Below are 115,343 nucleotides of genomic sequence, written 5' to 3'. Positions count from 1 at the left end.
GGCTGGCTCGCGGCCGACCGGTGGGACGTGCCGCTCGTGAACTCGATGCACACCATGGCCCGCGTGAAGAACGCGGCGCTCGCCCCGGGGGACGCCCCGGAGCCGCTCGGGCGGATCATCGGCGAGGAGCAGGTCGTCGCGGAGGCCGACGCGCTCGTGGCGAGCACGCCCGAGGAGTTCAAGGACCTCGTCGAGGAGTACGGGGCGGACCCCGCGAAGGTGCACGTCGTGCCGCCGGGTGTCGACCTGGAGCTGTTCTCGCCGCCCGCCCCGGGTGAGACCAAGGAGTCGCTGCGGGCTGCGCTCGGGCTGCCCACGAGCGGTCGGCTCGTGCTGTTCGCGGGGCGGGTCCAGCCGCTCAAGGCGCCTGACGTGCTGGTCCGGGCGCTGGGCGTCCTCGCGGACCACGACGAGCCGCTCCCGACGCTCGTGGTCCTCGGCGGTCCGAGCGGGCGCATGACGGCCGTGCGCGAGCTCGAGGCGCTGGCCTACCAGATGGGGGTCTCCGACCAGGTGATCGTGCGGCCTCCGGTGCCGCGCGACGAGCTCGTGCGCTACTACCGCGCGGCGGACCTCGTCGCGGTGCCGTCGCACAACGAGTCGTTCGGGCTGGTCGCGGCCGAGGCGCAGGCGTCCGGTACGCCCGTGGTCGCGGCGGCCGTGGGCGGCCTGCGGACGGTCGTCGAGGACGGCGTCTCCGGGATCCTGGTCCCCGACCACAACCCGTGGACCTGGTCGCGGACGCTGAGCGACCTCCTCGCCGACGACGCGCGCCGCGCGGAGCTCGCCTCGGGTGCCCGGCGGGTGAGCGAGCGCTACGGCTGGGACGCGACGGCCGAGGCCATGCTCGCGGTGTACGAGCAGGCGGCCGAGGTGCGGGCGCGCAGGCCGCGCTGAGCAGGGCGACGGTGCTGGGCCCGGCCCCGGCCTGGTCGGCCTGCGGTCAGTCCCGCCGCTCCAGCACGAACACCGGGATCTCGCGGTCGGTGCGTTCCTGGTAGCTCGCGTAGTCGGGGTAGGCCGCGACGGCGCGCTCCCACCACAGGGCCTTCTCCTCGCCCGTGACCTCGCGGGCCGTGTAGTCGTGGCGCTCGGGCCCGTCCTGGAGCTCGACGTGCGGGTTCGCGACGATGTTGTGGTACCAGACGGGGTGCTGCGGGGCCCCTCCGAGCGAGGCGACGACGGCGTACGCGCCGTCGTGCTCGACGCGCATGAGGGGTGTCTTGCGGATCTTGCCGCTCTTCGCGCCGAGGGTCCACAGGATCACGACGGGCATGCCGCGCAGGGTGGTGCCCTTCGTCCCTCCTGACGACTCGTACAGCTCGGCCTGCTTGCGTGCCCAGTCGCTCGTGCTGGGTGCGTACTCTCCGGTGATCGGCATACCTGGTGCAACGCGTGGCGCGCGTCACCATTCCCGGGCCGCGTGCCGACGAGAGATTCCCGTTCCGTAGATGTTCGGTGACCATTTCCCGGGACAGCGCGGTCGCCGGGTCCCTCGTGCGGCAGGATGGTCACCATGACTTACACCCTCGTGCTGCTCCGCCACGGCGAGAGCGAATGGAATGCCAAGAACCTGTTCACCGGCTGGGTGGACGTCGCACTCTCGGAGAAGGGCGTCGAGGAGGCGAAGCGCGGCGGGAGCCTGCTGACGGACGCGGGCGTGCTCCCGGACGTCGTGCACACGTCGCTGCTGCGTCGCGCGATCACCACGGCGAACCTCGCCCTGGACTCCGCGGACCGTCACTGGATCCCCGTGAAGCGCTCGTGGCGTCTCAATGAGCGCCACTACGGTGCGCTCCAGGGCAAGGACAAGAAGCAGACGCTCGCCGAGTTCGGCGAGGAGCAGTTCATGCTGTGGCGTCGTTCGTACGACGTGCCGCCGCCCGCGATCGAGCTGGGCTCGGAGTTCTCGCAGGACACGGACCCGCGCTACGCGGACGCCCCGGTCGTGCAGACCGAGTGCCTCAAGGACGTGCTCGAGCGCGCTCTTCCCTACTGGGAGGGTGAGGTCGTCCCCGACCTCAAGGCCGGCAAGACGGTCCTCGTCGCGGCGCACGGCAACTCGCTGCGCGCGATCATCAAGCACCTCGACGGCATCTCGGACGAGGACATCGCGGGCCTGAACGTGCCCACGGGCATCCCGCTCGTCTACGAGCTGGACGAGAACCTGGTCCCCGTCGTCAAGGGCGGCAAGTACCTCGACCCGGCTGCTGCGGCGGACGCGATCGCCGCGGTCGCGAACCAGGGTCGCTGATCGTCTCGTCGCTCTGACGCGAACGCCCGACGGCGCCGCTCCCCTCGCGAGGGGAGCGGCGCCGTCGGGCGTTGGTGGAGCGGGAGGGCTCGCGGGACGGCTACGCGCGCATGGCCTGCCCGCGACCGTCCACGAAGTCACCCGTGACGAGGAACGTCACGCGCTTGGCGATCGAGACCCCGTGGTCGCCGAACCGCTCGTAGTAGCGACCCACGAGGGTCACGTCGATCGTCTCCTGGGCGGTGCCGGTCCAGTCCGGTCCCAGGAGCGCGGCGAACGTGTCCTGGTGGAGGTGGTCCAGCAGGTCGTCGTCGCGCTCGACGTTGGCCGCGACCGTCAGGTCCCGCGTCGTGAGCAGCGTCGTGGTGCGGCGCGCGACCCGGGTCGCGGCGTCGTGCATCTGGGAGAACGTCCCCTCCAGCAGGGGGTGGATCGCGTGCGCCGGGTAGCGGCCCCGTGCGACCTGGGCGACGTGCCGGGCGAGGTCGCCCATGCGCTCCAGGGTCGCGCTCATGCGCAGGGCGCTCACGACGACGCGCAGGTCCGTCGCGACGGGCTGCTGCTGCGCGAGCAGCAGCACGCACCGCTCGTCGAGCTCACGCTCCAGGGCGTCGATCGCGTGGTCCGACGCGATGACGGACTGCGCGAGCTGGAGGTCCGCGGTGAGCAGCGCCGTCCCGGCTCGACTGATGGCCGATTCGACCAGCCGACTCATCTCGGCGAGGTCGTCGCCGACCTGCTTGAGCTCGGCCTCGAAGATTTCCCGCATCGCTTCCCTTTCCTGGTGACCAGCAGAGTCCACCATGACAGGCGCGGTGAACGGGAAGGTGAACGGCCAGGTGAACGGCTGGACGACGCCGCGTGAACTCTTGGACACGCGTCGTGCGAACCGCCCCGCGTGGTCGGGCGGCCTCATGGGTCGACCGTACGCTGGTGAGGTGGAAGGAATCCAGGAGGGCGTCGGGTTGCTCGTCGCAGGGGTCATCGGGCTCCTCGTCGGCGTCTTCGCGACGCTCGCGTTCCGGTTCAGCGAGCGGACTCTGCGGCGCATGCCGGACGAGGAGGCGCCCGAGCTCGACGAGGGGCTGGTCCGTGTCCTCGCGGTGCTGCGCTCCGCGGCCGTGGTGCTCGACGCCGAGGGCGAGGTCGTGCGGGCGAGCCCGCCGGCGTACGCGCTGGGCGTGGTCCGCGGTGACGCGATCGTGCACACCCCGATCCTCGACATGATCGAGGAGGTCCAGCGCGACGGCGTGATCCGCGACGAGGAGCTCGAGCTCCCGCGCGGACCGGTCGGGCGGGGCATGGTCATGCTGCAGGTCCGGGTCGCCCAGGTCGGCCCCCACCACATCCTGGTCCTCGCCGAGGACCGGACCGAGGCGCGTCGCGTCGACGCGATCCGCCGCGACTTCGTGGTCAACGTGTCGCACGAGCTCAAGACACCCGTGGGCGCGCTCGCCCTGCTGGCCGAGACGGTGCAGGACGCCGCGGACGACCCGGTCGCGGTCCGCCGCTTCACGGGCCGCATGCAGCAGGAGGCCACGCGCCTGTCCGCCCTGGTCCAGGAGATCATCGAGCTCTCGCGGCTGCAGGTGGCCGGAGCCCTCCAGGCCGTCACGACCGTGCCGGTGCGCGGTGTCGTGGAGGAGGCGGTCGACCGGGCACGCACCACCGCGCAGGGCAAGGGCATCGTGCTGACCGTCGGCGGCGACCTCGCCGCCGTGGTCTACGGGGACCACGCGCTGCTCGTGACCGCGGTGCGCAACCTGCTCGACAACGCGGTCGCCTACTCGGGCGAGAACACCCGTGTCGGGGTCGGCGTGAGCGTGGTCGGCGACCTCGTCGAGATCGCGGTCGTGGACCAGGGCATCGGCATCTCCGAGGGGCAGCAGCAGCGTGTGTTCGAGCGCTTCTACCGCGTGGACCCCGCGCGCTCGCGCGACACGGGCGGGACGGGCCTCGGGCTCAGCATCGTCAAGCACATCGCGGCCGACCACGGCGGCGAGGTGACCATGTGGTCCGAGCCGGGTCGGGGCTCGACGTTCACGCTGCGCATCCCGGCGGCGAACCTGACCGCCGAGGGGTTCGAGAGCAGCGCGGACCCCTCCGGTGACGGCGCGGCCGAGTCCTCCGACGCCTCCGACCCCTCCGAACCTTCCGACGTGGCCGCGACGACCACCTCGGGCGACTCAAGCGACTCAAGCGACTCGGGCGACGACCAGGCCGCCCAGGCCGCACTGCTCGACCCGGGCGCCGCAGCCGACGCAGCCGACGCCCCCACCGATCCCCCGCAGTCCGGCCAGACGCCCACCCGGGCGCAGGCCTCCCAGACAGCTCCCCATCAGGGCACGTCCCCCAGAACCAAGGAGGTGGGTGCGTGACGCGCATCCTGGTCGTCGAGGACGAGGAGTCGTACCGCGACCCTCTGACCTATCAGCTGGCCCGCGAGGGCTTCGACGTCGTCGAGGCGGCGACGGGGCCCGAGGCCCTGGCCGCGTACGACGCCGGGGGAGCGGACCTGGTGCTCCTCGACCTCATGCTCCCGGGCCTGAGCGGCACGGAGGTGTGCCGGGAGCTGCGACAGCGCGGCAACGTACCCGTCATCATGCTCACGGCCAAGGACTCGGAGATCGACAAGGTCGTGGGCCTCGAGCTCGGGGCCGACGACTACGTGACCAAGCCCTACTCGTTCCGCGAGCTCCTCGCGCGGGTGCGTGCGGTGCTGCGGCGCCAGGGCGGCGCCGAGTCCCCTGCCGAACCCGAGGTCGACGGGGCGCTCGAGGTCGGGCCCGTGCGGATGGACGTCGACCGGCACGTCGTCACGGTGCACGGCGAGCTCGTGTCGTTCCCGCTCAAGGAGTTCGAGCTGCTCGAGCTCCTGCTGCGCAACGCCGGACGCGTGCTCACGCGTGGACAGCTCATCGACCGGGTCTGGGGCGCCGACTACGTGGGCGACACCAAGACGCTCGACGTGCACGTCAAGCGCATCCGCTCCAAGATCGAGCCCGACCCCGCGACCCCGCGGTACCTGCTCACGGTCCGCGGCCTGGGCTACAAGGTGGCCGACGGCGCCGCGTAGGCCGGGTGCGCGGGGTCGCCCCAGGGGGCGCCCCCGCGCCGCGTGCTCGGCCGGCCCGTGACCGCGTGCGGCGTGCGCCCTCGTCAGGCGGGCGGCTGCCCGCCGGGCGGTGCGTCCTTGTCCGCGCGGCGCCGGGGCCGTCCGATGAGCGCGGCTCGCCGCTCGGCAGGCGACCTCTGAGGCTTTGCGGGCTTGGGCGGCTTGCGCCCGTCGCTGCCGTACAGCTCGTCCCACTGCTCGGAGATGGACTCGGTGACGCGGCGCGTGACGTGCTGGGTGAGGGCCAGCCGGGCCTGTGCCCGTTCGGCGCGCAGGATCGCGCTGTGCTCCTCGCGCAGCGCGATCACGGTGGACAGAGCCATCCCGATCATGACGACCGAGAACGGCAGGGCGATGAGGATCGCAGCCGTCTGCAGCGCGGTGAGCCCACCCGAGATCAGGAGGGCGATCGCGAGGAGGCCGGACAGGACGGCCCACAGGATGCGGTTCCAGACCGCGGGGTGCGGGTCGCCACCCGAGGTCAGCATCCCCACGACGAACGAGCCCGAGTCGGCGGACGTCACGAAGAACACCCCGATGAGCACGATCGCGAGCACCGTGAGGACCGGGCCTCCCGGCAGGTCGCCCAGGAGCTGGAAGAGCACGGTGTCGGTGTCGACGCTCCCGTCGGCGCCTATGAGCCCGCCGTCGCCGAAGATCTGCCGGTACAGCGCGGAGCCGCCGAAGACCGAGAACCACAGGAACGTCACGAGCGTGGGGACCAGGAGCGTACCCATCACGAACTCGCGGATGGTGCGGCCCCGGGAGATGCGTGCGATGAAGACGCCCACGAACGGCGCCCAGGAGATCCACCAGCCCCAGTAGAAGATGGTCCACGACGACTGCCACTCGAGTCCCGCGTCGCCCTGGAAGGCCGTGGTGTCGAACGTGAGGCGGATGACGTTCTGCAGGTAGTACCCCATGGACTGCACGTAGTCGCGCAGGAGGAACAGGGTGGGTCCGACGACGAGCACGGTGAGGGCGAGGACGCCCGCGAGGACCATGTTCCCGTTGGAGAGCCATTTCATGCCGCGCCCCAGGCCCGAGGCGACCGAGAGGGTCGCGACGGCCGTGATCCCGATGATGAGCCCGATCTGGAGTCCGAGGCCCGGCTCGGCGACGTCCAGGAAGCCGAGCCCGGCCCCGATCTGCAGCACACCGAAGCCCAGCGAGGTCGCGACGCCGAACACGGTCCCGAGCACCGCGACCACGTCGACCACGTCGCCCAGGCGGCCCTTGACCCGGTCGCCGAGCAGGGGTTCGAGAGCCCACCGGATCGAGACGGGCCGCCCCTTGCGGTGGATCGCGTAGGCGAGAGCGAGGCCCGCGACGACGTAGATCGCCCAGGCGTGCACGCCCCAGTGAAGGTAGCTCTGCCCCATCGCGGCCTGCGCGAGCGCCGCCGGGTCGCCCGTGACGCCGGGCTTGGGCGACGCGAAGTGCGTCAGCGGCTCGGCCGCTCCCCAGTACACGAGCCCGATCCCCATGCCGGTCGCGAACAGCATCGCGAACCACACGGGCAGCCGGAACAGGGGGGTCTCGTCGTCCTTGCCGAGCACGATGTCGCCGAACCGGCTCAGCCCCATCCACAGCGCGAAGATGACGAACCCGGCCACGATCAGCACGTAGTACCAGCCGAACGCTCCGATGACGTCGGCCTGGAGCGTGCTCAGGACAGCGGTGGTCCCGTCGGTGAAGACCATCGCGAGGAGCACGAACAGCAGGATGAGCCCCGCGGCGGGGTAGAAGACACGGGGGTACATGCGTCCGGGCGGGGCAGGCAGGGCCGCCGTGCCCGACGCCGCCGCGTCCTCGGGCGGGGGAACGGTGCCGTCGGCGGCCCCGGCCTGGTCTGCGACCGGGGTCGCCGCCCGTTCCTCCGGCTCGCCCTCGGCCGGGTACGGACGGCTCGTGCCGTCGTCTGTCACAGGGGGTCCTCCTGACGTCCGTCGTGGTGCGGTCGTCGATCGACCTCGGATCACCGGGCCGTGGGTGACGGCAGGGTGACCTGTTCTCACCAGACTTCCCGACCCGTCCGGGCTGGGCAACCGGTGGGGCCCGTGGTGAGCGTGTTCTCGCTCACCGGGCCGTCGTCGGGCGCGCCGACCCGGCTCTGTCCACAGGCCGCAAGAGTCTGTGCACTGTTCATCCGTCGTTCACCCGGAGCACCGGAGCGCGTCACCCGGGCTGCTTAGCGTCGTTGTTGTCACCGGCGCTCGCTGGTGCCTCCGCGTTGACAGGATGGAAGAAGAGAGTGAAGCTCAGCCGATTCACCCGCGCAGGTTCCGCAGCAGCCATCGGCGTGCTCGCGTTGACGTTGGCAGCGTGCGGCTCGAACAGCACCGACTCCGGTGGTGGCGCTGCCACCGACGGCGCAGAGAACGGCTCGACCGAGGACCTGACGGGAACGCTTGCCGGCGCGGGCGCCTCGTCGCAGGAGAAGGCCGTGGCCGGCTGGATCGCCGGCTTCGGCGACATCGCCCCCGGCGTGACCCTCAGCTACGACGCGGTGGGCTCCGGCGGTGGCCGCGAGCAGTTCCTCTCCGGCGCGACGCAGTTCGCCGGCTCCGACGCCGCCCTCAAGGACGACGAGCTCGCGACCGCGACCGACCGCTGCTTCGGCGGCGAGGCCATCGAGGTGCCGCTGTACATCAGCCCCATCGCCGTGATCTACAACCTGCCCGGCCTCGACGCCGAGCACCTCAACCTCTCGGCCGAGACCCTCGCGAAGATCTTCAACCGCGAGATCACGACCTGGAACGACCCGGCCATCGCCGCGGAGAACGAGGGCGTCACGCTCCCGGGCACCGCGATCATCCCCGTCAACCGCTCGGACGAGTCGGGCACGACGGAGAACTTCACCGAGTACCTCGCGGACGCCTCGAACGGCGCCTGGCCGCACGAGGCCAGCGGTGACTGGCCCCTGTCGGGCGGACAGTCCGGCCAGGGCACCCAGGGCGTCGTCGACACGGTCACGGGCGCCGAGGGTGCCATCGGGTACGCCGACGCCTCGCGCGCAGGCGACCTGGGCACGGCCGCGATCAAGGTCGGCGAGGAGTACGTGCCGTTCTCGCCCGAGGCCGCGGCCAAGGTCGTCGACGCCTCGCCGCGCGCCGCGGACGCGACCGACAAGCGCCTGGTCGTCGAGATCGACCGCACCACGACCGAGGCCGGCGCCTACCCGCTGGTCCTCATCTCCTACTCGATCGCGTGCGACACCTACGACAAGGCGGAGGACGCCGCCAACGTCAAGGCGTACCTGACCTACGTCGCCAGCGAGGAGGGCCAGGCTCGCGCCGCCGAGCCGTCCGTCGCCGGCTCCGCCCCGATCTCGGACGCGCTGCGCACCGAGGTCCAGGCAGCGCTCGACTCGATCAGCGTCAAGAGCTGACCGAACAGCTGAACACGGTCACTCACCCAGGGGCGGGTCACGTCGAGGCACTGCGCCCGACGCGGCCCGCCACGGGTGCGTGACCACCGCAAGCCCGTCCCACCACCGCCGCACCTCAGTCATCGGAGCATCAGTGGCCGTCACCTCTCCTCCCTCCACCCGAGCCGGGCTCGGGTCCGAACCCACGGTCCCCGTGACCAAGGGCGGCCTGGCGGGCCGCCTGTTCGCGGGCCTGTCGACGGGTGCCGGGATCCTCATCCTGCTCGTCCTCGCCGCGGTGGCCGTGTTCCTCGTCATCGAGGCGTGGCCGGCCCTGACGGCGAGCCCTGAGGAGCTCCAGGAGATCTCCTGGTTCAAGGCGGACTCGCTGCTCGCCTACATCGGCCCGCTGGTGTTCGGCACGCTCCTGGCCTCGATCCTCGCGCTGCTGATCGCCGTGCCGGTCTCGGTGGGCATCGCGCTGTTCATCTCGCACTACGCGCCGCGGCGCCTGGCGCAGGGCCTCGGCTACCTGATCGACCTCCTCGCGGCCATCCCGAGCGTCGTGTACGGCCTGTGGGGCGCGCTGTGGCTGCTCCCGATCCTCAACCCGTTCTTCACGTGGCTGAGCGGCACGCTCGGTTTCGTCCCCTTGTTCGAGGGCTACCAGGCCCCCGCGAAGAACATCATGTCGGCCTCGATCGTCCTGGCCGTCATGATCCTGCCGATCATCACGGCGGTCTCGCGCGAGGTGTTCCTCCAGACCCCGGTCCTGCACGAGGAGGCCTCGCTCGCGCTGGGCGCGACGCGCTGGGAGATGGTGCGCATGGCGGTCCTGCCGTTCGGCCGCTCGGGCGTGATCAGCGCGTCGATGCTGGGCCTGGGCCGCGCGCTCGGCGAGACCATGGCCGTGCTCATGGTGATCTCGCCCGGGTTCCTCTACTCGCTGTTCCTGCTCAAGCCGGGGCAGCAGCAGACGATCGCCGCGAACATCGCCTCGAAGTTCCCTGAGGCGAGCGGCCTCGCGGTGAGCACCCTCATCGCGACGGGGCTCGCGCTGTTCGTCATCACGTTCGTCGTCAACATGATCGCGCGCTGGATCATCGCGCGCCGCAAGGACTTCTCGGGAGCGAACTGATGACGGCCACCGACCTCACCCCCACCACGCCCGCCGCCCCCGACGGTTCGGGCTCCCTCCAGCTCGTCCCGACGCAGAAGCGCCTGCCCCGCTGGGCCCCCTGGGCCTTCGCCCTGGGTGGTGTCCTCGTCGCGTTCGCGATCCTCGCGGTCGCCGGGAAGCCGACCGTCGCGGGGGTGCTGGGCCTCGGCGCGGTGCTCTACGCCGTCGGGCTGACGGTGACCTCGCGGTTCGTCGAGGGCGCCCGTTGGGCGACCGACCGCCTCGCGACCACGCTGGTGACGTTCGCGTTCCTGCTCGCGCTGATCCCGCTCGTCTCGCTCCTGTGGATCGTGGTCACGCGCGGAGCCAAGCTCTTCGGGGCGACGTTCCTGTCGACCGACATGGTCGGCGTCTACGGCGACATGACGAGCGGCGGGATCTGGCACGCGATCGTCGGGACGCTCCTCATCACGGGGGCCGCGACGCTCATCTCGGTGCCGATCGGCCTGCTCACCGCGATCTACCTCGTCGAGTACGGGCGCGGCGCCCTCGCCCGCTGGATCACGTTCCTCGTGGACGTCATGACGGGCATCCCGTCGATCGTCGCGGGCCTGTTCGCCTTCTCGCTGTTCACGCTCGTCTTCGGCCCCGCGTACCGGGCCGGGATCATGGGCGCGGTCGCGCTGTCGCTGCTCATGACCCCGGTCGTGATCCGCTCGGTCGAGGAGATGCTGCGCCTGGTCCCCAACGAGCTGCGCGAGGCGTCGCTCGCGCTGGGCGTGCCCAAGTGGCTGACGATCGTCAAGGTCGTGCTGCGCACGTCGATCGCCGGCATCGTCACGGGCGTCATGCTCTCGATCGCCCGCGTGATCGGTGAGACCGCACCCCTGCTGCTCACGGTCGGCCTCATCACACAGGTCAACTGGGACCTGTTCGACGGACGTATGGCGACCCTCCCGGTCTTCGCCTACCGCCAGTACGAGCAGGGCGGCGTCGGGATCGACCGGGCCTGGGCCGCGGCCCTGACCCTGATCCTCATCGTCATGCTGCTCAACCTGATCGCCCGGCTCATCAGCCGCCTGTTCTCGCCCAAGACCGCTCGCTGAGCCGAGCCCACCAGCCCGGCCGGGCAGCGCACCCCGCGCGACCGGCCGCCGGAAGGAAGCACATCATGTCGAAGCGAATCGACGTCTCCGACCTCAACGTCTACTACGGCGACTTCCTCGCCGTGGAAGGCGTGACCATGGCGATCGAGCCGCGCTCGGTCACGGCGCTGATCGGCCCGTCGGGCTGCGGCAAGTCGACGTTCCTGCGCACGCTCAACCGCATGCACGAGGTCATCCCGGGCGCGCACGTCCAGGGCAAGGCCGTCATGGACGGCCAGGACCTCTACGCGCCCGACGTCGACCCGGTCGCCGTCCGTCGCCAGGTGGGCATGGTCTTCCAGCGGCCCAACCCGTTCCCGACCATGTCGATCAAGGAGAACGTCCTCGCGGGCGTGCGCCTCAACAACAAGCGCATCTCCAAGTCCGACGCCGAGGAGCTGGTCGAGACCTCGCTCCAGGGCGCGAACCTGTGGAACGAGGTCAAGGACCGCCTCGACCGCCCCGGGTCGGGCCTGTCCGGCGGGCAGCAGCAGCGCCTGTGCATCGCGCGCGCGATCGCGGTGCGCCCGCAGGTGCTCCTCATGGACGAGCCGTGCTCGGCGCTCGACCCGATCTCGACGCTCGCGATCGAGGACCTCATGGCCGAGCTCAAGGACGAGTACACGATCGTGATCGTCACGCACAACATGCAGCAGGCAGCCCGCGTGAGCGACCGCACGGCGTTCTTCAACATCGCGGGCACGGGCAAGCCGGGCCGCCTGATCGAGATGGGGGACACGGCGACGATGTTCTCGTCGCCGTCGGAGCAGGCCACGGAGGACTACATCTCGGGCCGCTTCGGGTGACCTGACCACGACGAAGAACGACGCCCGACGGCGCGGCTCCCTCCCGGGGGGGCCTCGCCGTCGGACGTCACGGGGAGTGCTAGACGGCAGCGCCCTCGAGCGTGCCCGTCACGGTGTCCTCGACCGGACCCACGAAGCACTGGATCGTGCGGTCGTCCGCCATGTCCCAGCTCTCCTGCGAGGGGAACATGGCCCAGAAGTCGAGCGTCGACTCCTCGTAGTTGAGGCCGACGAACTCCTCGAAGACCGAGTAGCAGTGCTCCATGCCGGTGTCGGAGACGGCCTGGTCGCCGGGGAACTCGCCGGCCGGGAGCTCGTGCTCGGCGTAGACCTCGCCCGTGTGGGGGTCGGCGCACGGCACGACGGGGAGCGACTCGTACTCGACGGTCTCCTCCGTCTCCGCGGGGGCGGACTCGTTGATGCAGTCGCCGAGCTGGAGCGAGAAGACGTCGGCGTCGGACGCCGCGGTGACCTCACCGCCCGGCTCGTCGCGCTGGGCCTCGGACGGGCCGGTGATCGAGTCGATGATCGCGCCGCACCCGGAGAGCAGGAGAGCGGAGGTCAGGAGGCCTGCGGCGACCGCGACGGTGCGGACGGAGCGAGGACGGGCTGTTGCCATGGAAGGCCGCTTCTACGAAGGGGAGGCCACGTCGGCCGATCCCGATGACCGGGATGTTACTGGCAGTAGCCGACAGTCGTCGTCGTGTACGGCGCACGAGCCCTGGAAGCACGACGGCGAGGCTCCCTCCAGGAGGGAGCCTCGCCGTCGGGCACGGCTCGTCGTCCCTCGCAGCGCCGGTGCCGGCAGGGGGACGAACCGTCAGCCGCCGATCAGGGCAGGTAGTCCTTGTACTCCTCGAGGGCGCCGTTGACGACCGGGACCTGAGCGGTCTCGGACTCGCCCGTGCTCGCGGTGACCGTGACGGAGATCGTCGCACCGGGCGCGGCGTCGATGTTCCCGAACTGCGCCTCGAAGCCGTCGTCGACGCTGAAGTAGACCGTCTCGCCGGCCTCGAGGGGGACGTCGACCGGGTCGGTGCCCTCGGGGGCGATGGTGATCTCGACGGGCTCGTCGGAGTCGTTCGCGGCGCCGCCCAGCAGCGTCCCCGGCTCGCCCTCGGCCTCCGAGACGATGAGCAGGTTCAGCGCCCGGACCTCGTCGGTCAGGTTGACGCGGATGCCGTCGGACGGCGAGTAGGCGATGTCCGTCGTGATGGGTGAGCAGGCCGACACGGCGACGGCGCTCGCCACGATCACGGGGATCGCGAGCATGAGCGACCGGCGCGGCGTGGTCGGGCGGGACGGGGTGCGGGTCACGTGCGCTCCAATGTGCTGCGGTCAGTCTCGGTGGGCCCAGGAGGCGTTGCCGGGCGGGCTCGTGCGCCGCCGGCGCCCCCCGGGCGCAGATGACCACAGCCTAGTCGCTCGCCGGGGGATCCGGCTCGGCGGTCTGCGGAGGGTCTCTCGAGGGCGGCAGGGGGCCCCGCTCGCGCGCTGCGGGCGGTCCGCAGGCAGGGCGGGCGGTAGGTATTCGTGCCGGGCTGCTGGCCGGACCGTGGCGTGACCAGGAAAAACGCTGGCACGGTGCGCCTGCGGGCCGGGGCAGGGGCTCGGAACGGAGGTACCCCCCGTGGTAAGATCGACCTCCGCGAAAGGGGACATCTGCAGATGACGTTCACAGTAGGCGAGACCGTTGTCTACCCACATCACGGTGCCGCAAAGATCGAAGAGATCAAGACCCGCACCATCCGCGGGGAGGACAAGATCTACCTGAAGCTCAAGGTGGCTCAGGGCGACCTGACGATCGAGGTCCCGGCGGACAACGTCGACCTGGTGGGCGTCCGCGACGTCGTCGGCCAGGAAGGCCTCGACAAGGTCTTCGAAGTTCTTCGCGCACCATACACCGAAGAGCCGACCAACTGGTCGCGCCGCTACAAGGCCAACCTCGAGAAGCTGGCCTCGGGCGACGTGATCAAGGTGGCGGAGGTCGTCCGCGACCTCTCCCGGCGTGACGCGGACCGCGGCCTCTCGGCCGGGGAGAAGCGCATGCTGGCGAAGGCTCGACAGATCCTGGTCTCGGAGCTGGCCCTGGCCGAGCACACCGAGGAGGACAAGGCCGAGGCCATCCTCGACGAGGTCCTGGCTTCCTGAGCAGAGCCTCACCCACGCACCACCGACGACGCACGGACCTACCCGGTCCGTGCGTCGTCGTCGTTCACGGACGCCCCGCGCGAGGGTGCGCGAGAGCGGCTCCGCGCGACCGGTCGTCTCGTCAGCGGGCCGAGGACGGTCCGCAGGCCGAGATCGTCTACCGTGATCGGTGTGACGACCCTCGCCATCCTGACCGCCGCCGGATCCGGCACCCGCCTCGGTTTCGACCTTCCCAAGGCTCTCGTCCCGCTGCGCGGCCTCCCGCTCGTCCTGCACGCGGCCCGACGCCTGACCGCCTCGGGAGTGGTCGACGCTCTCGTCGTCACGGCACCGAACGGGCTCGTCTCGGTCATGTCGGACGTCCTGGAGCACGACCCGCACGTGAGCGTGCCCGTGGTCGTCGTCGCCGGCGGGACCACACGCCAGTCCTCGGTCGCGGCCGGGCTGACGCGGGCACGCGCGGACATCGACACGGTCGTGGTGCACGATGCCGCGCGCCCCCTCGCGCCGGCCGCGATGATCCGTCGGGTCGTCGAGACCGTCAAGGCCGGCCACCAGGCCGTCATCCCCGGGCTCCCCGTGATGGACACCGTCAAGATCCTGGCCCCGCGCGGCCCGGTGGAGGACGGCCGCGGCGCGCTGCCCGCAGGGGTCGAGCGGGTCGCCTCGACCCCGGCCCGGACGCTGCTGCGCGCGGTCCAGACCCCCCAGGCGTTCGACCGGGCGCTCCTGGTGCGCGCGCACTCCGCAGGCGCCGCGCGCGCCCGTACGGAGGCCACGGCGGCGACGGACGACGCCTCGCTCGTCGAGGCCCTGGGTGAGGACGTGTTCGTGGTCGACGGCGACGAGCTCGCGATGAAGGTCACGACCGCGCGCGACTTCTACTACATCGAGAAGCTGCTGACGGAGGACGGGCGATGAACCTCCCGCGGACGGGCATCGGGACCGACGTCCACGCGTACGCCCCTGTGGGCGAGGAACGCGACCTCTGGCTGGCGGGACTCCACTGGCCCGGAGAACGGGGCCTGGCAGGCCACTCGGACGCCGACGTGGCCGCGCACGCGGCCGCCGACGCCCTCTTCTCCGCAGCAGGGCTCGGGGACCTGGGCTCGAACTTCGGTACGAGCGCCCCCGAGTGGTCCGGAGCCAGCGGTGCGTCGTTGCTCGCCGAGGCCGCCCGACGGGTGCGTGCGGCGGGGTTCGAGATCGGCAACGTGGCCGTCCAGGTCGTCGGCAACCGGCCCCGGCTCGGGCCGCGCCGTGCCGAGGGCGAGGCGGCGCTGAGTGCTGCTGCCGGCGCCCCCGTGACCCTCACGGCGACCACGACGGACGGGCTGGGGCTGACGGGGCGCGGTGAGGGCGTCGCGGCGCTCGCGACCGCCCTGGTCGTGCGCGCCGACTGACCGACCGGCCGGACGGCCCACCCGTCCCGGCCGCACCGGGGGGCGGACCAGGACATCAGCCCGCGGGCGTGACGACCAGGCTGTCGGTGACCGCGCGGGCCTGGGCCGCGCCCTCGGCGTCGCCCGTCGCGTAGGTCTCGGTGACGTAGACGAACGCCGACCCTGCGGGCGTCGGGACCTCGACGACCGTCTCGACCTGGGTCACGGGGATGCCGTCGACCGTGCGCGTGGCCCCGAGCCGGTAGGCGGGCAGACCCACGACCGTGACCGGGCCCGGCTGGGTCGGGTCCATCTGCACGTCGTCGGACGTCTGGAGGGCTTCGGCCGCCTCGGCGGTCCGCTCCGCGAGCGTCGCGGTGCCGGGCTCGCTCGTCGTGACGACGACGTTGGCCGTGAAGCCGGGGTCCCCGAAGGGGGTCGTCGACCGGACGACGAGCGGGGCGCTCTGCCCGGCGCGGTCCCAGGTCTCGGGGGTCGTCACGCTCGCGCCCACCGCGCTGTCGGGGACCTCGAAGGTCTGGGCGGTCGGGGCGGCGGGGGGAGCGCTCGTCCCGCACGCGGTGAGCAGTGCGCCCACCGTGGCGACGACCACGGCGACGGCGAGCGGGCGGCTCGGGTGGTGCACGGGGATCCTCTCGGCGACGGTCGGGCCCCTTCAGGGCCCCGGTCACAGCCTGCCACGTCCCGTCCACCAGCTGGACGCGAGATGGCCGGGGAAACGTCCCCCACGTGCGAAAATACGACATTGAAGGCATGGTGGACAGCGACGACGACGGCGCGTTCCTGCACCGTCGTGCTGCCGCTGCGTGGTCATGAGGGAGGTCGACGATGAACCGCATGTCGATCGAGGAACGTCGGGCGCAGATCGTCGACGCCGCGATGTCCATCGCCGTCCGGGACGGCGTCGAGGCCGTGACGGTCCGAGGCGTCGCGGCCGAGGCCGGGATCTCGTTGGGCACGGTGCACTACTGCTTCGAGGACAAGGACGCGATGCTCCGCGCCATGGGGCACAGCCTCGCGGTCGTCGCCTCGGAACCGGTCCGCATGGCGATGGACCCCACGAAGGACGTGTACGAGATCGCCCACGCGGCGGCCGACGGGCTGTGGGAGGGCCTGACACCGCGACGGCACATGCGCCTGCTGACGTTCGAGTTCGCGACCGCGGGCTCGCGCAACCGCGCGCTGCGCCCCGTGGCGAAGGCGCACCTCGAGCAGACCTGGGCCATGACGCAGGGCATCCTCGACCAGCTCTCGCGGATCGCGGGGATCACCTACTCGATCGACACGCCCTTCCTGTCGCGCATCGTCGCGGGCTACATCGACGGCATCGAGATCGCCTGGCTCGTCCAGCAGGACGACGACGCCGCGATCCGCAGCTTCCACGCGCTCGCGGACTACGTCCTGTCGCTCGTGGTGCACCCCGACGGGGCGGCTCCCGGCGCACGCCCGGTCGCTGGGCCTGGAGCACCGCCTGACGCAGGGCCCGACGCCGCCGCTCCCGCCGCGCGGTAGGCGCGCCTCAGCGCGGCCCGAAGACCTGGTCCGTGTACGGGTTGGCGAAGACGCCCGCAGGGTCGGCCTGCGCGCGGACCCGACGGAAGTCCTCGAAGCGCGGGTAGCGCTCGGCGAGGTCCGCGGCGCCGAGCGTGTGGAGCTTGCCCCAGTGCGGCCGACCGCCGACGCCCGCGACGATCTTCTCGACGCCCTCGAAGTAGCGTTCGTGCGGGAGCCGTGCGTACTGGTGGACCGCGACGTAGGCGCTGTCGCGGCCGTTGGCCGTGGAGAGCCACACGTCGTCGGCGGCCGCGAAGCGGACCTCGACCGGGAACGGGACGTTCTCGCCCGACGCCCGGACCCAGGCGTCGATCTCCTCGAGCACGTTCACGAGCTCGGCACGCGGCACCGCGTACTCCATCTCGCGGAAGCGCACGCGGCGCGGCGACACGAACACCTCGTGCGAGGGCGCGACGTACGTGCGCGGGGCGAGCGCTCGCGCCGACAGGGCGTTGATCCGCGGGGTCGCCCGGGGCGCCACGGTCGCCACGCGGTTGACGACCTCGAACAGCCCGTTGGACAGCAGCTCCTCGTCGACCCACGAGCGGGCGCGCGTCACGGCGCCGGGCCGCTCGCCGCGGGCCGTGCGCAGGACGGCAGCGGCCTCGTCGTCGGGTGCGAGGCGGTCGTTGCGCTTGGTGAGCGCTCGGCGCGTGTGCGGGAACCAGTAGAACTCGAAGTGGTCGTGCGCGTTCTCGAGGCCCTCGGCGTCCGTCCCGCCGCCGCGCCCGCCCGACGCCGTGCTGAGCTCCTCGAGGACCCGGTCGAGCGGCCAGGGCTCCTCCTGGGCGCGCAGGTGGAACGCGGGCACCACGTCGAGCGTCACCGCGGCCAGCACGCCCGTGCTGCCGAGGCCCAGGCGGCTCGCCTCGAACAGGTCGGGGTCCTGCTCGGGCGTCGCCTCGGTCACCGAGCCGTCGGCACCGACCACGCGCACGCCGCGCACCTGCGTCGCGAGCCCGCCGAGCGAGGCGCCCGTGCCGTGCGTGCCGGTCGAGATCGCGCCCGCGATCGACTGCCGGTCGATGTCCCCGAGGTTGCGCATCGCGAGGCCCGCGGACGCGAGCAGCGCGTTGAGGCGGTGCAGGCGGATGCCGGCCCCCACGGTCACGCGCGCGCCGGTATCGGTCCGGGTCACGTCCTCGACGGTCCCGAGCGCGTCGAGGCTCACGAGCACTCCGTCGGTCACGGCGGCGCCCGTGAACGAGTGCCCCGCGCCGACGGCCCGTACCCGGTGGCCGTCGGCCGCGGCTCGTCGCACGACCTGGGAGAGCTCGTCGGTGTCGCGCGGGGCGGCACGGTGCAGGGGAACGGCGGTCTGGTTTCGCGCCCAGTTCGTCCATGAACCGGGAGCCTGCTGGCTCGTCACACCACGCACTGTCTCACGAGGGGTAGGTTTCTTTCCATGACGACGACGCCCGTGCAGCGCAGCGCGCAGGACCCGTCCACCCCGTCCTGGTCCCGGGGGCGGTCGAGCCCCGGGGGACAGGGAGCGCACGACGCGTCGGCCGCGGCCGAGGCCCGTACGCTCGGCGACCGGCTGTCGGCCGCGACCGAGCGCGTCCCGGGCCCCGTCGCGGTCGTCGACCTCGACGTGTTCGACGCCAACGCGCGCGACCTCCTGGCCCGTGCGGGCGGCGTGCCCGTGCGGCTCGCGTCCAAGTCGGTGCGCGTGCGCTCGCTCGTCCGGCGCGCGGGCGAGCTGGGCTTCGCGGGGATCATGGCGTACTCGCTCGCGGAGGCCCTGTGGCTCGTCGAGGAGGGCGCGCGCGACGTCCTGGTCGCGTACCCGACGGTCGACCGCCGGGCGCTCGCCGAGCTCGCCGCGGACCCGGCGGCACGCCGCGAGATCACCCTCATGGTCGACGACGTCGCGCAGGTCGCGCTCGTCGCCGCCGCGCTCGCGGGCCACCACCCGGGCGAGGACCGCGGCGGGGCGCCGGACGGGCCGCCCGTCCTGCTCTGCCTCGACGTCGACGCGTCGCTGCGCCTGGGCATCGGTCCGTTCACCGTCCACCTCGGGACCCGCCGCTCGCCCGTCCACACGGCCGCCGAGGCGCGGGCCCTCGCGCGGGTCGTCGCCGACACCCCCGGCCTGCGCGTGCGTGGCCTGATGTTCTACGAGGCGCAGGTCGCGGGCCTGCCCGACACGAGCCCCGCGGTACGGCTCGTCAAGAAGGCCTCGGTCGCGGACCTGGCCACGCGCCGGGCCGATGTGCTCGCGGCCGTGAGCGACGCCGTCGGGTACGAGCTGGACCTCGTGAACTCGGGCGGCACGGGGTCGCTCGAGACGTCCGCCTCGGACCCGGTCGTGACCGAGGTGACCTCTGGCTCGGGGCTGTACGTCCCCGGGCTGTTCGACGGCTACCGGTCGTTCGCCCCGCACCCGTCCGCGTACTTCGGGCTCGACGTGGTGCGCGTGCCCGCGCCCGGCTACGCGACCGCGTTCGCGGGCGGCTACGTGGCCTCGGGCCCCGCCGGGGCGCTGCGTGTGCCGCGCGTCGTCGAGCCCGGGTGGCGGCTCACGTCCTCGGAGGGCGTGGGCGAGGTCCAGACCCCGCTGCGGGCCACGCGCGGGGCCGAGCGACGGCTCGCCGTGGGCGACCGGGTCTGGTTCCGGCACGCCAAGGCCGGCGAGCTCATGGAGCGCTTCGACCGCGTGCACCTCGTGCGCGGCGACCAGGTGGTCGAGGAGGTCCCCACCTACCGGGGCGAGGGCAGGAACTTCGGCTAGCGGCGCCGTCGGGCACGGTGCGTGTCCAGGTGGTGAGAAGTCCGGTGTTTCGGGAATAGGCGGGCGGGCCCGGCGATTGAGCACGTCATGACGAGCCTTCCCGACGCCGCCAAGGCGCTCCTCGACGCCCCCGAGTTCGCGACCGTGGCCACGATCGAGGCCGACGGCAGCCCGCAGACCTCGGTCGTGTGGGTCGCGCGCGACGGCGACGACGTCCTCTTCTCGACGATCCACGGCCGCCGCAAGACCGACAACCTGCAGCGCGACCCGCGCCTGAGCGTGCTCGTCTACCCCCGCGACGCGCCCTACCGGTACCTCGAGGTCCGCGGCGAGGCCGCGATCGAGGAAGACCCGTCCGCCTCGCTCATCCACGCCCTCGCCCAGAAGTACACGGGCGCCGAGCGCTACACGGGCGACGACGGCACCGACAACCGCCGCGTGGTCGTGCGCGTACGCCCGACGAAGGTCCACTGGCGCGACTGACAGGGCTGCCCGACCCGCTCCGTCGGGTGAGGACGCGCACCCGGACGCCGCCCACGGGAGGGCGGGTTCTGCCGGGAGGGGTGCGCCCCGGTAACCTTGCGGGCGTGAGCCTTCGACTGTTCGACACCGCGACGCGGGACGTGCGCGCCTTCATCCCTCAGACCCAGGGTGAGGTCGGCATCTACCTGTGCGGGGCGACGGTCCAGTCGGCGCCGCACATCGGGCACATGCGCTCGGCCGTGGCCTTCGACGTGCTCGTGCGCTGGCTGCGCCGCACGGGCTCGCGCGTGACCCTCATCCGCAACGTCACCGACATCGACGACAAGATCCTCGCCAAGTCCGCCGACGCCGGCGAGCCCTGGTGGGCGTGGGCCGCGACCTACGAGCGCGAGTTCACCGCGGCCTACGACGCCCTGGGCGTCGCGCCGCCCACCTACGAGCCGCGCGCCACGGGGCACGTCACGGACATGGTCGAGCTCATGCAGCGGCTCGTCGACTCCGGTCACGCCTACACGACCGGACCCGGCGACGTGTGGTTCGACGTGCGCTCGTGGGCCGACTACGGCTCGCTCACCAACCAGCGGCTCGAGGACCTCACGCCTGCTCCCGCGGACTCGGCCGAGGAGTCCCTCAAGCGCGACCCCCGCGACTTCGCGCTCTGGAAGGCCCCCAAGCCCGGTGAGCCGGCCACGGCCTCGTGGGACACCCCGTTCGGGCGCGGACGCCCCGGCTGGCACCTCGAGTGCTCGGCCATGGCCCACCGCTACCTCGGCAGCACGTTCGACATCCACGGCGGTGGCCTCGACCTGCGGTTCCCGCACCACGAGAACGAGCAGGCCCAGTCCCGTGCCGCCGGCGACGGGTTCGCCCAGTACTGGCTCCACTCCGCGTGGGTCACGCAGAGCGGCGCCAAGATGAGCAAGTCCCTCGGCAACGGGCTGCTCGTGCGCGAGGTGCTCAGCACGACCACCCCGGCCGTGCTGCGCTACGCGCTCGCCGCGGTCCAGTACCGCTCGATGCTCGAGTGGACCCAGGACACCGTGACCGAGGCCGAGGCCACGTGGGAGCGGCTCAGCGGGTTCGTGCAGCGGGCGGGCGAGCGCGTCGGGACGATCGACGCGGCCGACGTGCGCCAGGCCGAGCTCCCGGCGGCCTTCGTGTCCGCGATGGACGACGACCTCAACGTGCCCGCGGCCCTCGCGGTCGTGCACGAGCACCTGCGCGCCGGGAACTCGGCGCTCGCCGACCGCTCGCCGGCCGCGGACGCCGTCGCGCGGCACCACCTCGTCGCCCTCCGGGCGATGCTCGACGTCCTGGGGCTCGACCCCGCGGGCGAGCAGTGGGCCGACGCCGGGGACACCCGGTACCGGCAGGCGCTCGACGCGGTCGTCACCGCCGAGCTCGACGCCCGCGCGCAGGCACGGGCCGCGCGCGACTTCGCCACCTCCGACGCGATCCGGGACCGCCTCGCGGTCGCCGGGGTCGTCGTCGAGGACTCCAGCGACGGGGCCCGCTGGTCCCTCGCTGCACGCCAGGGCACCTGACCCGGAACCCTGGCCCCACGGCAGGACGGGCCCACCCGGGCCCAGGGTCCGCCACCACAACTTCACTCGCACACATCGACCGACGGGGCAGACCCATGGCTGGAAACTCACAACGACGCGGCGCGACCCGCAGCAGCAACAAGAAGGGCGCCGTCGCCGGCACGGGCGGCAAGAACCGCCGCTCCCTCGAGGGCCGCGGCCCGACGCCCAAGGCCGAGGACCGCACCTACCACAAGGCCCACAAGGCCAAGGTCGCCGCCGAACGCCGCGACGCCACCTCGACGGGGCCGCGCGCGCACGACGCCAAGAGCGCGGCTCGTGGCGGGCGCCCGAGCGGGCGCACGCCGTCGCGCACGACGCGATCGAGCAGCGCGAACGAGGTCGTCAACGGCCGCAACGCCGTGCTCGAGGCCCTCCGGGCGTACATCCCGGTCTCCGCGGTGTACATCGCCACGCGCCTCGAGGCCGACGACCGCACCAAGGAGATCCTGAACATCGCCTCCGGGCGCGGGTACAACCTCCTCGAGGTCACCAAGGCCGAGCTCGACCGCATGACCGACGGCTCGGTCCACCAGGGCGTCGCGATCCAGGTCCCGCCCTACGACTACGCCGACCCCGAGGACCTGCTCGACCGTGCGCACGAGGCCGGCGAGCCCCCGCTCATCGTGGCCCTCGACGGCGTGACCGACCCGCGCAACCTCGGCGCCGTCCTGCGTTCTGCGGGCGCGTTCGGCGCGCACGGCGTCCTGGTGCCCGAGCGTCGCGCGGCCGGCGTCACGGCGTCCGCGTGGAAGGTCTCCGCGGGAGCCGCGGCGCGCGTGCCCGTGGCCCGCGCGACCAACCTCGTGCGCACGCTGACCGAGTACAAGGCCGCGGGCTGCTTCATCGTGGGGCTCGACGGCGGCGGCCCGGTCGCCGTGGGCGAGCTCGCGTTCGGCAAGGACCCGCTCGTGCTCGTCGTCGGGTCCGAGGGCAAGGGCCTCTCGCGCCTCGTCCGCGAGACGTGCGACGTCGTCGCCTCGATCCCGATCCTCTCGGACGTCGAGTCGCTCAACGCCGGCGTCGCCGCCGGGATCTCGCTGTACGAGGTCGCGCGCCTGCGCTCCGCGGAGGACTGAGACACCGCGCCTCGTTCGTCCAGGGCGCCCCGTCGCACCACCATCCCGGTGGGGCGACGGGGCGCCCTGCGTCGTCGGGAGCCGGGCGACGCTCGGCGTGCGGGTGCGCCCTGGGACCGCCCGGGGGATGCTCGCGGGATGGACCCTCAGCCCGTGCACCGGCACTACAGGGTGCTGCTCCTGGTGCTGACGTTCTCGACGGGCATCATTGACGGCATCTGCTACCTGGCCCTCGACCAGGTCTTCACGGCCAACATGACCGGCAACGTGCTGATCCTCGGGATGGGGCTCGCGGGCGGCCCGGACGTGCCCACCGCCGGGCCGCTCGTCGCGCTCGCGGCGTACGTCGCGGGGGCGGCGGTCGCGGGGTTCGCGTTCAGGAACCAGAGGGCAGGCTGGCACCGGACGACGACGGGCCTGTTCGCGGGCGTCGGCGTCGGGGTGCTCGCTGCATCCGCCGTGGCCGCGGCGGTGGGCACCCCGAGGGGCTGGCACCTGCTCGTGGTCGTGGCCGTGCTGGGAGTCTCGATGGGGGTCCAGGCGGCGACCGCCCGACACCTGTCCGTCAAGGACCTGACGACCACCGTGGTCACCTCGACGCTCACGGGGCTGGCCGCGGACTCCTTCCAGGGCAGCCACGGCCGCGAGGCCTGGGTGCGGCGGGTCTCGGCGGTCGTCGCGCTCGGGAGCGGGGCCGCCGTGGGGGCGCTCGTGCTGCGCGCGGGAACCGGGGCAGCGCTGGTGGTGCCGGGCGCGATCGCGCTGGGCACGGCGATCGTGGGCGAGACCTACCGGCGCCGGGACCTCGCGGGGATGCGTTCGGCGCCCTCGCCAGGGCCGTCAGGACAGGAGTGAGAGGGCTGCCTGCCTCCCGACGCCCCGCCCCGATCACTCCTGGCGGTCGACCTCGCCCGGCGCGAGGCCCAGGATCGCCTTCTCGTCGGGTCGGTGCCGGAGCACGTTCTCGACGTAGGACGCCGTGGCCTCGGGCATGGGGATGTCCCGGCCGGCCTTCTCCGAGATGAACCAGCGGTGGTCGAGGATCTCGTGGAAGAGCTGGGCGGGCTGCAGCTTGCGCCGCAGGTCGCGCGGGACAGCCTGGATCGTGGGCTCGAAGACCCCGCTGAGCCAGTCGTGCGCGACGAACTCCTCGTCGTCGTTCTGGCGCTCGGCGGCCGCACGGTAGGAGTCGAGGTCGTTGAGCAGGCGGCGGGCCTGGTTCTCCTGGACGTCCAGGCCGGTGAGGCGCAGCAGGCGGCGCGCGTGGTGGCCCGCGTCGACGACCTTGGGCTGGATCTGGACGGTCGTGCCGTCGATGTCGGTCGTGATGGCGAGCTCGCCCACGTCGAAGCCCAGGTTGTTGAGCCGGTCGATGCGCGCGGCGACGCGCCAGCGCTCGTCCGAGGCGAAGGTCTCGGCGTTGGTCAGGGCGTCCCAGAGCTCGTTGTAGCGTGCGACGAGCGCGTCGCCCACGAGGATCTCGTCGATGTCCTCGTCGAGCAGCTCGCCCGCGGACAGGTCCATGAGCTCGCCGATGATGTTCGTCCGCGCGAGGTCCACGTCGTAGTTGCGCTGGCCGGGGCTCAGCTCGCGGTGCAGGTCACCCGTCTCGGCGTCCACGAGGTACGCGGCGAAGGTCTCGGCGTCGCGGCGGAAGAGCGTGTTGGACAGCGACACGTCGCCCCAGTAGAAGCCGACGAGGTGCAGCCGCACGAGCAGCACCGCGAGGGCGTCGATGAGGCGCGTCGCGGTGTCGGGCTGCAGGGCCTGGCTGAACAGCGCGCGGTAGGGCAGCGAGAACTGCAGGTGCTCGGTGATGAGCACGGCCTCGAGGCGTTCGCCGTTCGCGTCGCTCCGGCCTGTGATGACTCCCACGGGCACGACGCTGGGGACGTCGAGACGGCTGAGCTGGCGCAGCAGCTCGTACTCGCGGTACGCGACGGACTCGCCGATCTCCTTGATCGCGATGACGCGGCCCGACAGGCGCACGAAGCGCACGATGTGGCGCGAGATCCCGCGGGGGAGGGCGGCGAGGACGCTGTCCGGCCACTCCTCCAGGGGGATGTCCCAGGGGAGGTCGAGCAGTGCTGGGTCGGGGGCTGACGCGGTGATCTGCAGGTTCTGCACCATGACAGGTCCTTTCTCCGCGGTGGCCGTTCGCGTGCGGGGGCGTGGTGGCGCGGACGTTCCGCACCACCGGGAAGGATATGCGAAAGGGGCGGACCCGGCTGTCGCCGAGCCCGCCCCGTGTCGCTGTGGGTCAGCTGAGACGCAGGCCCGTCGCGGTCGAGAAGATGTGCGTGTTGCCCGGGCGGATCGCCACGTAGATGCGCTCGCCCTTGGCGGGCACGTTGCGCGGGTCGACGCGGACGATGATCTGGTTGTCGCCGGCACCCGAGTGGATGTCCGCGTTGGTCGCCAGGTCGCCCTTGAGGGTGCCGTAGACGAACGCGTCGGAGCCGAGCTCCTCGACGATGTTGACCTCGACCGGGAAGGCGCTCTCGTTGGCCTGCGAGGTGACCTCGAGCGCCTCGGGGCGGAAGCCGAGCGTGATCTTGCCCTTGTCGGCGTCGGTGAGCTTGGCGGCGACCTCGCGCTCGAGCGGGATGCGGGCCGGGCCGACCTCGGCCAGGCCGTTGTTCACGGCGAACGTGCCGAGGTTCATCGCGGGCGAGCCGATGAAGCCGGCGACGAAGACGTTGGCGGGGGTGTCGTACATGTCGCGCGGCGTGCCGACCTGCTGCAGGAGACCGTCCTTGAGGACCGCGATGCGGTCGCCCATGGTGAGGGCCTCGGTCTGGTCGTGCGTGACGTAGACGGTCGTGACACCGAGGCGACGCTGGAGCGACGCGATCTGCGTACGGGTCTGGACGCGGAGCTTGGCGTCGAGGTTCGACAGCGGCTCGTCCATGAGGAACACCTGGGGCTGACGGACGATCGCGCGGCCCATGGCGACACGCTGACGCTGACCACCGGAAAGAGCCTTGGGCTTGCGGTCCAGGTACTCGGTGAGGTCGAGGATCTTCGCGGCCTCCTCGACACGCTGGCGGATGTCCGCCTTGGGCGTGCCGGCGATCTTCAGCGCGAAGCCCATGTTGTCCGCGACGGACATGTGGGGGTACAGCGCGTAGTTCTGGAACACCATCGCGATGTCGCGGTCCTTGGGCTGCACGTCGGTGACGTCGCGGTCACCGATGAAGATGTGCCCGCCGTTGACGTCCTCGAGGCCCGCGAGCATGCGGAGCGACGTCGACTTGCCACAACCCGAGGGGCCGACGAGGACGAGGAACTCGCCGTCCTCGATGTGCAGGTTGAGCTGGTCCACCGCAGGGCGCTCGGTCCCCGGGTAGAGCCGCGTTGCGTGGTCGAAAGTGACCGTAGCCATGATGGGTACATCCCTCCACCGGCAGGTACGTGCCGGACGATCCGTTGTGTAGTGACGTGCCGCGCTTTCACGTGGTGCGTGTCTGCTGTGACACAGAAGAAGTCGAACCTCCAGGGCTTCCGGTCTCCCGGGGACCCGGTGGTCCGACGTCATCGTTGCTCGGCATCCTACCCCCGGTTCCTGAGTCCTCCGTCACACCCAGGTCACGTCCTGGTCACGGTCCTCGGGCGCCGGGGGAGGCGGATGCTCAGACGTCCAGCAGGTCGGCGAGCGTCGTCAGGACGGCCGCGGCCTCGGCGGGGTCGGCGACGCGGTACGCGGCGAGGGTCTCGCCCTCTCCCACCTTGACGCCCACGTCGGCCGGGCCGAGCACCGCGAAGGCTCGTTCGTCGGTCACGTCGTCGCCCAGGTAGAGCACCGCCGGGGAACCGAGCCGCTCGCGCAGCGCGTCGAGCGCGATGCCCTTGGAGGTGCTCGTGACCGCGATCTCGACGACGTTCTTCCCGGCCATGACGTGCGCGCCCAGTCGTTCGCCGAGCTCGACCGCCGCGGCCGTCGCGGCCTGGGCCGCGTCGGCGGGGGACAGCCGGGTGTGGAGCACCGCGGCCGAGGGCTTGTGCTCGACCCAGGCGCCCTCGACGGGGGACGCGATCTCCTCGAGGCCGGCGGTGACGTGGGCCAGGAGCTCGCTCTGCGCGTCGTCGAGGGTCACGGGGATGAGGCGGACCCGGGCTGCGCTGCCGTCGGCGCGCACGCGGCGCTCGTCGTCGGCCCCGTCGCGGAGCGGTGCGAGCACCTCGCCCGTCTCCGCGCCGTGGCTGCCGACGAGCAGCGCACCGGGCGGCGGCGAGGCGAGGTGCGCGAGGTCCTCGATCCGCCGTCCCGACACGAGCGCGACGCGCACCCGGTCGGGTCCGCACGCCGCGAGCCGGGCGAGCGCGAGGGCGGAGCCCGGGGTGGGACGGGACGCGAGGGGGTCGTCCCCGAGCGGGGCGAGGACCCCGTCGAAGTCGCTCGCCACGAGGACGGGGCCGGGCCGTGCGCCCGTGCGCGCCGTCCCGGCCGCGCTCGCGAAGGCCGCGAGGGCCGCGGTGAGGTCGGCGGCCCCGCCGGTCGTGGTGTGCTCGGTGCCCGACGGCGTCACGCGCCCTCCCCCTCGACGGGCACCTCGTCCGCTGCGCGGGACGGGGCGTGGGTGCGCGGGGTGTCGCGCGAGGGCATGGCCTGGAGCACGCCGAGGAACGACTCGGACCACTTGGAGACGTCGTCGGCCAGGACGCGGCGGCGCAGTCGGCGCATGCGCTTGCGCTGCTCGCGCACGTCCATGTTCGCGGCCGCGACGATGATGTCCTTCATGCCGTCGATGTCGTGGGGGTTGACGAGCAGGGCTCCGCCCGCGAGCTCGTCGGCGGCCCCGGTGAACTCGGAGAGGACCAGGACGCCGCGGTCGTCGGAGCGGGCCGCGATGTACTCCTTGGCGACGAGGTTCATGCCGTCGCGCAGCGACGTGACGAGCATGACGTCTGCTGCGAGGTAGAGCGCGGCCATCTCCTCGGGCGGGTAGGAGTGGTGCAGGTAGTGGATCGCGGCGTGACCGATCTCGGCGTACTCGCCGTTGATGCGGCCCACGAGGCCCTCGACCTGCTCGCGCAGCTCCTGGTAGGCGCCGACGTTCTCGCGGCTCGGGCTCGCGACCTGGACGAGCGTGACGTGCTCGACGTCGATGCGCCCGTCCTGCAGGATCTCGCCGTAGGCCTTGATGCGGTGGCGGATGCCCTTGGTGTAGTCGAGGCGGTCGACGCCCAGCATCATGCACTCGGGGTCGCCCAGGTCGGCGCGGATCTCGCGCGAGCGGGCCTGGACCTCGGGGGTCCGGGCGAGCTCGTCGAACGTCCGGGAGTCGATCGAGATGGGGAACGCGGCGGCGCGCACGTTGCGCGACGGGCGGTCCTCGGCACCGGGCACGGTCACGATGGGGCCGCGGGTCGTGTAGCCCGTGAGGCGCCGCACGGCGCGGATGAAGTTCGACGCGTCCCCGGCCCGCTGGAAGCCGATGAGGTCGGCGCCCAGGAGGCCGTCGATCACCTGGCGCCGCCACGGGAGCTGCTGGAAGAGCTCGAGCGGGGGGAAGGGGATGTGGTTGAAGAAGCCGATCTTCAGGTCGGGGCGCTGTTCGCGCAGCATGCGCGGCACGAGCTGGAGCTGGTAGTCGTGGACCCAGACGGTCGCGCCCTGCTCGGCCTGCGCGGCGGCGGCGTCGGCGAAGCGCTGGTTGACGCGGCGGTACGCGTCCCACCACTGCCGGTGGAACGCCGGGGGCGCGATGACGTCGTGGTAGAGCGGCCAGAGCGTGTCGTTGGAGAAGCCCTCGTAGTAGCGCTCGATCTCGGTCGCGGACAGCGTCACGGGTACCAGGCGCATGTCGTCGGCGTCGAAGGGGTCGACCTCGAGGTCAGGGGCGCCCGACCAGCCGACCCAGGCACCGTCCGACTTCTGCATGACGGGTTCCAGCGCGGTGACGAGCCCCCCGGGGGAGCGCTTCCAGTCGACGTGGCCCTCGTCGTCGACCGTGAAGTCGACGGGAAGCCGGTTGGACACCACGACGAGGTCGTAGCCGTCTTTGCCAGTCAATGGAGATCTCCTTGGTATTCGGTTGAACTTTGGTGAAACTCCACCCAGGTTATCGGTGTCGCGTCCTGCTTGCTCCCGGGAGCGCAGGGCACGGCCTCGATTTGTCGATACCTTGACACCATGGAGGAGGCCAGCAGCAGACCAGCCGACCCGGCGCGGAGCAACGGGGCCGCGCGGCGCGGCGGCCTGCCCACGGGCAGCGAGGTCGGCGGCTACCGCATCCTCGCCCGCCTCGGTGCCGGTGCCATGGGAGCCGTCTACGAGGCCGAGGACGGCGGCGGAAACCTCGTCGCGATCAAGTTCCTGCACGCACACCTCGACGTCGACGCGCAGGGGCGCGAGCGCCTTCGCCGCGAGGCCGTCGCGCTCCAACGGCTGCGGCACCCCGCGGTCGCGCAGATCCTCGACGTCGAGCTCGACGGCTCCGAGGCCTTCATCGTGACCGAGCTCGTCGACGGCCCGAACCTCGAGGAGGAGATCGCGACGGGCGGCCCGCTCGACGCACGCGACCTCTTCGAGCTCGCGGACCAGCTCGCCGAGGCGCTCGAGGCGGTCCACGCGGCCGGGGTCGTGCACCGCGACCTCAAGCCCAGCAACGTCCTGGTGACCCAGAACGGCCCGGTCCTCATCGACTTCGGCATCGCGCACGGGCTCGACGAGGCGCGCGCCACGTCGACCGGTCTCGTCATGGGCACGCCCGGGTACCTGGCCCCCGAGCTGCTCGAGGGTGCGGCGCCCAGCGCCAACAGCGACTGGTGGGGCTGGGCCGCGCTGCTCGCGTTCGCCGCGACCGGGCGGCCGCCGTTCGGCATGCGCCCCGTCGAGGCCGTGCTCGCCCGGGCCCGGACGGGGGAGGCGGACCTCGACGGCCTGGGCCCCCGCACGGCCGAGGCGCTCGCGGCGGCGCTGCGGGCGGACCCGGCGACCCGCCTCGGCCCCTCGGAGGTCGCGGCGGTCCTGCACCGCGCGGCGCAGGGCGGCGACGGCCCGACGGCGTCGCTCGCCACGGGCGCGACGGCGGTCGTCCCGCAGCAGTTCGGCGGAGGCGGGACCGCCCGCGGCGGGGGCGGCGCGGCCGGTGGTGCGGCGCTCGCCGGTGCCGCCGCCGTGGCGGCCGTCGGCGGGACGCTCGCGGCGGCCGAGCGGGCTGCCGCCGTGGGGCCCGCGGGCGCTGCTGCCTCGAACGGGGCCGGCGGCGCGGCCGGGGCCGCGGCGCCTGTCGTCCTGCCCGCCTCGGCCGGTGACGTCCAGCCGACGAGCGTCGTCCCGACCGTCCGCTCGGCCGTGCCCGTGCCGCGGCCGACCCCGCCTGCGCCGTCGATCCCGCCCCTCGCCGCGACCCAGGTCATCGCGAACGACGGCCGGACCGTCGCGGTGCCCACCGTGCCACCGGCACCACCCGTACCTCCTGCCGCGAAGCCCGCTGGCCTGCAGCCGACCGCGGTGCAGCCCGCCGTCCAGCAGCCCACCCTGCGGCAGCCTGCCGTACCTGTAGCGCCGCCCGGGGCGTACCCGCCGGCGCAGGGCCCGTACCCTCCGCCGACCCAGAACCCGTACGCGCCGCAGCCCGCGCCGCCCGCGAACGCTCCGCCGTCGGGCGGGAAGAAGAGGCGCGGCGCGCAGGCGGCCGAGCGCGAGGGCGGGGACCCGCTCGACGCGTTCGGCCGCCCCCTCGGCGTGATCTCCGCCCCCGGCTACGCGCGCCCCGCCCACCGCCGCCGGGCCGGGACCGTGGCTGCGCTCGGGCTGCCGCTCGTGCTGCTCGCCGGGTCGCACCCGGGCCTCGCGTTCGTGCTGCTCGCGCTGGTCGTGGTCGTGCTGCGCGTGGTCGGCGTGGGCGCGGACTCGCTCCACGGCCGCCGCGAGCGCAAGGGAGTGCAGCGCGGCGACGGGGCACGCACCGCGATCGCCGTGCCCTGGTACGCGCTGCGCGCCGTCGTGGGCGCGGTGCCGTCCCTGCTCGTGGCGCTGTGCGGGGGAGTGCTGCTCGTCGTGGGCTCGTGGTGGCTGCTCGCGCCGGGGATGCTCGTCCTCGCGCCCCAGCAGACGGTCGAGGCCCGCTCGGTCGGCGGTGCCAACGAGTCCTGGGTCTTCACCGTCGTGCTGTGCGCCGCGATGGCGGTCACGGTGCTGCTCGCCTGGTTCGGGCCGCTGTCCGGCCTCACCCGGTACGGGGCGCGCACCACGCTCGCGCACGTCGCGCCCGGTCGCGTCGGGGCGATCTTCCTGGTGCTCGCCGGGCTCGTGCTCGCGGCGATCGTGCTCTTCTCGCTCGGCGACGGCACGCCGATCGACTGGGCGCCCTTCCCCGGTCCGCCGCCGAGCCTGTGAGTCCACGTGCCTCACCGGAAACTCTCAGACAGCGCGGGTACCCTGACCCCGTGACCAGGACGTCCGCCCCGGGAGCGCCGACCGGCGCGACCTCCGGGACAGCCCCGAACGAGGCCGCGACCGCGGCCCGCTCGCGCGTGCGCACGGACGGCCCCGAGCGTCTGCTGACGCGGTCGCTGACCGCCGCGACCTCGCTCGTCGTCGCCGGCTTCCTCCTGGTCGTCGGGACCCTGACGCTCCTCGCGGACCGTGGTTTCAGCCTCGTCCACCAGTGCGTGCCCGCTCCGGGCGGCTGGGGCGTCGCGGGCGTGCACCTGGCCCTCCTGCGGGAGACCGCCGACTGCCCCGCCGGGACCGCCGCGCTCGGGGGAGACCCCGCCCGCGTCGTCACCGTCGTCGGCGTGCTCGCGCTGCCCGTGCTGCTCGCCCACCTCGCGCTGCTGCTCGCCGGGTGCGGGCTGGCCGCCGTGGCCCTGCGCGTCCGGGACCGGCTGACCGCCGTCCTGAGCCCGCGCCGCGCGGTCGCCCTGCTGCGGGCGCCGCTCGCGCCCGTGGCCCTCTCGTGCCGCCAGGTCGTGCGGTCCGCGACCAAGGTGCTGCACCATCTCGCGCTCGCCGCGGTGCGCTCGCTTCGCGGGCCACCTGCCGCGCTCGCGGCCGCCTGACGACTCGATCCCGACTCGTCACCGCCGCGCGACCAGGTGCCACCCGCACCCTGGGCTCGCGTGGCACGGACCGCTACCCTCGCGACCAGTGCGGCCCTGAGCGGGACCGCGCCACCACACGACTCCAAGGACTCCCATGTCGAACGAACCCCGTCAGACCAAGGCCGACCGCCGCGACGCGGCCCGTGCCGAAGCCCTCGCGCTGCGCGAGGCGCAGGCCAAGCGCGACAAGCGCAACCGTGCGATCACCATCGGCGCCCTCGTGGGCGGCCTCGCCGTGCTCGTCGGCGCCTTCCTCTGGGTCTTCATCCCCGCGATGAACCAGAAGGAGGCGCGCACCACCGCCCCCATGACCGGTGTCACCGCGCCCGCCACGGCCAACGACACGGGCGGCATCCCGATCGGAAAGGGCGGTGCCGCCGGGAGCAGCACCGAGGGTGCCGTCGAGCTCGGCGTGTACTTCGACTACATGTGCCCCATCTGCGGTGACTTCGAGGCCGTCAACGCCTCCTCGATCGACGAGATGCGCGAGGCCGGCGACATCACCCTGGTGCAGCACCCGGTCGCGATCCTCAACCGCATGGCGAACGCGCAGGAGTTCTCCACCCGCTCGGCCGCTGCTGCCGCGTACATCGCCGAGCACGCCCCCGCACAGTTCAACGCGTTCAACGAGGCGATGTTCGCCAACCAGCCCGAGGAGAACAAGGAGACCCTGACCGACGCGCAGATCGCGGAGATCGCCAAGACCGCGGGCGTCCCGGCCGCCGTGGCCGACAAGATCGCCGCGGGCGACGCGGTCAAGGAGTTCGGCGACTGGGTCGAGGGCGCGACCAACCTCGCCACGCAGAACCCCGACCTCGCCAACCCGCAGACCGGTGGGTTCGGCACGCCGACCATCACGATCAACGGGGAACGCTGGGACGGCAACTGGACCGACCCGGCCGAGCTCAAGAAGGCCGTCGAGGCAGCCAAGGGCTGATCCGCCCGGTCGGCGTCCGTCCCAGGTGAGGGACGGACGCCGACCGCCTGCTCGCCGCGCGTCCACCGCGCGCGCAGCACCCGGTAGGCTGTTCGCGCACCTCACGGTGCCGCTGCCCTCGGGTGGCGTGCCGCCTTAGCTCAGCTGGTAGAGCACTCGCCTTGTAAGCGAAAGGTCGTCGGTTCGAACCCGACAGGCGGCTCCGGTCCCACGACGAAGGCCGGCGTCAGCACGGGGGCCTTGGGCTCGCGCAGGTCGCCCGACGAGTGGCCCCGCAGGCGCCGCGTCGCCCACGGGTACACGTGCACGCGCACCCACTCGGCGTTCTGCCGGGCACGGTCGAGGAGCGGGACGGGCGGCAGGGGAGACAACGGGTCGTCCCACGCGACGTCGTCGGGCGCCTGGCCCAGGCCCACGAGCGCGGCCTGCGCGACGCGCCGGTGCCCGTCGGGCGTGAGGTGGATGCGGTCGTCGGACCACATGCGCCAGTCGTGCAGCGACGCCATGCCCCACAGGTCCAGGACGTGGGCGCCGTGGCGGCGCGCGATCGACCAGATGTGGGCGTTGAACACGCCCACCCGTCCGCGCGTGAGGCCCACGAGGGGCGAGCCCGACGTGTCGAAGCCCGTGCCCAGCAGGACGTCGATGCCCTCGGCGCGCAGGCGTCCCACGGCGTGGTCCAGGTTGCGGGCCAGGCGGTCGATGTCGGCCGCGGGGCGCAGGATGTCGTTGCCCCCGCCGATGAGGCTCACCAGGTCGGGCTTGAGCGCGAGCGCGGCCGGTACCTGCTCCGAGAGGATCGAGCGCAGGAGCCGGCCGCGGATCGCGAGGTTGGCGTACTCGAGCGGGGCGTGGCCTGCGGCGCTGCGTCGCGTCGACAGGTGCCCTGCGAGGAGGTCGGCCCAGCCGCGCTGGCGGTCCGGGTCGTTCGGGTAGGGGTCCCAGAGACCTTCCGTGAACGAGTCGCCGATCGCGACGTAGCTGGCCCAGCGGGGCGCGTTGTCTCTGTCCGGGTGCGAGGTGGTCACCGTTCCATTGTGTGACACGGGCCGCGCTGCGTCCCGGGGATTCCCGACGGCGCCGCGCGACCGGTCCGACGACGTAGCGCGGCCGGGGCCCGGCGAGGTGCGTCAGGCCGTCGGCAGCGTCCAGTCGACGGGCGCCGACCCCTGGGCCACGAGCAGCTCGTTGACGCGCGAGAAGGGCCGCGACCCGAAGAACCCGCGGCGCGCGGACAGGGGGCTGGGGTGCGCGCTCTCGACGACCGGGGTGTCGCCCAGGAGGGGCTTGAGCGTCGCGGCGTCACGGCCCCAGAGGATCGCGACGAGCGGCTGGTCGCGGGCCACGAGGGCGCGGATCGCGGCCTCGGTGACGACCTCCCAGCCCTTGCGGCGGTGCGAGCCGGTGTCGCCCGCGCCGACCGTCAGGACCCTGTTGAGCAGCATGACGCCCTGGTCGCTCCACGCGGACAGGTCGCCGTGCACGGGCGTGGGGGTGCCGAGGTCGGTCGCCATCTCGGCGTAGATGTTCTGGAGCGAGCGTGGGACCGGTCGCACGTGCGGCTGGACCGAGAAGGACAGTCCCATGGCGTGCCCGGGAGTCGGGTACGGGTCCTGGCCCACGATCAGGACGCGCACGTCGGCGAGCGGTCGCTGGAAGGCGCGCAGGATGTCCGACGGCGCCGGCTCGTACGGGCGTCCGGCCGCCGCTTCCGCGCGCAGGAAGTCGCCCACCGCCCGGAGCTGGGGCTCGACGGGGGCGAGCGCCTCGGCCCAGTCGGGGGCCATGATCTCGGCGAGCGGACGGTGGGGCGCGCCGGCGCCGGCCGCGCCGAGCGGCGGGCCGGCCGGGCCGGCCTGGTCAGCCTGGTCGGCTTGGTCGGCCTGGTCAGAGGTGACGGACGGGGCCTGCTCGAGGGACCCCGAGGACGGTGGCGTCGCGAAGCTGTTCACGCGGCGAGGGTACGCGAGCGGGTGAATGACACGGGTGTCGTTCGCGCGTAGGCTGGTGCGGTCCAGGTATCCGCTCCGTGAGCGGGCCGCGTCCCGACGAGTGAGGATCCCGCCCATGAGCGAAGCGTTCGCCGCGACCGAGCACCTCGTCGCGCCCGCCGAGGCGGACGACGCGCCGGCCACGGACTCGGGGCTCTCGGCCCGCGACCAGGAGATCCTGGCCTTCGAGCGGCAGTGGTGGAAGTACGCCGGGGCCAAGGAGCAGGCGGTCCGTGAGCTCTTCGACATGACCGCGACGCGCTACTACCAGGCGCTCAACTCCCTGATCGACTCGCCGGCGGCCCTCGCGCACGACCCGATGCTCGTCAAGCGGCTGCGTCGGATGCGGTCCACCCGGCAGCGCGCACGCTCCGCACGTCGCCTCGGCGACATTTAGTCGCTGGGCCAAGTCGGGCTAACCTGTCGCCGTGAGCAAGAGCGATTACCCCTACGCGCCTGACGAGTTCGACGTCCCCGCGCCCGAGGGCGCGCCCGTGGGGGTCTATCGCGCTCCACGCAGCGGCTGGAGCAAGACCTGGCCCTTCCTCCTCGTCGCGGTGATCTTCGCTGGTCTCGCGGTCGGCGGGGTCGCTGCCATCTCCGGTGGGTTCAGCCAGAAGCCTTCGGCCGAGGCGGAGCAGCCCGCCGCGCAGCCCCCGGCCGACGACGCGGGTGCCGAGGAGCCTCCGGCGGACGACGGAGCGGCCGAGGAGCCTCCGGCGGACGGCGAGGAGGCCGAGGAGCCCCCCACCACGGAGGAGACGCCGGCACCTCCCGCCACGGACGTCACGGCCCTGCTCGCGGCCGCGGACAAGGGCGCGTACGTCCGCGTCCTGAACGACGACGGTCCCGAGGGCGAGTCCCGCGTCGGCAAGGACGCGCTCCAGGCGAAGGGTTTCACCAAGGTCGAGTTCGCGCCCTACCCCGGTGACTCCGGGCTCGCGGCCAACACCGTCTGGTACACCGCGAACCGCAAGGAGACGGCGACGGCCGTCGCCGCGGTCCTCGGCATCCCCGCGGAGCAGATGACCCAGACGCAGGTGCGCGAGGGCGACGTGGTCGTGGTCGTGAAGACGGCGCTCACGCCCGCTCCCTGATCAGCCGCTCCAGGTCCTTCACGCTCGGCGGTCTGCTTTCCTCGTGTGACCCGGGCCACTAGGCTCGGACTCGTCCCGGGGCACGACGTGTCTCGACGTCAGCACCGCACGAGGAGACGCAGATGGCACAGGGCACCGTCAAGTGGTTCAACGCCGAGAAGGGCTTCGGGTTCATCACGCCGGACTCGGGCGGGCAGGACCTCTTCGTCCACTACAGCTCGATCCAGAGCGACGGCTACCGCTCGCTCGACGAGGGTCAGCAGGTCGAGTACGAGCAGGGGCAGGGTCAGAAGGGCCCCCAGGCCGAGCAGGTGCGCGCGCTCTGAGTGCCGTGACCCCCGCCCGGCACCTGACCGAGGTGGACGTCGTCGTCGTGGGTTCGGGTCCCAACGGGCTCGCGGCGGCCGTGACGTGCGCCCGGGCCGGGCTGTCCGTGCGCGTCCTGGAGGCGCAGCCCACGGTCGGCGGGGGCTCCCGCACGCTGGACCTCGGGCTGGCCGAGGGCATGGTCCACGACATCTGCTCGGCCGTGCACCCCATGGCGTGGGCGTCGCCGTTCTTCCAGGCGTTCGACCTGCCGTCGCGCGGCGTCGAGCTGCTCGTCCCGGAGGTCTCGTACGCCCAGCCGCTGCCGGGCGGCCGCGCGGGGATCGCCTTCCGGGACCTCGACCGGACGGTCGACGGCCTGGGGCCCGACGGCGCCGCGTGGCGCTCGCTCCTCGGCTCGCTGTCCCGGAACCCCGGGCACGCGGTCGCGACGGCGCTCGGTGACAAGCGCAGCGTCCCCGCGGGCCTCGTTCCTCGTGGGATCCCGACCGCGGCGCGTTTCGGCCTCGGGGTCCTCGAGCAGGGCACGGGGCTGTGGGACCGGCGCTTCGTGGGCGACGTCGCACCGGCGCTCCTCACGGGGGTCGCCGCGCACGGGATCGCCCCCGTGCCGTCGCTCGCCTCGGCCGGGGTCGCGATGCTCCTCGCCTCGCTCGCGCACTCCGAGGGCGGCTGGCCGATCCCGCGCGGTGGTTCGGGAGCGATCGTGACCGCGCTCGTCGCGGACCTCGAGGCGCACGGTGGCCAGGTCGTGACCGACCACCCGGTCCGCTCGGAGTCGGACCTCCCGCCCGCGCGCGCGATCATCTTCGACACGACACCGCGCACGGTCGTCGAGGTCTTCGGGTCCCGCCTGACCGGCCGGGCCGCGCGCGCGCTCACGGCGTTCCCGTACGGCAACGCGGCGGCCAAGGTCGACTTCGTCCTGCGCGGCCCCGTGCCGTGGAAGCACGCCGACGTCGGACGGGCGGGCACCGTCCACGTCGGCGGCACGCGCGCCGAGATGGCCGCGGCAGAGGGCGCTGTCGCCGAGGGCAGGCACGCCGAGCGTCCCATGGTGCTCGTGAGCGACCCCAGCGTCGTCGACCCGTCGCGCAGGGCGGGGGACCTCCGCCCCCTGTGGGCCTACGCGCACGTCCCCGCTGGCTCGACCCTCGACGTCACCGAGGCGATCACCGCACAGATCGAGCGCTTCGCACCCGGCTTCCGCGACGTCGTCGTGACCTCGCGTTGCGTACCCGCAGCGCGCATGAGCGAGCACAACGCCAACTACGTGGGCGGGGACATCGCGGCGGGGGCCGTCAACCTGTGGAGGGTGATCGCCCGCCCGACGGCACGGCTCGACCCGTACGCGACCGGCCTCGACGGGGTCTACCTGTGCTCGGCCTCCACACCACCGGGACCGGGGGTGCACGGGCTCGGCGGCTGGTACGCGGCCCAGCGCGTGCTGCGGCGCGAGTTCGACGTGCCGCACCTGCCTCGCCTGGCTCCCTGAGGCTCCGGACTCAGGGCAGCGTCGCTGCTGCGGCGCGCTGGTCCTCGAGCTCGACCAGGGTCAGCACCACGAGCGCCGAGCTCCACGTGAGCGGGGCGACCGCCGCGGGCGAGCCGTCCGCGAGGACCTTCTCCGGGATCGCACCCGAGGCCGTCCGGTGGGTGGCGAGCCAGTCGAGCCAGCTCTCGGCGACCTCGACCTCCCCGGTCGAGGCCCCGGCCAGCGCGAAGAGGGCCGTCTGGGGCGTCCACGAGATGCCGTCGGTGCGCCAGCCCGCCCCTGGTGCGACCCCGCCCGCGGGCCGGAGCATGGACATGACCGACGACCGCCACGCGTCCTGCGCCCCGGCAAGGGCCGTGGGCTGGAAGGGCGGCAGGGTGAACGTCGTCGCAGCATCCTGCGGACCTCCCGACGCGTGGCGCGGGTATCCCTGGGGCCCGAACCGTTCCTCGACCGCCGTCCGCAGGCGGGCGGCGGCACGAGCGGCGTCGGCGGCCGGTGCCCACTGCTCGCCGTCGGCGTAGATCGAGCGAGCGGCTTCGAGACCGGCGAGCAGGGGGGCCGCGGTGCCGAGCGTCAGCTCGGTCGGGTGGACCTCCCAGTAGTCGCTCGACGGCGGAGGGAGCGCCGTGTCCTCGTCGAGGACGCCCAGGACGTAGTCCGTCGACGCGTCGACGAGAGGTGCGAGCCGAACGCGCGCCGCCGCACGGTCCTGGGGGTCCTCGATCGCGTCGACCACGGTCCAGGCGGACCACAGGGCCCACCCGTTGCCGTCGGACTGGCTGCCGCGGTCGTCGGGCACGCCCGCGGCGTCGGGCCGGTAGCGCGCCTGGAACGACCCGTCGGCCTCCTGGACCGAGCGCAGGAAGTCGAGCACCCGCAGGGCGTCGTCGACGTGCCCGGTCCGCGCGTAGGCGGCCGCCGTGAAGGACGCGTCCCGCGGCCACACGAAGCGCCACCTCGGGGAGGGGGCGGCGAGCGAGGCGCCGTTCTCGAGCGTGAGGGCGTGCAGGTCGAGCAGCGCGTCCTGGCCGAGGGCCGCGAACCGGGTGCCTTCCCCGGGGACGTCGCCTGCGGCGAGCCACGCGCGCGAGGCCTCCGCGGCACTGGCGGCGGCCTCGGCGTCCTGGAGCTGGTCCGTCGCGAGCGGAGGGCCGGCGATCACGGTCAGCCGGTCGACCTCGCCGTCGCGGGGGTCGAGACCGCCTGCGAGCCACCCAGGGTCGAGAGCGGCAGGGTCGAGGACCCTGCTGCCGTCGAGGTAGGTGGCCGCCATGCCGTCCGGGAGGCGCAGCAGCGAACCGTCCCCGGCCGTCGCGACACCGTCCTGGTAGAGGTCGACGTGCACGTCGGTCGGGCGGTGGGCCGGGGTCGCGCCCGCGGTCACGAGCACCACGACAGGGGCGATCGCTGCACCCAGCACCGCCAGTCGCCACCGCGTCGTCGCGAACCTCACAGTGCGCATCCTAGGACGAGCCGGACGCTCGTCGTTCCGCTACGGGCGATAGGGGGTGCCTGGTCTTGCACTCGCACCGGCCGAGTGCCAATAATGGCGTTAGCACTCTCGTCATGAGAGTGACAGTTTTCTCTGGTCGTCAGGTGAGGCCCGCGAGTCGGCGTGACATGAACGTCGGCGTGCGCGAGCCGTCCGTCGCGGGCGCCGACCGACCGTCACACGCCACCAGCGGAGGATCAATCCCCATGGCAAAGATCATCGCCTTCAACGAGGAGGCTCGTCGCGGGATGGAGCGCGGGCTCAACGTCCTCGCCGACACCGTGAAGGTCACGCTCGGCCCCAAGGGCCGCAACGTCGTCCTCGACAAGAAGTGGGGCGCGCCCACCATCACCAACGATGGTGTGAGCATCGCCAAGGAGATCGAGCTCGACGACCCGTACGAGAAGATCGGTGCGGAGCTCGTCAAGGAGGTCGCCAAGAAGACCGACGACGTCGCGGGTGACGGCACCACCACCGCGACCGTGCTCGCCCAGGCGCTCGTGCGCGAGGGCCTGCGCAACGTCGCGGCCGGGTCCAACCCGATCGCCCTCAAGCGCGGCATCGAGAAGGCTGTCGAGGCCGTGACGGCCCAGCTGCTCGTCGCCGCCAAGGACATCGAGACCAAGGAAGAGATCGCCGCCACGGCCGCGATCTCGGCCGGTGACCCCGCGATCGGCGAGCTCATCGCCGAGGCCCTCGACAAGGTGGGCAAGGAAGGCGTCATCACCGTCGAGGAGTCGAACACGTTCGGCCTCGAGCTCGAGCTCACCGAGGGCATGCGCTTCGACAAGGGCTTCCTGGCCCGCTACTTCGAGACCGACCCCGAGCGTCAGGAAGCGGTCCTCGAGGACCCGTACGTCCTGATCGTCGAGTCGAAGATCTCGAACGTCAAGGACCTGCTGCCGCTGCTCGACCAGGTCATGAAGGCCGGCCGCAGCCTCCTCATCATCGCCGAGGACGTCGAGGGCGAGGCCCTGGCCACCCTCGTGCTGAACAAGATCCGTGGCACCTTCAAGTCCGTCGCCGTCAAGGCTCCGGGCTTCGGCGACCGCCGCAAGGCCATGCTGCAGGACATCGCGATCCTGACCGGTGGCCAGGTCATCTCCGAGACGGTCGGCCTCAAGCTGGAGACCGCGACCCTCGACCTGCTCGGCCAGGCTCGCAAGGTCGTCGTCACCAAGGACGAGACCACGATCGTCGAGGGTGCCGGCGACGCCGACCTCATCGCGGGTCGCGTGAACCAGATCCGTTCCGAGATCGAGAAGTCGGACTCCGACTACGACCGCGAGAAGCTCCAGGAGCGCCTCGCCAAGCTCGCCGGCGGTGTCGCTGTCATCAAGGCCGGCGCCGCGACCGAGGTGGAGCTCAAGGAGCGCAAGCACCGCATCGAGGACGCCGTCCGCAACGCGAAGGCTGCCGTCGAGGAGGGCATCGTCGCCGGTGGTGGCGTGGCCCTCATCCAGGCCGGCGCCGTCGCGTTCGAGACCGCTGCGATCACCGACCTGGTCGGCGACGAGGCGACCGGCGCGCAGATCGTGCGTGCCGCGATCGACGCTCCGCTCAAGCAGATCGCGATCAACGCCGGTCTCGAGGGTGGCGTCGTGGCCGAGAAGGTCCGCAACCTCCCCTCGGGCCACGGCCTGAACGCCGCGACCGGCGTCTACGAGGACCTGCTCGCCGCAGGCGTCAACGACCCGGTCAAGGTCACGCGCTCCGCGCTGCAGAACGCTGCGTCCATCGCAGCGCTCTTCCTGACGACCGAGGCCGTCGTCGCGGACAAGCCGGAGAAGAACCAGCCGATGCCGGGTGGCGACGGCGGCATGGGCGGCATGGACTTCTGATCCGTCCGCTCACGCGGCCGGGCTCCTAGGAGCCCGCGCAGCTGGCACGAAGGGCCGTCCGGCCAGGGAGACCTGGCCGGACGGCCCTTCGGCGTTCTCGGGGGGACGTCCACGTCAACCCGTGAACGAGATGGCAGATTGTCGGCATCTGTCCGTTCCGTGGACGGGTCTTCCCAGGCGGGTGAAGTCTGTGCTTAGGTCTACCTCAGTGAGGAAAGGTTTACCTAACCCACTTAACTAACCTGCTCGATACGCCCGGCTCTGGGGGGACCATGGGACTGCCGACGATCGCCGCCTACGACGGCCCGGCACCGCACGAGTACCCGAGCAACCGTGTGGCGTGGCAGGTCGACCCTGCCCGCGCGGTGCTCCTCGTGCACGACATGCAGCAGTACTTCGTGAACGCGTTCGACCCGGCGTCGCCCGTCCTGCGGGACGCCGTCCGCAACATCTCGCGCCTCGCCACGACGGCGCGCGAGCTCGGCGTACCGGTCGTCCTGACCGCCCAGCCGCCCGCGCAGCGCCCCGCCGACCGCGGCCTGCTCACCGACTTCTGGGGACCCGGCATCCCGGACGACGGCTCGGCCGTCGTGATCGACGAGCTCGCCCCGCAGCCGGGGGACACCGTGCTGACCAAGTGGCGCTACGACGCGTTCGTCCGCACGGGCCTGCGCGACCTCCTGCGCGAGCAGGGGCGCGACCAGCTCGTCGTGACGGGCGTCTACGCCCACATCGGCTGCCTCGTCACGGCGTGCGACGCGTTCATGCACGACGTCCAGCCCTTCCTCGTCGGTGACGCCGTCGCGGACTTCTCGCTCGCCCACCACCGCCAGGCCCTCGCCTGGGCGGCGGACCGGTGCGCCGTCGTCGGGACGACGGACGACGTGCTGACCCACCTCGGGGCGCGCGTCCCCGCGGCGGCGGGGGCATGAGCGCTCGCGTCGCCCTCGTGACCGGCGCCGCGGGCGGCATCGGGGCCGCGGTCGTGCAGGCGCTCGCGGCACAGGGGTACGTGGTCGTCGCGGGAGACCTCGACGGCACGGTCCCGACGGCGCCGCTCGGGAAGGCAGCGGCCGGTCACGTCGTCCCGGTGCGCCTCGACGTGACCGACGAGGCGGACGTCGTGCGCCTCGTCGCCCGGGTCGAGGCCGAGATCGGTCCGCTCGAGGTGCTCGTGAACGCCGCGGGCGTCCTGAGTCCCGGTGTCGTGACCGAGTCCTCGCTCGCGGACTGGGAGCGCATGCTCGCGGTCAACGCGACAGGCGTCTACCTCGTCTCTCGCGAGGTCGCGCGATGTCTGTCCTCCCGTCGGCGGGGCGCGATCGTCACGGTCGCGTCGAACGCCGCGGGCGTCCCGCGCGTCGGGATGGCGGCGTACGCGGCCTCGAAGGCCGCGGCGTCGAGCCTGACCCGGTCGCTCGGTCTCGAGCTCGCGCCCTACGGGGTGCGCTGCAACGTGGTCTCGCCGGGCTCGACCCGCACGCCCATGCTCGCGGCGCTCGCCGGGTCGGGAGGCCCGGACGACCTGCGGGTCCTCGACGAGTCGGCCGAGGCGCGGGTCGTGGCCGGGGTGCCGGAGGACTTCCGGCTCGGCATCCCGCTGGGCCGCCTCGCCGAGGCCCGCGACGTGGCCGACGCGGTCGCCTTCCTCGCTTCCGACGCGGCCCGGCACATCACGGTGCACGAGCTCGTGGTCGACGGCGGCGCCACGCTCCGCTGACGGCGGGCACCCCCACCCTCCCCCCGCACGACCTCTCGCCCGTCCTCCTGCGGACGACCGCGCAGGCTCACGCACCCCATCGACACCGAGGACGCCTCATGACCGGCTTCACCGTGCTCGACGACCCGGCAGGTTCCGCGGTCGCGCTCGACCCGGCGCACGCGCGCCGCCACCACGTCTCGACCGCCTCGACCCGCAGCTCCCTGCCCGACGACGGCGGTCCCCTCGGGCACGCCGAGTTCCGGCTCGCGTCGCCCGACGTGGGCCTCGTCGCGCACGGTGTGCGCGACCGTCTCGACGTGCGGTCGTGGGACGGCCCGACCGTCGCGGCCGCGGCACGGGACCTCCTCGCGCGGGCGGCCTCCGCCCGCTGGGCCGGAGAGCCCGCCCCTGTCCTCGTGGGCACCATCCCGTTCGACTCCTCGCGTCCCGCGCACCTCGTCGTCCCGGCGCATCAGTCGTGGCAGTCACGGCAGCCCGCCGGGGGCGGAGGAAGCGCCCACGGCACCGAGGGCGAGCACGGCACCCCCGCGACCCGACCCGTGCCCGCGCTGCTCGGACGGGACGACGCGGTCTTCCGTGCCGCCGTCGGGCGGGCGGTGGCCCGGCTCGAGGACGGCGTCGCCGAGAAGGTCGTCCTGGCGCGCACCCTCGACGTGTCCGCGCAGGGGCCGCTCGACCGTGGCGCGGTGCGGGCGGCGATGCGGCGCGCGAACCCGGACGCGTACGTGTTCGACGTCGAGCTGCCGGGCGACCAGGGGCACCTGGTCGGGGCGAGCCCCGAGCTCCTGGTCTCGGTACGCGACGGCGTGCTGCACAGCCACCCGCTCGCGGGGTCGGCGCCGCGCTCTGCCGACCCCGCGGAGGACCGTGCGACGGCCCAGCGGCTCCTGACCTCGGAGAAGGACCTGCGCGAGCACGCGTTCGTGACCGACGCGATCCGCGACGTGCTGCGCGGGTTCGTCGCCCACGAGGACGACCTGGACGTGCCGGCGACCCCGGAGCTCGTCGCGACGTCGCACCTGTGGCACCTCGGCACGCCTGTCACGGCGCGGCTGGAGCCGGGGGTCTCGGTGCTCGACGTCGTCTACGCGCTGCACCCCACGCCCGCGGTCTGCGGGCACCCGCAGGCCGCCGCGCGCGAGCTCATCGGCTCGCTCGAACCGTTCGACCGCGGCTTCTACACGGGCCTCGTCGGCTGGGCGGACCAGGCCGGGAACGGCGAGTGGGCGATCGTGCTGCGCTGCGGTGTGGTGCGCGGCGCGGACGTGCGGCTGTTCGCGGGGGCGGGCGTCGTCGTCGGGTCCACGCCCGAGGGCGAGCACGCCGAGACCGCCGTGAAGTTCTCGACGCTGCTGTCCGCGCTGGGGAGCGTGTCGTGACGGCCGCCCCACGGGTGCGTCCCGCGCCCCACGTGCTCGACGGCGCCGTCCCCTACCCGGCCGAGACCGCCGACCGCTACCGTGCGGCCGGGTTCTGGACCGACCAGACGCTCGGCTCGCTCGTGCGCGACGCCGCGACCGCACGGCCCGACGCGACCGCGCTCGTCGACGCGGCCCGCAGCCTGACCTACGCGGACCTGGACCGCGCGGCCGACGACCTCGCGCACGGCTTCGCGGCCCTCGGGCTGCGCAGGGGAGACCGTGTCGTCGTGCAGCTCCCGAGCGCGAGCGAGCTGGTCGAGGTGCTGGTCGCGCTCGGCCGGTCGGGCGTCGTGCCGGTCCTCGCGCTGCCCGCGCACCGGCGCACCGAGGTCGAGTACTTCGCGGCGCACACGGGCGCCGTCGCGCTCGTGACGAGCGGTGTCGAGGCGGGCTTCGACCACGCGGCCCTCGCACGCGAGGTCGCCGGGGCCGTGGCCTCGGTGCGGCACGTCGTGGTCGTGGGGGTCGCTCCGGCAGGTCCCGACGGGCGGCCGGACCCGTCCGGCGCGTTCTCCGCGCATGCGCTCGACGACCTGCGCCGATCGGACCTGACCACGGTCCGTGGGCCCTTCGAGGACGCCGCGCACCCGTCCGACGTCGTGCTCCTGCAGCTCTCGGGTGGGACCACCGGCACGCCCAAGCTCATCCCGCGCACCCACGCCGACTACCTGTACTCGGTGCGCGAGAGCGCACGGATCTGCGGCCTGGGCCCCGGCTCCACCTACCTCGCGACGCTGCCGGTCGCGCACAACTACGCCCTGACGTCTCCCGGCGTGCTCGGGGTCCTGCACGCGGGCGGGACCGTGGTCCTGTCCCCGCACGGCGCCCCGGACACGGCGTTCGCGCTCGTCGAGCGGCACCGCGTCACGCACGTGGCCCTCGTGCCGCCGCTCGCACACGTCTGGGCCGCCTCGCCGCTCGTCGCCACGCACGACCTCTCCTCGCTCCAGGTCCTCCAGGTCGGGGGAGCCAAGCTCGGGACGAGTGCCGCCGAACGGCTGCTCGCGGTCTTCGGGGACACGCTCCAGCAGGTCTTCGGCATGGCCGAGGGGCTCGTCTGCTACACCCGGGCGGGCGATGCGCGTGAGGTCGTCGTCAGGACCCAGGGGCGCCCGATCTCGCCCGCCGACGAGGTCCGGGTCGTGGACGACCACGACGAGCCGGTCGCCGACGGGCAGCCGGGGCACCTGCTGACCCGCGGTCCCTACACGATCCGCGGCTACTACCGAGCGCCCGAGCACGACGCCCGCTCGTTCACGGCCGACGGCTTCTACCGCACGGGCGACCTCGTGACGCGCGACGCCGACGGCTACCTCACGGTCGTCGGGCGCGCCAAGGAGCAGATCAACCGCGGGGGAGAGAAGGTCGCCCCCGCCGAGGTCGAGAACCACCTGCGCGCGCACCCCGACGTGCTCGACGTGAGCGTCGTCGGCGAGCCCGACGAGTACCTGGGCGAGCGTGCGGTCGCGCGCGTCGTGGTGCGCCCCGGGGCGGTCGCGCCGACCGGCCCCGTGCTGCGCAGGTTCCTGCGCGAGCGCGGCATCGCTGCCTACAAGATCCCCGACCGGTTCGAGTCCGTCGAGGCGCTCGCCACCACCGCGGTCGGCAAGGTCGACCGTGCCCACCCGGCCCCCGCTCCCGCGGCCGCCGGCACCGAACCCCGCACCCAGCCGTGGAGCCCGCGATGAGCAACCCGTCCCGCACGCAGGACCCCCGCCGCCCCGGGCACGACGTCGACGTCGACCTCCTGGGACTCGGCTTCGGGCCGTCCAACATGGCGCTCGCGATCGCGATCGAGGAGCACAACGCGAGCGTCCGTGCACCGCTGCGCGCGGTCTTCCACGAGCGCCAGGCCACGTCGCGCTGGCACCACGGGATGCTCTTCGAGGACGCCCACATGCAGGTCGCGTTCGCCAAGGACCTCGTGACGCTGCGCAACCCCACGAGCGACTACTCGTTCCTCGCGTTCCTGCACGAGCAGGGCCGCCTCGTCGACTTCCTCAACCGGGGCAGCTTCGCGCCGTTGCGCGTCGAGTTCGCGGCGTACCTGCGCTGGGCAGCGGCCCGCCTGGCGGGGTTCACGCGCTACGGCTCGTCGGTCGAGTCCGTGACGCCCGTGCGCGACGGCGGGCGGGTCGTCGCGTTCGACGTCACGGTCGCGGGCGAGCACGGCCAGAGCAGGACCAGGGCCCGCGACGTCGTCGTGGCCGCGGGCCTGCAGCCCCGTCTCCCGGCGGGCGTCGTCGAGTCCGGTCGGGTCTGGCACAACCAGCGCTACCTCGACCGCATCGCGCTCGTCGACCACGACGTGCGGCGCGCCGTGGTCGTGGGCGCGGGGCAGAGCGCGGCCGAGATCATGCTCGACCTCTACGACCGGTTCCCCGGCGCCGAGGTCCGCTCGGTGGCGCGCCGCTACGGCTTCTCGCCCTCGGACTCGACGCCCTACGCCAACTCGGTGTTCGACCCGGGCACGGTCGACGTCTTCTACGACGCCCCGCCCGCCGGGCGCGCGCAGCTCATGGCGCACCACCGCAACACCAACTACTCGGTCGTCGCCGAGGACACCATCCGCGCGCTGCACGAGCACGAGTACCGCGACCAGTGGCTCGGCCGGGAGCGCCTGCACTGGCACCGGTGCGCCGAGGTGCTCGACGTGCGGGACGCATCGGACGGCCCGGTGGCCCTGACGCTCGCCGAGAACCTCACGGGGACGACGACCGTCCTCGACGCGGACCTGGTCGTGCTCGCCACGGGCTACCGCCCCCTGGACCCGGCGACCCTGCTCGGCGGCACGACCGACCTGCTCGGTCGCGACGCCGACGGGGCCCTGGACCTGCACCGCGACCACCGTGCACGGCTCACCGAGCCCGCTGACGCCGGGCTCTACCTCGTGGGGCAGTCCGAGCACTCGCACGGTCTCAGCTCGACCCTGCTGTCCACGCTGGGCGTCCGCGCCGGAGAGGTGCTCGCGTCGGTCCTGGCCCGCCGAGCTGCGCCCGCCGTCCGTCCCGACGCGGTGGGCGTCCGATGAGCCTCACGACGAGGGACCTGCGCGTCGGCTACAGCAAGCGCGACGTGCTCCAGGGCGTCGACCTCGAGATCCTCCAGGGCGAGCTCACGGTCGTCGTCGGGCCCAACGGCTGCGGCAAGTCGACCCTGCTGCTGTCCCTCGCCCGCATCCTGCGCCCCACGGCCGGGACCGTCGAGCTCGACGGGCAGGTCGTGACGTCGATGCCCCCGCGCGAGGTCGCCAGGCGGCTCGCTTTCCTGCCGCAGTCGCCGATCGGCCCCGACGGCATCCGGGTGCGCGACCTCGTGGCCCGCGGCCGCCACCCGCACCAGGGCTTCCTGCGCGCGCTGTCCGCCGAGGACCACCGGGTGATCGACGAGGTGCTCCTCGCGACCGACACGCTCGACCTGTCGACCCGGCGCGTGAGCGAGCTGTCGGGCGGGCAGCGTCAGCGCGTGTGGATCGCCATGGCCCTCGCCCAGGAGACCTCGCTGCTGCTGCTCGACGAGCCCACGACGTTCCTCGACATCGCGCACCAGATCGACGTCCTCGACACGTGCGCGCGCCTGCACGACGAGGGCCGCACGGTCGTCGCGGTCCTGCACGACCTCAACCTCGCCGTCCGGTACGCGACCCAGCTCGTCCTCATGAAGGACGGCGCGGTCGTGGCCCAGGGACGCCCCGCGGAGGTCCTGGACGCCGACGTCGTCCGGCACGTGTTCGGGATCCGCGCCCACGTCATGACCGACCTCGAGGGCTGGCCGCTCGTGGTCCCCGTCCGCTCCGACGTCCTGGCCAGGCGTCCGCCCGCGCGCACCGGCGCGCTCCGCGCCACCGGAGGAACCGCATGACGCACCCGACCCCGACACCCATCACGCGCGAGCAGGCCCTCGCGGACGTCGTCGACGTCCTGGGCGCGGGCGGCTCGGCCGCCCACGAGATCGGGCTCGACGACGACCTGACCGACCACGGGCTGGACTCGGTGCGGCTCATGGCCCTGCTCGAGCGCTGGCGCGCCGCGGGGCGGCCCGTCGAGTTCGCCCAGGTCGCGGTCGAGCCCACGCTGCGCGGCTGCCTGCGCGCGCTGGGCGTCGCCGCCTGAGGCGGGCCGCCCACCCTGCCCCCGCACCACGTCCGCACCACGGACGAACACCGCACGACCCCGCCAGACCCATCCCAAGGAGAACCCCAGCATGTCCAGCACCCGAACCCTCACCACCGCGCGTGGCACCCGGACCTCCCGCGCCACCGCCTGGCTGCTCGTCCCGGCCCTCGCCGCGGTCCTCGCCGTGGGCGGGTGCGCGGGCGGCACGTCGGTGGCCGACGAGCCGCCCGGGTCCTCGGCCGAGGCCGGCACCCGCACGGTCGAGACCGCGTTCGGGAAGGTCGACGTCCCCGCGGACCCGCAGCGCGTCGTCGCGCTCGAGGGCGGCACGGGGCCGCTCCTCGAGGCGGGCATCGTGCCCGTCGCGACCGCGGACGGCGACTACGCCGACTCGTACCTGCCCGAGGAGTTCGAGCAGGTCGCGGACCTGCCGATCGTCATGGGCGCGGACGGCTGGGACTACGAGAAGATCGCTTCGCTGAGGCCCGACCTCATCGTCGGGTTCGTGCGCGGCGGCAAGGAGGAAGAGCTCAGCGCCGAGAAGAAGGCCGACTTCGACAAGCTCTCCCAGATCGCCCCGACGGTCCTCATCCGTGCGACGGGCTCGGCGACCGTCAAGGACGCGTCGGTCGAGATCGCGTCGGCGCTCGGTGCCGGTAAGGAGGCCGAGGCGACCAAGGCCGAGTACGAGGCCCGCGTCGCGGAGATCAAGGAGACCTACGGCGACGTCATCGCCGCCAACACGTTCGCGGGGCTCGACTCGTTCGAGGAGATCACGGTCTACTCGCAGATCTCGTGGATCGGCGGCATCCTCACCGACATCGGTGCGCCGCTGCCGGAGGTCGTGGCCGAGGAGAAGACCGAGAACGGCGCGTTCCTGTCCTACGAGCAGCTCGGCCAGGTCGCGGACGCGACCGTCGTGCTGACCGAGCAGACGGTCGACGGCCAGCCCGGACCCGGCGCCGAGGAGCTCGCGGCCGCCTCGACCTACCAGTCGCTGCCGGCAGTGACCGCAGGGCACGCGTACGGCATCCGCTACTTCTTCGCGGACCGCTACAGCCTGGCGCTCGACGTCCTCGACCAGCTCGAGGTCGTGCTCAAGGACCTCCAGGGCTGATGACGACGTCCTCCGCCCCCGACCTCGCGCCCCTCGACGTGGCCCCCGCCGTGCTCGCCGTGCCCGCAGGCCTTCCGCTCACGACCGCGCAGCTCGGCGTGATCGGCGCGCAGCTCGTGCGTCCCGACACGTCCGCGTTCGCGGTGGGTGAGGTCGTCGAGATCACGGGCGAGCTCGACACGGGTGTGCTGGCCCTCGCGGTCGAGCTGGTGGTCGGGGAGACGGAGGCGTTGCGGACGGCGTTCGTGGTGTCCGACGACGTCGCGCAGGTCGTCCATCCGGCCGGCGGGCCAGCGCTCACGAGCGCGCGCGCGGACGCCGCGACGGGGGGCCTGCGGGTCCTGGACCTGTCGGGGGTGCCCGGCGCCCGGGAGCGCGCGGCCGCTCTCGTCGAGGCCGACCGCGCGCAGCCCTTCGCGCTCGACGTGCCGGCCCTGGCCCGCCAGGCGATCGTGCGCCTCGACGCCACGACCGTGTGGTGGTCCCTCGTGGTGCACCACGCGATCCTCGACGCGTACGGGATCACGCTCGTCGTGCGCCGCGTCGCGGAGGTCTTCACCGCGCTCACGTCGGGGCGTGAGGTGGGCCCGAGCCCGTTCGGGAAGGTCGCGGACGTCGTGGCCGAGGAGGCCCGGTACGCGGCGTCCCCCGAGCGGGAGCGGGACAGGGAGCACTGGGCCTCCCGGGTGGCTGACCTCGACGGCGGGCCGGGCAGCCTCAGCGAGGGGCCCGTGGGCACGGTCGGTCCGGACCCCGTCCCGGCCGACGCCGTGGTCCGCGTCGCGCACGACGCGGGCTGCGCCGTCGGGCCGCTCGAGGAGGTCGCCGCGCGCTCCGGTGCCGGCTGGCCCGACGTCGTCGCGGCCACCTTCGCGGTGCACCTCGCCCTCGTCGCGGGGCGCCGCCGCGTGGCCGTCGCGATGCCCGCGATGAACCGCATGCGGTCGGTCGCGGCGGTCGTGCCGACCATGCGCGTCAACGTCCTGCCGGTCGTGGTCGACGTCGCGCCCGGGCAGCGCGTCGACGAGCTCGTGACGCAGGTGCGCGACCGCGTGGGCGAGCTGCGCCGCCACGGGCGCTACCCCGCCGAGCAGATCGCGCGCGACGCGGGCTCGGCCGTGACCGCGGCAGAGCTCAACGTCAAGCTCTTCGACCACGACCTGCGCTTCGGGGCCGCCGTCGGCCGCCTGCGCAACGTGGCCGAGGGACCGGTCGACGACCTCGCGGTCTCGGTCCTGCGCGTCCCCGGGCCGGACGGCGACGAGCTGCGCCTGGCGGGCACCGCGCCCGCCCGGCTCTTCACCGCGCCCGACGTCGCCGCGCGCCTGCGCGAGCTGGCCCATCTCCTGGAGAGCGTGGGGCGGGCCGCGCCCGGCGCGCGCGTGGGGGCCCTCGGCCTCGCGCCCGCGGCGGACGAGGACGCGATCGTGACCGGCTCGACCGGCCCCGCACTGCCCGGGGACCCGCCGCCGACCGCCGGCGCGCTGTTCGACCAGGCCGTGGCCGCACGCGGCGACGCCGTGGCGCTCGTCGCGCGCGAGACCTCGACGTTCAGCGCGCTCGACGAGGCCGTCGCGCACCTCGCCGGACGCCTGGTCGCCGCCGGCGCCCGCTCCGACACGCTCGTCGCGATCGACCTGCCGCGCGGCACCGACTACGTCGTGACGCTGCTCGCGCTGCACCGCTGCGGGGCCGCCGCACTGCTGCTCGACGACCGGAACCCGCCCGCGCGACGCCTCGCCCTCGTCGACCGGCACGAGGCGCGGATCGTCGTCGCCGACGTCACGGCCGCCGCCCCGTCCCTCCACGGCGGCGACGGCTCCCTGTGGACGGGGCGCGTCGTCGTCGGGCCGCGCGGGGACGCGTCCGCCCACGGGGCCGCGCCGCTGTGGCACGCGCTCGACGTGCCCCGCGACGCGCTCGCCTACGTCCTGCACACCTCCGGCTCCACGGGCGAGCCCAAGGCTGTCGGGATCAGTCACGGCGCGCTCGCGCAGTTCCTCGCCCACCACCAGGAGCACGTCGTGCCGCGTGCGGGACGTCGCCCGGCCCCGGCGCAGCGCGTCGCGCAGACCATGCCGCTCGTGTTCGACGGCTCGTGGGACACCCTGCTCACGCTGCTGCTGGGGCACGAGCTGCACCTGCTCGACGTCGAGCAGTACCGCGACCCCGGGACCCTCGTGGACCTCGTCGTCGAGCGCGGCATCCACCGCATCGACCTCACGCCCACCGTCATGTCGGCCGTCGTCGAGGCCGGCCTGTTCGAGCGCGACCACGTGCTGCGGACCGTGTCCGTGGGCGGCGAAGCCTGCCCGCCCGCGCTGTGGACCACGCTGCGCGCGCAGCCGGGCCTCGACGTCCTCAACCTCTACGGACCCACCGAGTACACGGTCGACGCCGTAGGCGCGACGGGTGACGACGCGGACCGGCCCGTGATCGGGCGCCCGCTCAGCGCCACGGCCGCCCTGGTGCTCGACCAGCACCTGCGCCCCGTGCCCGACGGCGTGGTCGGCGAGCTCTACCTCGCCGGCCCCCAGCTCGCGCGCGGCTACCTGCACCGCCCCGACCTCACGGCCGAACGGTTCGTCGCGAACCCCTTCGGGGCGCCCGGGACGCGCATGTACCGGACGGGCGACCTCGCGCGCCGCGACGACGACGGCCTGCTGCACTACGTCGGCCGACGCGACCACCAGGTCAAGATCCGTGGGTTCCGCGTCGAGCCCGGCGAGACCGAGGCCGCGCTGCTCGCGCTGCCCGGCGTCGCTCAGGCGACCGTGCAGGCGCGCAGGTCCACGCTCGGGGCGCGCCTGGTCGCGTACGTCGTGGCCCCTGGGCTGGCAGGGGACGCGCTGCGCGCGGCGCTCGCGGACGCGCTGCCCGAGCACCTGGTGCCGTCGGTGGTCGTGGTGCTCGACGCGCTGCCGCTGACGACCAACGGCAAGCTCGACGTCGCGGCCCTCCCCGAGCCCGCGACTCTCCCGCCGAGGGCGACGGACCCGCCCGCCGACGGTGACGGGAGCCCCCGCCGAGGGCGACCGGACCTCCCGCCGAGGGCGACCGACGTGTCCCTCGCGTTCGCCTCGGCCCTCGACAGCGGCCCCGTCCCGCCCGACGCCGACTTCTTCGCGCTCGGCGGCGACAGCATCCGCGCGATCCACGTCGTGGCACGCCTGCGCGACCAGGGGTGGCGGTCGAGCGTGCAGGACGTGTTCGAGCAGCGCACCGTCGCGGGCGTCGCGGCCCGGCTGCGGCCCCTCGAACCGGTCGCGCCGCCCCCCGCCCAGCCCGCACGGACGGTGCACGCCGCGAGCGCCACCCCCTCGGACGCGGCAGCCCCGCTCCTCGACCTCGCACCCGGCGACCTCGACCGCCTCGGCGCACTCCTCGGCGACCGCCGACGCACACGGAAGGCACGACCATGAGCTCGACCGAGGCCATCGAGGCCGTCTGGCCCCTCACCGCGCTGCAGCGTGCGCTGACCGCGCACGCGGGGCTCACCGACGGGACGGACCCGTACGTGGGTCAGACCCTCGTCGAGCTGCGGGGCCCGCTCGACGGCCCCGCCCTCGAACGCAGCCTCGACGCGCTCCTCGTGGCCCACCCGAACCTGCGCGCGGGCTTCGCGGTCGACGACGACCTGGACCCGGTCCAGTTCGTCCCCAGCCAGGCCACGGCCGAGGTCGTCTGGTACGACGCGGACGTCCCGGGCTCCGCCGGGGCCGGCGCGGCGGGCGGTGCCGGTGCGGCTCGCGGAGCCGACCGGGCCTTGCAGGACGCGACACGTGCCGCGGCCGCGTCCGAGCGGTCGCTGCCGTTCGACCCGGCCGACCCGCCGCTCGTGCGGTTCGGGGTCGTGGTGCTGGGTGCCGCGCACCACGTGCTGGTCGTCACGAGCCACCACCTGGTGCTCGACGGCTGGTCCATGCCGTTGCTCGTGCGCGAGGTCGCGCGGCTCTACGGGGCCGAGCTCTCCGCCGAGGGCGACGCCCTCGCCCCCGCCCGAGGCCGGTTCGTCGACCACCTCGTGTGGTTGGGACGGCAGGACGCCGAGGCAGCACGTGCCCACTGGCGCGATGCCCTCGCCGACGTGGAACCCTCCGGGTGGCCCGTGGCCGCCGCGTGGACGACGACGGACCGAACCCCCGTGGACGCGTCCACGACCCACCGGACCCTCGACCCGACCACCGTCGAGGCGATCCGCGGGGGAGCCCGCGCCCAGGGGGTCACCTCGGCCACGCTCGTGCGCACCGCCTGGGGCCTGACCGTCGCGGCCCACGCCGGGTCGACCTGCGCGACCTTCGCCGTCCCGGTCGCCCTGCGCAGCCCCGAGGTCGCGCACGCCGACGAGATCGTCGGGATGCTCACCGAGTCGGTCGTGGCCCGGGTCGACGCCGACGCCGCCGCGACCCTCGGTGAGGCCGTCGCCGACCACGCCTGCCGGTGGAACGCCTCGTGGGACCACCAGCACGTCGGGCTGCGCGGCATCCAGACGGCGGCCGGGACCGAGACGCCCGTCGCGACGACGCTCGTGTCGTTCGAGCAGGCGCCCGGCGCAGGAGTGGTCGCGCCGACGGTCGTCGGCCTCGCCCCCGTGCACCTGCGCGTGCTCGCGACCCACGACGCCACCCACTTCCCCCTCGCGCTCGCGGTCGACGCCGGACCCGACACGTGGGACCTCGCGCTCGACGCGCACACGGCCGCCTTCACGACGTCGGCCGCCGACGCTCTCCTCGCGACGTTCGAGCGGATCCTGCTCGCGATCGCCACGAACCCGGGGGCACGGGTCGCGAGCCTCGACCTGGTCCCGCGGCGTGCCGACGCCGCGGGCACGGCGGGGACGGCCCCCGCGTCGGCCCGCCGCCCCGCCCTCGTGACCGAGGTCCTCGCCGGCTCGATCGCCCGTCACCCGGACGCGGGCGCGCTCGTCGTCGGGGACCGACGGTGGACGTTCGCCGAGCTCGACCTGGCGGTCACGCGCGCCGAGCGTCGCCTCACGGCGTGCGGGGCCCGGCCGGGCGACGCGCTCGCGATCGACCTGCCGCGCGACGAACGGATCGTGCACGTGATCCTCGCGGCCCTCCGCCGCGGCCTGGCCGTGACCCCCTTGCCGCACGGGGCCCCCGAGCGCCGGGCGCACGTCCTGCGGATCAGCGGCGCACGGCTCCTGTGGGACGAGGCCGGCCCGCGCCCCCTCGACGCCGCGCACGTTCCCGTGCCCGCCCGCAGCGCGGCGGACGTAGCCGGGGCGAGCGCCGCCGTCGGGCCCGAGCTGCCGCCCGCCCCCGACGACGCCACCCTGCGCGCGTGCGTCGGCAGCATCATCTTCACGTCGGGCTCGACGGGCGAGCCCAAGGGGGTGGCCGTGGGGCAGGACGCGCTCGCGCACCTGCTCGAGCGGCACCGCACCGAGCTCTACCCGCCGGGCGAGCGCCTGCGCATCGCGCACACCGCGGCGTTCTCGTTCGACGCGCACTACGACGCGTTCCTCGCGCTCGCCGCGGGGCACGAGCTGCACGTGCTCGACGAGGACGTGTTCCTCGACCCGGTCGCGCTGCGCGACTACGCGACCGAGCACGGACTCGACTACCTCGACCTCACGCCGACGGTCTGGGGTGCGCTGCTCGCGGGCGCCGAGTGGGCGCGCCTGCCGAGGATCTGCGTCGTGGGCGGCGAGGCGTTCGGACCGGCGCTGTGGACGCGGATGCGCGCGCTCGCGGCGCCCACGGGCGCGCGCGTCGTCAACCTGTACGGGCCGACCGAGGCGACCGTCGACGCCCTCGCGGCGGACGTCGCGGACACGGTCGAGCCGGTCGTCGGGCGGCCCGTGGGACGCACGCAGGCCGTGGTGCTCGACGCCGCGCTGCGCGAGGTCCCCGCAGGCACCGTGGGCGAGCTGTATCTCGCGGGGCCGCAGCTCGCCGAGGCGTACCTGGGGCGCGCCGGGCTGACCGCGAGCCGCTTCGTCGCCCGTCCCGGCGGGGACCCGGGGGAGCGCATGTACCGCACGGGCGACCTCGCGCGCCGCGCCGAGGACGGCACCCTGAGCCTGCTGGGGCGCAACGACGACCAGATCTCGCTGCACGGGTTCCGGATCGAGCCGGGCGAGGTGGAGCAGGCGCTCGTCGCGCTCGAGGGTGTGGCGGAGGCCGCGGTCGTGCTCGCCGAGCACCCGCGCTGGGGTGCTCGGCTGGTGGCGTACGTGACGGGAGCCGGGCTCGACCCGGACGTTCTGCGGGCCGCGGCGGCCGAGCGTCTCGCGCGGCACCTCGTCCCGACCGCGTTCGTCGTGCTCGACGCCCTTCCGCTGACGCGTCACGGCAAGCTCGACCGCCGTGCGCTGCCCGCGCCCGACTGGCACGGGTCGCGGACGTCCGGTGGTGGGACCGGCGGCCCCGCGCCCGCCGGGCGCCCCGCTGCCGAGCCGACGCCCCTGGAGGCCCAGGTCCACGCGGCCGCCGCGCGCGTCCTGGGCGGGGACGGTGTGGGCCTCGACGAGAGCTTCTTCGCCGCGGGCGGCGACAGCATCGACGCGCTCCAGCTCGTCGCCGCGCTGCGCCGCGAGCGGCTCGTCCTCTCGCCCGCGGACCTGTTCGCGGCGCGCACGCCGCGCGAGATGGCGCGGCGCGTCCGGCCCGACGACGCCGCGAGCGCGGGAGGGTCCGTCGCCTCGGGCGCCGGTGCGGGTGCGGGTGCGGGTGGCGCCGCCGACGTGCTCGTGGCACTGACCCGCGTGCAGTCGGCCGCGTTCGACGAGCACGTGCGCGCGGGGGTACCGGGCGCGACGCGCGTCGTCGACGTGCTGCCCCTGACCCCGACCCAGCTCGGCATGGTCGCCGAAGGCGCGCGCGACGCGGCCGACGCCTACCGCACCACGACCCGGTTCACCGTGACCGGGCTCGGCGACGACGGGACCGCGCGGGTCGCGGACGCCGTGCAGGCGCTCGTGCGCCGCCACCCGAACCTGCGCGGCGGGGTGCTCCAGCTCGACCTGCCCGCGCCGGTGTTCTTCGTGCCCGACGTCGTCGTGGTGCCGGTCTCCGCGCGCGACGCGCGGGGGCTCGACCGTGCGGCGCTGGCCGCACTGCTCGACGAGGTGGACCTGACCGAGCGTTCGCGGCTGGGCGACCTGTCGTCGGCACCGCTCGTGTCGGGCGCGGTCGTGCGGACGGGCGAGGACGTGCACGTGCTCGTCCTCGCGATGCACCACCTGCTGACCGACGGCTGGTCGGTGCCGCTCCTGGCGGCCGATCTGCGGAAGGCTCTCACGGCGGACGCTGCGTCGGACGCTGCGTCGGACGGGACGGCGGCCGCCCGGGCGGGCCGTGCGGAGACGGGCGAGCCGACCTTCCGTGACTACCTGGCGTGGCTGCGCGACGCGGAGTCCACCCGTGCTGAGGTCGAGGCCCTGTGGCGGGCGGAGCTCGACGGGTTCGAGGAGCCGTCGCTGCTGGGTGTGCTGCCCGCCCCCGCGCCGACGGCGACTGTCTCGCCCGCCGACGGTGACGCACGCGTCGTCACGACGCTCCCCACGGGAGGCGAAGGACTCCGGGAGGCTGCTCGTCGCGCCGAGGTCACGCCCGCGACCGTCGTCCAGACGGCATGGGGCCTCGTCGTCGCAGCACTGACGGGGCGGTCCGAGGCCGTCGTGGGCTCGACGGTCGCCGGACGCCCGACCGCCCTGGACGGAGCGGACCGCATCATCGGGATGTTCGTGAGCTCGTCGCCCGTCCGTGTCCCGGCGGGGACGCACCTCACCGCCGACGCGCTGCTCCAGGACGTCCAGGCGCGTCAGGCTCGGCTGCTCGACGCCCATCACGTGGGCCTGCCGTCGATCGCGCGGATCGCCGGTCATGCGCTGTTCGACTCCCTCGTGGTCGTCGAGAGCTACCCGCGCGGGACCGCTGCGGTCACCGTCGGCGGGCAAGGGCGTCACCCTCGGCCCGTCGACCGGCCCGTCGACGTCGTCCCCACCGGTGGTCACGACGCGACGCACTACCCCGTGACCGTCACGGTCCTGCCCTCCGCGGACGGTGGTCTCGCGATCGAGATCGAGGAGCGTCCCGGCACGCTCGACCCGGCCGTGAGCGCCGTCCTTCCGGCAGCGCTCACCGCAGCGGTCGAGCACCTGGCCCGCGGCGGCACCCTCCCGAGCGCCCACGCCCTCGTCGGCGAGGTGCGGGTCCCGCGGCCGGCCCCCGCCGAGGCCCGCGCCGGGTCGCGTCCCGCGCCCCGGGCCGAGCCCCGCACCGACGCCCAGGGGGCCGCGAGCGCGCGGGTGAGCACCGCCGTCGGGCCGGGCGACCCCCTGGCGGACGAGCGCACCGAGCGTGTCCGTGCCGAGATCGCCCGCGTCCTGGGCCTCGACGTCGGACCGGCGACCGACTTCTTCGCCGCGGGCGGCGACAGCATCAGCGCGATGCAGCTCGTCGGGGCGCTGCGTGGTCGGGGGCTGGTCGTGACGGTCGGGGCGGTCTTCGCGGGCCGCGACGCGGCGGGGATCGCTGGCGCAGCGACCGAGGTCGCACCCGCGCCCGCGCGACCGACGGCCCGCACCGCAGCGGTCACCGAGTCGGGCGACCTGCCTCTCACCCCCGCGCTCGCGTGGCTCCTGGAGACCGGGGGCGATCACGGCGGGCTCGTCCAGGTGCGTGTCCTGCGGACTCCTCCAGACCTCACCGAGGGCGTGCTGCGGGCGGCGCTCGCGGCCCTGGTGGAGGCCCACGGCGCACTGCGACTCGTGGTGCACGACGGCGCCGCGCACGTCCTCGACGCGGCCGCGCCTACCGTCGTGGCCGGGACGGGCGACGTGCTGCGCGTGACCGACGACGGGCTCGACGAGGCGCTGCGCGGCGCAGCGGCCGAGATCGACCCGGCGACGGGCCGCGTGCTCCGCGCGGTCTGGGACCGGGGGGCGCGCGAGCTCGCGCTCGTGGCGCACCACGTCGCGGTCGACGCGGTGTCGTGGCGCATCCTCGTGGACGACCTGCGGACGCTCGCGGCGTGCGGCGTCCTTCCTCCCTCGTCGGCGAGCCTGCGCGCCGCGGCGACGGCCATGCACCACGAGGCCGCGGACCGTGCGGGCGAGCTGCCCGCGTGGGTCGACGTGCACTCGGGCGAGGCCGTCTCGCTGACGGCTCGACCGCTCGACCGGGCGCGCGACACGGTGTCCAGCGCTCGTGAGGTCGTCGTGCGTCTCGGTGCGGACGACACCCGGCTCCTGCTCGGCCTGGCCCCCGAGCACCGTACGGACCACGTGCTGCTCGCGGCGCTGTCGCTCGCGGCGGCGGACGTGTCGGCTGTCGACGCGGCAGCCGCCGACGCGGCGGCGGGTTCGGCGCGAGGCGGCCGGGACCTCGTGGTCGAGACCGAGGGGCACGGGCGACGCCTCGACGGCGAGGGCCCGGACCTGTCGCGCACGCTCGGCTGGTTCACGACGACCTGGCCGCTGCGCCTGCACGCCGCGCCGGGCGTCACGCCGACCGCGCACCTGCGGGCCACGGCCCGTCAGGCCGCGGCGATCCCGGGAGACGGGCGGGCGTACGGCCTGCTGCGACACCTGGCGCCGGGCACGTCGGCGGCGTTGCGCGACGCGGCGGCGGCCTGCCCGCCGCAGGTCCTCGTGAACTACCTGGGGCGTGAGACGGAGAGCGCCGACGACTGGGGCGGTGCGGCCGACGCCGCGCACGTCGAGTCCGCGCTCGACCTGCACGCCGACCTGCCGCTGTCGCACCCGGTAGAGCTCAACGCGTACGTGGCCGACGGCGCTGACGGGCCCGAGCTCGTGGCGCGCTGGCTCCTGGCCCCCGCGGTGTCCGGGCGCGGTGCGGCGTCACCGTCGGCGGGCACGCCGGTCACCGTCGGCGAGAGCGCAGGCCCGGTGGGCGAGGTGCTGGTCGAGGCGTGGCTCGGGCGGCTGCGCGGGCTCGTCCGCGGTGCCGCCACCGAGGCCGACCCCGCAGAGGGCGCGGCGACGACGCTCCCGACGGGGGCTCCCTGGCCGCTCACGCCCGTGCAGCGCGGCATGGTCCTGCACGCCCTCGATGCACCGGTCGACCGGTACACGAGCGCGATCGACGTGGGCCTCGACGGCCCGCTCGACGTCGCCGCGCTGCGCGTCGCCGCGGCCGACGTCCTCGCGGCCCACCCGCAGCTCCGCCTCGCGGTCGCGGCCCGCGGCCCGCAGGACGTGGGCCTGGTCGTCACGGACGTCACCGAGGTCCCGCTGCGCGAGGTCACGCTGCCCGACGACGTCGCTCACCCCGACGCCGTGCGCCGCGCGCTCGACGAGATCGTGGCCGACGAGCTCGACCGGCCCTTCGACCTCGCGCGCCCGCCGCTGCTGCGGCTCGTCGTCGTCCGGGTCGGTTCCCACGAGGGTGCCCGGCACCGGCTCGTCGTGACCAACCACCACGTGCTGCTCGACGGCTGGTCGGTGCCGTTCCTCGTCGACCTCCTGCTGGGGGCGTACGTGCGGCGCGTCGGTGCACCCGCGGGAGCGACGCCGTCGGGCAGCGGACCGACGACGCGCCCGACCGGGCTCGTCCCGCCCACGCCGAGCACCGCGTGGCAGCTCTCGCGGCGCCTCGCGCGGCGCGACGCCGGCGCGGTCGCGGTGTGGCGAGACGCCCTCGCCGGGGCACGGCCCGTCCGGGTGGCCGAGCCCGAGGACACGGGCGAGCGGCCGGCCGTGCTGCACGCGGCCCCCGAGGGCCTGGGCGCGCGGCTCGTCGCCGCCGCACGCGCCGCGCAGGTCACGACGGCCGACGTCGTGACCTCGGCCTGGGGGCTCGTGCTCGCGGCCCTCACGGGGGAGCGCGACGTCCTCACGGGGACGACCGTCGCCGGGCGGCCCGCGGAGATCGAGGGCGCGCACGAGGTGCTCGGGATGTTCGTCAACACGGTGCCCGTGCGGATCGCGGTCGGGGGGCCGGAGGACAGCACGACCGGGACCCTCGCGGACCTGGTCCGCTCGGTCCACGAGCGGCAGGCGCGCCTGCGCGACGTCGACCACGTCGCGCTCGCGGACGTGCAGCGCGCGCTCGCGGTCGGCGAGCTGTTCGACACGCTGCTCGTGGTCGAGAACTACCCGCGCGACGCCGACGCCCAGCCGGGCGCCGGGGTCGGGCTGCGGATCACCGACGTCCAGGGCGACGACCGCACGCAGTACCCGCTCGCGCTGACCGTCGACGCGTCCGAGGGGCTGGTCGTGCAGCTCGACCACCTGGCGTCGGTGCCCGCCGAGCGGGCGGGCGCGGCGCTCGCGGCCGTCGTCGAGGTGCTCGGGCTGCTGGCCGACGCCCCGTCGACGCCGGTCGAGGACGTGCTGGCCGGGCTCGCGGAGCGGTACCCGGCGTTGCGCGAGCGCGCGTCGGCGGGGCCGCTCGGGGCCGGGGGCTGCACGGTGGACACGCCGGAGGGCGCGCCCGTCGCCCCACCGGTCCTCGTCGTGCGCGAGATCTTCGCCGAGGCCCTGGGCGTGCGGCGGGTGGCCGACGACGACAACTTCTTCGCGCTGGGCGGCGACTCGATCGTCGCGATGAAGGTCACGACGATGCTCCGCGCGCGGGGCTGGACGGTCGACCCGCGGTCGGTGTTCGCGGCGCCGACCCCGGCCGCGCTCGCGCTGCGGGCCCGCCCCGCCGCCGTCCCCACCGCCGACGTGTCAGGACCAGCGAGCCCTCGGGACCTCGCTGGTCCTGACGGCTCCCCGCACGTCTCCCCGCTCCTCGCGCTGTCCGCGGGCGAGCTCGGCGACCTCGACGACCTGATGAGGAACCTGACATGACCACGACCGACGAGCGCACGGCCTCCGCTCCCACGATCGCCGAGGTGCTGCCCCTGGCCCCGCTCCAGGAGGGCCTGCTCTTCCACGCCGTCTCGGAGGACACGGGCCTCGACGTCTACACGATGCAGTCGACGTACCGGTTCCCGGGCGGTGTCGACGAGCACGCGATGCGGCGCGCGTGCGAGTCGCTGCTGCGGCGCCACGCGGTCCTGCGAGCGGGCTTCGCGCACGAGCGCTTTGCGCGCCCGGTGCAGTTCGTGCCGACCGCGGTCACGGTCCCGTGGCGTGTCCAGGACCTCTCCGACCTCGGGGTCGCCGCGCGCGCCGACGCCCTCGACCGGCTCCAGTACGACGAGCGCCAGCGCCGCTTCACGATGGACCGCCCGCCGCTCGTCCGCTTCGTGCTCGTGCGGCTCGGCGAGCAGGGGGCCGCGCTCGTCGTGACGAACCATCACATCCTGCTCGACGGCTGGTCCGACGCGCTGCTCGTGACCGAGCTCCTGCGGCACTACGCCGCGGGCGGTGAGGACACGAGCCTGCCGCCCGCCCCGCAGTTCCGCGACTACCTCGCGTGGGTCGCGGCGCAGGACGACGACGCGGCGGCGGGCGCGTGGGACGTCTCGTTGTCGGGCCTCGCGGAGGGGACGCTCGTCGCGCCGCCGGACCCGCGCCGTCGGGCGTCGATGCCCGACGTCGTCGAACGGGACCTCGACCCGACCCTCTCCCTCGCCGTGCTCGCCCTCGCGCGCACGTGCGCGGTGTCGGTCAGCACGGTCTACTCGGCCGCGTGGGCGCTCGCGCTGCGCTCGGTCACGGGGCGCGACGACATCGTGTTCGGCAGCACCGTCTCGGGTCGCCCGCCTGCGCTCGCGGGGGTCGAGGACATGGTCGGGCTGTTCCTCAACACCGTGCCCGTGCGCCTCGCGACGCGCCCCGGCGAGCCGTTCCGCGACCTGGTGCGCCGCTTCCAGTCCGAGCAGGCCGAGCTCATGGACCACCACCACGTGAGCCTGGGCGAGCTCCAGCGCCGGGCGGGCGTCGGGACGCTGTTCGACACGCTCTACGTCATGCGCAACACGCCCGAGGACGACGCCGAGCTCGACCGCCTCAGCGCGTCCGTGGGCCTCGAGGACGTCGAGGGCGGCGACGCCACGCACTACCCGCTGACGTTCGTGGTGCACCCCGGGCAGCCGTACCGGCTGATCCTGTCGCACCGTTCCGACGTCGTGGACGCCACCCGGGCGAGCGCCCTGCTCGACCAGGTCGAGGCGGTCCTGCGCCGCGCGGTGGGGGAGCCGGGCTCACCGGTCGCCCGGGTCGCCGCGGTGCCCGACGACGTCGCGCCCCTCCTCCTGTCACGCGGGGTCCGCGCAGCGCAGGACGTGGGCGACGACTCGCTCCTCGACCTGCTCGACCGGGCCGTCGCGGCCCACCCGCGGCGCACCGCGCTGGTCCACGGCACCGACTCGGTGACGTTCGCCGCTCTGGGGTCGCGAGTCGACGTGCTCGCGCGCGCCCTGGTCGCGGCCGGTACCGGGCCGGAGGACGTCGTGGCGCTCGCGGTGCCGCGCGGGATCGACTTCGTCGTCGCGCTCTTCGCGACGCTGCGGGCCGGGGCGGCGTACGTGCCGCTCGACGCCGCGCACCCGGCCGAGAGGCTGTGCGCGATCGTCGAGGCGGCCGGTGCCCGCGCCGTGGTGCTGGACGAGTCGTTCGGTGGGCTCGTGGGGCCGGCGCTCGCGGGCCGCGCGGTCGTGCCGACGGTGACGCACACGTCCCCCGAGGGTGACGCGACCCCGGCCCGCGGTGACGACCCGTGGCCCGCCTACCGCCACGACCGCCTCGCGTACGTCATGTACACGTCCGGCTCGACGGGAGCGCCCAAGGGGGTGGCGATCGAGCACGGCGGGCTGGTCAACATGCTGCGCAACCACCGGGCGGAGATCTTCGAGCCGCTCGTCGCCTCCCGCCCGGCCGCGCTCCGCGAAGAGCCGGTCCGGGTCGCGCACACGGTGTCGTTCGCGTTCGACATGTCGTGGGAGGAGCTGCTGTGGCTCGTCGACGGCCACGAGGTGCACCTGCTCGACGAGGCCGTGCGACGCGACCCGCACGCCATGGCGACGTACTGCGCCGCGGAGCGGATCGACGTCGTCAACGTGACGCCCTCGGTGTGCTCGGCGCTCCTCGCGGAGGGGCTGCTCGACGAGGGTCGGTACCGCCCGAGCCTCGTGCTGCTGGGAGGCGAGGCGGTGGGCGCGGAGGTGTGGGACGCGATCGTCGCCACCCCGGGGACGCGCGGCTACAACCTGTACGGCCCCACCGAGTACACGATCAACACGCTCGGCGGTGGCACGGACGAGAGCCGGCGCCCGACCGTCGGGCGTCCCATCGCCAACACGTCGGTGTACGTCCTGGACTCGGGGCTCGCGCCCGTGCCGGACGGCACGCCGGGCGAGCTGTACGTGAGCGGGATCGGGCTGGCCCGCGGGTACCACGGGGAACCGGGTCTGAGCGCCGAGCGGTTCGTCGCGGACCCCTTCGGTACGCCGGGCGCGCGCATGTACCGCACGGGCGACGTGGTGCGCCGCAGGCCCGACGGCCAGCTCGACTTCCTGGGCCGCAGCGACGGCCAGGTCAAGATCCGCGGCTACCGCGTCGAGCCGGGGGAGTCGCAGGCCGTGCTGGCACGCGACCCGCGCGTCGCGCAGTGCGCGGTGGTCGCGCGCCGGGGCGCCGGAGGCGGGCACGTCCTCGTGGGCTACGTGGTGCTCGCCGCCGGTGCCGGGACCTCCGCCGGTGACACGATCCTGGCGGACGTCCTGCGGACCGTGCGCCGAACGGTTCCCGACCACCTGGTCCCCTCGGCCCTCGTCCCGCTCGACGAGCTGCCGCTGACGCCGCACGCCAAGCTCGACGTCCGGCGCCTGCCCGCTCCCGAACTCACGCGCGAGGGCGGGCGCGAGCCCCGGACCGACCTCGAGCGCGAGCTGTGCGCGATCTTCGCCGAGGTCCTGGGTGTGACGACCTTCGGCGCCGACGACGACTTCTACGCCGCGGGGGGCCACTCGCTCCTGGCGATGCGTGCGGTCTCGATGGTCCGCACACGACTGGGGCGCCCGCTCAGCGTCGGCGTCCTCGTCACCGCCCCGACGGTCGAGGCGATCGTCGCGCACTGGGACGCCCCGGAGACCGACCCGTTCGCCGGCACGCTCACGCTGCGCGCCCCCTCGCCCGGCAGCGAGGCGGCCCCGCTCTTCTGCCTCGCCCCGGCGGGCGGCCTCGGGTGGTCCTTCGCCTCGCTCGTCCCGCACGTCCCGGCCGGGACGGCGGTGCACGCGCTCCAGTCGCCGCGTCTCGCCGGGCCCGACGGTGCCCCCTCCTCGCTCGTCGACCTCGCCGAGCAGACGGTCCGGGCGGTGCGCGAGGTGGCGCCGCGCGGGCCTTACCACCTGCTCGGCTACTCGTTCGGTGCCCACCTGGCTCACCTCGTGGCGACCCGCCTGCAGGAGGCCGGGGACGTGGTCGAGAGCCTGACGATGCTCGACGCCGAGGCCGTCGGGCCGGGGGTGGGCGGCGCCGTCGGGCCGGACGGGGACCCTCGGCCGGGGAGCTCGTCGCCGTCGGCGGGGGACGCCGAGGTCGACGCCCTGCGGTCGCTGCTCGCCGCGGGCGGCGCCGACCCCGACCTGTTCTCCGCGCCCACGCGAGACGACGTCCTCGACGTCCTGGCCGACGCGCCCGGCGCGTGGGGCGACCTCGACGAGGACGGGCTCGCCGCCGTCGTCGACACGTACCTGTACTCGTGCGACCTCATGGTCCAGGCCCGCTACACGCCGTTCCGCGGAGACCTGCTGCTGTTCACGGCGCAGGAGGGTGCCGACCGCCACGACCTCACGGCCCAGCGCGACGCCTGGGCCCCGCACGTGACCGGCACCGTGACCCAGCACGCGGTCCTCGCGGGCCACCACGACATGGTGTCGCCCGCGGCGATCGGCCAGCTCGGCCCGGTCCTCGCCCGCCACCTCACCCAGGCCCCTGCGGCCACCCGACCCAGCACCGACGAGAGGCACTGACCCATGAACCCCTTCGACGACTCCGAGGGCACCTTCCTGGTGCTCGTCAACGACGAGCAGCAGCACTCCCTGTGGCCCGAGTTCGCGGCCGTGCCGCCCGGGTGGGACGTCGTGCTGGGAGCGTCGACGCGGGCGGTCGCGCTCGCGTACGTCGACGCGCACTGGACGGACCTGCGCCCCGCGAGCCTGCGTCGCGCGCTCGACGCCTCCGCTCCCTCGGGGCCCCGGACCTCGACGACGGCGACGTGAGCGCCCCGGCCTTCCTCTCCGCGCTCGCCCTGGACCTGACCCCGCTGCGCGCGAGCCGTAGCTTCCGCCTGCTCTTCGCCGGGCGCGTCGTGTCCCTGCTGGGGCTCGGCATGCTCGCCGTGGCGCTGCCTGTGCAGGTCTACGCCCTCACGGGTACGTCCCTGCACGTCGCGGGCGTCAACACGACCCTGGGCGTCGCGGCGTTCGCGGGGACCCTCGTCGCGGGCGTCGTCGCCGACCGCACGGACCGGCGGCGCGTCGTCCTGTGGTCGCGCTCGGCCGCGATCGTGGGCTTCGCCGCGCTCCTCGTGAACTCGCTCGCGGAGTCGCCCTCGCTCACGGCGATCTACGTCGTCGCGGCGTGGGACGGCCTGGCGGGCGGCTTCAGCGTGGTCGCGCTCGCGGCCGCGGTGCCGTCGCTCGTGCCGCGCGGCCAGCTTCCCGCGGTCGCGGCGCTCCAGGCGATCTCGCTCGACCTGGGCGCGGTGGTGTCCCCGCTCGTCGCGGGGATCGCGATCGCGCACGGCGGGTCGAGCCTCGTGTTCGGGGTCGTGGTCGTGGCGAGCGTCGTGAGCCTGGGCTTCCTGGTGCGCCTCCCGTCCTTGCCGCCGGGCGAGGTAGAGCCCGGCGTGCCCGGCGTGCCCGGCGGCCGAGCGCCGCGCCCGTGGGACGACCTGGTCGAGGGGCTGCGCTTCGTCGCGACCGACCGCGTGATCGGCGGCATCATCCTGCTGGGCTTCGTCCAGATCCTGTTCGCGTCCCCGCACGTCCTGATCCCCGAGCTGGTCGACAAGCAGCTCGGCGCCGGGCCGGAGGTCGTGGGGCTGCTCTTCAGCGCGCCGGCCGTCGGCGCGCTCGTCGCGACGCTCACGAGCGGGTGGACCGGGCGCGTCCGGCGCACGGGCCGCGTCCTGCTGATCGTGTTCGCGGCCTCGGGTGCCGGGGTCGCGATGCTCGGCCTGTCGCAGTCGGTCGTGCTCGCGGTCGTCGCCATGACCCTGGTCGGCGCGGGCGACGTCCTGGGCGAGATCCTGCGGTTCACGCTGCTCTACGAGCGCACACCCGACCACCTGCGGGGCCGCGTGAGCGCGCTGTGGACCGCGCAGGGCACCGCGGGCGACGCGCTCGGCGGCCCGCTGCTGACCCTCGTCGCACGGGCCCTCGGCGCGGGCGGTGCGATCGCCGTGGGCGGGGCGCTCGCGGCCGTCGCCACGGGCCTCGTCGCGCTCGCGGTCCCCGGGCTGCGCCGCGCGGTCACCGAGCCCGACCCGGTCCTCGACCACCCCGAACCTTCCCCCCAGCCTGTCGACGCGATCGTCGGCACCACCCGAGGAGAGAACGCATGACCAGCACCACGACCAGGCTCGACACGACCGAGCAGGCCACGGCGGACCCCGTCGAGCAGGTGACCCTCCTGACCCACCCGCTCCGCCCCCGGCTGCTGACGGTCTCGGCCGTCGAGCAGATCGCGGCACGCATGGTCCGGGTCCGCCTCACGGGCGAGGACCTCGCGGACTTCGTGACCGCGGCCCCCGAGGACCACGTCAAGATCTTCCTGCCGACCGAGCCCGGCGGCACCCCAGAGATGCCGCAGGTGGTCGACGACCGCTGGGTCGGCGGCCGCCACCTCACGAGCCGCGACTACACGGTGCGCTCCTTCGACCGGGAGGGTCGCACGCTCGACATCGACCTCGTGGTGCACGAGCACGGGATCGCCGGGAGGTGGGCGGGGCGGGCCCAGGTCGGCGACCTGGTCGGTGTCCTCGGCCCGCGCGGCTCGTTCCTGGTGAACGACGTGTTCGACTGGTACGTCTTCGCGATCGACGAGACGGCCCTGCCCGCGGCTGCGCGCTGGCTCGAAGAGCTGCGCCCCGAGGTTCCCGTCACGGTCTTCGTCGAGGTCCAGGACGAGGGCGACGTGCTGCCGCTCGCGTCGGCCGCGGCCGTCGACGTCACGTGGCTCTTCCGCGAGGACCGCGCACCGGGCACGACGGCGCTGCTCGCCGACGCGGTGCGCGGCACCGAGCTGCCGCCCGGCAACGGGTTCGTGTGGGTCGCGGGGGAGTCGCTCTCGATCAAGCCGCTGCGCCGCTACCTCAAGAACGAGGTGGGGCTGGGCCGCGACAACTTCGACGTCGACGGGTACTGGCGCAAGGGCGTCGCGGACCACGACCACCACGACGACGACACCGACGAGACCGGCCCCGCGTCCGAGGCCGACGAGTCCCCTCGTGACTGACGTGGCGAATCCCGCACCGCGCCGCGACCACCCGGCGCTGCGCGTCCTGGCCTCGCCCCCGGGGGCGACGTGGCGCGTCGTGGTGTGCCCGCACGCGGGCGGTGCCGCGAGCTACTACCGGCGGCTCGTCCTCACCCTCGACCGGGTGGTCGGCGGGGACCCTGGGAGCCCCAGGGGGTCGTCGGCGCCGTTCGCCTCGGCCCCCGAGGTCGTCGCCGTGCAGTACCCGGGCCGCGAGACCCGGTTCGCAGAGCCTCCCGTGCAGACCATGACCGACCTCCTCGCGGACGTCGCAGGTCCCGTGCGGGCGCTCCTCGCCGACGACGTCCCCACGGTCCTGCTCGGGCACAGCCTCGGAGCGTCGGTCGCCGTACGCGTCGCGGCCGGCCTCGGGCCGGGGCGGGCCCCGGACCTGCTCGTGGTCTCGGGTCGCGCGGCACGTGCCGACCTGGCGCGGTCCGGTGGCCGGGACGGGGACGGGAGCGACGTCGTCGGGCCGGGGACGCTCACGGCACGCGACGACTCCGCGCTGCGGGCGTGGATCACCGCGCTGGGCGGCACGCCGCCCGAGCTGCTCGCCGACGCCGAGTTCTTCGCGCTGCACGCGCGGGTCCTGCGCGCGGACCTCGCGGTCCACGACTCGCTCGGGACCGCCGGGGCGGGGGAACCCGTGGAGATCACGGTGCCGCTCCTGCTGCTCGCCGGGTCCGACGACGTCGCGTCGCCCCCCGAGGCCGTCGCGCCGTGGGCGGAGCGCGCCCGGGCGGGCGTCCGACGGCGGGTCGTCGAGGGCGGGCACTTCTTCGTGGGCGACCGCGCCCCGGAGGTCGTCGAGGCGCTGCGGGTCGCGCTGACGGCCGTCGCGGCGGGCACGTACGCCGACCAGGTCGCACGTCCCACCGCCGAGGAACGGTGGGTGTGGTCGCGCGAGATCGTCGCCGCGGACCTGCGGCGGCTCGAGGGCGTCACGGCAGGAACGGCGTCGTGAGCGGCACGGACACCCCGGCCGTCGCGGTCCGCACGGTGCGACGGCTTGGGAGCCGGGTGCCCCTGGGGGGTGCCGCGCTCGCGCTCGCGCTGCTGGTCGCGGTGGCCGCGAGCATCGCGTTCGGGTCGCAGCCCGTGCCGTTGCTCGACGTGCTCGCGGTGCTGCGCGAGCCGGGCACGAGCGAGGCCTCGGCCGTCGTGTGGGACATGCGCGTGCCGCGCACGATCCTGGGGCTGCTCGTCGGGGTCGCGCTCGGCGTGGCCGGTGCGCTCACGCAGGCGCACACCCGCAACCCGCTGGCCGACCCCGGGCTGCTCGGGGTGACGTCGGGCGCGGCGTGCGCCGTGGTGCTCGCGATCCACGCGGGTGTCACGAGCCCGTCGGGGGCAGTCGGCTTCGCGCTCGTCGGCGCGCTGTGCGCCGGGGGGATCGTCGTGGTGCTCTCGCAGCGCATCCGCCTGCTCGCGCCGGGCGTCACGCTCGTCCTGACGGGGTCGGTCGTCACGGCGCTGCTCGCGTCGATCACGTCGGGCGTCCTGCTGCTCGACCGCACGACCATGGACGTCTTCCGGTTCTGGAGCATCGGGTCGCTCGTGGGCCGCGGGCCCGAGGTCATCTGGACCGTCGCCCCGTTCCTCCTGCTCGGGCTGCTGCTCGCGGTCGTCAACGCGCCGGCCCTCGGGGCGCTCGAGATGGGCGACCAGCTCGGTGTGGCCCTCGGACGGCACGTCGTGCGAGACCGGGCCGTAGGGCTGCTGGCCGTCACGCTGCTGGCCGGGGCCGCGACGGCCGCGTGCGGGTCGATCGCGTTCGTCGGCCTCGCGGCCGCGCACGCCGCGACGCGGCTCGGCCTCGGGGGACCCGCGTGGCGCGTCCCGGTCGCCGGGCTGTGCGGGGCCGTCCTGGTCCTGGGAGCCGACGTCGTCGGGCGCCTCGCCCCCGCGACCTCGGAGATCCAGGTCGGCATCGTCATCGCGCTCGTCGGTGCGCCGTTGTTCGTCGTCCTCGCCCGTGGCTACCTGGGAGACCGATCGTGACCACCACCCTGCCGGGGAACGCCCCGGGGAGCAGGCCGACCGACGAGCCGACAGAACCGGGCCGGGGAGGCCACCGGCCCGGCACCGACGACCCGGCCCCCACGGGACGGCGCCTCACGCTCCGACGCGCCCTCCGGCCGCTGCGCCGCCACCCTGGCAGCCGTCGACAGGTGCTGGTCGGGGCAGGGCTCGTGGTCCTGCTGCTCGTCCTGCTCGTCGCGTCGATCATGGTCGGCGAGTACGTGCTGCCCGCGGGGGACGTGGTGCGGACCCTGCTCGGCGCCGGGGACCCGGCCGACAGGTTCGTGATCCTGGGCCTGCGTGCGCCACGGGCCGCGACCGCGATCGTCGTGGGCTTCGCGCTGGGCGCGGCCGGGGCGATCACGCAGTCCGTGGCCCGCAACCCGCTCGCGAGCCCCGACATCCTGGGGGTCACGGCGGGTGCGACGGCCGCAGCCGTCGCGGCGATCGTGCTGGCGGGCACCGGGACCGTGAGCGGCCTCCTCGTCACGGCCGGTCTGCCGGTCGTCGCGGTCGTCGGAGGGTTCGTCGCGACGTCTCTCGTGTGCCTGCTCGCGTGGCGCGGCGGGATCGAGGGGTACCGTCTGGTGCTCGTCGGGCTCGGGGTCAACGCCGGGGCGTCGGCGATCACGTCGTGGATGCTGGTGCGCGCCGAGCTGCCCGACCTCAACGCGGCCCTCATCTGGATGACCGGGAGCCTCAACCGCGCGAGCTTCGAGGTCGTGGGGCCCGTCGCGGCGGTCGTCGCGGTCACCGTCGTGGTCAGCGCGCTCTCGACCCGGTGGCTCGCGATCCTGCGCTTCGACTCGCGCGTGATCGTGGGGCTGGGCGTCCGGCGCGCGGCGGCTCAGCTGCTCCAGATCGCCCTGGCCGTGGTCCTGGCGGCTGCGGCGACGGCGGCGGCCGGGCCCGTCCCGTTCGTCGCGTTCGTCGCGCCCCAGATCGCGTGGCGGGCGCTCGCGGCACAGGGACCGCCGCCTCTCGGTGCAGGGCTCGTGGGGGCGTGCGTGGTGCTCGCTGCGGATCTCGGAGCACGTTCGCTGCCCGTGGACCTGCCGGTGGGGGTCGTGACCTCGGCGATCGGTGCGCCGTTCCTGCTGTGGCTGCTCGTGCGCGAGAGCAAGGAGCGCTGAGCGCTGAGCGCAGGGTTCAGGGCAGGTCGAGCACGGTCCGCGCGGTGACGCCGTGCCGGGCGAGGAGCGTGGCCCCGTCGGCCACCCGGACGCTCCCGAGCGCGGCGGGGCCACGCTCCGAGCGGAGCGCGACGGCGGCGAGGTAGGTCGCGCCCTCGCCGGCGCCTGCGCCCCGGTCCGCACCCGCACCTGCGCCCCGGTCCCCGTCCGCCGACGGTGACGCTCCCGACCGCCGAGGGTGACGCTCCCGACCGCCGAGGGTGACGTCCTGGTCTGCCGAGGGGGACGGCCTCGCCACCGGGAGCTCGAGGTCCTGCACGACGAGAAGGCCGGGAGCGGGGAGAAGCCCTCCGCTGCACACGACTCCGGCCGGCCGGTCCGCGGGGGACAGGAGGAGGTCGTCGCGCGGTGCGAGGAGCCCTGTGCCGACCGCCTTGAGGACGGCCTCGCGGCGGACCCAGGACCGGGTGAACGACTCGGCGTCCCATCCGTGGGCCGGGCGCTCGCCCGGGGGGACGGCGTCGAGCAGCTCGGTGAGGTGGGCGCGCGCAGGGGCCGTGGACTCGACGTCCACGCCGACGTCCACCCCCGCCCCGACGTCCCGCCCGGCCCCCGGAACCGCCGTGGCAGCGGTCCCGGGCAGAGACGGCCCCGCCGCCGGATCGACGACGGCGACGAGCACCCAGGATCCGGCGTGCGCGATCGAGAACGACGGCCCTGGGTCGACGTACGGTCGGCCGGGCGTCGCGCCCTTGCGCGCCCCGAGCCGGATGTCGACGTCCTCGGGAGCCCGGTGGAGTCGCTCCCCGAGGACGGCCCGGATCAGGAGCCGTCCCGTGACGAACCGGTCGCGATCGACCGCCCGGCGGAACCTCGACGCCTTGGACGCCTCGTCGGCCGACAGCCAGGCCTCCTGGCCCGGCAGGCTCGAGGTCGGAGGGGCGCACCAGACCGTGACGCTCGCGGTGAGGTGGGACGTCGGCAGACCTGGCACCCCAGGTCGTCGGGGCGGGGTCACCCGACCCTGCCCACGGAGTCCTCGGAGAGGCGGAGCAGCGCACCGTGGTAGCCGATCAGGCCCTGGCCCGGCGATTCCTCGAGAGTCCACAGCACGTCACCCGTCGCCAGGTCGTGTCCCGAGGTCCGGGGCGCCCCGTCGGAACCGTGGGCGACGACGACCAGCTGGGACCCGTCGGTCGCGACACCGAACGGGTAGATCGAGTCCTCTCCGGGTACGGTCCACAGCCTGCGGCCCGTGCTCGGGTCGAGCGCGGTCAGGCCGTTCGCGCCGTCGTCGACGACGATGACGGCGTTCGTGTGCACGTACATCCTGCTCGCGTACGCCGAGACGTCCCAGAGCTCCTTGCCCTCGGGCGTGAAGGCCGCCAGGCCGCCCAGGACGTCGACGAAGACCGTGCTCTCACCTGTCCCGTCGGTCGTGGACGGGCGAAGGATCTGCCCGGTGACGTCCCACGCCGGGGAGCCCGTTCGGTCCAGCACGGTCGTGTGCGTGGTCGTCTGGTCGAACCTGTTCACGGCTGTCGCCGTCAACGGCTCGACCTGGTCTTCCGGGGCTGCCGGGTCGTCCAGGCGGGCACCGCCGGCGTCGAACGAGGCACTGATACCGCAGCCGTCGACCTGGACGACGTAGCCGGTCGTCCAGGTGGTCACCTGGTCGAGCGCCAGCACGGGCTCGGTCCCGCGCCCCTGGCACTCCCAGACCTCGTCCGGCGCGACGAACGGGACCCGGTTCTCCCAGAGCACGTCCCCGGAGAGCGCGTCCTCCAGGGTCACGACGACGCCTCGCCCTCCGGGTACGTCGACGAACGTCGGGGACCCGTTCTCGGTCCAGACCTCGCGCCGGCCGACCGGCGGGCCGACGGGGCCGTCGCGACGGACCGTCACGACCGTGCTGCCGGGCCCGACGGCGTAGCCCGACGCCTCGTCGACCGTGCCGAGGTCCCTGCGCCCCGTGACCCGCCCGTCCGGGTCCAGGGCCGTGACCGTCATGACCTCCAGGGCGCCGGACAGGCACAGGAGGGGACCGTCGTCCACGGCGAACGGCTGCCAGAAGCTGCTCCGACCGCAGATCGCCTGGGGCCCGACCGTCGCCTCCCACACGTCCTGCCCGGTCAGGACGTCGACGGCGGTGACGGTCTCGTCGCTACCGCTGGCGTCGCGGCCGAGGAGCAGCCCGCCCCAGGGCGTCCAGACCTGATCGGCCACGTCCCTCGACCAGATCTCCTGCGGCGGTCCCGTGAAGGGCAGCACTCCGCCCTCGCTCACGACGAGGCGCGACTGCGTGCGCCGCTCCTCGATCTGGCCGCCGACCGCGAGCCCGCCGGCCACGAGGGCAAGGACACCGGCAGCAGCGGCCCACGGGCTCCAACGCTTCCTGCCCGACGGCGCGCCGCCCCCTGCCCCGGGGTCCCCGTCGCCCAGGTCGTCACGGGAGCCGTCAGCACCGGACGCGCCGCCCGTGGCGACGGCCGACTCGTCGGACCCGGCAGCCTCCGCACTCTCGGCCGGACCTGGCGGCGCCGAGAGAACGTCGTCCAGGTCCTCGACGACCTCGAAGGACACCGTGCGAGAGGCGGCGGACTGGCGGCGGCGCATGGAGCGGAGCCTAGCGGCCCCGGCAGCGCGCCACGAGCACCACCGCGGCCCGCCACCGAAGGAAGAGGCTGGTCAGCGCAGGAACAGCCGTGCGGCCTGGGCCTCGGCGTCCGCGTACGTCTGGGCGGCGGAGCCCAGCGCGGTCGTGATCGAGTCGAGCGCGGTCTCGACGTGCACCTGGGCGCCCTGCCACTCGGCCATGACGCCCGCGAACGCGGTCGCGGCACCGCCCTGCCAGCTCGCCTGGAGGTCCTGGAGGTTGCGCAGCATGGCCCCGACCTCGGCACGGATGGCCGTCACCGACCCTCCGACCGCGGCGCTCGCCTGCGCGACCCGCGCACTGTCGACCTCGTACCTGCTCATGCCGTCCTGCCTCTCACCGAGCCTGCGGGGCACCGGTCGCGCCCCGCCCCGGGCGCAGTGCGCGACCGGGTGAGCAGGACGCTAGAGCTGAACGGCGCCGTCGGGCAGGGGACGTCCCGTGGCCTGTGGGAGCGGAGTCAGGACGCGTGCCTGTGCACGGCTCGCCGCCCAGCAGCAGCGCGCGACCGCCGCTGACACCTCAGGGCAGCTCAGGACGGAGAGGGTGCGACCAGCGCGGGAGGGGCCGATGCCTCGAGCTTCTTCTGCTCCTTGCGCAGGCGCTGCAGCTCGGCGTCCAGGTTCTGGCGCGCGGGCTCCTCCCACGCGGCACCGAGCGGGCTCGAGAACAGCGAACGACGCTCGAGCAGCTTGGTGATGATCGCGGTGCGTGCCCGCAGGTAGTCCGCGAGCGGGATGTGCGCGTACTCGTCGCGCACGTCCTTCAGGTACTCCTTGTACCGCTGGGGCTCGGCCGCGAGCATCGCGAGGTCCGCGTCGCACAGCACGGCACAGTCGAAGTCCGCGGGGTCCGGCGCGTGGCGCACGAGGGCGTTGACGAGGAACTCGACGCGTCGGCACGCCTTCTCCGGCACGCCCAGGCCCGAGAGCTGCTCGAACGCGAGCGCCGCGCTCGCGCTCGTGTCCTCGCCCCCCTTGTTGGCGTAAGCGGCCTTGCGGGCCGCGTCGAAGATCGCGCCGTGGTACCAGGCCGCGAGGCGGACCACGTCGGCGTCGTGCGTCTCCTCCGCGAGCTCGTCGACACGTCCGAGGACGTCGGCGAGGTGACGCAGGTTGTGGAAGTGGCGGTCGGGCTGGTTCCAGCGCTCGAGGAGCCCTTCGCCGACGGCGAGGATCTCCTCGGTGGGGGCGCTCGCCCCGGCGCCCTTGCAGCTACGGGTCCAGGAGGTGAGCAACCACTGCGGTGCGTCAGAGGTGGTGACGCCCATGAGATCAGCCTTCTTCGATGCGGGAACAGGATGCGTCGTCGAGCGCGGATGCTCCTTCGAGCCTACGTCCGATCCGCCGACGACCCGCCATCGTAGCCCTGTGTCGGGAGTTCCACATGAACCGTGAGGCCACCGCCCTGCGTGGGGGCCACGGAGATGTGCCCGTGGTGCGCCCCGACGATGGCCGCGACGATCGCCATGCCCAGCCCGGAGCCCCCCGACGCACGGTTGCGCGACGAGTCGGCGCGGTAGAACCGCTCGAACACGTGGGCCGCCTGCTCGGGCGTGATGCCCGGCCCGTGGTCGCGGACCTCGAGGACGCCCACGGGAGCCCCACCCGCCGAGACCTGCGTCCCGAGCGCGATCTCCACGGGGGTGCCTGCCGGGGTGTGCTGCGAGACGTTCCCGATGAGGTTGGCGAGGACCTGCCGCAGCCGGTCCTCGTCGCCGATCACGGTGACGTCCGCGGGGGCGTCCACGGGCGCTCCGCCCAGCCCCACGAGGCGCACCTCGCGCGTGGGGTCCAGCGCGTGCAGGTCGCCCGCGGAGTCGCGGGCCAGGGCCGCGAGGTTCACGGGCTCGTGGCGGATGGGCCTGCCCTCGTCGAGGCGCGCGAGCGCGAGGAGGTCGTTCACGAGGGTGCCCATGCGGGTCGCGGAGTCCTCGATGCGGCGCATGGTGTCGTCCATCTGCTCGGGCGTCGTCAGGGCGCCCATGCGGTAGAGCTCGCCGTAGCCGCGCACGGTCGCGAGCGGGGTCCGCAGCTCGTGGCTCGCGTCCGAGACGAAGCGTCGCATGCGCGCCTCCGAGGCCTCGGAGGCCGCGAACGCCCGTTCGATGTGGTTGAGCATGGTGTTGAGCGAGTCCGCGAGCGAGCCGACCTCGGTCGTGGGCGGGGCGGGTCGGACACGGCGCGTCAGGTCGCCACCGGCGATGTCGGCGGCAGCCTCCTCGATCTCGCGCAGCGGGCGCAGCGCACGCTGGACCGCGAGGAACGCGAACGCGCCGCCGACCAAGGCGATCACGACCGCACTGATCGCCAGGGTCCACCCGAGGAACTTGACGGTCTCGTGGATCCCGCTCAGCGGGAGGGCGACGAACGCCGTCGACCCGTCGGGGCCGATGAGCGGCATGACGCGCCACTGCGTCGGCTCGGTCGGGGTGAGGACACCGCCCTGCTTGGGCGGTACCGTGAACGGGCCGTCGATCCGTCGCACCTCGTCGAGCGACAACGCGGGGATGTCCGGCACCCCGTACCTCAGGACGGTCTTCGCGAAGTACCGCGGCTCGTTCCGCCCGCTCGACCACCGGTAGAGGATGTAGTAGTCGCTGGGGAGGCCGACCGTGTTCTGGTTGAACTGGCTCTCCGGGTCGGCCGCGACGTCCACCGAGGTCGCCTTGAGCTGGTCGTCGACCTGCGTCACCAGGAAGTTCGACACGAACGCGCTGGTCGCGACCGCCGCGATCCCCAGCCCCGCTGCGAGCAGCAGCATGATGATCGCGACGAGCCGTGTGCGCAGCGGGATGCGTGCGAACCAGCCCCAGTTCTCGGTGGGCACGGACTTGCCGTAGGGGCGCGGCTCGTCGGGCGCGGGCAGCGGAGGAGCGGGCGGCGTCGGCCCGGCGCCGCCCGTCGCGCCCGACGCCGGAGCCTGTGTCCCAGGACGTGCCTCGCCCGGGGCGGGGCGTGCCGAGGAAGGTCGCGACGTCGTCGGGCCGGGTGGCGGTGGGACCGGGGGCAGCGCGCCCGAGCGGCCCGGCGCTCCGGCCGGACCGCCGGGCGAGGAGGGCGTGCTCATGACCGGCGGGTGCTCCCGGACTCCGGGGGCGTGCGCAGCAGGTACCCGACGCCACGCTTGGTGTGGATGAGCGGCTGGACGGGCTCCTCGGTGCCGTCGGGGCCGGTCACCGTGAGGTTGTCGATCTTGCGGCGCAGGTACGAGATGTAGGACTCGACGATGTTCGCGTCGCCGCCCCAGTCGTACTGCCAGACGTGGTCGAGGATCTGCGCCTTCGACAGCACGCGGCCGGCGTTGAGCATGAGGTAGCGCAGGAGCTTGAACTCGGTGGGGGACAGGTCCACGACCTGGCCCGCGCGGCGCACCTCGTGCGAGTCCTCGTCGAGCTCGAGGTCCGCGAAGCGCAGCACCGCGGTGTCATCGGGCTCGGCGTGCGTACGGCGCAGCACCGCACGGATGCGGGCCACGACCTCCTCGAGGCTGAACGGCTTGGTCACGTAATCGTCCCCGCCGACCGTGAGGCCCGTGACCTTGTCCTGCGTGTCGTCGCGTGCCGTGAGGAACAGCACGGGCGTGTGCTGGCCCGTGGCGCGCATGCGGCGCGTCACGGTGAACCCGTCCATGTCCGGGAGCATGACGTCGAGCACCACGAGGTCCGGCTCGACCTCGCGCACGAGCTTGAGCGCGCTCGTGCCGTCCGCGGCCGCGTAGACCTCGAATCCGGCGAAACGCAGGGACGTGGACAGCAGCTCGCGGATGTTGGGCTCGTCGTCGACCACGACCAGCCGTGCCTCGGGTTCGCTCATGGTTCCAGTGTGCGACCGAACCCTGGGAGTCGCCTGGGCGGCAGCGGTGCGACGCATGGCGCGCAGCATCGGCCACGTGGCGCGCGGCCCGTGTCGGCGGACGGTGGTTGCATGGGCCTGCACGCCCCGGGCCCGGGACGGGCGCGGACGACCAGGACGAGGACCAGGATGCGCATCAGCGACCACGACCGCAGGGCGCGCCTCGTCGCGCACCAGCTCGACCTCGGGGCTGCGGGCCCGCGACCCGAGACCACGGTCGAGGGCGTCGTCGACCGCCTCGTCGCGCTCCACGCGACGGATGCCCCCAGCGTCTACCTCTCGGTCCTCGCGCGCGTCCCCTCGCTGCGCGTCGAGGACGTGCAGGCCGCCCTGTACGAGCGGCGCTCCCTCGTGCGCGTCCTCGCGATGCGCCGCACCCTGTTCGTCGTGGCGCGCGACCTGGTGCCCGTCGTCCACGCGGGGGCGAGCGCCGCCGTCGGGCGACGGCTGCGGGCCAGGCTCCTCAAGGAGCTCGCGACGATCCCCACCGACCCGCCCGTCGAGGACGCCGAGGCGTTCCTCGCGGGTGCCGAGCAGCAGGTCCACGACGCCCTCGCGCAGCACGGGCCCCTCACGGGCGCTCAGCTCTCGGCGCGGGCCCCCGTGCTGCGGACCGCGTTCCTGCCGACCACCACCAAGTCGTGGGACGTGCGGCGCTCGCTGACGTCACCGCTGCTGTCGCTGCTGTCGGCGGAGGGTCGCATCGTCCGGGGCGAACCGACCGGCGGGTGGTCCTCCAACCGCTTCCTGTGGCGTCCCGTCGAGGACTGGTTGCCGGGTGGCGTCCCCGAGATCGACGAGGCCGAGGCGCGGGTGCGGCTCGCGTCCGCGTGGCTCGAGTCCTTCGGCCCGGCGACCGTCGCGGACCTCCAGTGGTGGACCGGCTGGAACCTGGGGCAGGCGCGGGCCGCGCTCGCGGCGCTCGACGTGCGTGAGGTCGAGCTCGACGGGCTGGGCGCCGGGGTGGCGCTCCGGACCACGGACCTGGCGCCCGCACCGGACGCCGCCGCCGGTCACGTGGCCCTGCTGCCCTCGCTCGACCCCACGGCCATGGGCTGGAAGCACCGCGACTGGTACCTCGGGCCGCACCGCGAACAGCTCTTCGACACGGCGGGGAACATCGGGGCGACCGTCTGGTGGGAGGGGCGCATCGTCGGGGCGTGGGCCGTGCGGGCCGACGGCTCGCCCGCGGTGCGCCTGCTCGAGGACGTCGGGACGGATGCTGCGGCGGCCGTCGACGCCGAGGCGGCGCGCATCACCGGGCTGCTCGACGGCGGGGGCGTGACGGCGTCGTTCCCCACACCGCTGTACCGCGAGCTGCGGGGCTGAGCGCTTCCCGCCGCCCGGGGACACGACGAGGGCGGGACCGCGCGACGTGCGCGGCCCCGCCCTCCCGGGCTCCGAGGCGGCTCAGAGGTAGCGCAGCGGGTCGAACTCGTCGAGCGGGATGATCCGGACGCGCGGCAGGACCGTGGTGAACGCGCCCACGTTGTCCTCGAGGTCGTGGAAGCTCAGGCCGCGCGACGCGAGCTCGGAGAAGCGCGAGTTGACGAACTCGCGGAAGCACAGCAGCCCGACGCGGCGGTCGCCGTCCTCGAGGAGGTCCTCGACCTGGGGGATGAAGTCGCCGTCGTGGCTCGCGAGGAGCACGTCGCCGGGGCGGCCCTGGAGCGCCTCGAGCGTGCGCTGGATACCGATGTCGACGACCTTCTCGGAGCTCGACCCGGCCAGCGGGATGGGGCGGTAGCCCATCGCGAGCAGCGCCTGGACGAACGCCATGGGCATCTGGCCGGACGACGCGTTCAGGAAGAACAGGGGCGTGACGTCTTGGCCCCACAGGTTCGCCGCGAAGTCGACGATGCGGTCCCAGCGGGGGCGCTCCTCGGGGTTGGGGCGGTGGCCCAGGACGCTCATGCCGAGCGTCGCGTCGATGTTCTCCCCGTCGACGATCAGGTAGGTGCGCCGCCTGGCCTCACCCTGCTTGCTGACGAGGCCGTTCGACGTGCTGGAGTCCGACATGGGGTCCAGCCTATCCGTCACGGCAGGTCGGGCCGGCCGTCCGGTCGCAGCCCGCGGCTCGCTGGGCGACCCGTCCTCTGACACGGATCCCGCCGAGGCGTGGGCACGGTTTGCATGTGAACCCCAGGTTACGAGTACCTTTCAGCGGTGAACCTCCAGCTTCTCGACCCGGTCCGGATCACGGTCGTCCAGAACTCCCCGGACGTCACCCTGGACACCTTCGCGGACCGGCTCGGGCCGGACGTCCGCCTCGTGCGCCCCTTCGCGGGGGACGCCCTGCCGGACGTCGCCGACCTCGGCGGCGGCCTCGTGGTCCTGGGCGGACGGATGTCCGCCTACGACGACGACGTGGCCCCTTGGCTCCCCGCGCTGCGCGACCTGCTGAGCGCCGCGGTGCTCGCCGCGGTGCCGACGCTCGGCGTGTGCCTCGGCGCCCAGCTCCTCGCGGTCGCGGGTGGCGGTCACGTGCAGGTCGCGGCCCCTCCCGGGCGCGAGGTCGGCCTGACGCGCGTGTTCTGGAGGTCGGGGGCGGAGGCGGACCCGGTGCTCGGGGCGTTGGCTCGGGCCGCGGCAGGGACCGGCAAGCGGGCCCGCTCGCTCACGCTCAGCATGCACGCCGACGCGATCATCGACCTGCCCGAGGACGCGACCTGGCTCGGCATGTCCGACATGTACCCGTACCAGGCGTTCCGCCACGGTTCCGCGCTGGGCGTCCAGTTCCACCCCGAGGCGACGCTCGACACGGTCCGCCGCTGGGCCGCGGACCACGGCGACGTGGACACCGAGAACGTCCTCGCCGAGGCCGCTCCGTTCGAGGGCGAGGTCCTGGAGACGGGACGTCTGCTCGCGGAGTCGTTCCTCGCCGTCGTGCACGACGACGTCGCTCGCCGGGGCGTGCGGGCGTAGGTCCTGCGGCGGGAGGCCGCACCGGGCTGCCCGCGCCTGCTGCGTGTCCGGCGATCGCCACCGGGTGGTCGGTGGCAGGGTGTCGGCATGATCCGACACACCGTCGCCTTCCGCCTGCGCCACCCCGAGGGGTCCGCCGCCGAAGCCGCCTTCCTGACCGACGCGCGCGTCCTGGCGCAGATCCCCGGCGTCGAGAGGTTCGAGCAGCTGCGCCAGACGAGCGCCAAGAACGCCTTCACGTTCGGCTTCTCGATGGAGTTCGCCGACGCCGACGCCTACGCGGCCTACGACCGGCACCCGGACCACCGGGCGTTCGTCGCGGACCGCTGGGTCCCCGAGGTCGAGGACTTCCTGGAGATCGACTACGAGCCGCTGCCGACCTGAGCGGCTGCTCGTGACACGGCGGCGGCCGGCGCCCCACCAGGGCACCGGCCGCCGCCGTCCGTCGAGCGACGGGCCTACCAGCCCCCGGACGGCGCGTCCTCGGTACCGGCCTCGATCGACGTCACGGTCGTGGGCGTGATCTGCGGGGCGGGGGAGGACCCGCCGCTCTTGAGCGCCGCGAGCCGTGCCTCGACCTCGATGTTCGCTCCTGACGCCTCGAGCTCCTCGAACTGCGCGTCGAGCGAGGACGCGGCGACCTCGGCCTGCCCGAGCGCCTTGGCCTCCTCGCGGCGGACCTTCTCCTCGAAGCGTGAGACCTCGCTCGTGGGGTCGAGGACGTTGATCGAGCTGATCGCGCCCTGGACGGTCTGCTGCGCCTCGGCGGACTTCTGACGGGCGACGAGGGAGTCGCGCTTGGACTTGAGCTCGCCCAGCTTGCCCTTCATCTGCGCGAGGCCGGTCTTGAGCTTCTCGACGGTCTCGCGCTGGGACGCGATGAGCGGCTCGGCCTGACGGACCTCGCCCTCGGCGGAGATCTGTCGCTGGAGCGCGACCTTGGCGAGGTTGTCGAACTTGTCGGCGTTGGCGGCGTTCCCCTCGGCGCGGAACCGGTCGGCCTGTGCTGACGCGGCGGCGGCCTTGTCGCCCCACTCGCGCACGGCCGCGACGTCCTCGTTGTAGTCCTGCTCGGCGAGCCGGAGGTTGCCGATGGTCTGCGCGACGGCCTGCTCGGCGTCGGCGATGCTGTTCGTGTAGTCGCGGACGAGCTGGTCCAGCATCTTCTGCGGGTCCTCGGCGCCGTCGAGCAGCGAGTTGATGTTCGCCTTGGCCAGCTGGGTGATGCGTCCGAAGATGCTCTGCTTCTCTGCCATGGGTCGTGCCTTCCTGCTCGTGGATGCGGGTACGCGGTGCTGTCGTGCGTGGTTGCCGTTCGACCTGGGGACCGCGGTCGGTCCCTAGAACCGTCCTCCTCTGCTGGACCGGCTGCCCGACGAACCCCGGGAGGACCGGCCGCCCGACGAGCCTCTCGACGACCCGCCGAAGCCGCCGCCGCCGAAACCTCCGCCGCCGTAGCCTCCGCCGAACCCGCCTCCGGAGCGGCGTCCGCCGCCACCGCCGCGCAGGATCTGGTCGAGGAGGATGCCGCCGAGGACCATGCCGCCGACGTTGTTCCCGCCGCCTCCCGTGCCGCCGCCGAACATCCCGGCGTCGTTCTGCTGGGACTCCCACGCGGACGCGTCGCGCTGGGCGAGCTGCGCCGCGGTCTGGGCGAGCGTGTCGGCCTGCTGGGCGGTGGCGAGCGCGCGCACGGGGTCGGAGGGCTGGAGGGCGCGGGCCTCGCCGAGGTAGCGGATCGCCTCGGAGAGCCGGGTGCGGGCTTCCGGCCCGACGGCGCCGCGTCGGGTCTCGATGAAGTCGTTCGTCGCGCGGATCTGGGAGTCGACGCGCCCGATCGTGTCGCGCAGGAGCGCCGCGGCGCGTGCTGCCTGCTCGGCGCTCTCGCGGAACGGAGCCAGTGCGGCGTCGATCGCGGCCTCGGCGTCGGTGAGGCGGCGCAGCGCCGCGATGGGGTCGCCGCCGTCGCGAGCGGTCCTGGCCTCGGCCACGGCGGCCTGGGCCTCGGCGGCGCGGGCCGTCACGGTCGGGTCGGCCGGTGCCAGGCGGGCTGCGTCGGCGAGGTCGGCGGTGATCGACGCGACCGCGACGTCGAGTCGCTGGCCGGCCTGCGCGAGGACCTCGCCGGCCGAGTCGATCGCGTCGAGGAGGGTCACGGCCTGGCCCACGGCGTTCTCCGCCGCGCGGGCGTGCGCGACGGCGGACGCCCGGTCCTTGCCCTCGAGAGCCGCACGGCCCGCGGCGACGGCCTCGCGGGCGCCTGCGACGAGCTGGAGGGCCTGGTCGGGGTTTGCCGACACCGACGCGAGCGCCGCCGCAGGGTAGGTCGTGGACAGGGCCGCGAGGGTGCTGCGGGCCGGGGCGACGCGAGCCTCGACCTCGCCCGCGCGGCGCTCGACCGTGTCGAGGACCTCCGGGGCGCGGGCCTGGAGGTCGCGCAGCTCGTCGAACTGGTCGGACTCGGCGTCGAGGGACTGGCTGACCTCGGTGCACAGCGCGATGATCTGCGCCATCATCGTGCGGGCCTGGGGCTCGGCCTCCGGGGTGTCGTCGTCGAGCTGCTGACGCAGCGCGAACGCCTGGGACACCTTCTGCTTGCCCGTCTCGAGCGCCACCTGGAACTCCTGCGTCGCTTCGAGGCCGAACTGGGCCTGTGCGAAGCCGAGCTCCTGCTCGGAGGTCTTGATGGCGTCGTCGATCGCGACGAGAGCCGAGCTCGCCCGGCGGTTCAGCTCGTCGGTGGGGAGCTGGGCGAGCTCGTCGGCCTCGTCCGCGCCGCCCGGCTTCGCGGCTGTCCCACGGCGCTTGTTCAGGATCGCGCGGACCACGAAGAAGCCCGCGATGGCGAGCAGGCCGACCACGAGCGCCACGAGCCAGCCCGAGCCGCCCGACGACGACGAGCCGGTCGCCTCGGCGCGCAGGGTGTCGGCCGCGGCGACCGCGGCACCTGCCCACTCGTCCTGGCTGAGCTGGTCCTCGATCGCTTCCTGCACCGTGTCGAGCGACGCCTCGGACAGCCCGATGTTGTGGTCGGCCGACAGGTCGTAGCGCCGGTCCTGGGTCGCGACGGCCAGCAGGACGTCGTCCCTGCCCATGCCCGACAGGTTGGCCGTCGCAGCGGCCCAGGACTGCGCGTCCTGCCCGTCGAAGGTGTCGACGTAGACGACGAAGAGCTGGTACGGGGTGTCCTCCTCCAGGCGGTCCATCGCGGCCTCGACCTCGTCGGTCTGGTCGCCGAGCGCCCCCGCCGGGTCGGTGATGCGGCCCGGGAGGTCGAGGGGCTGCTCGGCGGGGAGCGAGGCAGTGGCCGGGGAGGCCACGGCCGGTGCGGTGAGCGAGGCGGCACCGAGGCCGGTGAGGGTCAGCGCAGCAGCGATGCCGAGCGACAGACCGCGTCGCAGGACGGGCCGGCGCCCAGGGCGGGACGGGCGATGGAGCGCGGGGGAGACGGACGACGAGGCCACTTCGTGATCCTTTCCCACCGGTGCGGGGGCCGCAATCGCGAAACGGGACAGCGGGGGGCATTTCACCCGACCTGGTCGCCCGACGCGCGCGGCAGGCGTCGAGAAGCCCGCGTGGGGAATGTTCGTACGGCGTACTGTGTTGCGGAGGGGACGCCGACGAGAGGAACCCATGACGACCACGACCACGACGACCACGCCCGCGCACCCGACGAGGCCGGGCGCGGCACTGCCGCCGCTGGCCGACCAGGCCGAGCGCCTGATCGCCCTCGGCGTCCACGCCCTCGCCGGGCTGGCCGTGGACGAGGTGCGCGACGCCGTCGGGCACCTTGCGCACGGCGCACCCGACGGCGGGCTGCTCACCGTGCACCCCCGCCTCGCCCCGCCGTCCGCCCTCGCGCCCCTGCTGAGGCTCGGCGACAAGGAGGGGTTCGTGGTCGTCGACATGGACGACGTCGACCGCTTCGAACCCCTCGAGGGGCTCACCCTGCCGGGCGGTCCGCTGTACGTCGTGACCGACGTCGACCGCGGCGACGACATGGCGAACTGGTCGCCCGACGAGGCGCTGCCCGAGATCACGCGACGCGGCCGCACGCCGCTCGTCCTCAGTGAAGGGATCCACTGGGCGCTCCAGGCACCCGACGTCGTCGAGCGCAACCACTGCTACATGACGATCGGGTCGCGGCTCCGCAAGGACAAGGGACGCCTCGACTCCCGCACGCCCGCCGTATGGATCTCGAACGGCACCGGCCGCGACGGCAAGGAACGCCGCGGTGCGCCCAAGGTTGGCTGGTGCTGGGCGGGCAACCGGCACACGTGGCTCGGCTTCGCGTCGGGCGCGGGTCGTGTCGGGACGCCGCAGGGGTAGCTCGGGCGCCGCGCGCGAGCTCGACAACGAGGGTGTCTCCTTCGCGCAGGCCGGCGAGCACTCGGGTGAGCCCGGGGCGGTCCTCGCAGGTGCCGGACGCCTTCTCCGCGACGGCGTCGCGCTCGTCGAGGTTCTGCTGGTGCCTGCATGGCCGGCGCAGGCGGTGGCGCGCGTCAGGGGCCGATGTGCGCTGCGCGCAGGGCGGAGACGGCTGCTTCGATCGCGTCGGGGCCGTCGCCGATGTCGGGCGCGTAGGCGCGGGTGGAGGGGTCGAGCCGCCCTCCCAGGTGCGCGAGCTCGACCAGGAGCGGCATCGTCGCCAGTCCGAGTTCGGTGAGCGAGTACCTGCCCTGCTTGCCGCGGGCGGTCTCGGCCTTCGTCAGGAGGCCCTGATCGACGAGGTCGGCCAGGCGGCGCGACAAGACAGGCGCGCTGATGCCCTCCTGACTGCCGGTGAGCAGCTCGCGGAAGGACCGCCGGTCGTGCAAGGCGATATCACGCAGGATCAGCAGGCTCCACCGATCACCGAGCAGCTCCAGGCTGCGATTGATCGGGCACGACGATCGCGGTTCGGAGATCATCGCCCTCCATCCAGGTAGTTGCACTTCGTGATCACTCACTCTACGCTGAAACCAAGCAGTAACACAATGCAACTACTTGGCTGGTTTCGGCCGGCCCGAGGAGACACGATGAAGGCCTTCGTCCTGGAGACGTACGGAAAGCCGCTCCGGGCGGTCGAGATGCCCGAGCCGATGCCGGCCCCGCACGAGGTTCTCGTGCGGATGGTCGCGGCCGGGGTCAATCACGCCGACGAGCGCACCCGCATCGGCGAGTTCAAGGCCGTCTTCCACCTCGACTTGCCCAAGGTCATGGGTGGAGAGCTCTCCGGCGAGGTCATCGCCGTCGGTGAGGACGTGACCGGCTTCGGCCCCGGTGACCGGGTGTACGGCTACACGGGCGTCGTCGGTATGGGCTCCTGGGCCGAGGTCGTCGCCGTCGACGCCGCCGCCCTAGCCCCCGCCCCGTCGAGCATCCCTCTCGTCGACGCCGCCGCCCTGCCCGTCGTCGCCCTGACCGCATGGCAGGCGCTCGTCACCCTCGGCCAGCTCCAGCCGGGGCAGACCGTCCTCGTGCACGGCGGGGCCGGCGGAGTCGGCTCGGCCGTGATCCAGCTCGCCAAGCACCTGGGCGCCACCGTCGCCACGACGGCATCGGCCGACAGCGCCGACGTCGTCAGAGCCTTGGGCGCCGATATCGTCATCGACTACCGCAGCGAGGACTTCGTCGAACGGCTCGCCGACGTCCCCGTCGACATCGTCGTCGACACCCAGGGCGGTGACATCACCACCCGCTCCCTCCGTGTTCTGCGTCGCGGCGGCCTCGTCGTCGGTATCGCCGGGACACCCGACCCGCACCTGGCCGACCAAGCCGGCGCGGGACGCGTCGTCAAGGCCGCGCTCGCCGTCCTCAGCCTCCGCCTGCGGGGGCAGGCCCGGCGCCTCGGCGTGCGCTACCGGTTCCTGTTCATCCAGCCCGACGGCGAAGCCCTGGCCGCGGCTGCCGGGCTCGTCGACGACGGCGTCCTGCGCCCGGTCGTCGACCGCGTCCTGCCTCTTGACGACACCCTGGTCGCACTCGATCAGCTCCTCGCTGGTCGAGCTCGCGGCAAGATCCTCGTCACCACGACCCCCGAGGGGGGCGTCAACCATGCCTGACGCACCCGCCACCCCGGCGAGCCATCGCATCCGCGAGACCGTCAGCGGCGCAGCACGAGCGATGACCTGGGTCACCGCCCCCACCCTCCATCTGGACGTCGCCGGTGACACCCTCGCCTACCGCGAGCTCGGCGCCGACGCAGGGACGCCGGTCCTGCTCCTCACCCACCTGGGCGCCACCCTCGACGAGTGGGACCCGCGCGTCGTCGACGCCCTGGCCGCCGGTCGTCGCGTCATCGCCCTAGACCTACCCGGAGTGGGCAGATCGACCGGCACCGTCCCCCTGACCGTCGAGGGCATGGCCGACGCCGCGCGTGCGTTCGTCGCCGCGCTCGGCCTCACCAGGATCGACCTGCTCGGCTTCTCCCTCGGCGGGTTCGTCGCGCAGCAGGTCGCCCTCGATGATCCCGGACTCGTGCGGAGGCTCGTCCTCACCGGCACCGGGCCCGCGGGCGGCACCGGGATCGACCACCCCACCGGCGGCGCCTACATCTACGTCGACATGGTCCGCGCCGCGCTCGCCCGCACCGACGTCAAGGAGTTCCTCTTCTTCCCCCGCACGCCCGCAGGCAAGGCCGCTGCGAAGGACTACCTCATAAGGATCCGCGAACGCGTGATGGACCGCGACGACCCCATCACTCTGACCGCATTCCGGCGCCAGATCACCGGCATCAAGGCCTGGGGCCGCCAGCGGCAGCAGGACCTTACGGCGATCACGGCGCCGACGCTGATCGCCAACGGTGACCACGACCGCATGGTCCCCACCGCACTGTCCCGCGACATGCATGCCCGCATCCCCGACAGCACCCTCACCATCTACCCGGGATCAGGCCACGGCGGCGTCTTCCACCACCATCGCGACTTCATCCCCACGCTCCTGGCACACCTCGACGCCTGACCCCGGGCCCCTTACAGCAGGAGAACGTCTACGATCAGCCGCCGAGCGCCACCGTCGATCGGTCGAGACATCCTGGACCGCCAAGAGGCCGCGGGCTGGTCCCGGCGGACCTGCTCGACATGCGCTCGGTCGCTCAGATTCTCGTGGTGACGAGACCACTGGCTCGCCCAAGATGCTGGCGCGAGATCAGGGGTCTCCTCGTCGCCCACGCAGCGAAAGCCCGGGGTTCTACGACGTCGCAGAACCCATTCGTGCGACGCCTGCCAAACGGTCGGTTCTGCCTCGTCGAACAACTCGCACCCGTCAGTCATGCTCTGGAGAGTCCGAGGTATCGGGTTCGCTTTCATGACGCAGATCCCGATCGTGCGAACTCAGATGGCGTGGGTGGAACCGGATGGCCTGGTGCTGCGTGATGGGGGGTATGAAGGTGTGGCGTGATGGTCGGCGTTGAGGTGGACGTCGAGGAGGACTGGCAGGCCGAGAGTGCCGTCGTCGACGTGGTCGTCTCCGGACGGTCGCGCGACGCCGAGTTCGTGGCCTTCGTGGCTGAGCACGGTGCGACGCTGCGACGGATCGCGACGCTCCTCAGTGGCGATCCGCATCGCGCGGAGGAACTGCTCCAGGCGACGCTCGAGCGGACCTACCGCGCGTGGGGCCGCGCACGTGACGGCGACCCGATGGCCTACTCCCGGCGCATCCTGGCGAACCTGCGCATCGACACCTGGCGCCGCACCCGCCGTGAGCTGTTGCTCACCCAGGACCAACTGCCCGACCACGGCGAGAGCGACCGCAGCACCGAGATCGTCCTGCGCGACGAGCTCACCCGGGCGCTTCGCGCACTTCCGGTCAAGCAGCGGCGCGTGGTCGTGCTGCGCCACCTGCTCGACATGTCAGAGGCCGAGGTCGCCGCCGAGCTCGGGATCGCCCGCGGCACGGTGAAGTCCGCCGGCGCACGCGGGCTCACCGCACTACGCCGGGCCCTGTCAGACCCCATCGATGGAGCGGAGAGCACGCCGTGACCGACGACTTCTCAACACGTCTGCGGGAGCTCGTGGACGAGGCGCTGCCAGAAGCGCCGATCGATCCGCACCTCGCCCTCGACGTCGCACGCCGCCGGGCAGGCCGGACCCGGAGCCGCCGTGTCGCGGCGTCCTTGGCTGTCGCCGCCGTCGTGGCCGCGGCTGCGGTCACCGTCCCGGACCTCGTGGCACCACGACCCCGTGAGACTCTGCTCATGCCCGCAACGAGCATCGCGACGACGAGCCCGGAACCTGCGGAGAGCGCGACCGAGGAACCGGTTCGGGCGATCGTCGACGAGGACGCGGGGACGATCACGACTCCGCTCGACGGTTGGTTCGTCAGCGCCGAGGAGCGCGCCGAGATGGACACCGCACGGGACGTCTTCGTCGCGCGGTGCATGACCGCAGCGGGCTACGAGGATCTCGTGCAGCTCGTGGGCCCTGTCCCCGCAGAGAAGACCTTCGACGGAGCCGGCTTCGGCCTGTGGCGTCACGGCTTGCTCGCGACGGACGGCTACACCCAAGAACCCGTCGAGAGTCCCAACCGGTTTCGCGCTCGGGTCGAGGACGAGGCCGCCATCGAGCAGCAGCGCTCGTGCTTCGGTCAGGTCAACGAAGCGGGGCTCTCCTACGACCCAGGTCAGTTCGAGGCGGTGGCTCCGACCGGTGTCACCCCGGCGACTTCCACGCCGGAGGGGATCGGTGTCGTCGACGAGTGGAAGCAGTGTCTGGCAGGGCGAGGGGTCGAACCCCCTGGGCCAGACGAGGGAATGGTTCCTCCCGGGGTGCGTGACGCGTCCCCTGACGAGGTGATCCGGATCGGTGAGCTCGACCTTGCGTGCAAGGACGAGCTCGGTACCGTCCAGCGGCTCGCCGACATCCAGGCTGCCCGGGAGAGCGAGTACATCACCCGCGCCAGGGACTACCTCGAGCTGCGACGTCCCGTCGAGCAGGCCGCGCTCGAGGCCTCGCGGGCATACCTCCAGGAGCAAGGCCTGTCGATGGACCCGGCCACATGGTGAGCGACCCCACCATGAACCAGGCCCCTGCCGACTGGTACGCCGACGCCCAGCGCGACGGCCACGAACGGTGTTCTGTGCGGCGGGACGCTCGGCGTCGCCAACCTCGTCGCGTGAGCCAACCGCTGGTGCGTCACCACGCAGTTCGCCGCTCTCTCTCACCAGCGAAGACGCCGACTTTGTCCGAGGGGTCTACGAGCGCCTGGAGTACGTGCACGAGACACTGCTCACAGCTGCACTGTTGCTTCTCGCCACTGGCGCCGCCGCGACCCTCGGCTCATGCTTGGCGAACCGCACACGCCGCAGCGATGCGGCCGTGGCGGACACGACTGTGTGAGGACCGGCGTTTCTCCGACGTCGCACCACCTTCTTCCATGACGCCCGACTAGCGGTCGTCAATGACACGACCGCCGCACTCTCTGCCGACTCGACGACCCGCTCCGCCGCCGTCGACGCCGTGCTCGCGTCGAGCGTGCGGATTCGCCCGCAGGCGCGGTGCCGATCACGTGCTGCCGTCGGGCGCTCGCAGACGACCGCTGATGCGTGGCGACAGGCCCGACTACGCCTGTCGTTTGCTGTCGGCGCGTCCGATCGGATCGGTGCTGGTCGTGAGGGCGGCACGGGCGGCCCGCCAGCTGTTCTCGTCGACGTGCAGAGCGGTCCGAAGGTAGGCGGTGCTCATCCGCTGGACGACTGCGACCCGTTCCGGATTCTCGTCGGTGGTCTCGGCGACTTCGTATCCGACGATTCCACCGAGCGCGTGCTCTGCGCCGTAGAGGGTGAGGAGGTCTGTCGCGCCGGGGCTGTAGGTGTAGGCGTCGGTGAACCAGTCAGGTCCACGGCTGGACATCTTCGACTGGTCGTGGTCGCCCGCGACCACGAGGGTCGGAGTCGTCAGCTCCTGGAACGAGGGGCGCATGAAGGGGAAGTTCGCCTGCGCGAACGGGTGCAGGTCATCCCCGCCGACTCCGGTTGCGGCGAACAGGATGCCAGCGGTGACGCGCCCGTCGGTCATGTCCGCCCCGACGTGACCCGCTTCGTCGAAGACTCGGGCGCCGAGAAGCGACTGCGCCGTCTGGCCGCCCCAGGAGTGACCGGTCGCGGCGATGCGGCTGCGGTCGATGCGCCCGGCCAGTCCGGGGACCGCGGCCTCGACGGCGTCGAGCTGGTCGAGGATGCGGACGAGATCCGCGATTCGCTCCGTCCAGATCGTCGGGAAGACCGGGTGGTCAAACCCGAATCCGTTGCGGCGTGAGTCCAAGTGGGTGGGCTGGATCACGACGAACCCGCGGGAGGCCCAGAACGCTGTGAGCGGCGCGTACCCATCCAAGTTCCATCCGTTGCCATGGGAGAACACCACGACAGGGAGCTTCACGCCTGTGGCAGGGGCAGACACGCGCACTTCCAGCGGGACCGGTCGATCCGGGGCGAACAGCTGAATCGGAGCGACGGAGACGACCGGGGCGCCGGCACCGATGGTGCGGTCCAGGGAGTCGAGGAGTGATGAGGCCATGACGAGGTCCTTCCGAAGGGCGCGCTCTGCAGTACCCTCGAACGGAGCACCGTTCCGAAACATTACGGAACGTTGCTCCGTAATGCAATCCACGGACGAAGAATTCGGTGAGGACAGGCGTGGCTGAGACCCGGGGCGACGAGTTGCGCAGTGCGGGGGCACCCCGAGCGGGCCGTCCGCGCCGGAGCGAGCAGGCGCTCCTCGACGCAGCGGCAGCGGTGTTCGTGACGTCCGGGGTCGATGCTCCAGTGCGGGAGATCGCGGCGAAGGCCGGCGTGGGCGTGGGGACGATCTACCGTCACTTCCCGACGCGCCCAGAGCTCGTGGTGGCGGTGTACCGGCACCAGGTCGAGGCATGTGCAGACGCCGGCCCACGGCTGCTCGCGGAGAGCGAGACGCCCGAGGCAGCCCTGCGGGCATGGGTGGCACTGTTCGTGGAGTTCCTCGTCACCAAGCACGGGCTCGCTGCCGCACTGCAAGGAGACAGCGCAGGGTCCGACGCGTTGCACACCTACTTCGTCGGCCGTCTCGTGCCGGTAGCTGGCGCCCTCCTCGAGGCAGCGCTGGAGCCCATGGATACAGCTCCGCCGGTGGATGCGTACAACGTGCTCAAGGGCATCGGAAACCTCTGCATCGGTGCAGCGGTCGATGACCGGTACGACGCCGCCGCTCTCGTACAACTACTCGTCTCGGGCGTGCTGAGCCGACGAGTTCACTGACTCAGGCCCATCGCCTCCTCGCGCGGAGCACGACAGGATGCGCTGCGAGAATCACGCGACCTGCTGCTGCGATGCACGACGCCCGACGACCGGTCGGTCCAGCGGCGTCCAGACACCGCTACCGGTGGGCCGTTCCTCGAGGACTCGTGACGGACGCCCGGCCCGGGTGCAGGACCAGCGTGACGAACCCGAGACCACCGCGGTATCCCTGGAGCCAGCCGTCGCGGTGCTTCTCGACCGCGGCGAGCACCTCACGCGCCTCGGGGCGGTCCGGGTTCTCGACCGCCCAGCGAGCGGGTGCCCCCGTCCACGCCCACTCGTAGTCGTCCCACTCCTCCTGCGTGCTGACGTGCCCGTGCACCGTCGCCCACCCGTGCCGCGTCACGAGGTCGACGGTGCCGGGCAGGTCGAGGTACTCGTCCGCCGAGAGGCCACCGAGGCCGTCGAGGACGGCCGCCGTCGGAGGCGCAGGCCAGAAGCAGTCACCGAGCAGGAGCAGGCCGTCGGCGGCGAGGTGGCCGCGCGCAGCCTCGAGCGTGGGTTCCAGGCCCCCGAACGCGTACGCCGCGCCCACGCTGAGCACCGCATCGAACGGCGCCTGGCTCACGTACTCCCGGACGTCGCCCTGAACCAGCGTCAGCCGGTCCGCCACACCCGCGACAGCAGCCTTGGCAAGCGTCTCCTCGAACCCGACGTCGGACGTGTCCACCCCCACCGCGGTGAGGCCCGGTTCGCGGTCCAACGCCCGCAGCAGCCATGTGCCGTCACCGCACCCGAGGTCGAGGACGCTCCCTCGGCCGCCCGTCGTCCGGTCGAGCAGGCCGTCGACGCGGACATCGCTCAGCGGCGACGCGATCGGGTGCTCGGAGTGCGCCAGGCGCAGGAGTGTGGATCGATCCATCCCCGGACCCTATGCGAGGAGCAACGGCCGGGACACGGGATGCGCGAGGCCGGGTGCGCCTACGCGAGCGTCTGGACCGGAGGCGACGACGGGTAGGGGCCGCCCGCGCGATGTACGAGGCGTGCGGGTTCACCGCGCTGCCGCTCGTGCACTACTACCGCGAGCTCTGAGACGCGGCACCCCGAGCGGCGCGGGCTTGACCGGCGGTCGGGGCGCAGGGGGGGTGTCCTGCTGCGGAGCGGCAACAATTGTTGCCAGTCCGCCGCGAACACACCCACCACCCCGCGAGCCTCGCGCCCCTCTGCTAGACGACGCCCGGGTCCCCGCCGGTCACTGCACGACGCCCAGGTCCTCGGCGTCGACGATGCGGTAGGCGTAGCCCTGCTCCGCGAGGAAGCGCTGGCGGTGCGCAGCGAAGTCCTGGTCCACGGTGTCGCGCGAGACCACGGCGTAGAAGTGCGCGGTGCGGCCGTCCTGCTTGGGGCGCATGATGCGTCCCAGGCGCTGGGCCTCCTCCTGGCGCGACCCGAACGACCCGGACACCTGGATCGCGACCGACGCCTCGGGCAGGTCGATCGAGAAGTTCGCGACCTTGCTCACGACGAGCCGGGAGATCTCCCCGGACCGGAACGCCTCGAACAGCCGCTGGCGCTCGCGCACGGTCGTGGCCCCTGTGATGACGGGCGCGTCGAGGTGGTCGCCGAGCTCCTCGAGCTGGTCGAGGTACTGGCCGATCACGAGGACCTGGTCGTCGGGGTGCGCGGCCGCGATCTGCTCGACGACGCGGTTCTTGCCCGCTGCGGTGGCCGCGAGCCGGTACTTGTCCTCGGGCTCGGCGGTCGCGTACGCCATGCGGTCGCGGTCGGACAGGGTGAGGCGCACCTCGACGCAGTCCGCGGGCGCGATGTACCCCTGGGCCTCGATGTCCTTCCAGGGGGCGTCGTACCGCTTGGGCCCGATGAGGCTGAAGACCTCGTCCTCGCGTCCGTCCTCGCGCACGAGCGTCGCGGTCAGGCCCAGGCGGCGGCGCGCCTGGAGGTCGGCGGTCATGCGGAAGATCGGGGCGGGCAGCAGGTGGACCTCGTCGTAGACCACGAGTCCCCAGTCGCGGGCGTCGAGCAGCTCGAGGTGCGTGTAGACACCCTTCCGCTTGGTCGTGAGCACCTGGTAGGTGGCGATGGTGACGGGCTTGATCTCCTTGCGGGCGCCCGAGTACTCGCCGATCTCGTCCTCGGTGAGCGTGGTGCGCCGTACGAGCTCGTCGCGCCACTGGCGCGCGCTGACGGTGTTCGTCACGAGGATCAGGGTCGTCGTCCCGGACTTCGCCATGGCCCCGGCGCCGACGATCGTCTTGCCTGCGCCGCAGGGGAGGACGACGACGCCGCTGCCCCCGTGCCAGAACCCCTCGACGGCCTGCTGCTGGTAGGGGCGCATGGCCCAGGGCTTGTCCTCGTGCGCCGGGTCGGTCGGCGACAGGTCGATGGGGTGCTTCTCGCCGTCGACGTATCCCGCGAGGTCCTCGGCGGGCCAGCCGAGCTTGAGCAGCACCTGCTTGAGGTGCCCGCGCTCGGACGGGTGCACGATCACGGAGTCGTCCCCGAGCCGGTCGCCCACGAGCCCCGCGGTCCGCTTGGACTTCAGGACCTCGGCGAGCACGGCCTTGTCGGTCGCCTGGAGCACGAGCCCGTGCGTGGGGTGCGCGACGAGCTGGAGCCGCCCGTAGCGTGCCATGGTCTCCGCGACGTCGACCAGCAGCGCGTGCGGCACGGGGTAGCGGCTGTACTCGAGCAGCACGTTGACGACCTGCTCGGCGTCGTGCCCCGCGGCGCGCGCGTTCCACAGCCCGAGCGGCGTGAGCCGGTAGGTGTGGACGTGCTCGGGGGCGCGTTCGAGCTCGGCGAAGGGGGCGATCGCCCGTCGGGCGTCGCCCGAGCGCGGGTGGTCGACCTCGAGCAGCAAGGTCTTGTCGCTCTGCACGATCAGGGGGCCGTCGGCCATGGGCGTCCTTCCGGGTGGTGCGCCGTGTCGTGACGCGGGTGGTGCGGGCTAGTCGTTCGGCGCCCCCGCCGACGCGTTCGTGGTCGTGTCGGTCGACGCGTCCTGGGTGGGGGCGGGGGCGTCGGTGAAGACGCCCGCGATGCGGTGGACGGCGACGGTCAGCTCGGCGTCGCGCGCCGGGTCCAGGGCGCGCAGGCGGCCGCCTTCGAGGACGAGGGGCTTGACGCGGCGCCGGGTCGGCTGACCGGTGGGGTCGATCGTCTCGAGGACCACGTGGTCGCCCGCGTCGATCGCGTCGCGCAGGAGTCCCAACGCCGCGGGGGGTTCGGTTGTTCCGCGAGGTTCGGGCACGACGTCGTCACGGGTCGTCGCCGCAGGTGGTGCGGCGAGGGCCGCGTCGTCGGCCGCGCGCAGGCGCGGGACGAGCTCGGCGTACCGCTCGCGCCGGGCTGCGGCATCTTCCTGGTGCACCGCCGGCCCGACGGCGGAGCGCCCCCGGGTGGCAGTGTCCAGCGGGCGTCGCCCGCCCACGCGGGAACGCGCTGTGGTCCGGAGCCGCTCGGTGCGCACGACCCGCCCGTCAGGTCCTTCGACGGTCGAGGCGAGGCCGCGGTCGCGCAGCGCGGCCTGGAGCGTCGCCGCGGGGACGAGCGAGACCAGGACGGTGGGCGCGATACGGAAGAGCGAGAGGTGTCGCAGCGACGGGTCCTCGACGAGGCCGGTCAGGAGCGCGGCGTCCTCGGCACGCACGTAGCTCGACGCGCTCCCGACCCGCAACCGCCCGTGGCGCCGGGCCGTGTCGCGGACCAGGTAGTCGAGAGGTTGGGGGAGCGTCGTCCGGGAGTGGCCTGCGAGGTCGGCCAGCAGGTCGTCCGCCGTGCGGCCCGCGTCGAACGCCCGGGTCAGGGACTCGGGAGTGAAGCGGACCGTGATCGCGGCCCCGCGCGACTCGACCTCGGCGGCGTCCTCCAGGAGCCGTTCGAGAGCCGTGCTGGGACGCCCCGGGACGATGCCCGTGAGGTCGCCCTGGAGCAGGAGCTCGTCGACCTCGGGAGGCAGGACCGACTCGAGGGCGGTCGCGAGCGTCGTCTCCGCGGACGTGAGCGCGGGCGCTCCCGACCTGCTCGGCGCCGCGGGTGCGCCGGGCCGCGCGGGGGGCGTGGCGCCGTCGGGCAGCAGGAGCGCACGGCCCGTGGGGGCGAGCGCCCCGACCCCCGTGACCCCCAGGAGGTGGGCCTCGTGGAGCAGCCCCTCGATGGCCTGGACCGGTGGGACGGACCGGGGCGAACCCCAGCGCAGGACGGCCAGGAGGTCGGCCGAGGTCAGCGCCGTCCCGGGACGGTCGGCGAGCGCGGACAGCAGGTCGAAGCGCAGGCGCGGGACCCACGGGCGGCTGAGGTCGGGTTCGAGCGCCGCGCGCAGCGTGCCGCGCTCGTCGCGGCTGCCGACGGTCCACGGCGTGCGGCCAGAGCCTGCCCAGGCTGCGGCGAGCAGCGCCCAGCGTGGCGCGAGGGGGAGGTCGAGCCAGTCCTCGCCCGCGACCGTGACGGTGAACGTGGGAGGGTCCTCGCCGTCGTCGACCACGAGTCCCGCGGCGAGCGCGAGCTCGGCGACGAACGCGGCCGTCGGCTCCTCGACCTCGAGCGTCGTCGCGAGGCGGCGCAGGTCGCGCACCCCGAGCCCGCCCGCGCGCAGGACGCTCGGCGGCGAGGCCTGCCACAGCGCGAGGAGGTGGGCAACGAGCCGGACCGCGTCCTGCGCCGCGCGCGCGGCCTCTGCGGCGATGGTGTCCTCGGCGAAGTGCGGGGCCTCGGGCTCGGGCGGGTGCGCGAGGGGCCGGGCGTGCGTGCGGCCCCCGCGCAGGGCGAGGGCGACCTCGCGGGGCAGGACGACGTGCCGCTCGTCCGAGGCGAGCAGGAGGCGCCGACGCAGGAGCCAGGTCGTCGCCTCACGGCCCGCCGGGTCGGCGCGCGGCGCGACGCCCACGGGCGGCCCCCACGTGAGGGCGTCGAGGATGTTGCGGGCTCCGGGCGGCGCGTCCGCGAGGAGGTCGCCGAGGGGCGTCGTCCCGGGCGGGCCGAACGCCGGGTCGCCGGTGGGTGGAGCGGCGAGCGGCGACGACGGGTCGGTGGGGCCGAGGCCCGCGGGGTAGGGGCCGAGCACCTCGGACAGGCCCGGCGCGACCGCGAGGTCGGTGCGCGGCGACGGGTCACGGTCCCACAGCAGCGCGGCCTCCTCGAGGTGCGCGACCGCGGCCCGGACGACCGGTGCGTCCCCGTCGCTCGCACCGAGCGCCGCGAGGACGCGGTCGACCGTCACGGCCGTGTCCTCGCCCGCGGGGCGGGTGGCGGGGCGGGAGGGGGCGGGCCGGGACGTCGGCGTCCGTGGAGCGTGCTGGTCCCCGAGGACGAGGACGGACTCGAGGACCTGGAGCTCGAGGGCGTCGAGCCGGGCGATCGCCCGGTCCAGGCTGGTACGGCTGGTGGCACGTGCTGCGAGCGAGCGCAGCGTCGACGGCGAAGGAGTGGCCAGGTCAGGGCGCTGCAGCAGCAGCGCGACGAGGTGCTCGTCGCTGCGGGAGCGAAGAGCCTCGGGGAAGGTCCGGCGCGGAGCCGGAGGCGTTGAGGCCATCCGTCCGATGTTACGCGGGTCGGGGGTTCTCCCGTCTCGGGCACCCTTCGCGCGGACGGGAGCATGATCTATATTCGGAATATGCTGAATCTAGAGGGACGTCTGTGGCTCGACGGGGCCACCCTGGCGTTCCACGACTCCGGCGGGCCCGGTCCCGCCGTCGTGCTCCTGCACGGCGCGGGCGCGGACCACCAGACGTTCGCCGACCAGGCGACGGCGCTCGCCGCCCACGGCTGCCGAGTCGTCCTGCCGGACCTGCGCGGGCACGGTGCCTCCCGTCCGACCAGCACCCCGCTCACGGCCCCCCTGCTCGTCGCCGACGTCGAGGCCCTCGTCGCGGCGCTCGGGCTGGACAGGCCGGTGCTGGTCGGGCACTCGCTCGGAGGGAACCTGGCCCAGGAGCTCGTCCGGCGCACCCCCGAGAGGTACGCCGGGCTGGTCGTGCTGGGGGCGACCTGGAACACGGGGCCGCTGAGCCGGTGGGAGCGTCAGCTCCTGAGGCTCGCCGCGCCCGGCCTGTCCCTCGTCCCCGCGCGGCGGCTCCCGCGGCTCATGGCCACCGCGTCGGCGACGACCGAGGCCGCCCGCCGGGACGCCGAACGCGCATTCGGCCAGGTGTCGAAGGCGCGGTTCCTGCAGATCTGGCGGGCGACGACGGCGTTCGTCGCTCCCGACCCGTCGTACCGGACCCCCGTGCCGTTGGCCCTGGTCCGCGGCGAGGAGGACCGCACCGGGAACATCAGGACGGCGATGCCCGCGTGGGCCCGGCACGAGAACGTGAGCGACGTCGTCGTGCCGCAGGCGGGTCACCTCGTGAGCCAGGACGCCCCCGAGGCCGTGACCGAGGAGCTCGTGCGCTTCCTCGACCTCCTCGGGGAGGCGCGATGACGACGTCCGACCAGCACGCGTTCCTGCACGCGGTGGGGGACCTGCTGGCGTCGTGGAACCTGTCGCGCGCGACCGGGCGCGTCTACGGCGCGCTCCTCCTGGAGGACCGACCCGTCTCGCTCGACCACCTCGGCGAGGTCGTGGGGCTCAGCAAGGGGCAGGTCAGCACGTCGACGCGCGAGCTCGCGGCCTGGGGGCTGGCCCGCACCCTCCCTCAGCCGGGCAGCCGTCGCCTTCTCGTGGAGGCGACGCAGGGCCTCGACACCCTGCTCGAGGCGTCGTACCGCCGGGTGCGGACGTTCGTCGACGCCCTTGAGACGGGCCGGACGCTGGTCGACGGGCTGCCGGTCGCCCAGCAGCGGCTCGCGGACGTCATCGACCTGTTCGACGGCTACGTCGCCGCGGGCGAGCAGATCCTGCGACGCGGGGGCGGTGCTCGCTCCGCGCCGGGAAGGTCGGCGACCGGTCGCCCCGAGTGATCGCGACCGGCCGCCGGCTACCCGGACGGGCGGGTCTCAGTCGAAGCTGACGCGCAGGCTCGTGAGGCTGTGCCCGCCGTCGACACGGCTGGAGAGCCCGAGGGCGCGCAAGGGCTCGACGTACGCGATCCACGAGTCGTCGCCGCCCGGCGCGGGGCTGTTCGCGCGGGCGGCCGCCCCCCCCCCCCGACTCGAGCGCGTCGATGTCGAGGTACGCCGCGTTCGCCGTGCCCTTCGCGTCGGGCACGACGGTGCGGAAGGCGCCCACGGTGCCGAGCGTCCCGTCCTGGGCGAGGCGCGCGGCGTACGCCTCGTTCGAGGCGACGACGAGCCCGTCCTTCGTGGTCGCGCTCGTGAGCCTCTCCGCACCGGCGTCCACGAGGATCGCGTCGATCCGGCCGAGCAGGTTCTCGAGCGCGGCCTTGTCCCCGATCGTGCGAGCGCCGAGGTCGAGGTCGGCCAGGCCGGTCACGGCCGAGACGTCGTCGAGACCGGCGGAGTCGAGCGCGACGACGACCTGCTCGCCCAGGAGGGTCTTGAGGTCCTCGGGCAGCCGCAGGTCGTAGGTCTTCTCGAGCTCGTCCACCGTCTCCTGGAAGCCGAGGTCGCTCGACAGGAGGTCGTCGGTCGTCGTGCCCGCCTGCGGGTCGTCCCCGAAGAGGTCTGCCTCCTCGGTGCCCGGGGCGGTGGCGAGGCCCTCGAGCGACGAGTAGTCCCCCGTGCAGCCCGCCATGAACGACTCGTCGTAGCTCTGGGTGACCTCGGCGAGCTCCTCGGGCGTCAAGCCCCAGCTCGACGCGTCCAACGCGTTCTCCGGCAGCGCGAGCAGCGCCGCGCACTCGGCCTCCGTGGCGGTGGGCAGCGTCCCTGCCGTGCGGACCTCGTGCGAGGACAGGGTCCAGTCGTCGCCGAGCAGGTCCTCTCCGGAGCCCAGGCTCCCCAGGCCGCTCGACCCGAACGTGTCGGCGAGGGTGCTCAGCTGCTCCCAGAGCTGGTCGACCGACGCGGGGTCGATCGTCGCGGACGACGCGAACAGGGTGCTGTCCGGCAGGCCGGTGAGGAGCGACGTCCCCGAGCCCTTCAAGGGTGCGAGGACCTTCTCGTCGGCGCCGACGGCGATCGCGATCTCCAGGTGGTCGGTGCCTGCCCGTGCCGCTCCGGAGACGGTGCGCAGACCGTCGCCGACGGCTGCGCCCAGCTCCTCGGCCCCCTCCTGTCCTTCGAGCGCGGTGATCGCGCCCTCGACGTCCGCCCAGTAGGAGACGAGCCCTGGGTCGCCCAGGGCCTTCATGTCCGCGGTGAACCGCGGGGCGTCGGCCAGCGGTGCCTTCTTCGCGGCTGCCGCCACGTCGGCGGCCGCGACCCGCTCGGAGGTGATCAGGGCGTACCCGCCCGTGAACGCGACCTGTGCGGCCTTCGCGCCGTCGCCGCAGCCCAGGCCCGACTCGATGGCGATCCGGGCGGCGGCCTCGTCGGTCACCTGGAGGACGAGCACCGGTTCGGGTTCGGGTGCGGCTCCTGCGTGCCCGGTCGCCGCGCCCTCGACGGGCGGCAGCGCGGCGAGGGCCGCGCGCTGGCCGATCCACGGTTCGACGTCGGCGGCGTAGTCGATCTCGCACGTGCCGCTCTTCGAGATCGCGTCGACGACGAGCCGGCGCAGGTCGGCGTCCTCGCCGAGGTCCACGTCGAGGTCCGTGGCGAGATCGGGGAACCTGTTCGCGAGGCGCAGCAGGTTGACCTTCTGCGTGGCCGACGGGTCGAGGTCCACGCGCACGTAGGCGAACGCGGTGTCCGGGAGGGCGGCCTCGGGCTGCGCTCCGCCGCCGTCGAGCGCGCTGTAGGCGAAGACGCCCCCGCCGACGAGGACGAGGGCCGCGGTCGCCGCGCCGCCGAGCACCAGGCCGGTGCGCAGCCGGGAGGGCCGGACGGTCACGACCGTGACCGGGGCGGGAGGCGTGTCACCGGCGGGTGGTCGCCACGCCCCCGAGGGATCGGCAGGAGGGAAGGTGGGCGGCGTGGTCATGGTGAACCCTCTGGGTCGGCGTCGGCTCGACCGGCGCGGTGCGTCGGCGGTCGAGCCGAAGGCTAGTGGAGGCCGCCGACGGCTCGCAGCCCCCATCCATGGGGAGAACTCCCCGCCGCGGGAACTCACCCGGACGTGCTCGGCGGGGTGCGGCCCGGCGGATGCGACTGTGAGGGCTCTGTCCCGGTAACCTGGGAGTTCTGATTCCCACGAGCACAAACGAGGTTCACGTGCCCACCGGCAAGGTCAAGTGGTTCGACACCGAACGAGGGTTCGGCTTCATCGCGAGCGATGAGGGCGACGAGGTCTTCCTGCACGCTTCCGCCCTGCCTGACGGCGCGGCGCCCAAGCCCGGTGCCAGGGTGGAGTTCGGCGTGGCCGACGGGCGGCGCGGCCCGCAGGCGCTCGCGATCAAGCTGCTCGACCCGGCGCCCTCCGTGGCCAAGGCCCAGCGTCGCCCGGCCGAGGACCTGGGGGTCGTGATCGAGGACCTCATCAAGGTCATGGACAAGGTCGGGGGCTCGTTGCGCCGTGGCCGGTACCCGGATGCCGCGCAGGGAGCCCAGCTCGCCAAGGTGCTGCGCGCCGTCGCCGACGACCTGGAGGCATGACATGGCTGCCGTAGCCGCCGCTGAAGGATCGACCCGTCGTGTGAGCGCGCGCGCCGCCAAGGACGCCGTGCTCACGGGCGCGGTGGACCTCGCGCGTGCTGCGGCGGAACAGGTCGCCGAGCACGTGGGGGACGTGGGTGAGCACCTCGGGACGGTCGTCGAGGAGGACCGCCTGATCTCGCACCAGTTCGCGTGCACCATGCTCGGCTACCGGGGGTGGCGCTGGACCGTGACGGTGGCCCGCGTCCCGCGCGGTCGCACCGCGACGGTGTGCGAGGTCGAGCTCCTGCCGGGCGAGGGCTCCATCCTGGCGCCCGAGTGGTTGCCGTGGTCGGAGCGTCTGCAGCCGGGCGACATCGGTGTGGGCGACGTCCTGCCGTTCCAGGCGGACGACCCGCGCCTCGAGCCGGGCTACGTGCCCACGGGCGACGAGGAGCAGGACGCCGTCGCGATCGAGGAGCTCGCGCTCGCCCGGGTCCGGGTGCTGTCCCCCGAGGGCCGCGACGAGGCGGCCGAGCGCTGGTACCGCGGTACGCGCGGTCCTACGGCGCCGGGCGCGGTCGCCTCGGGCGCGGAGTGCGGGTCGTGCGGGTTCCTGGTGCCCCTGCAGGGGGCGCTCGGGCAGGTCTTCGGCGTGTGCGCGAACGCGTGGTCGCCCGACGACGGCAAGGTCGTGAGCCTCGACCACGGGTGCGGTGCGCACTCCGAGACGGACGTCGAGCCGCACCCGACGGACTGGCCGGCCGCCGACCCGTTGATCGACGAGATGGACGTCGAGATCGTCCAGCTCCTGGACGCCGCCCGTGATGCGGCGAGCGCCACGGCCACGGCCGCCACGGCTGCGGCTCCCGCGAGCCCGGCGACCGAGCGGTCCGCGGAGGCTGCGGCGAGCATCGAGCTGGCGCTGTCGCGGATCGCCCTCCCGGAGCCCGGGAGGTCGTCGTCCGCGACGGACGCCTCGGAGACCGGACCGGACGCCTCGCCGGACGCGGACCCGGACGAGCCGGCACGGTGACGACGGACGCCTTCGGGACCTCGGCTCTTCGCCGGGCCGTCACGGAGGCGTGGCTCGCGTCCCCGACGCGCTTCCGGGAGGACGCGAACACCGAGGAGGACCACGCCCGCGGCTACTACCGCGACCGGGTGGTGGTGGAGCTCGCGCAGAACGCGGCCGACGCCGCGGTGCACGCAGGCTCCTCGGGCCACCTGGTGCTGCGTCTTGCCCGGGACGCGGGCGGCGCGTGGTGGCTGACGGCGGAGAACTCGGGCGCACCGCTGGACGCGGGGGGCGTCGCGTCGCTGGCGTCGATGCGCGCGTCGGCCAAGGTCGCGCGCCCGTCCGGCCCGACGGCGGAGCCTGGGTCCGTAGACGGCCCACCCGGGCGGGTGGGCAGGTTCGGGGTGGGCTTCGCGGCCGTGCGCTCGGTCGCGGACGAGATCTCGGTGCGCTCGACGCTCGGGGGAGTGACGTTCTCCCTGGACCGGACGGTCGCGGCACTGTCCGACGCGGTCGCAGGTGCGCGGGAGGACGGGGGAGCGGCGGCGGCCGACCGGCTCGAGGCCGCGGTCCGCGAGCGGGGCGACGCCCTGCCCGTGCTGCGGCTCCCGTTCGCGGCGGACGCCCTGCCCGGCGACATCGCCACGGGTCTCGCGACGCCGGCCACGGTCGTGGCTCTGCGCCTGCGGGACCGGGTCGCGGTCGAGGCCGTCCGTGCCCAGCTCGACGAGGTGGACGACGCGCTGCTCCTGGCGCTGCCCGCCCTGGCGGAGGTCGGGGTCGAGATCGAGGACGACGCCGGGAACCTGCGGTCGCGTCGCCTGCACGACGTGGCCGCCCGCTGGACGGTCGTGCGCGAGCGCGGGGTTCTCGACGCGCGCATCCTGGACTCGCTCCCGGTCGAGCAGCGCCACGGGGGCTGGAGCCTGCTGTGGGCGCTGCCGCGGTCGGCTGCCGCACCGAGCGATGCCGTCGCGAGCGTGGTGCACGCTCCCACGCCGACCGACGAGCCGACGACCTTCCCGGCGCTGCTCGTCGCGTCGTTCCCCTTGGACCCGAGTCGTCGGCACGTCCTGCCCGGGCCTGTGACGGACGCGCTCGCCGCGTCCGCGGGGGAGGCCTTCGCCCGGCTCCTCGGTCTGGTCGCCGCTGAGCGGGGGGCCTCGGTCCTCGCTCTCGTGCCCACCGGGTTGCCGTCCGGGGCGCTCGACGCGCAGGTCCGGGACGCGGCGCTCGCCGCGTTGCGCGGCACGCCGCTGCTGTCGCCACCGCCTCCGGTGGCCGTCCCCGCCGGCGATCACGACGCGCAGGACGCACCCGGCGGGCCCGCCGGCCCCGCCGGCCCCGTCGACCTCGACGGTCCAGGACTCGACGAGGAACCCGTGCGCCCCGGCGGACGGCACCTGGTCGCGCCCCGCGACGCCCAGGTCCTCGCGGGCGAGGTCGGGCGCGATCCGGCCGTGGTGGCGGTGCTCGGTCGGGCGGTGCCGGACCTGGTCGACGTGCCGTCGTCGCTGCACGCGGTCGCACGGTCGCTCGGGGTGCGGTCCCGCGAGCTCGCGGACCTGCTCGACGAGCTGCCCGCAGGGATGGGTCCTGCGGCGTGGCGCGAGGTCTACGCGGCCCTCGCCCCGCACGTGGGGCAGCCGGGGGTGCGCGACGCGCTCGGTGCGGTGACGGTCCCGCTCGCCGACGGGCGGACCGCGCGGGGAGCTCGCGGGGTCCTGCTCCTGGGTGCCGAACCCGCAGCCGAGGAGGCGACGGCAGGTTCCGGCTTCCTCACCCTGGCGCGCTCGCTGGGCCTGCGCCTGGTGCACCCGGACGCCGTGCACCCGCTCCTGGAGCGTCTGGGCGCGACGCCGTCCTCGTTCCGTGGGCTGCTGACCGAGCCTGCGGTCAGGGAGCACGTGCTGCACCTCGCGGACCTGGCCGCGGACGACGACCTGCTCGACGGGACGGACCCGGTGCCCGCCGCCGTCGGGCAGGTGCTGGCCCTCGCGCGCTCCGCGCTCGCCGAGGGCGCGCAGCCCGAGGACGTGCCCTTCTGGTGGGGCGAGCTCCCGCTGCCCACGGCCGAGGGCGACCTGTCGGCGGCACGTGAGTGCGTCGTGCCGGGGTCGTGGGCGGACGGGGTCCTGGACGGTCTCGTGCCGCTCGCGGACGGCGTGGCCGAGCGCTGGGGCGAGGACGTCCTGCGTGCGGTCGGGGTCCCCGCGGACGTGACGGTCCACCGGGTCCGCGACGTCCTGACGCCGTGGGACGCCGACGCGGACCTGCCCGACGACCCGGACGACCCGCAGTCGTGGCTCGACGGGTGGGCCGACTACCTCGCCTTCCTGGGTGGCCACGTCGGGGGAGGCGCGTTCGTGGGCGACCTCGACGCGGTCGCGGACCTGGACGCCGTCGCCGACGACGCGTGGCCCGTGTTCCTCGCACGGCTCGCCGGCGACCCCGACGCCCGCGCGGCCCTGCTCGCCCCGGTCCGGAGCCAGGGTGGTGCCCGGGCGGGGGACGCGCCGTCGTACACCGCCTGGTGGCTGCGCCGGCACCTGGGCGCGCCCTTCGCGGCCGTGCCGGGCGGTGCGCCCTTCCTGCCCGACCCGCCCGACGAGGCCCACGGCCTGGACGCGGAGGTCGTGCGCGCGCTGGGCGGGGTCGCGGACCTGGGAGACCTCGCCCCGGCGGACTGGCCGGACTACCTGGCCGCGCTGCCCGACGTCGGCACGCCCCTCGACCTGCCCGCCGCGCTCGCGGTCTGGCGCGGGTTGGGCGCGCTCGCGCGCACGGCGAACGGTCACGCGCTCGACGAGCTGCCCGACCGCCTGCCGGGCCTGCGCGGGTCGACCACGACGTGCGTCCCGGCCGAGGACCTGGCCGTGGCGACGAGCGCGATGTGGGCGCAGGTACGGACCGTGCTCCCGGTCGCGTCGGTCGCGGACGGGGGAGCCGTCCTGGCGGACCTCCTCGACCTGCCGTTGCTGCCGCCCCCGGGTGCGCCGGAGGTCCCCCTGCCCGACGACGCCGGCTCGCCCCAGGTGCTCGACGCCCGGGTCGCGCGGCTCGTCCCGGGCGTGCCCGGCAGCTGGTTCGAGCACGAGGCGCTGTCGGTGGACGGGGTCGAGGTCGACTGGTGGGTGAGCTCGGGCGGCGCAGGACCCGAGGTCCACGCCTCGACGACCGCCGGCCTGGCCCGCGGGCTGGCCGCGGCGGCCGGCCGGCCCGCGGCGCGGCACCTGCTGGAGTCCGCGCTGCTCGACCCGGCCTCCGCCGACGACCTGCTCGCCGAGACGGCGTGGGACGAGGCGTGAGCCGGGCGGCGGGACCCGCGCCCGGACCGCCCGGCATCTTCGACCGTCGCCTCGTGGGCGGCGTCTACGTCCCGACCTTCGTGTTCGAGGCCGGGGTGAGCGCGATCGTGCCCGTGGTCGCGCTGAGCGCGATCTCGATGGGGGCCGGGATCGCGCTGGCGGGGTTCGTCGTCGCGCTGCTGGGGCTCGGGCAGATCGCCGGGGACGTCCCGGCCGGGGCGTTCGCTGCGCGGTTCGGTGACAGGCGGGCCATGATGACGGCCGCGGCCGCCTCGATCGTCGGCCTCGTGGCGTGCGCGCTCGCCCCCAACCTGTGGGTCCTGGGCGCCGGGGTCTTCTGCGTCGGTATGACCAACGCCGTGTTCATGCTCGCCCGGCAGGCCTATCTGACCGAGGTCACGCCCGTCCTCAAACGGGCCAGGGCGCTGTCGACGCTCGCGGGCACGCACCGGATCGGTGCCTTCGTGGGGCCGTTCGCCGCGGCCGCGGTCCTGTGGCTCTGGGACCTGCCCGCGGTGTACTGGCTGGCCGTCTGCACGAGCGTCGTCGCCGGGCTGGTGACGGCCCTCGTGCCTGACGTCGCGGCGGGTTCGACGGCCCACCGGCGGTCCGTGGTGCCCGTCAGCTTCCGTACGGTGCTGGCCGCGAACTGGCGGGTGTTCGCGACGCTCGGGATCGCGGTCGTGATGGTCGGGGCCACGCGGGCCGCCCGGCAGGTGGTGCTGCCGCTGTGGTCCGAGCACCTGGGCTTCAGCCCCGCCACGACGAGCGTGATCTTCGGGCTCTCGGGAGCCGTCGACATGCTGCTGTTCTACCCCGCGGGCAAGGTCATGGACCGGTGGGGCAGGCTGTGGGTCGCGATCCCGTGCATGGTCGTGCTGGGCGGGGCGATCGTCGTGCTGCCGCTCACGAGCACCGTCGCCGGGGTGGCCGTGGTGGCGATGGTCATGGGCTTCGGCAACGGGATCGGGTCGGGCATCCTCATGACTCTCGGCGCCGACGTCGCGCCCCCGGACGTCCGCGCGCAGTTCCTCGGGATCTGGCGGCTCTTCCAGGACTCCGGGACCGCGCTCGGTCCGCTGGTGGTCTCGGCCGGTGCCGCGCTGGGAAGCCTCGCGGGCGGGATCGTCGCGTCCGGCACGGTCGGCCTGCTCGGTGCGGTCGCGCTCGCGCGGTGGGTCCCGCGGTGGTCGGTGCACGCGAACCGGACCACGCGCCGTCGGGCGGGGATCGAGAGCTAGGCGGGGGTCCCCTGGGCGTCGTCGCCCGACTCGTCGGGGTGCGTCCGGTACTCGCTCCGGTTGCGGCGTTCCCAACCGAGCCCGATGATGCCGAGCACGATCCCGGCCGCGCAGCTCGCGGGAAGCTCGAACGTCGCCCTGTCGAGGAGCAGCAGGACGACCGAGACCACGAGGGCGACGGCCCACAGGCTCATCCCGACCAGGATCACCGGCCGCAGGTCGACACGCAGCGCCGGCGGGTTGGGGCGGCGCCGCTCCGGGTGGATCAGCAGGGAGAGCATCGAGGGCACGCTCGCAGTCTACGTCTCGTGAAGGTTCCGTCGGGTGAAAAAAACTGGTGGCGCTGCCCGGCGTGTCCGGGCCCTCACCCGAGGGGCTCCCGTGTTATCAGGCCTGGGTGCGGCAACGACGGCACCGCGCGAACCTCGCTTATCGGGGTGAACCAGGCGCAACCGGCCCCGGCGACCCCGACCGGGACCGCGACCCGCTAGGAAGACTTGCCCCTTTTCACCCGTGACCGCTGTCACAGGACGGCCGAGGAGCTGTCTCTCCTGGGTGAGACGTGCAGCGGACAGGGTTCCGAGGCCGTATCGCCAGCCGCTACGATCCGAACTTCGCCTCCCCTGCTTCGTTGGACAGGTGTGCAAGAAGTTGGGGACGGTACTTGCTCGTCGCTCCGAGGAATGCGGTGCATTTCTCGTTCTGGACACGTGTCCATCTCTATTGTCTGACCACACCAGTCTCCAGGTAGGGGCTCAAGATCCGCAGGATCCAGGGCTCGGACTCGCCGAGAGGCGGGGTCTTCTCACCCGGGTGAAAAGGTCGGTCGTTCGTTCATTTCTTTGTGTGCCGACTCTTACGATGAGGCGTTCCGGCGGTCCAGAAGCGGCTGACGGATTGATCGAGAGGTAGCCGGGCCCATGGCCGGAAGCGTCATTCACGATTCGCGTCGTGGACTCCGCCACATCCTGACAGCAGCGCCGCCCGGTCCACTCCGGGCGGTCCGTGCAGCGTTCGCGTCGGTCACGTGGGAGCGGTCGTACAAGGTCCGCCTCGTCGCCACGGACACGCTGGCCATCACCATCGGTGTCACGGCCGCGTACTTCCTGCGATGGGACCAGTTCATCAGCCAGCCCGTCCGGGAGAACCTGTTCCTCCCGTACCTCGCGCTCAGCATCCTGATCGGGCTCGCCTGGGCGGGTTCCCTGGCGTTCGCCAAGACGCGGGACGTGCGGGTCGTGGGCAGCGGGCCCACCGAGTACCAGCGGGTCTTCGACGCGTCCTGGCGGCTCTTCGGGATCCTGGCGATCCTCGCCTTCCTGCTGCGCTTCCAGGAGGCCCGCGGCTACCTGATCTTCGCCTTCCCTCTCGGCCTCGCCGGGCTGCTCCTGGGACGCTACTTCTGGCGGCAGTGGCTGCACCGCAAGCGGGCCGCCGGTTCTCACCGGACCGCCGTCCTCGCGATCGGGCACCGCGACCAGGCCGAGCGCCTGATCCGCGACCTGAACGACCGGGACAGCTCCGGCTACCGGGTCGTCGCCGTGTGCACCCCGAGCGGGCGGGCCGGCGAGGGGGACGCCATCCTGGGCGTGCCCGTCCTCGGAGACCTCCGTTCGGCGGGCGAGATCGCAGCACGCGTCGGCGCAGGCTGCGTCGCGGTGAGCGGGTCGGACGCCGTGACGGCCGATGTGGTGCGCCACCTCAGCTGGGAGCTCGAGCCCTTCGGTGTCGACCTCATGCTGACGACCGAGCTGGTCGACGTCGCCGGTCCGCGCATCACGATCACCCCGGCCGAGTCGGTGTCGCTCCTGCACGTCGACGCGCCCCGGTTCAGCGGTCCCAAGTTCGTCGTCAAGTCGATCTCCGACTGGTTCGGCGCGGCGATCCTGACGTTCCTCCTGCTGCCCGTCCTGATCGCGGTCGGCCTCGCGGTGCGGCTCACGAGCCGTGGACCGGTCTTCTACTCCCAGCAGCGCGTGGGACGCAACGGCGAGACCTTCTCGATGCTCAAGTTCCGGTCCATGCGCGTCGGGTCCGACATCGACCTCACCGCGCTCGCCGCGGACAACGAGGGGTCCGGGCCGCTCTTCAAGATCCGCAACGACCCGCGCGTCACGACCGTGGGCCGCTTCCTCCGTCGCTACTCGCTCGACGAGCTGCCGCAGATCTTCAACGTCCTGCGAGGCGACATGAGCCTCGTGGGGCCTCGTCCGCCGCTGCCGCGCGAGGTCAGCACGTACGAGAAGAAGGTGCGCAGGCGCCTGCTGGTCAAGCCCGGCCTGACGGGCCTGTGGCAGGTCGGGGGACGGTCCGACCTGTCGTGGGAGGAGAGCGTGCGGCTCGACGTCTACTACGTCGAGAACTGGACGCTGTTCGGCGACATCCTGATCCTGGCGCGCACGGCCAGGGCCGTGGTCTCCGGGCACGGGGCGTACTGAGCGTCGTCGGCCGGACGGGCGTGACGGGGGACACGTCCTCCTAGCACGTAACGTGGACGATTCTGAAGCGCAACACGGGATCTGGCACCATTCTCCCCATGACCACCACGACTGACGAGCGCGAAGCCCCCCCGCGTTCCAGCGGCATCGACCGCTTCTTCAAGATCACCGAGCGCGGCTCGACCATCGGCGCCGAGATCCGTGGCGGTCTCGTCACGTTCTTCGCGATGTCCTACATCATCATCCTCAACCCGATCATCCTGGGGACGGCTCCTGACGGCACGGGGCAGTTCTTGGGCGGCGGCACGGACGGCGCGAACTTCCCGATGATCGCCGCGACCACGGCGCTCGTCGCGGGCATCATGACGATCGCGATGGGCGTCTTCGCGAACTACCCGATGGCTCTCGCGGCCGGTCTGGGCCTGAACGCGGTCGTGGCCTTCACGATCGCCTCGATCCCCGAGGTCACGTGGGCCGACGCGATGGGCATCGTCGTGATCGAGGGCCTCATCATCCTCGTGCTCGTCCTCACGGGCTTCCGGGAGGCGGTCTTCCGCGCGGTCCCGGTCGAGCTCAAGACGGCGATCAGCGTCGGCATCGGCCTGTTCATCGCGCTCGTCGGCCTGGTCAACGCCGGGTTCGTCGCCGCGGGCGGTGGCACGCCGCTCCAGCTCGGCGCGACCGGCTCGCTCGCGGGCTGGCCCATCCTCGTCTTCGTGGTGGGCCTGGTCCTCATGATCGTCCTGTGGGTCCGCAAGGTCCGTGGAGCGATCCTCATCTCGATCCTCGCCGCGACCGTCGTCGCGGTGGTGATCCAGGCGATCGCCGGGGTCGCCACCAAGGGCAGCGGTGCGACGAACGGCTGGAGCCTGAACGCGCCCGAGCTCGACGGCAGCCCGGTCGCGGTACCGGACTTCGGCCTGCTCGGTCAGTTCTCCCTCCTGGGGTCGATCGAGAAGGTCGGCATCGTCACGGTCGTCCTGCTCGTCTTCTCGCTGCTGCTCGCGGACTTCTTCGACACCATGGGCACCATGGTCGCGGTCGGCGCCGAGGGCAAGCTGCTCGACGAGACGGGCAACCCGCCGAAGTCGCGCGCGATCCTCATCGTCGACTCGGTCGCCGCGGCCGCCGGTGGCGCCGCGAGCGTCTCCTCCAACACGAGCTACGTCGAGTCCACGACCGGCGTGGGCGAGGGGGCGCGCACTGGTCTCGCGGCGGTCGTGACGGGCATCGCGTTCCTGCTGGCGACGTTCCTGTCTCCCCTCGTCGCCCTGGTCCCGAGCGAGGCCGCCGCGCCCGCCCTGGTCCTGGTCGGCTTCCTCATGATGACGCAGATCACGGGCATCAAGTGGACCAACGTCGAGGTCGCGATCCCCGCGTTCCTCACGATCGCCCTCATGCCGTTCACGTACTCGATCACGGCCGGCATCGGCGCGGGCTTCCTGGCCTTCGTGGTCATCAAGCTGGCGCTCGGCAAGGTCAAGGCGATCCACCCGCTCATGTGGGTCTCGGCCGTCGCGTTCATCATCTACTTCACCCTCGACCCGATCAGCGACGCCCTGGGCGTCTGACGTACGCTCACAGGCGATGAGCACCCCGATCCTGCGCCTGACGCCGACGCTCCAGTCCTACGACTGGGGATCGAGGAGCACGCTGCACGCGCTCCTCGGGCTGGCGCAGGACGGGGAGCCCCTCGCCGAGCTGTGGATGGGGGCGCACCCGAAGGGCCCGTCGTCGGCATCGGCCGACGGCGGGCCCTCGGCGTCTCTGGCGGACCTGATCCACGCGGACCCGCTCGCGATGCTCGGCCGACGTGTGCTCGACGACTACGGCCCGCGGCTGCCCTACCTGCTCAAGGTGCTCGCCGCGGACCGCGCGCTGTCGCTGCAGGTGCACCCGCAGCCGCACCGTGCGCGCGCAGGGTTCAACCGGGAGAACCGGCAGGGCGTCCCGCGGGAGTCGCCGGAGCGCAGCTTCCACGACGACCAGCACAAGCCCGAGATGGTCGTCGCGGTCTCGCGGTTCGAGGGCCTCTCCGGATTCCGGCGACCGGAGCGGATCCTGGAGCTGCTGGACGGGCTGCGCGGGGACCTGGTGACCAGCATGAGAGCGGCGCTCGAGGCCCAGCCCGCCGCGGCCGGTCTGCGCGAGGCGTTCACGCTCGCACTGCGCGCGCGGACCTCTCCCGACGTCGCCGCGGACCTGGCGACGACCGTCGCCGACGTCGGGGCTCGCCTGGAGTCGGGAACGACGTCGCCCCGTGCCGACGCCACCGTGGTCTCGCTCGCGGAACAGCACCCCGGTGATCCCGGCGCCCTGGTGTCGATGATGCTCAACCGGGTCACGCTCGAGCCGGGGGAGTCGATGTTCGTCCCGGCCGGGCACGTGCACGCCTACCTGTCGGGGTGCGCGGTCGAGGTCATGTCGAGCTCGGACAACGTGCTGCGCGCCGGACTGACCACCAAGCACGTGGACGTCGAGTCGTTGCTGGCGTGCGTGAGCTATGCCCCGGGGCCGGCGGCTCGCCCGCGGATCCGGCGGCTGGCCGACGCTGCGTCGAGGAGCCACGACCTGCCGGTGGTGGACGGCGGGCTGCGCGAGTACCGGGCGTCGATCGCGGAGTTCGCGCTGGTCATGGGGGCGGTGAGCACGGTGGGCGCCGAGGCCGTGGCTCTGCCGACCGAGGGGCCGCGGATCGTCCTCGCCCTGGACGGTCTTCTCGAGCTGGGGCGGGCAGAGGCGGACGGAGGTTCGCCCCGTGGCGCGGACGGGCGGGTGTCCCTGAGGCCGGGCGAGTCGGTCTTCGTCCCGCACGACGCCGGTGCGCTGGACGTGCGAGGAGTGGGCGACCTGGTGGTCGCCTACGTGCCGTGATCTCGCTCACTCCCCATTTCATTACTTAAGGTAATGAGTTAAGGTAAAGAGATGCCTCCCGCGGAACAGACCACGCCCTCGTCCCCCACGAAGGCGCAGTGTCGGCCCGCGACCCTCGGCGGTGACCTCCGCGTCGCCCTCACGCGCGTCTCGCGCGCCCTGCGCTCCCAGCGCGGTGGTGCCGACCTGCCCGAGGGCCAGTTCGGCGTCCTGACGGTGCTCCACAAGCACGGCGCGATGACCCCCGGCGCGCTCGCGACCCACGAGCGCATCCGCCCGCCGTCCATGACCCGCACCGTGAACGCGCTCGTCGAGCTGGGCCTCGTCCACAAGCTCGAGCACGACACCGACAAGCGGCTGGTCATGGTGGCCCTCACCGAGGCCGGCGTCCTCGAGGTCAAGGAGACCCGTCGGCGCCGCGACGCGTGGCTCACCCAGCAGCTGACCGACCTGACCCCCGACGAAAGAGAGACCTTGGCCCGCGCCACTGACCTGTTGACCCGGATCGCCGCCCGATGAGCGCGACGTTCTCCTCTCTCAAGTACTTCAACTACCGCCTCTGGTTCGGGTCCGCGCTCGTCGCGAACATCGGCACCTGGATGCAGCGCATCGCGCAGGACTGGCTCGTCCTGACCGTCCTGACCGCGAACTCCGGTGTCGCCGTCGGCGTCATCACGGCGCTCCAGTTCGCGCCCGTCCTGGCGCTGTCCGCCTGGGCGGGCGTCCTCGCGGACCGGTTGCCCCGCCGCAAGATGCTCATGGCCACCCAGGGCGCCTCGGGCCTGCTCGCGCTCGGGCTCGGCGCGCTCGTGCTCTCGGGGCACGTCGAGCTGTGGCACGTCTACGGCTTCGCGCTCGCGCTCGGGTGCGTGTCCGCGCTCGACGGCCCGGTGCGCCAGACGTTCGTCGCGGAGATGGTGCCGAGCGACAAGCTGTCGAACGCCGTGGGCCTCAACAGCGCGTCGTTCAACGCGGCCCGGTTGATCGGCCCCGGCGTCGCCGGCCTGCTCATCGCCGCGGTGGGCACGGGCTGGGTCTTCATCATCAACGGCATCAGCTTCGGCGCGACCATCTTCGCGCTGTCGCGCATGCGGACCCGGGAGATGCACAAGCTGCCCAGCGCCTCGCGCGAGAAGGGGCAGATCCGTGAGGGCATCCGGTACGTGCGCGGCCGCTCCGACATCATCGTCATCATGGTCGTCCTGAGCGTCGTGTCGACCTTCGGGCTCAACTTCCAGCTCACGTCCGCGATGATGGCGCGCGTCGAGTTCGGGATGGGCGCGGGGGAGTACGGCATGCTCGGGTCGATCCTCGCGATCGGTTCGCTCACGGGAGCACTGATGGCTGCCCGCCGGGAGCGGCCGCGCGTGCGGCTCGTGATCGGGTCGGCGTTCGGCTTCGCGATCGCGACCGGGGTCATGGCGCTCATGCCGAGCTATACGACGTTCGCGATCGCCTGCATCCCCGTCGGGTTCATGTCGCTGACCATGATGACCGCGGCCAACACGACCATCCAGATGACGACCGACCCCGTGATGCGCGGACGCGTCATGTCCCTGTACATGATCGTGTTCCTGGGTGCGACGCCCGTCGGTGCACCGATCGTCGGCTGGATCGCCGAGGCCTACGGGCCCCGCTGGGCGATCGGGATCGGCTCCATCACGGCACTGCTCGTCTCCGTGGGGGCCGCGATCTGGGCCATGCGGAACTGGAAGTTCACCGTCAGCTATCGCGTGACCCAGCGCCCGCACCTCCTGGTCACCTATCCCGAGGGCGGTGCGGCCCGCCGGGTGGGGGCTCGCGGCGAGACGCGCAGCCGGCTCGGCGTGGACGACGCGGAGGACGCCGCGACGGCGGCATGACGGCTCCCGGCCCGACGGCGCCGCTCGCCTGCAGACGTCACGTCCCCGACGACGTCGCTCGGCCCGGAACGCACGACGCCCGCCCCGCCGTTCGTCGGCAGGGCGGGCGTCGTGCGTCGACGGTCAGGCCAGGGCGTCGACGACGAAGTCGATGCTTCGGGTGAGCAGCTCGACGTCCGCCGGCTCGATCGCGGGGAACATCCCGATGCGGAGCTGGTTGCGCCCGAGCTTGCGGTAGGGGAACACGTCGAGGATCCCGTTGGCACGCAGGGCGGCGATGACCTGTGTCGCGTCGATCGACTCGTCGAGGTCGATCGTCCCGACGACCGTGGACCGGTCCTCGGGGCGCGTCACGAAGGGGGTGGCCCAGTCGCGGGAGTCGGCCCAGGAGTAGAGGGTCCGGGCCGACGACGCGGACCGGGCGCTCGCCCACGCGAGGCCGCCCTGCTCGTTGAGCCAGTCCACCTGCTCGGCGAACGTCACGAGCGTCGCGACCGCCGGGGTGTTGAGGGTCTGGTCCTGGCGGGAGTTCGTGATCGCCGCGCCGAGCGAGAGGAACTCGGGGACCCAGCGGTCACCGGACTCGATCTCCTGGGCGCGCGCGACGGCGTCGGGCGACATGATCGCGACCCACAGCGCGCCGTCGGACCCGAAGACCTTCTGCGGCGCGAAGTAGTAGACGTCCGTCTCCGCGAGGTCGACCGGGAGGGCGCCCGCGCCCGACGTCGCGTCGACCAGGGTGAGTGCCCCCTGCTCGCGGGAACCCGCGACACGGCGCACGGGGGCCATGGCCCCCGTCGAGGTCTCGTTGTGGGGCCAGGCGTAGACGTCGATCCCGTCCGCGGCCTCGGGGACGGCGACCGACCCCGGGGGAGCGGTGATGACCTGCGAGGCCTCGAGGAAGGGTGCACGCGTGGTCGCGGTCGCGAACTTGGCGCCGAACTCGCCGAACGCCGCGTGCTGGGCGCGCTCGCGCACCAGGCACAGCGTCGCGACGTCCCAGAACGCCGACGACCCGCCGTTGCCCAGGACGACCTCGTAGCCCTCCGGGGCGTCGAACAGGTCGGCGAGGCCCGACCGGATCCGACCGACCAGGGACTTGACCGGTGCCTGACGGTGGGAGGTCCCCAGCAGGGACGTGCCCGCCTTCGTGAGCGCGCGGACCTGCGCCTCGCGAACCTTGGACGGGCCGCAGCCGAAGCGGCCGTCGCTGGGCAGCAGGTGCGGGGGGACGGTGATCTGGGTGGGCTCAGGCACGGGGCAACGATAGTCCGGCCTGGCGCGAACACCGCTCGCCGTCCACAATGTCGGTGGCTCGGACCTAAACTAGTGGTCAGCGGCCCGCCGGTGCGGCAGGTGCCCCCAAGCCCCCAAGCGACAGGAGCGCGACGTGACCGACCTGATCGACACCACCGAGATGTATCTGAAGACGATCTATGAGCTGGACGAGGAGGGGATCGTCCCTCTGCGTGCGCGGATCGCGGAGCGGTTGGGTCATTCGGGTCCGACG

General features: G+C 73.6%; 92 protein-coding genes, 1 tRNA gene and 3 pseudogenes (1 of these 96 running past the window's edge). 64 read left to right on the top strand and 32 right to left on the bottom strand.

Annotated elements, in window-relative coordinates; all coding sequences use genetic code 11:
- On the top strand, positions 1 to 897 hold the 3' portion of the coding sequence (mshA, locus tag H9640_RS04655; protein ID WP_191789747.1) for a D-inositol-3-phosphate glycosyltransferase. It extends 339 nt beyond the left edge of the window; only the last 897 of its 1,236 coding nucleotides appear in the window; its start codon lies off the left edge, out of view; the stop codon is at positions 895 to 897.
- A gap of 46 nt (positions 898 to 943) precedes the next feature.
- On the opposite strand, the gene H9640_RS04650 is transcribed toward mshA, so the two are convergent.
- Positions 944 to 1,381 carry a nitroreductase family deazaflavin-dependent oxidoreductase gene (locus H9640_RS04650; RefSeq protein WP_191789562.1) on the bottom strand — a complete coding sequence of 146 codons (438 nt, stop codon included), beginning with the start codon at positions 1,379 to 1,381 and terminating at the stop codon, positions 944 to 946.
- A 135-nt stretch (positions 1,382 to 1,516) separates the two neighbouring features.
- Here H9640_RS04650 and H9640_RS04645 point away from each other — a divergent pair, with 135 nt between their 5' ends.
- Positions 1,517 to 2,254, top strand: coding sequence for a phosphoglyceromutase (locus H9640_RS04645; protein ID WP_030144068.1), 738 nt, complete (start codon positions 1,517 to 1,519; stop codon positions 2,252 to 2,254).
- A 100-nt stretch (positions 2,255 to 2,354) separates the two neighbouring features.
- On the opposite strand, the gene phoU is transcribed toward H9640_RS04645, so the two are convergent.
- Positions 2,355 to 3,023 (bottom strand): phosphate signaling complex protein PhoU, encoded by a 669-nt coding sequence (gene phoU / locus H9640_RS04640; RefSeq protein ID WP_191789746.1) that lies wholly within the window; start codon positions 3,021 to 3,023, stop codon positions 2,355 to 2,357.
- Positions 3,024 to 3,192: 169 nt separating this feature from the next.
- On the opposite strand from phoU, the gene H9640_RS04635 reads away from it, so the two are divergent.
- Together H9640_RS04635 and H9640_RS04630 are read left to right on the top strand one after the other, a co-directional pair.
- Positions 3,193 to 4,632, top strand: a complete 1,440-nt coding sequence (locus tag H9640_RS04635) for a sensor histidine kinase (RefSeq protein ID WP_191789561.1) — start codon at positions 3,193 to 3,195, stop codon at positions 4,630 to 4,632.
- The gene (locus H9640_RS04630) at positions 4,629 to 5,330 is read left to right on the top strand and encodes a response regulator transcription factor (protein ID WP_191789560.1); all 702 of its coding nucleotides are present in this window, start codon (positions 4,629 to 4,631) and stop codon (positions 5,328 to 5,330) included. The genes H9640_RS04635 and H9640_RS04630 overlap by 4 nt, the downstream gene beginning before the upstream one ends.
- Before the next feature lie 83 nt (positions 5,331 to 5,413).
- On the opposite strand, the gene H9640_RS04625 is transcribed toward H9640_RS04630, so the two are convergent.
- The gene (locus tag H9640_RS04625) at positions 5,414 to 7,297 is read right to left on the bottom strand and encodes a BCCT family transporter (RefSeq protein ID WP_318243643.1); all 1,884 of its coding nucleotides are present in this window, start codon (positions 7,295 to 7,297) and stop codon (positions 5,414 to 5,416) included.
- Positions 7,298 to 7,623: 326 nt separating this feature from the next.
- On the opposite strand from H9640_RS04625, the gene pstS reads away from it, so the two are divergent.
- The 4 genes from pstS to pstB all read left to right on the top strand — a co-directional run bounded on the left by pstS (position 7,624) and on the right by pstB (position 11,810).
- On the top strand, positions 7,624 to 8,760 hold the full coding sequence (gene pstS, locus H9640_RS04620; protein WP_191789559.1) for a phosphate ABC transporter substrate-binding protein PstS: 1,137 nt from the start codon (positions 7,624 to 7,626) through the stop codon (positions 8,758 to 8,760).
- A gap of 133 nt (positions 8,761 to 8,893) precedes the next feature.
- Positions 8,894 to 9,877, top strand: a complete 984-nt coding sequence (gene pstC, locus H9640_RS04615; RefSeq protein WP_204809859.1) for a phosphate ABC transporter permease subunit PstC — start codon at positions 8,894 to 8,896, stop codon at positions 9,875 to 9,877.
- On the top strand, positions 9,877 to 10,965 hold the full coding sequence (gene pstA / locus H9640_RS04610; RefSeq protein WP_191789558.1) for a phosphate ABC transporter permease PstA: 1,089 nt from the start codon (positions 9,877 to 9,879) through the stop codon (positions 10,963 to 10,965). The genes pstC and pstA overlap by 1 nt, the downstream gene beginning before the upstream one ends.
- A 65-nt stretch (positions 10,966 to 11,030) precedes the next feature.
- Positions 11,031 to 11,810, top strand: a complete 780-nt coding sequence (pstB, locus tag H9640_RS04605; protein WP_191789557.1) for a phosphate ABC transporter ATP-binding protein PstB — start codon at positions 11,031 to 11,033, stop codon at positions 11,808 to 11,810.
- Positions 11,811 to 11,889: 79 nt separating this feature from the next.
- On the opposite strand, the gene H9640_RS04600 is transcribed toward pstB, so the two are convergent.
- The gene (locus H9640_RS04600) at positions 11,890 to 12,429 is read right to left on the bottom strand and encodes a septum formation family protein (protein WP_191789556.1); all 540 of its coding nucleotides are present in this window, start codon (positions 12,427 to 12,429) and stop codon (positions 11,890 to 11,892) included.
- Positions 12,430 to 12,641: 212 nt separating this feature from the next.
- A complete protein-coding gene (locus tag H9640_RS04595; protein WP_191789555.1) occupies positions 12,642 to 13,127 on the bottom strand; it encodes a hypothetical protein in 486 nt (161 codons plus the stop codon).
- A 351-nt stretch (positions 13,128 to 13,478) separates the two neighbouring features.
- On the opposite strand from H9640_RS04595, the gene H9640_RS04590 reads away from it, so the two are divergent.
- From H9640_RS04590 to ispF, 3 genes are all read left to right on the top strand, one after another.
- Complete coding sequence (locus H9640_RS04590) at positions 13,479 to 13,961, top strand: CarD family transcriptional regulator (protein ID WP_030144079.1); 483 nt, start codon at positions 13,479 to 13,481, stop codon at positions 13,959 to 13,961.
- Positions 13,962 to 14,132: 171 nt separating this feature from the next.
- The gene (ispD, locus tag H9640_RS04585; protein WP_191789554.1) at positions 14,133 to 14,882 is read left to right on the top strand and encodes a 2-C-methyl-D-erythritol 4-phosphate cytidylyltransferase; all 750 of its coding nucleotides are present in this window, start codon (positions 14,133 to 14,135) and stop codon (positions 14,880 to 14,882) included.
- Positions 14,879 to 15,364: a 2-C-methyl-D-erythritol 2,4-cyclodiphosphate synthase gene (ispF, locus tag H9640_RS04580; RefSeq protein WP_191789553.1), complete on the top strand. Its 486-nt coding sequence runs from the start codon at positions 14,879 to 14,881 to the stop codon at positions 15,362 to 15,364. The genes ispD and ispF overlap by 4 nt, the downstream gene beginning before the upstream one ends.
- A 55-nt stretch (positions 15,365 to 15,419) precedes the next feature.
- On the opposite strand, the gene H9640_RS04575 is transcribed toward ispF, so the two are convergent.
- A complete protein-coding gene (locus H9640_RS04575) occupies positions 15,420 to 15,989 on the bottom strand; it encodes a hypothetical protein (protein ID WP_191789552.1) in 570 nt (189 codons plus the stop codon).
- 212 nt (positions 15,990 to 16,201) lie between these two features.
- On the opposite strand from H9640_RS04575, the gene H9640_RS04570 reads away from it, so the two are divergent.
- Positions 16,202 to 16,876, top strand: a complete 675-nt coding sequence (locus tag H9640_RS04570; protein WP_225226724.1) for a TetR/AcrR family transcriptional regulator — start codon at positions 16,202 to 16,204, stop codon at positions 16,874 to 16,876.
- 7 nt (positions 16,877 to 16,883) lie between these two features.
- On the opposite strand, the gene H9640_RS04565 is transcribed toward H9640_RS04570, so the two are convergent.
- Positions 16,884 to 18,287: a D-arabinono-1,4-lactone oxidase gene (locus H9640_RS04565; RefSeq protein WP_191789550.1), complete on the bottom strand. Its 1,404-nt coding sequence runs from the start codon at positions 18,285 to 18,287 to the stop codon at positions 16,884 to 16,886.
- A gap of 36 nt (positions 18,288 to 18,323) precedes the next feature.
- Here H9640_RS04565 and H9640_RS04560 point away from each other — a divergent pair, with 36 nt between their 5' ends.
- The 5 genes from H9640_RS04560 (at position 18,324) to H9640_RS04540 (ending at position 23,652) form a co-directional block, all read left to right on the top strand.
- Positions 18,324 to 19,652: an alanine racemase gene (locus tag H9640_RS04560; RefSeq protein WP_191789549.1), complete on the top strand. Its 1,329-nt coding sequence runs from the start codon at positions 18,324 to 18,326 to the stop codon at positions 19,650 to 19,652.
- Positions 19,653 to 19,739: 87 nt separating this feature from the next.
- Entirely contained in the window at positions 19,740 to 20,135 is a 396-nt protein-coding gene (locus tag H9640_RS04555) for a PPOX class F420-dependent oxidoreductase (protein ID WP_191789548.1), read from the top strand.
- Between the two features lie 104 nt (positions 20,136 to 20,239).
- Positions 20,240 to 21,679, top strand: coding sequence for a cysteine--tRNA ligase (gene cysS / locus H9640_RS04550; protein ID WP_191789547.1), 1,440 nt, complete (start codon positions 20,240 to 20,242; stop codon positions 21,677 to 21,679).
- A gap of 95 nt (positions 21,680 to 21,774) precedes the next feature.
- A complete protein-coding gene (gene rlmB, locus H9640_RS04545; protein WP_191789546.1) occupies positions 21,775 to 22,797 on the top strand; it encodes a 23S rRNA (guanosine(2251)-2'-O)-methyltransferase RlmB in 1,023 nt (340 codons plus the stop codon).
- Positions 22,798 to 22,935: 138 nt separating this feature from the next.
- On the top strand, positions 22,936 to 23,652 hold the full coding sequence (locus tag H9640_RS04540) for a DUF1275 family protein (protein WP_191789545.1): 717 nt from the start codon (positions 22,936 to 22,938) through the stop codon (positions 23,650 to 23,652).
- Between the two features lie 33 nt (positions 23,653 to 23,685).
- On the opposite strand, the gene H9640_RS04535 is transcribed toward H9640_RS04540, so the two are convergent.
- The 4 genes from H9640_RS04535 to otsA form a co-directional block, all read right to left on the bottom strand.
- The gene (locus tag H9640_RS04535; protein WP_191789544.1) at positions 23,686 to 24,927 is read right to left on the bottom strand and encodes a DUF4032 domain-containing protein; all 1,242 of its coding nucleotides are present in this window, start codon (positions 24,925 to 24,927) and stop codon (positions 23,686 to 23,688) included.
- 130 nt (positions 24,928 to 25,057) lie between these two features.
- On the bottom strand, positions 25,058 to 26,182 hold the full coding sequence (locus H9640_RS04530; protein ID WP_191789543.1) for an ABC transporter ATP-binding protein: 1,125 nt from the start codon (positions 26,180 to 26,182) through the stop codon (positions 25,058 to 25,060).
- Between the two features lie 247 nt (positions 26,183 to 26,429).
- Entirely contained in the window at positions 26,430 to 27,326 is an 897-nt protein-coding gene (gene otsB, locus H9640_RS04525; RefSeq protein WP_191789542.1) for a trehalose-phosphatase, read from the bottom strand.
- Positions 27,323 to 28,813 (bottom strand): alpha,alpha-trehalose-phosphate synthase (UDP-forming), encoded by a 1,491-nt coding sequence (gene otsA / locus H9640_RS04520; RefSeq protein WP_225226723.1) that lies wholly within the window; start codon positions 28,811 to 28,813, stop codon positions 27,323 to 27,325. The genes otsB and otsA overlap by 4 nt, the downstream gene beginning before the upstream one ends.
- A gap of 120 nt (positions 28,814 to 28,933) precedes the next feature.
- Between otsA and H9640_RS04515 the strand changes: the two genes are divergently transcribed.
- From H9640_RS04515 to H9640_RS04500, 4 genes are all read left to right on the top strand, one after another.
- On the top strand, positions 28,934 to 31,144 hold the full coding sequence (locus tag H9640_RS04515) for a protein kinase domain-containing protein (protein WP_191789541.1): 2,211 nt from the start codon (positions 28,934 to 28,936) through the stop codon (positions 31,142 to 31,144).
- A 50-nt stretch (positions 31,145 to 31,194) separates the two neighbouring features.
- Entirely contained in the window at positions 31,195 to 31,809 is a 615-nt protein-coding gene (locus tag H9640_RS04510; protein WP_191789540.1) for a hypothetical protein, read from the top strand.
- Between the two features lie 136 nt (positions 31,810 to 31,945).
- On the top strand, positions 31,946 to 32,788 hold the full coding sequence (locus H9640_RS04505; RefSeq protein WP_191789539.1) for a DsbA family protein: 843 nt from the start codon (positions 31,946 to 31,948) through the stop codon (positions 32,786 to 32,788).
- A 129-nt stretch (positions 32,789 to 32,917) separates the two neighbouring features.
- A tRNA-Thr gene (locus H9640_RS04500) sits at positions 32,918 to 32,990 on the top strand.
- Between the two features lie 19 nt (positions 32,991 to 33,009).
- Here the strand turns inward: H9640_RS04500 and H9640_RS04495 are convergent.
- Positions 33,010 to 33,834: pseudogene (locus H9640_RS04495) on the bottom strand (SGNH/GDSL hydrolase family protein); the annotation flags it as partial.
- A gap of 84 nt (positions 33,835 to 33,918) precedes the next feature.
- Positions 33,919 to 34,575 (bottom strand): uracil-DNA glycosylase, encoded by a 657-nt coding sequence (locus tag H9640_RS04490; protein WP_225226752.1) that lies wholly within the window; start codon positions 34,573 to 34,575, stop codon positions 33,919 to 33,921.
- A 280-nt stretch (positions 34,576 to 34,855) separates the two neighbouring features.
- On the opposite strand from H9640_RS04490, the gene H9640_RS04485 reads away from it, so the two are divergent.
- The 4 genes from H9640_RS04485 to H9640_RS04470 all read left to right on the top strand — a co-directional run bounded on the left by H9640_RS04485 (position 34,856) and on the right by H9640_RS04470 (position 37,698).
- Entirely contained in the window at positions 34,856 to 35,176 is a 321-nt protein-coding gene (locus H9640_RS04485) for a DUF3263 domain-containing protein (protein ID WP_191789537.1), read from the top strand.
- A 31-nt stretch (positions 35,177 to 35,207) separates the two neighbouring features.
- Entirely contained in the window at positions 35,208 to 35,876 is a 669-nt protein-coding gene (locus H9640_RS19565) for a LytR C-terminal domain-containing protein (RefSeq protein ID WP_191789536.1), read from the top strand.
- Positions 35,877 to 35,998: 122 nt separating this feature from the next.
- Entirely contained in the window at positions 35,999 to 36,202 is a 204-nt protein-coding gene (locus H9640_RS04475; protein WP_191789535.1) for a cold-shock protein, read from the top strand.
- A 5-nt stretch (positions 36,203 to 36,207) separates the two neighbouring features.
- Positions 36,208 to 37,698 (top strand): phytoene desaturase family protein, encoded by a 1,491-nt coding sequence (locus H9640_RS04470; protein ID WP_318243641.1) that lies wholly within the window; start codon positions 36,208 to 36,210, stop codon positions 37,696 to 37,698.
- 10 nt (positions 37,699 to 37,708) lie between these two features.
- Here H9640_RS04470 and H9640_RS04465 read toward each other — a convergent pair whose 3' ends face one another.
- Positions 37,709 to 39,163: a glycoside hydrolase family 15 protein gene (locus H9640_RS04465; protein WP_191789534.1), complete on the bottom strand. Its 1,455-nt coding sequence runs from the start codon at positions 39,161 to 39,163 to the stop codon at positions 37,709 to 37,711.
- Between the two features lie 236 nt (positions 39,164 to 39,399).
- On the opposite strand from H9640_RS04465, the gene groL reads away from it, so the two are divergent.
- The 18 genes from groL to H9640_RS04375 all read left to right on the top strand — a co-directional run bounded on the left by groL (position 39,400) and on the right by H9640_RS04375 (position 70,935).
- Complete coding sequence (groL, locus tag H9640_RS04460) at positions 39,400 to 41,034, top strand: chaperonin GroEL (RefSeq protein WP_056645303.1); 1,635 nt, start codon at positions 39,400 to 39,402, stop codon at positions 41,032 to 41,034.
- Positions 41,035 to 41,306: 272 nt separating this feature from the next.
- Positions 41,307 to 41,966 (top strand): isochorismatase family protein, encoded by a 660-nt coding sequence (locus H9640_RS04455; protein WP_191789533.1) that lies wholly within the window; start codon positions 41,307 to 41,309, stop codon positions 41,964 to 41,966.
- Positions 41,963 to 42,754, top strand: coding sequence for a 2,3-dihydro-2,3-dihydroxybenzoate dehydrogenase (locus tag H9640_RS04450; RefSeq protein WP_191789532.1), 792 nt, complete (start codon positions 41,963 to 41,965; stop codon positions 42,752 to 42,754). Before H9640_RS04455 ends, H9640_RS04450 begins: the two co-directional genes overlap by 4 nt.
- A gap of 98 nt (positions 42,755 to 42,852) precedes the next feature.
- Complete coding sequence (locus tag H9640_RS04445) at positions 42,853 to 44,136, top strand: isochorismate synthase (protein ID WP_191789531.1); 1,284 nt, start codon at positions 42,853 to 42,855, stop codon at positions 44,134 to 44,136.
- Positions 44,133 to 45,866: a (2,3-dihydroxybenzoyl)adenylate synthase gene (locus tag H9640_RS04440; protein WP_318243640.1), complete on the top strand. Its 1,734-nt coding sequence runs from the start codon at positions 44,133 to 44,135 to the stop codon at positions 45,864 to 45,866. The genes H9640_RS04445 and H9640_RS04440 overlap by 4 nt, the downstream gene beginning before the upstream one ends.
- Positions 45,863 to 47,209: a lysine N(6)-hydroxylase/L-ornithine N(5)-oxygenase family protein gene (locus tag H9640_RS04435; protein WP_191789530.1), complete on the top strand. Its 1,347-nt coding sequence runs from the start codon at positions 45,863 to 45,865 to the stop codon at positions 47,207 to 47,209. The genes H9640_RS04440 and H9640_RS04435 overlap by 4 nt, the downstream gene beginning before the upstream one ends.
- Positions 47,206 to 48,039, top strand: coding sequence for an ABC transporter ATP-binding protein (locus tag H9640_RS04430; protein ID WP_191789529.1), 834 nt, complete (start codon positions 47,206 to 47,208; stop codon positions 48,037 to 48,039). The genes H9640_RS04435 and H9640_RS04430 overlap by 4 nt, the downstream gene beginning before the upstream one ends.
- Positions 48,036 to 48,290, top strand: a complete 255-nt coding sequence (locus tag H9640_RS04425; protein WP_191789528.1) for a phosphopantetheine-binding protein — start codon at positions 48,036 to 48,038, stop codon at positions 48,288 to 48,290. The genes H9640_RS04430 and H9640_RS04425 overlap by 4 nt, the downstream gene beginning before the upstream one ends.
- A 91-nt stretch (positions 48,291 to 48,381) precedes the next feature.
- Positions 48,382 to 49,410 carry an ABC transporter substrate-binding protein gene (locus H9640_RS04420; RefSeq protein ID WP_191789527.1) on the top strand — a complete coding sequence of 343 codons (1,029 nt, stop codon included), beginning with the start codon at positions 48,382 to 48,384 and terminating at the stop codon, positions 49,408 to 49,410.
- Positions 49,410 to 52,832: a non-ribosomal peptide synthetase gene (locus tag H9640_RS04415; protein ID WP_191789526.1), complete on the top strand. Its 3,423-nt coding sequence runs from the start codon at positions 49,410 to 49,412 to the stop codon at positions 52,830 to 52,832. The genes H9640_RS04420 and H9640_RS04415 overlap by 1 nt, the downstream gene beginning before the upstream one ends.
- Positions 52,829 to 61,195 carry a non-ribosomal peptide synthetase gene (locus tag H9640_RS04410; protein ID WP_191789525.1) on the top strand — a complete coding sequence of 2,789 codons (8,367 nt, stop codon included), beginning with the start codon at positions 52,829 to 52,831 and terminating at the stop codon, positions 61,193 to 61,195. The genes H9640_RS04415 and H9640_RS04410 overlap by 4 nt, the downstream gene beginning before the upstream one ends.
- Entirely contained in the window at positions 61,192 to 65,268 is a 4,077-nt protein-coding gene (locus H9640_RS04405) for a non-ribosomal peptide synthetase (protein WP_191789524.1), read from the top strand. The genes H9640_RS04410 and H9640_RS04405 overlap by 4 nt, the downstream gene beginning before the upstream one ends.
- Positions 65,269 to 65,271: 3 nt before the next feature.
- Positions 65,272 to 65,517, top strand: a complete 246-nt coding sequence (locus H9640_RS04400; RefSeq protein WP_191789523.1) for an MbtH family protein — start codon at positions 65,272 to 65,274, stop codon at positions 65,515 to 65,517.
- Positions 65,514 to 66,863, top strand: a complete 1,350-nt coding sequence (gene entS / locus H9640_RS04395) for an enterobactin transporter EntS (RefSeq protein WP_191789522.1) — start codon at positions 65,514 to 65,516, stop codon at positions 66,861 to 66,863. Before H9640_RS04400 ends, entS begins: the two co-directional genes overlap by 4 nt.
- Positions 66,860 to 67,756, top strand: coding sequence for a siderophore-interacting protein (locus H9640_RS04390; RefSeq protein WP_191789521.1), 897 nt, complete (start codon positions 66,860 to 66,862; stop codon positions 67,754 to 67,756). The genes entS and H9640_RS04390 overlap by 4 nt, the downstream gene beginning before the upstream one ends.
- Positions 67,749 to 68,744 carry a thioesterase II family protein gene (locus tag H9640_RS04385; RefSeq protein ID WP_191789520.1) on the top strand — a complete coding sequence of 332 codons (996 nt, stop codon included), beginning with the start codon at positions 67,749 to 67,751 and terminating at the stop codon, positions 68,742 to 68,744. The genes H9640_RS04390 and H9640_RS04385 overlap by 8 nt, the downstream gene beginning before the upstream one ends.
- On the top strand, positions 68,741 to 69,781 hold the full coding sequence (locus H9640_RS04380) for a FecCD family ABC transporter permease (RefSeq protein ID WP_318243639.1): 1,041 nt from the start codon (positions 68,741 to 68,743) through the stop codon (positions 69,779 to 69,781). Before H9640_RS04385 ends, H9640_RS04380 begins: the two co-directional genes overlap by 4 nt.
- Complete coding sequence (locus H9640_RS04375; RefSeq protein ID WP_191789519.1) at positions 69,778 to 70,935, top strand: FecCD family ABC transporter permease; 1,158 nt, start codon at positions 69,778 to 69,780, stop codon at positions 70,933 to 70,935. Before H9640_RS04380 ends, H9640_RS04375 begins: the two co-directional genes overlap by 4 nt.
- Positions 70,936 to 70,951: 16 nt before the next feature.
- Here the strand turns inward: H9640_RS04375 and H9640_RS04370 are convergent, their stop codons facing one another.
- From H9640_RS04370 to H9640_RS04345, 6 genes are all read right to left on the bottom strand, one after another.
- Positions 70,952 to 71,929 carry a 4'-phosphopantetheinyl transferase family protein gene (locus tag H9640_RS04370; RefSeq protein WP_191789518.1) on the bottom strand — a complete coding sequence of 326 codons (978 nt, stop codon included), beginning with the start codon at positions 71,927 to 71,929 and terminating at the stop codon, positions 70,952 to 70,954.
- A gap of 20 nt (positions 71,930 to 71,949) precedes the next feature.
- Positions 71,950 to 73,551, bottom strand: a complete 1,602-nt coding sequence (locus H9640_RS04365) for an outer membrane protein assembly factor BamB family protein (protein ID WP_191789517.1) — start codon at positions 73,549 to 73,551, stop codon at positions 71,950 to 71,952.
- A gap of 72 nt (positions 73,552 to 73,623) precedes the next feature.
- Positions 73,624 to 73,914: a WXG100 family type VII secretion target gene (locus H9640_RS04360; RefSeq protein ID WP_191789516.1), complete on the bottom strand. Its 291-nt coding sequence runs from the start codon at positions 73,912 to 73,914 to the stop codon at positions 73,624 to 73,626.
- Between the two features lie 209 nt (positions 73,915 to 74,123).
- Positions 74,124 to 74,861: an HD domain-containing protein gene (locus H9640_RS04355; RefSeq protein ID WP_191789515.1), complete on the bottom strand. Its 738-nt coding sequence runs from the start codon at positions 74,859 to 74,861 to the stop codon at positions 74,124 to 74,126.
- Between the two features lie 62 nt (positions 74,862 to 74,923).
- The gene (locus tag H9640_RS04350) at positions 74,924 to 76,660 is read right to left on the bottom strand and encodes a sensor histidine kinase (RefSeq protein WP_225226722.1); all 1,737 of its coding nucleotides are present in this window, start codon (positions 76,658 to 76,660) and stop codon (positions 74,924 to 74,926) included.
- Positions 76,657 to 77,406, bottom strand: coding sequence for a response regulator transcription factor (locus H9640_RS04345; protein WP_191789514.1), 750 nt, complete (start codon positions 77,404 to 77,406; stop codon positions 76,657 to 76,659). The genes H9640_RS04350 and H9640_RS04345 overlap by 4 nt, the downstream gene beginning before the upstream one ends.
- Before the next feature lie 168 nt (positions 77,407 to 77,574).
- Between H9640_RS04345 and H9640_RS04340 the strand changes: the two genes are divergently transcribed.
- Positions 77,575 to 78,774 (top strand): winged helix DNA-binding domain-containing protein, encoded by a 1,200-nt coding sequence (locus H9640_RS04340; RefSeq protein WP_191789513.1) that lies wholly within the window; start codon positions 77,575 to 77,577, stop codon positions 78,772 to 78,774.
- Positions 78,775 to 78,855: 81 nt separating this feature from the next.
- Here the strand turns inward: H9640_RS04340 and H9640_RS04335 are convergent, their stop codons facing one another.
- Positions 78,856 to 79,464, bottom strand: coding sequence for an NYN domain-containing protein (locus H9640_RS04335; protein ID WP_191789512.1), 609 nt, complete (start codon positions 79,462 to 79,464; stop codon positions 78,856 to 78,858).
- 147 nt (positions 79,465 to 79,611) lie between these two features.
- Between H9640_RS04335 and H9640_RS04330 the strand changes: the two genes are divergently transcribed.
- Together H9640_RS04330 and H9640_RS04325 are read left to right on the top strand one after the other, a co-directional pair.
- The gene (locus H9640_RS04330; RefSeq protein WP_307824213.1) at positions 79,612 to 80,370 is read left to right on the top strand and encodes a type 1 glutamine amidotransferase; all 759 of its coding nucleotides are present in this window, start codon (positions 79,612 to 79,614) and stop codon (positions 80,368 to 80,370) included.
- 87 nt (positions 80,371 to 80,457) lie between these two features.
- Positions 80,458 to 80,754, top strand: coding sequence for a Dabb family protein (locus tag H9640_RS04325; protein ID WP_191789511.1), 297 nt, complete (start codon positions 80,458 to 80,460; stop codon positions 80,752 to 80,754).
- A 74-nt stretch (positions 80,755 to 80,828) separates the two neighbouring features.
- On the opposite strand, the gene H9640_RS04320 is transcribed toward H9640_RS04325, so the two are convergent.
- Together H9640_RS04320 and H9640_RS04315 are read right to left on the bottom strand one after the other, a co-directional pair.
- Entirely contained in the window at positions 80,829 to 81,626 is a 798-nt protein-coding gene (locus H9640_RS04320; protein WP_191789510.1) for a PspA/IM30 family protein, read from the bottom strand.
- Positions 81,627 to 81,710: 84 nt separating this feature from the next.
- Positions 81,711 to 83,834, bottom strand: coding sequence for a TPM domain-containing protein (locus tag H9640_RS04315; protein ID WP_318243638.1), 2,124 nt, complete (start codon positions 83,832 to 83,834; stop codon positions 81,711 to 81,713).
- Between the two features lie 169 nt (positions 83,835 to 84,003).
- On the opposite strand from H9640_RS04315, the gene H9640_RS04310 reads away from it, so the two are divergent.
- Entirely contained in the window at positions 84,004 to 84,699 is a 696-nt protein-coding gene (locus tag H9640_RS04310) for a DUF5701 family protein (RefSeq protein WP_191789509.1), read from the top strand.
- A gap of 76 nt (positions 84,700 to 84,775) precedes the next feature.
- On the opposite strand, the pseudogene H9640_RS19820 reads toward H9640_RS04310, so the two are convergent.
- Both H9640_RS19820 and H9640_RS04300 read right to left on the bottom strand, forming a co-directional pair.
- Positions 84,776 to 84,859, bottom strand: a pseudogene (locus H9640_RS19820) (hypothetical protein); the annotation flags it as partial.
- A 13-nt stretch (positions 84,860 to 84,872) separates the two neighbouring features.
- Positions 84,873 to 85,280: a winged helix-turn-helix transcriptional regulator gene (locus tag H9640_RS04300; RefSeq protein WP_191789508.1), complete on the bottom strand. Its 408-nt coding sequence runs from the start codon at positions 85,278 to 85,280 to the stop codon at positions 84,873 to 84,875.
- A gap of 108 nt (positions 85,281 to 85,388) precedes the next feature.
- On the opposite strand from H9640_RS04300, the gene H9640_RS04295 reads away from it, so the two are divergent.
- The 4 genes from H9640_RS04295 to H9640_RS04280 all read left to right on the top strand — a co-directional run bounded on the left by H9640_RS04295 (position 85,389) and on the right by H9640_RS04280 (position 89,353).
- Complete coding sequence (locus H9640_RS04295; protein WP_191789507.1) at positions 85,389 to 86,414, top strand: NADP-dependent oxidoreductase; 1,026 nt, start codon at positions 85,389 to 85,391, stop codon at positions 86,412 to 86,414.
- Positions 86,407 to 87,312 carry an alpha/beta fold hydrolase gene (locus H9640_RS04290; RefSeq protein ID WP_225226721.1) on the top strand — a complete coding sequence of 302 codons (906 nt, stop codon included), beginning with the start codon at positions 86,407 to 86,409 and terminating at the stop codon, positions 87,310 to 87,312. The genes H9640_RS04295 and H9640_RS04290 overlap by 8 nt, the downstream gene beginning before the upstream one ends.
- A 452-nt stretch (positions 87,313 to 87,764) precedes the next feature.
- Complete coding sequence (locus tag H9640_RS04285) at positions 87,765 to 88,331, top strand: SigE family RNA polymerase sigma factor (RefSeq protein WP_307824209.1); 567 nt, start codon at positions 87,765 to 87,767, stop codon at positions 88,329 to 88,331.
- Positions 88,328 to 89,353, top strand: a complete 1,026-nt coding sequence (locus tag H9640_RS04280) for a hypothetical protein (RefSeq protein WP_191789505.1) — start codon at positions 88,328 to 88,330, stop codon at positions 89,351 to 89,353. Before H9640_RS04285 ends, H9640_RS04280 begins: the two co-directional genes overlap by 4 nt.
- 556 nt (positions 89,354 to 89,909) lie before the next feature.
- On the opposite strand, the gene H9640_RS04275 is transcribed toward H9640_RS04280, so the two are convergent.
- Positions 89,910 to 90,863 (bottom strand): alpha/beta hydrolase family protein, encoded by a 954-nt coding sequence (locus H9640_RS04275; RefSeq protein WP_191789504.1) that lies wholly within the window; start codon positions 90,861 to 90,863, stop codon positions 89,910 to 89,912.
- A 119-nt stretch (positions 90,864 to 90,982) separates the two neighbouring features.
- Between H9640_RS04275 and H9640_RS04270 the strand changes: the two genes are divergently transcribed.
- Positions 90,983 to 91,582 (top strand): TetR/AcrR family transcriptional regulator, encoded by a 600-nt coding sequence (locus tag H9640_RS04270; protein WP_318243637.1) that lies wholly within the window; start codon positions 90,983 to 90,985, stop codon positions 91,580 to 91,582.
- A 118-nt stretch (positions 91,583 to 91,700) separates the two neighbouring features.
- Here the strand turns inward: H9640_RS04270 and H9640_RS04265 are convergent, their stop codons facing one another.
- The 3 genes from H9640_RS04265 to H9640_RS04255 all read right to left on the bottom strand — a co-directional run bounded on the left by H9640_RS04265 (position 91,701) and on the right by H9640_RS04255 (position 97,112).
- The gene (locus H9640_RS04265) at positions 91,701 to 92,483 is read right to left on the bottom strand and encodes an SAM-dependent methyltransferase (RefSeq protein WP_191789503.1); all 783 of its coding nucleotides are present in this window, start codon (positions 92,481 to 92,483) and stop codon (positions 91,701 to 91,703) included.
- A gap of 330 nt (positions 92,484 to 92,813) precedes the next feature.
- A complete protein-coding gene (locus H9640_RS04260) occupies positions 92,814 to 94,481 on the bottom strand; it encodes a DNA repair helicase XPB (protein ID WP_191789502.1) in 1,668 nt (555 codons plus the stop codon).
- A gap of 48 nt (positions 94,482 to 94,529) precedes the next feature.
- Complete coding sequence (locus H9640_RS04255) at positions 94,530 to 97,112, bottom strand: helicase-associated domain-containing protein (protein WP_191789501.1); 2,583 nt, start codon at positions 97,110 to 97,112, stop codon at positions 94,530 to 94,532.
- Positions 97,113 to 97,193: 81 nt separating this feature from the next.
- Between H9640_RS04255 and H9640_RS04250 the strand changes: the two genes are divergently transcribed.
- Both H9640_RS04250 and H9640_RS04245 read left to right on the top strand, forming a co-directional pair.
- The gene (locus H9640_RS04250; RefSeq protein WP_191789500.1) at positions 97,194 to 98,000 is read left to right on the top strand and encodes an alpha/beta fold hydrolase; all 807 of its coding nucleotides are present in this window, start codon (positions 97,194 to 97,196) and stop codon (positions 97,998 to 98,000) included.
- Positions 97,997 to 98,479, top strand: coding sequence for a GbsR/MarR family transcriptional regulator (locus tag H9640_RS04245; RefSeq protein WP_191789499.1), 483 nt, complete (start codon positions 97,997 to 97,999; stop codon positions 98,477 to 98,479). Before H9640_RS04250 ends, H9640_RS04245 begins: the two co-directional genes overlap by 4 nt.
- Here H9640_RS04245 and H9640_RS04240 read toward each other — a convergent pair.
- A complete protein-coding gene (locus H9640_RS04240; RefSeq protein WP_191789498.1) occupies positions 98,373 to 100,502 on the bottom strand; it encodes a DUF3352 domain-containing protein in 2,130 nt (709 codons plus the stop codon). The genes H9640_RS04245 and H9640_RS04240 overlap by 107 nt on opposite strands.
- 230 nt (positions 100,503 to 100,732) lie before the next feature.
- Here H9640_RS04240 and H9640_RS19560 point away from each other — a divergent pair, with 230 nt between their 5' ends.
- The 4 genes from H9640_RS19560 to H9640_RS04220 are packed head-to-tail and all read left to right on the top strand — an operon-like array spanning position 100,733 to position 106,659.
- A complete protein-coding gene (locus H9640_RS19560) occupies positions 100,733 to 101,113 on the top strand; it encodes a cold-shock protein (RefSeq protein WP_030144143.1) in 381 nt (126 codons plus the stop codon).
- Position 101,114: 1 nt separating this feature from the next.
- Positions 101,115 to 102,128, top strand: a complete 1,014-nt coding sequence (locus tag H9640_RS04230; protein ID WP_191789497.1) for a DUF3027 domain-containing protein — start codon at positions 101,115 to 101,117, stop codon at positions 102,126 to 102,128.
- Positions 102,125 to 105,418 carry an ATP-binding protein gene (locus H9640_RS19555; protein ID WP_191789496.1) on the top strand — a complete coding sequence of 1,098 codons (3,294 nt, stop codon included), beginning with the start codon at positions 102,125 to 102,127 and terminating at the stop codon, positions 105,416 to 105,418. Before H9640_RS04230 ends, H9640_RS19555 begins: the two co-directional genes overlap by 4 nt.
- The gene (locus H9640_RS04220) at positions 105,415 to 106,659 is read left to right on the top strand and encodes an MFS transporter (RefSeq protein WP_307824206.1); all 1,245 of its coding nucleotides are present in this window, start codon (positions 105,415 to 105,417) and stop codon (positions 106,657 to 106,659) included. Before H9640_RS19555 ends, H9640_RS04220 begins: the two co-directional genes overlap by 4 nt.
- Here H9640_RS04220 and H9640_RS04215 read toward each other — a convergent pair.
- Positions 106,656 to 106,940, bottom strand: a complete 285-nt coding sequence (locus H9640_RS04215; RefSeq protein ID WP_225226740.1) for a DUF2530 domain-containing protein — start codon at positions 106,938 to 106,940, stop codon at positions 106,656 to 106,658. The genes H9640_RS04220 and H9640_RS04215 overlap by 4 nt on opposite strands.
- Before the next feature lie 639 nt (positions 106,941 to 107,579).
- Between H9640_RS04215 and H9640_RS04210 the strand changes: the two genes are divergently transcribed.
- The 5 genes from H9640_RS04210 (at position 107,580) to H9640_RS04190 (ending at position 113,833) form a co-directional block, all read left to right on the top strand.
- The gene (locus tag H9640_RS04210; RefSeq protein ID WP_191789494.1) at positions 107,580 to 109,097 is read left to right on the top strand and encodes a sugar transferase; all 1,518 of its coding nucleotides are present in this window, start codon (positions 107,580 to 107,582) and stop codon (positions 109,095 to 109,097) included.
- Positions 109,098 to 109,195: 98 nt separating this feature from the next.
- Positions 109,196 to 110,668 (top strand): NCS2 family permease, encoded by a 1,473-nt coding sequence (locus tag H9640_RS04205; RefSeq protein WP_191789493.1) that lies wholly within the window; start codon positions 109,196 to 109,198, stop codon positions 110,666 to 110,668.
- A gap of 16 nt (positions 110,669 to 110,684) precedes the next feature.
- Entirely contained in the window at positions 110,685 to 111,971 is a 1,287-nt protein-coding gene (gene manA, locus H9640_RS04200; RefSeq protein ID WP_191789492.1) for a mannose-6-phosphate isomerase, class I, read from the top strand.
- Positions 111,972 to 112,022: 51 nt separating this feature from the next.
- Positions 112,023 to 112,490, top strand: coding sequence for a MarR family winged helix-turn-helix transcriptional regulator (locus H9640_RS04195; protein WP_191789491.1), 468 nt, complete (start codon positions 112,023 to 112,025; stop codon positions 112,488 to 112,490).
- Positions 112,487 to 113,833, top strand: a complete 1,347-nt coding sequence (locus tag H9640_RS04190) for an MFS transporter (RefSeq protein ID WP_191789490.1) — start codon at positions 112,487 to 112,489, stop codon at positions 113,831 to 113,833. The genes H9640_RS04195 and H9640_RS04190 overlap by 4 nt, the downstream gene beginning before the upstream one ends.
- Positions 113,834 to 113,956: 123 nt before the next feature.
- Here the strand turns inward: H9640_RS04190 and serC are convergent, their stop codons facing one another.
- Entirely contained in the window at positions 113,957 to 115,090 is a 1,134-nt protein-coding gene (serC, locus tag H9640_RS04185; protein ID WP_318243636.1) for a phosphoserine transaminase, read from the bottom strand.
- A gap of 133 nt (positions 115,091 to 115,223) precedes the next feature.
- Here serC and H9640_RS04180 point away from each other — a divergent pair.
- A pseudogene (locus H9640_RS04180) lies at positions 115,224 to 115,343 on the top strand (dihydrofolate reductase); the annotation flags it as partial.

The organism is Oerskovia gallyi, from assembly GCF_014836745.1.
GTDB lineage: Bacteria > Actinomycetota > Actinomycetes > Actinomycetales > Cellulomonadaceae > Oerskovia > Oerskovia paurometabola.
The sequence above is the reverse complement of the archived record's forward strand: the minus strand, read 5'-3'. Positions and strand labels throughout refer to the sequence as shown.

Coding starts and splice junctions, on each gene's coding strand:
- H9640_RS04450 (WP_191789532.1), top strand. CDS start 41,963: ATGAGCGCTCGCGTCGCCCTCGTGACCGGCGCCGCGGGCGGCATCGGG.
- H9640_RS04405 (WP_191789524.1), top strand. CDS start 61,192: ATGACCACGACCGACGAGCGCACGGCCTCCGCTCCCACGATCGCCGAG.
- H9640_RS04590 (WP_030144079.1), top strand. CDS start 13,479: ATGACGTTCACAGTAGGCGAGACCGTTGTCTACCCACATCACGGTGCC.
- H9640_RS04360 (WP_191789516.1), bottom strand. CDS start 73,914: ATGAGCAGGTACGAGGTCGACAGTGCGCGGGTCGCGCAGGCGAGCGCC.
- H9640_RS04410 (WP_191789525.1), top strand. CDS start 52,829: ATGAGCTCGACCGAGGCCATCGAGGCCGTCTGGCCCCTCACCGCGCTG.
- H9640_RS04320 (WP_191789510.1), bottom strand. CDS start 81,626: ATGGCAGAGAAGCAGAGCATCTTCGGACGCATCACCCAGCTGGCCAAG.
- pstB (WP_191789557.1), top strand. CDS start 11,031: ATGTCGAAGCGAATCGACGTCTCCGACCTCAACGTCTACTACGGCGAC.
- H9640_RS04245 (WP_191789499.1), top strand. CDS start 97,997: ATGACGACGTCCGACCAGCACGCGTTCCTGCACGCGGTGGGGGACCTG.
- H9640_RS04465 (WP_191789534.1), bottom strand. CDS start 39,163: ATGCGCACTGTGAGGTTCGCGACGACGCGGTGGCGACTGGCGGTGCTG.
- H9640_RS04325 (WP_191789511.1), top strand. CDS start 80,458: ATGATCCGACACACCGTCGCCTTCCGCCTGCGCCACCCCGAGGGGTCC.
- phoU (WP_191789746.1), bottom strand. CDS start 3,023: ATGCGGGAAATCTTCGAGGCCGAGCTCAAGCAGGTCGGCGACGACCTC.
- H9640_RS04425 (WP_191789528.1), top strand. CDS start 48,036: ATGACGCACCCGACCCCGACACCCATCACGCGCGAGCAGGCCCTCGCG.
- H9640_RS04295 (WP_191789507.1), top strand. CDS start 85,389: ATGAAGGCCTTCGTCCTGGAGACGTACGGAAAGCCGCTCCGGGCGGTC.
- ispF (WP_191789553.1), top strand. CDS start 14,879: ATGAACCTCCCGCGGACGGGCATCGGGACCGACGTCCACGCGTACGCC.
- H9640_RS04435 (WP_191789530.1), top strand. CDS start 45,863: ATGAGCAACCCGTCCCGCACGCAGGACCCCCGCCGCCCCGGGCACGAC.
- H9640_RS04275 (WP_191789504.1), bottom strand. CDS start 90,863: ATGGCCTCATCACTCCTCGACTCCCTGGACCGCACCATCGGTGCCGGC.
- H9640_RS04570 (WP_225226724.1), top strand. CDS start 16,202: ATGTCGATCGAGGAACGTCGGGCGCAGATCGTCGACGCCGCGATGTCC.
- H9640_RS04560 (WP_191789549.1), top strand. CDS start 18,324: ATGACGACGACGCCCGTGCAGCGCAGCGCGCAGGACCCGTCCACCCCG.
- H9640_RS04260 (WP_191789502.1), bottom strand. CDS start 94,481: ATGGCCGACGGCCCCCTGATCGTGCAGAGCGACAAGACCTTGCTGCTC.
- H9640_RS04515 (WP_191789541.1), top strand. CDS start 28,934: ATGGAGGAGGCCAGCAGCAGACCAGCCGACCCGGCGCGGAGCAACGGG.
- H9640_RS04540 (WP_191789545.1), top strand. CDS start 22,936: ATGGACCCTCAGCCCGTGCACCGGCACTACAGGGTGCTGCTCCTGGTG.
- H9640_RS04250 (WP_191789500.1), top strand. CDS start 97,194: ATGCTGAATCTAGAGGGACGTCTGTGGCTCGACGGGGCCACCCTGGCG.
- H9640_RS04355 (WP_191789515.1), bottom strand. CDS start 74,861: ATGGGCGTCACCACCTCTGACGCACCGCAGTGGTTGCTCACCTCCTGG.
- H9640_RS04230 (WP_191789497.1), top strand. CDS start 101,115: ATGGCTGCCGTAGCCGCCGCTGAAGGATCGACCCGTCGTGTGAGCGCG.
- H9640_RS04400 (WP_191789523.1), top strand. CDS start 65,272: ATGAACCCCTTCGACGACTCCGAGGGCACCTTCCTGGTGCTCGTCAAC.
- H9640_RS04555 (WP_191789548.1), top strand. CDS start 19,740: ATGACGAGCCTTCCCGACGCCGCCAAGGCGCTCCTCGACGCCCCCGAG.
- H9640_RS04365 (WP_191789517.1), bottom strand. CDS start 73,551: ATGCGCCGCCGCCAGTCCGCCGCCTCTCGCACGGTGTCCTTCGAGGTC.
- H9640_RS04455 (WP_191789533.1), top strand. CDS start 41,307: ATGGGACTGCCGACGATCGCCGCCTACGACGGCCCGGCACCGCACGAG.
- H9640_RS04300 (WP_191789508.1), bottom strand. CDS start 85,280: ATGATCTCCGAACCGCGATCGTCGTGCCCGATCAATCGCAGCCTGGAG.
- H9640_RS04340 (WP_191789513.1), top strand. CDS start 77,575: ATGCGCATCAGCGACCACGACCGCAGGGCGCGCCTCGTCGCGCACCAG.
- rlmB (WP_191789546.1), top strand. CDS start 21,775: ATGGCTGGAAACTCACAACGACGCGGCGCGACCCGCAGCAGCAACAAG.
- H9640_RS04445 (WP_191789531.1), top strand. CDS start 42,853: ATGACCGGCTTCACCGTGCTCGACGACCCGGCAGGTTCCGCGGTCGCG.
- H9640_RS04335 (WP_191789512.1), bottom strand. CDS start 79,464: ATGTCGGACTCCAGCACGTCGAACGGCCTCGTCAGCAAGCAGGGTGAG.
- groL (WP_056645303.1), top strand. CDS start 39,400: ATGGCAAAGATCATCGCCTTCAACGAGGAGGCTCGTCGCGGGATGGAG.
- H9640_RS04390 (WP_191789521.1), top strand. CDS start 66,860: ATGACCAGCACCACGACCAGGCTCGACACGACCGAGCAGGCCACGGCG.
- H9640_RS04240 (WP_191789498.1), bottom strand. CDS start 100,502: ATGACCACGCCGCCCACCTTCCCTCCTGCCGATCCCTCGGGGGCGTGG.
- H9640_RS04485 (WP_191789537.1), top strand. CDS start 34,856: ATGAGCGAAGCGTTCGCCGCGACCGAGCACCTCGTCGCGCCCGCCGAG.
- H9640_RS04345 (WP_191789514.1), bottom strand. CDS start 77,406: ATGAGCGAACCCGAGGCACGGCTGGTCGTGGTCGACGACGAGCCCAAC.
- H9640_RS04600 (WP_191789556.1), bottom strand. CDS start 12,429: ATGGCAACAGCCCGTCCTCGCTCCGTCCGCACCGTCGCGGTCGCCGCA.
- manA (WP_191789492.1), top strand. CDS start 110,685: ATGAGCACCCCGATCCTGCGCCTGACGCCGACGCTCCAGTCCTACGAC.
- H9640_RS04415 (WP_191789526.1), top strand. CDS start 49,410: ATGACGACGTCCTCCGCCCCCGACCTCGCGCCCCTCGACGTGGCCCCC.
- H9640_RS04490 (WP_225226752.1), bottom strand. CDS start 34,575: ATGGCCCCCGACTGGGCCGAGGCGCTCGCCCCCGTCGAGCCCCAGCTC.
- H9640_RS04215 (WP_225226740.1), bottom strand. CDS start 106,940: ATGCTCTCCCTGCTGATCCACCCGGAGCGGCGCCGCCCCAACCCGCCG.
- H9640_RS04350 (WP_225226722.1), bottom strand. CDS start 76,660: ATGAGCACGCCCTCCTCGCCCGGCGGTCCGGCCGGAGCGCCGGGCCGC.
- H9640_RS04310 (WP_191789509.1), top strand. CDS start 84,004: ATGACGACCACGACCACGACGACCACGCCCGCGCACCCGACGAGGCCG.
- H9640_RS04505 (WP_191789539.1), top strand. CDS start 31,946: ATGTCGAACGAACCCCGTCAGACCAAGGCCGACCGCCGCGACGCGGCC.
- H9640_RS04530 (WP_191789543.1), bottom strand. CDS start 26,182: ATGGCTACGGTCACTTTCGACCACGCAACGCGGCTCTACCCGGGGACC.
- H9640_RS04430 (WP_191789529.1), top strand. CDS start 47,206: ATGAGCCTCACGACGAGGGACCTGCGCGTCGGCTACAGCAAGCGCGAC.
- H9640_RS04210 (WP_191789494.1), top strand. CDS start 107,580: ATGGCCGGAAGCGTCATTCACGATTCGCGTCGTGGACTCCGCCACATC.
- H9640_RS04475 (WP_191789535.1), top strand. CDS start 35,999: ATGGCACAGGGCACCGTCAAGTGGTTCAACGCCGAGAAGGGCTTCGGG.
- H9640_RS04535 (WP_191789544.1), bottom strand. CDS start 24,927: ATGGTGCAGAACCTGCAGATCACCGCGTCAGCCCCCGACCCAGCACTG.
- H9640_RS04650 (WP_191789562.1), bottom strand. CDS start 1,381: ATGCCGATCACCGGAGAGTACGCACCCAGCACGAGCGACTGGGCACGC.
- H9640_RS04205 (WP_191789493.1), top strand. CDS start 109,196: ATGACCACCACGACTGACGAGCGCGAAGCCCCCCCGCGTTCCAGCGGC.
- H9640_RS04195 (WP_191789491.1), top strand. CDS start 112,023: ATGCCTCCCGCGGAACAGACCACGCCCTCGTCCCCCACGAAGGCGCAG.
- H9640_RS04290 (WP_225226721.1), top strand. CDS start 86,407: ATGCCTGACGCACCCGCCACCCCGGCGAGCCATCGCATCCGCGAGACC.
- H9640_RS04190 (WP_191789490.1), top strand. CDS start 112,487: ATGAGCGCGACGTTCTCCTCTCTCAAGTACTTCAACTACCGCCTCTGG.
- H9640_RS04265 (WP_191789503.1), bottom strand. CDS start 92,483: ATGGATCGATCCACACTCCTGCGCCTGGCGCACTCCGAGCACCCGATC.
- H9640_RS04645 (WP_030144068.1), top strand. CDS start 1,517: ATGACTTACACCCTCGTGCTGCTCCGCCACGGCGAGAGCGAATGGAAT.
- H9640_RS04255 (WP_191789501.1), bottom strand. CDS start 97,112: ATGGCCTCAACGCCTCCGGCTCCGCGCCGGACCTTCCCCGAGGCTCTT.
- H9640_RS04420 (WP_191789527.1), top strand. CDS start 48,382: ATGTCCAGCACCCGAACCCTCACCACCGCGCGTGGCACCCGGACCTCC.
- pstA (WP_191789558.1), top strand. CDS start 9,877: ATGACGGCCACCGACCTCACCCCCACCACGCCCGCCGCCCCCGACGGT.